Origin of the sequence: Methylocella sp. (assembly GCF_041905455.1) — a bacterium.
Classification (GTDB): domain Bacteria; phylum Pseudomonadota; class Alphaproteobacteria; order Rhizobiales; family Beijerinckiaceae; genus Methylocapsa.
This window is the reverse complement of record NZ_JAYRLA010000002.1, coordinates 1-110,308: the sequence shown is the minus strand read 5'-3', so window position 1 is coordinate 110,308 and position 110,308 is coordinate 1. Positions and strand designations below refer to the sequence as shown.

General features: G+C 69.9%; 101 protein-coding genes, 1 tRNA gene and 1 riboswitch (1 of these 103 cut by a window edge). Of the genes, 39 read left to right on the top strand and 63 right to left on the bottom strand.

The window, feature by feature from the left end:
• A protein-coding gene (locus tag ACE3OG_RS02690) for a helicase-related protein (protein WP_374305875.1) crosses the window boundary here: on the top strand, nt 1-2,847 show its 3' portion. The gene continues 513 nt to the left of window position 1, outside the view; only the last 2,847 of its 3,360 coding nucleotides appear in the window; its start codon lies beyond the left edge, outside the window; it ends in the stop codon at nt 2,845-2,847.
• Between the two features lie 44 nt (nt 2,848-2,891).
• Nucleotides 2,892-3,449, top strand: coding sequence for a hypothetical protein (locus tag ACE3OG_RS02685; RefSeq protein WP_374305873.1), 558 nt, complete (start codon nt 2,892-2,894; stop codon nt 3,447-3,449).
• A gap of 54 nt (nt 3,450-3,503) precedes the next feature.
• On the opposite strand, the gene ACE3OG_RS02680 is transcribed toward ACE3OG_RS02685, so the two are convergent.
• Complete coding sequence (locus ACE3OG_RS02680) at nt 3,504-6,152, bottom strand: MMPL family transporter (protein WP_374305871.1); 2,649 nt, start codon at nt 6,150-6,152, stop codon at nt 3,504-3,506.
• Between the two features lie 336 nt (nt 6,153-6,488).
• Here ACE3OG_RS02680 and hpnH point away from each other — a divergent pair, with 336 nt between their 5' ends.
• Nucleotides 6,489-7,631, top strand: a complete 1,143-nt coding sequence (hpnH, locus tag ACE3OG_RS02675) for an adenosyl-hopene transferase HpnH (RefSeq protein WP_374305868.1) — start codon at nt 6,489-6,491, stop codon at nt 7,629-7,631.
• Here hpnH and ACE3OG_RS02670 read toward each other — a convergent pair.
• Genes ACE3OG_RS02670 through hpnA form a run of 6 tightly spaced genes read right to left on the bottom strand, consistent with a single transcriptional unit; the run spans nt 7,527 to nt 14,268 of the window.
• Nucleotides 7,527-8,246 (bottom strand): phosphorylase, encoded by a 720-nt coding sequence (locus tag ACE3OG_RS02670; RefSeq protein WP_374305866.1) that lies wholly within the window; start codon nt 8,244-8,246, stop codon nt 7,527-7,529. The two genes, hpnH and ACE3OG_RS02670, sit on opposite strands and share 105 nt — an antisense overlap.
• A 3-nt stretch (nt 8,247-8,249) precedes the next feature.
• Nucleotides 8,250-10,241 carry a squalene--hopene cyclase gene (shc, locus tag ACE3OG_RS02665; protein WP_374305864.1) on the bottom strand — a complete coding sequence of 664 codons (1,992 nt, stop codon included), beginning with the start codon at nt 10,239-10,241 and terminating at the stop codon, nt 8,250-8,252.
• A 23-nt stretch (nt 10,242-10,264) separates the two neighbouring features.
• Nucleotides 10,265-11,533 carry a hydroxysqualene dehydroxylase HpnE gene (gene hpnE, locus ACE3OG_RS02660; protein ID WP_374305862.1) on the bottom strand — a complete coding sequence of 423 codons (1,269 nt, stop codon included), beginning with the start codon at nt 11,531-11,533 and terminating at the stop codon, nt 10,265-10,267.
• A 16-nt stretch (nt 11,534-11,549) separates the two neighbouring features.
• Complete coding sequence (gene hpnD / locus ACE3OG_RS02655; RefSeq protein ID WP_374306072.1) at nt 11,550-12,392, bottom strand: presqualene diphosphate synthase HpnD; 843 nt, start codon at nt 12,390-12,392, stop codon at nt 11,550-11,552.
• An 11-nt stretch (nt 12,393-12,403) separates the two neighbouring features.
• Nucleotides 12,404-13,276, bottom strand: coding sequence for a squalene synthase HpnC (hpnC, locus tag ACE3OG_RS02650; RefSeq protein ID WP_374305860.1), 873 nt, complete (start codon nt 13,274-13,276; stop codon nt 12,404-12,406).
• Complete coding sequence (hpnA, locus tag ACE3OG_RS02645; protein ID WP_374305858.1) at nt 13,273-14,268, bottom strand: hopanoid-associated sugar epimerase; 996 nt, start codon at nt 14,266-14,268, stop codon at nt 13,273-13,275. Before hpnA ends, hpnC begins: the two co-directional genes overlap by 4 nt.
• Nucleotides 14,269-14,438: 170 nt before the next feature.
• Between hpnA and ACE3OG_RS02640 the strand changes: the two genes are divergently transcribed.
• Together ACE3OG_RS02640 and ACE3OG_RS02635 are read left to right on the top strand one after the other, a co-directional pair.
• Entirely contained in the window at nt 14,439-15,734 is a 1,296-nt protein-coding gene (locus tag ACE3OG_RS02640) for an aminotransferase class I/II-fold pyridoxal phosphate-dependent enzyme (protein WP_374305856.1), read from the top strand.
• An 88-nt stretch (nt 15,735-15,822) separates the two neighbouring features.
• Entirely contained in the window at nt 15,823-17,661 is a 1,839-nt protein-coding gene (locus ACE3OG_RS02635; RefSeq protein WP_374305853.1) for an ABC transporter transmembrane domain-containing protein, read from the top strand.
• Nucleotides 17,662-17,736: 75 nt separating this feature from the next.
• Here the strand turns inward: ACE3OG_RS02635 and ACE3OG_RS02630 are convergent, their stop codons facing one another.
• Nucleotides 17,737-18,042, bottom strand: coding sequence for a hypothetical protein (locus ACE3OG_RS02630; protein WP_374305850.1), 306 nt, complete (start codon nt 18,040-18,042; stop codon nt 17,737-17,739).
• 264 nt (nt 18,043-18,306) lie between these two features.
• Nucleotides 18,307-18,765: a GNAT family N-acetyltransferase gene (locus ACE3OG_RS02625; protein ID WP_374305848.1), complete on the bottom strand. Its 459-nt coding sequence runs from the start codon at nt 18,763-18,765 to the stop codon at nt 18,307-18,309.
• A 69-nt stretch (nt 18,766-18,834) separates the two neighbouring features.
• Between ACE3OG_RS02625 and recF the strand changes: the two genes are divergently transcribed.
• Complete coding sequence (gene recF / locus ACE3OG_RS02620; RefSeq protein ID WP_374305846.1) at nt 18,835-20,040, top strand: DNA replication/repair protein RecF; 1,206 nt, start codon at nt 18,835-18,837, stop codon at nt 20,038-20,040.
• Between the two features lie 33 nt (nt 20,041-20,073).
• Nucleotides 20,074-21,237 (top strand): signal recognition particle-docking protein FtsY, encoded by a 1,164-nt coding sequence (gene ftsY, locus ACE3OG_RS02615; RefSeq protein ID WP_374305844.1) that lies wholly within the window; start codon nt 20,074-20,076, stop codon nt 21,235-21,237.
• A 15-nt stretch (nt 21,238-21,252) separates the two neighbouring features.
• Here ftsY and ACE3OG_RS02610 read toward each other — a convergent pair whose 3' ends face one another.
• The 3 genes from ACE3OG_RS02610 to ispH all read right to left on the bottom strand — a co-directional run bounded on the left by ACE3OG_RS02610 (nt 21,253) and on the right by ispH (nt 23,812).
• Nucleotides 21,253-21,771, bottom strand: coding sequence for a hypothetical protein (locus ACE3OG_RS02610; RefSeq protein ID WP_374305842.1), 519 nt, complete (start codon nt 21,769-21,771; stop codon nt 21,253-21,255).
• Nucleotides 21,772-21,887: 116 nt separating this feature from the next.
• Nucleotides 21,888-22,799, bottom strand: coding sequence for a tRNA (adenosine(37)-N6)-dimethylallyltransferase MiaA (gene miaA, locus ACE3OG_RS02605; RefSeq protein ID WP_374305840.1), 912 nt, complete (start codon nt 22,797-22,799; stop codon nt 21,888-21,890).
• Nucleotides 22,800-22,810: 11 nt separating this feature from the next.
• Entirely contained in the window at nt 22,811-23,812 is a 1,002-nt protein-coding gene (ispH, locus tag ACE3OG_RS02600) for a 4-hydroxy-3-methylbut-2-enyl diphosphate reductase (RefSeq protein WP_374305838.1), read from the bottom strand.
• Between the two features lie 161 nt (nt 23,813-23,973).
• Here ispH and ACE3OG_RS02595 point away from each other — a divergent pair, with 161 nt between their 5' ends.
• Entirely contained in the window at nt 23,974-24,876 is a 903-nt protein-coding gene (locus tag ACE3OG_RS02595) for an alpha/beta fold hydrolase (protein ID WP_374305836.1), read from the top strand.
• Nucleotides 24,877-25,058: 182 nt separating this feature from the next.
• Here ACE3OG_RS02595 and ACE3OG_RS02590 read toward each other — a convergent pair whose 3' ends face one another.
• Entirely contained in the window at nt 25,059-25,499 is a 441-nt protein-coding gene (locus ACE3OG_RS02590; protein WP_374305834.1) for a nucleoside deaminase, read from the bottom strand.
• Nucleotides 25,500-25,567: 68 nt separating this feature from the next.
• On the opposite strand from ACE3OG_RS02590, the gene cobF reads away from it, so the two are divergent.
• The 3 genes from cobF (at nt 25,568) to ACE3OG_RS02575 (ending at nt 28,571) form a co-directional block, all read left to right on the top strand.
• Nucleotides 25,568-26,332 carry a precorrin-6A synthase (deacetylating) gene (cobF, locus tag ACE3OG_RS02585; RefSeq protein ID WP_374305832.1) on the top strand — a complete coding sequence of 255 codons (765 nt, stop codon included), beginning with the start codon at nt 25,568-25,570 and terminating at the stop codon, nt 26,330-26,332.
• Between the two features lie 104 nt (nt 26,333-26,436).
• A complete protein-coding gene (ilvD, locus tag ACE3OG_RS02580; protein ID WP_374305830.1) occupies nt 26,437-28,287 on the top strand; it encodes a dihydroxy-acid dehydratase in 1,851 nt (616 codons plus the stop codon).
• 2 nt (nt 28,288-28,289) lie between these two features.
• Nucleotides 28,290-28,571, top strand: coding sequence for a DUF427 domain-containing protein (locus ACE3OG_RS02575; protein ID WP_374305829.1), 282 nt, complete (start codon nt 28,290-28,292; stop codon nt 28,569-28,571).
• Nucleotides 28,572-28,575: 4 nt separating this feature from the next.
• On the opposite strand, the gene ACE3OG_RS02570 is transcribed toward ACE3OG_RS02575, so the two are convergent.
• The 6 genes from ACE3OG_RS02570 to ACE3OG_RS02545 form a co-directional block, all read right to left on the bottom strand.
• Complete coding sequence (locus ACE3OG_RS02570; RefSeq protein WP_374305827.1) at nt 28,576-28,965, bottom strand: thioredoxin family protein; 390 nt, start codon at nt 28,963-28,965, stop codon at nt 28,576-28,578.
• Nucleotides 28,962-29,561, bottom strand: a complete 600-nt coding sequence (locus tag ACE3OG_RS02565) for a rhodanese-like domain-containing protein (protein ID WP_374305825.1) — start codon at nt 29,559-29,561, stop codon at nt 28,962-28,964. The genes ACE3OG_RS02570 and ACE3OG_RS02565 overlap by 4 nt, the downstream gene beginning before the upstream one ends.
• 4 nt (nt 29,562-29,565) lie before the next feature.
• Nucleotides 29,566-30,402, bottom strand: coding sequence for a quinoprotein dehydrogenase-associated SoxYZ-like carrier (locus ACE3OG_RS02560; RefSeq protein WP_374305823.1), 837 nt, complete (start codon nt 30,400-30,402; stop codon nt 29,566-29,568).
• 109 nt (nt 30,403-30,511) lie between these two features.
• Nucleotides 30,512-30,934: an OsmC family protein gene (locus tag ACE3OG_RS02555; protein ID WP_374305820.1), complete on the bottom strand. Its 423-nt coding sequence runs from the start codon at nt 30,932-30,934 to the stop codon at nt 30,512-30,514.
• 72 nt (nt 30,935-31,006) lie between these two features.
• Entirely contained in the window at nt 31,007-31,816 is an 810-nt protein-coding gene (locus ACE3OG_RS02550) for a class III extradiol ring-cleavage dioxygenase (RefSeq protein ID WP_374305818.1), read from the bottom strand.
• Between the two features lie 34 nt (nt 31,817-31,850).
• Nucleotides 31,851-32,492: a YceI family protein gene (locus ACE3OG_RS02545; RefSeq protein ID WP_374305816.1), complete on the bottom strand. Its 642-nt coding sequence runs from the start codon at nt 32,490-32,492 to the stop codon at nt 31,851-31,853.
• Between the two features lie 109 nt (nt 32,493-32,601).
• Between ACE3OG_RS02545 and ACE3OG_RS02540 the strand changes: the two genes are divergently transcribed.
• The gene (locus ACE3OG_RS02540) at nt 32,602-33,513 is read left to right on the top strand and encodes a LysR family transcriptional regulator (protein WP_374305814.1); all 912 of its coding nucleotides are present in this window, start codon (nt 32,602-32,604) and stop codon (nt 33,511-33,513) included.
• Here ACE3OG_RS02540 and ACE3OG_RS02535 read toward each other — a convergent pair.
• Nucleotides 33,510-34,220: a cytochrome c biogenesis protein CcdA gene (locus ACE3OG_RS02535; RefSeq protein WP_374305813.1), complete on the bottom strand. Its 711-nt coding sequence runs from the start codon at nt 34,218-34,220 to the stop codon at nt 33,510-33,512. The two genes, ACE3OG_RS02540 and ACE3OG_RS02535, sit on opposite strands and share 4 nt — an antisense overlap.
• A 105-nt stretch (nt 34,221-34,325) precedes the next feature.
• Nucleotides 34,326-35,540: a nitrate/nitrite transporter gene (locus tag ACE3OG_RS02530; RefSeq protein ID WP_374305811.1), complete on the bottom strand. Its 1,215-nt coding sequence runs from the start codon at nt 35,538-35,540 to the stop codon at nt 34,326-34,328.
• Nucleotides 35,541-35,595: 55 nt separating this feature from the next.
• Between ACE3OG_RS02530 and ACE3OG_RS02525 the strand changes: the two genes are divergently transcribed.
• The gene (locus ACE3OG_RS02525) at nt 35,596-37,314 is read left to right on the top strand and encodes a bifunctional protein-serine/threonine kinase/phosphatase (RefSeq protein WP_374305808.1); all 1,719 of its coding nucleotides are present in this window, start codon (nt 35,596-35,598) and stop codon (nt 37,312-37,314) included.
• Nucleotides 37,315-37,329: 15 nt separating this feature from the next.
• Here ACE3OG_RS02525 and ACE3OG_RS02520 read toward each other — a convergent pair whose 3' ends face one another.
• Complete coding sequence (locus tag ACE3OG_RS02520) at nt 37,330-37,767, bottom strand: universal stress protein (protein WP_374305806.1); 438 nt, start codon at nt 37,765-37,767, stop codon at nt 37,330-37,332.
• Between the two features lie 312 nt (nt 37,768-38,079).
• On the opposite strand from ACE3OG_RS02520, the gene ACE3OG_RS02515 reads away from it, so the two are divergent.
• Nucleotides 38,080-38,715, top strand: a complete 636-nt coding sequence (locus ACE3OG_RS02515) for an HdeD family acid-resistance protein (RefSeq protein WP_374305805.1) — start codon at nt 38,080-38,082, stop codon at nt 38,713-38,715.
• A gap of 4 nt (nt 38,716-38,719) precedes the next feature.
• Here the strand turns inward: ACE3OG_RS02515 and ACE3OG_RS02510 are convergent, their stop codons facing one another.
• From ACE3OG_RS02510 to ACE3OG_RS02485, 6 genes are all read right to left on the bottom strand, one after another.
• Entirely contained in the window at nt 38,720-40,582 is a 1,863-nt protein-coding gene (locus ACE3OG_RS02510; protein WP_374305803.1) for a CHASE3 domain-containing protein, read from the bottom strand.
• 103 nt (nt 40,583-40,685) lie between these two features.
• On the bottom strand, nt 40,686-41,147 hold the full coding sequence (locus tag ACE3OG_RS02505; RefSeq protein WP_374305801.1) for a MaoC family dehydratase: 462 nt from the start codon (nt 41,145-41,147) through the stop codon (nt 40,686-40,688).
• A gap of 16 nt (nt 41,148-41,163) precedes the next feature.
• Nucleotides 41,164-41,544 (bottom strand): tautomerase family protein, encoded by a 381-nt coding sequence (locus tag ACE3OG_RS02500; protein WP_374305799.1) that lies wholly within the window; start codon nt 41,542-41,544, stop codon nt 41,164-41,166.
• Between the two features lie 69 nt (nt 41,545-41,613).
• Nucleotides 41,614-42,048 carry a hypothetical protein gene (locus ACE3OG_RS02495; RefSeq protein ID WP_374305797.1) on the bottom strand — a complete coding sequence of 145 codons (435 nt, stop codon included), beginning with the start codon at nt 42,046-42,048 and terminating at the stop codon, nt 41,614-41,616.
• Between the two features lie 11 nt (nt 42,049-42,059).
• Entirely contained in the window at nt 42,060-42,536 is a 477-nt protein-coding gene (locus ACE3OG_RS02490) for a hypothetical protein (protein WP_374305795.1), read from the bottom strand.
• A 71-nt stretch (nt 42,537-42,607) separates the two neighbouring features.
• Entirely contained in the window at nt 42,608-43,507 is a 900-nt protein-coding gene (locus ACE3OG_RS02485) for a LysR family transcriptional regulator (RefSeq protein WP_374305792.1), read from the bottom strand.
• Between the two features lie 188 nt (nt 43,508-43,695).
• Between ACE3OG_RS02485 and ACE3OG_RS02480 the strand changes: the two genes are divergently transcribed.
• From ACE3OG_RS02480 to ACE3OG_RS02470, 3 genes are all read left to right on the top strand, one after another.
• On the top strand, nt 43,696-44,397 hold the full coding sequence (locus ACE3OG_RS02480; protein WP_374305789.1) for a pirin family protein: 702 nt from the start codon (nt 43,696-43,698) through the stop codon (nt 44,395-44,397).
• Between the two features lie 62 nt (nt 44,398-44,459).
• Nucleotides 44,460-45,059 (top strand): NAD(P)H:quinone oxidoreductase, encoded by a 600-nt coding sequence (gene wrbA / locus ACE3OG_RS02475; protein WP_374305786.1) that lies wholly within the window; start codon nt 44,460-44,462, stop codon nt 45,057-45,059.
• A gap of 139 nt (nt 45,060-45,198) precedes the next feature.
• Nucleotides 45,199-45,513: a DUF2853 family protein gene (locus ACE3OG_RS02470; protein WP_374305784.1), complete on the top strand. Its 315-nt coding sequence runs from the start codon at nt 45,199-45,201 to the stop codon at nt 45,511-45,513.
• Nucleotides 45,514-45,574: 61 nt separating this feature from the next.
• On the opposite strand, the gene ACE3OG_RS02465 is transcribed toward ACE3OG_RS02470, so the two are convergent.
• Together ACE3OG_RS02465 and ACE3OG_RS02460 are read right to left on the bottom strand one after the other, a co-directional pair.
• Nucleotides 45,575-46,723 (bottom strand): serine protease, encoded by a 1,149-nt coding sequence (locus ACE3OG_RS02465; RefSeq protein ID WP_374305781.1) that lies wholly within the window; start codon nt 46,721-46,723, stop codon nt 45,575-45,577.
• Nucleotides 46,724-46,997: 274 nt separating this feature from the next.
• Nucleotides 46,998-47,954, bottom strand: a complete 957-nt coding sequence (locus tag ACE3OG_RS02460) for a hypothetical protein (protein ID WP_374305779.1) — start codon at nt 47,952-47,954, stop codon at nt 46,998-47,000.
• A gap of 201 nt (nt 47,955-48,155) precedes the next feature.
• Between ACE3OG_RS02460 and ACE3OG_RS02455 the strand changes: the two genes are divergently transcribed.
• The gene (locus ACE3OG_RS02455; RefSeq protein ID WP_374305777.1) at nt 48,156-48,935 is read left to right on the top strand and encodes a CDP-diacylglycerol diphosphatase; all 780 of its coding nucleotides are present in this window, start codon (nt 48,156-48,158) and stop codon (nt 48,933-48,935) included.
• On the opposite strand, the gene ACE3OG_RS02450 is transcribed toward ACE3OG_RS02455, so the two are convergent.
• Nucleotides 48,910-50,697: a di-heme-cytochrome C peroxidase gene (locus ACE3OG_RS02450; RefSeq protein ID WP_374305775.1), complete on the bottom strand. Its 1,788-nt coding sequence runs from the start codon at nt 50,695-50,697 to the stop codon at nt 48,910-48,912. The genes ACE3OG_RS02455 and ACE3OG_RS02450 overlap by 26 nt on opposite strands.
• Nucleotides 50,698-50,866: 169 nt before the next feature.
• On the opposite strand from ACE3OG_RS02450, the gene ACE3OG_RS02445 reads away from it, so the two are divergent.
• Complete coding sequence (locus tag ACE3OG_RS02445; protein ID WP_374305773.1) at nt 50,867-51,943, top strand: catalase family protein; 1,077 nt, start codon at nt 50,867-50,869, stop codon at nt 51,941-51,943.
• Here the strand turns inward: ACE3OG_RS02445 and ACE3OG_RS02440 are convergent.
• Entirely contained in the window at nt 51,915-55,043 is a 3,129-nt protein-coding gene (locus ACE3OG_RS02440) for an AAA family ATPase (protein ID WP_374305770.1), read from the bottom strand. The two genes, ACE3OG_RS02445 and ACE3OG_RS02440, sit on opposite strands and share 29 nt — an antisense overlap.
• A 375-nt stretch (nt 55,044-55,418) precedes the next feature.
• Here ACE3OG_RS02440 and ACE3OG_RS02435 point away from each other — a divergent pair, with 375 nt between their 5' ends.
• Both ACE3OG_RS02435 and ACE3OG_RS02430 read left to right on the top strand, forming a co-directional pair.
• A complete protein-coding gene (locus ACE3OG_RS02435) occupies nt 55,419-55,640 on the top strand; it encodes a hypothetical protein (RefSeq protein ID WP_374305768.1) in 222 nt (73 codons plus the stop codon).
• A complete protein-coding gene (locus tag ACE3OG_RS02430; protein ID WP_374305765.1) occupies nt 55,637-55,882 on the top strand; it encodes a hypothetical protein in 246 nt (81 codons plus the stop codon). The genes ACE3OG_RS02435 and ACE3OG_RS02430 overlap by 4 nt, the downstream gene beginning before the upstream one ends.
• Here the strand turns inward: ACE3OG_RS02430 and ACE3OG_RS02425 are convergent.
• The 3 genes from ACE3OG_RS02425 to ACE3OG_RS02415 form a co-directional block, all read right to left on the bottom strand.
• Entirely contained in the window at nt 55,863-57,302 is a 1,440-nt protein-coding gene (locus ACE3OG_RS02425) for an undecaprenyl-phosphate glucose phosphotransferase (protein WP_374305763.1), read from the bottom strand. The two genes, ACE3OG_RS02430 and ACE3OG_RS02425, sit on opposite strands and share 20 nt — an antisense overlap.
• Nucleotides 57,303-57,351: 49 nt before the next feature.
• Nucleotides 57,352-58,161, bottom strand: a complete 810-nt coding sequence (locus tag ACE3OG_RS02420) for a hypothetical protein (protein ID WP_374305761.1) — start codon at nt 58,159-58,161, stop codon at nt 57,352-57,354.
• Between the two features lie 139 nt (nt 58,162-58,300).
• Entirely contained in the window at nt 58,301-59,638 is a 1,338-nt protein-coding gene (locus tag ACE3OG_RS02415) for a hypothetical protein (protein WP_374305758.1), read from the bottom strand.
• 179 nt (nt 59,639-59,817) lie between these two features.
• Here ACE3OG_RS02415 and ACE3OG_RS02410 point away from each other — a divergent pair, with 179 nt between their 5' ends.
• The 3 genes from ACE3OG_RS02410 (at nt 59,818) to ACE3OG_RS02400 (ending at nt 63,839) form a co-directional block, all read left to right on the top strand.
• Nucleotides 59,818-60,219 (top strand): Hsp20/alpha crystallin family protein, encoded by a 402-nt coding sequence (locus tag ACE3OG_RS02410; protein ID WP_374305756.1) that lies wholly within the window; start codon nt 59,818-59,820, stop codon nt 60,217-60,219.
• Between the two features lie 17 nt (nt 60,220-60,236).
• Nucleotides 60,237-62,654: an endopeptidase La gene (gene lon, locus ACE3OG_RS02405; protein ID WP_374305754.1), complete on the top strand. Its 2,418-nt coding sequence runs from the start codon at nt 60,237-60,239 to the stop codon at nt 62,652-62,654.
• A gap of 93 nt (nt 62,655-62,747) precedes the next feature.
• Nucleotides 62,748-63,839 carry a linear amide C-N hydrolase gene (locus ACE3OG_RS02400; RefSeq protein ID WP_374305752.1) on the top strand — a complete coding sequence of 364 codons (1,092 nt, stop codon included), beginning with the start codon at nt 62,748-62,750 and terminating at the stop codon, nt 63,837-63,839.
• 83 nt (nt 63,840-63,922) lie between these two features.
• Here ACE3OG_RS02400 and ACE3OG_RS02395 read toward each other — a convergent pair whose 3' ends face one another.
• On the bottom strand, nt 63,923-64,798 hold the full coding sequence (locus tag ACE3OG_RS02395) for a hypothetical protein (RefSeq protein WP_374305749.1): 876 nt from the start codon (nt 64,796-64,798) through the stop codon (nt 63,923-63,925).
• 58 nt (nt 64,799-64,856) lie between these two features.
• Nucleotides 64,857-66,224, bottom strand: coding sequence for a phospholipase D-like domain-containing protein (locus ACE3OG_RS02390; RefSeq protein ID WP_374305747.1), 1,368 nt, complete (start codon nt 66,222-66,224; stop codon nt 64,857-64,859).
• 202 nt (nt 66,225-66,426) lie between these two features.
• Here ACE3OG_RS02390 and ACE3OG_RS02385 point away from each other — a divergent pair, with 202 nt between their 5' ends.
• The gene (locus tag ACE3OG_RS02385; RefSeq protein WP_374305744.1) at nt 66,427-67,647 is read left to right on the top strand and encodes a L,D-transpeptidase family protein; all 1,221 of its coding nucleotides are present in this window, start codon (nt 66,427-66,429) and stop codon (nt 67,645-67,647) included.
• A gap of 75 nt (nt 67,648-67,722) precedes the next feature.
• Nucleotides 67,723-67,820, top strand: a riboswitch (TPP riboswitch).
• 63 nt (nt 67,821-67,883) lie between these two features.
• The gene (thiC, locus tag ACE3OG_RS02380; RefSeq protein WP_374305742.1) at nt 67,884-69,713 is read left to right on the top strand and encodes a phosphomethylpyrimidine synthase ThiC; all 1,830 of its coding nucleotides are present in this window, start codon (nt 67,884-67,886) and stop codon (nt 69,711-69,713) included.
• A 57-nt stretch (nt 69,714-69,770) separates the two neighbouring features.
• Here the strand turns inward: thiC and ACE3OG_RS02375 are convergent, their stop codons facing one another.
• Together ACE3OG_RS02375 and ACE3OG_RS02370 are read right to left on the bottom strand one after the other, a co-directional pair.
• Nucleotides 69,771-70,496: a beta-ketoacyl-ACP reductase gene (locus tag ACE3OG_RS02375; RefSeq protein WP_374305739.1), complete on the bottom strand. Its 726-nt coding sequence runs from the start codon at nt 70,494-70,496 to the stop codon at nt 69,771-69,773.
• A gap of 102 nt (nt 70,497-70,598) precedes the next feature.
• Nucleotides 70,599-71,771, bottom strand: coding sequence for an acetyl-CoA C-acetyltransferase (locus ACE3OG_RS02370; protein WP_374305737.1), 1,173 nt, complete (start codon nt 71,769-71,771; stop codon nt 70,599-70,601).
• Nucleotides 71,772-72,134: 363 nt separating this feature from the next.
• Between ACE3OG_RS02370 and phaR the strand changes: the two genes are divergently transcribed.
• Complete coding sequence (phaR, locus tag ACE3OG_RS02365) at nt 72,135-72,713, top strand: polyhydroxyalkanoate synthesis repressor PhaR (protein WP_374305735.1); 579 nt, start codon at nt 72,135-72,137, stop codon at nt 72,711-72,713.
• 282 nt (nt 72,714-72,995) lie between these two features.
• On the opposite strand, the gene gloB is transcribed toward phaR, so the two are convergent.
• Complete coding sequence (gene gloB / locus ACE3OG_RS02360; protein ID WP_374305733.1) at nt 72,996-73,766, bottom strand: hydroxyacylglutathione hydrolase; 771 nt, start codon at nt 73,764-73,766, stop codon at nt 72,996-72,998.
• Between the two features lie 149 nt (nt 73,767-73,915).
• Here gloB and ACE3OG_RS02355 point away from each other — a divergent pair, with 149 nt between their 5' ends.
• Nucleotides 73,916-74,734 (top strand): class I SAM-dependent methyltransferase, encoded by an 819-nt coding sequence (locus tag ACE3OG_RS02355; RefSeq protein WP_374305731.1) that lies wholly within the window; start codon nt 73,916-73,918, stop codon nt 74,732-74,734.
• On the opposite strand, the gene ACE3OG_RS02350 is transcribed toward ACE3OG_RS02355, so the two are convergent.
• Complete coding sequence (locus ACE3OG_RS02350; RefSeq protein WP_374305729.1) at nt 74,700-75,392, bottom strand: alpha/beta hydrolase; 693 nt, start codon at nt 75,390-75,392, stop codon at nt 74,700-74,702. The genes ACE3OG_RS02355 and ACE3OG_RS02350 overlap by 35 nt on opposite strands.
• 158 nt (nt 75,393-75,550) lie before the next feature.
• Between ACE3OG_RS02350 and ACE3OG_RS02345 the strand changes: the two genes are divergently transcribed.
• Nucleotides 75,551-75,766, top strand: a complete 216-nt coding sequence (locus ACE3OG_RS02345; RefSeq protein ID WP_374305727.1) for a hypothetical protein — start codon at nt 75,551-75,553, stop codon at nt 75,764-75,766.
• An 11-nt stretch (nt 75,767-75,777) separates the two neighbouring features.
• On the opposite strand, the gene msrB is transcribed toward ACE3OG_RS02345, so the two are convergent.
• The 7 genes from msrB to htpG all read right to left on the bottom strand — a co-directional run bounded on the left by msrB (nt 75,778) and on the right by htpG (nt 86,582).
• On the bottom strand, nt 75,778-76,182 hold the full coding sequence (gene msrB, locus ACE3OG_RS02340) for a peptide-methionine (R)-S-oxide reductase MsrB (RefSeq protein WP_374305724.1): 405 nt from the start codon (nt 76,180-76,182) through the stop codon (nt 75,778-75,780).
• 65 nt (nt 76,183-76,247) lie between these two features.
• Nucleotides 76,248-78,725 carry a DNA topoisomerase (ATP-hydrolyzing) subunit B gene (gyrB, locus tag ACE3OG_RS02335; RefSeq protein ID WP_374305721.1) on the bottom strand — a complete coding sequence of 826 codons (2,478 nt, stop codon included), beginning with the start codon at nt 78,723-78,725 and terminating at the stop codon, nt 76,248-76,250.
• A gap of 366 nt (nt 78,726-79,091) precedes the next feature.
• Entirely contained in the window at nt 79,092-81,686 is a 2,595-nt protein-coding gene (gene clpB, locus ACE3OG_RS02330) for an ATP-dependent chaperone ClpB (protein WP_374305719.1), read from the bottom strand.
• Nucleotides 81,687-81,878: 192 nt separating this feature from the next.
• Entirely contained in the window at nt 81,879-82,118 is a 240-nt protein-coding gene (locus ACE3OG_RS02325; RefSeq protein ID WP_374305716.1) for a GCG_CRPN prefix-to-repeats domain-containing protein, read from the bottom strand.
• Between the two features lie 133 nt (nt 82,119-82,251).
• Complete coding sequence (locus ACE3OG_RS02320; protein WP_374305713.1) at nt 82,252-83,244, bottom strand: DUF4167 domain-containing protein; 993 nt, start codon at nt 83,242-83,244, stop codon at nt 82,252-82,254.
• A 498-nt stretch (nt 83,245-83,742) separates the two neighbouring features.
• Entirely contained in the window at nt 83,743-84,621 is an 879-nt protein-coding gene (gene prmC, locus ACE3OG_RS02315) for a peptide chain release factor N(5)-glutamine methyltransferase (RefSeq protein WP_374305711.1), read from the bottom strand.
• An 8-nt stretch (nt 84,622-84,629) separates the two neighbouring features.
• The gene (htpG, locus tag ACE3OG_RS02310) at nt 84,630-86,582 is read right to left on the bottom strand and encodes a molecular chaperone HtpG (RefSeq protein ID WP_374305709.1); all 1,953 of its coding nucleotides are present in this window, start codon (nt 86,580-86,582) and stop codon (nt 84,630-84,632) included.
• A 215-nt stretch (nt 86,583-86,797) separates the two neighbouring features.
• Here htpG and ACE3OG_RS02305 point away from each other — a divergent pair, with 215 nt between their 5' ends.
• Nucleotides 86,798-87,169 (top strand): DUF2794 domain-containing protein, encoded by a 372-nt coding sequence (locus ACE3OG_RS02305; protein ID WP_374305707.1) that lies wholly within the window; start codon nt 86,798-86,800, stop codon nt 87,167-87,169.
• Between the two features lie 61 nt (nt 87,170-87,230).
• Here the strand turns inward: ACE3OG_RS02305 and ACE3OG_RS02300 are convergent, their stop codons facing one another.
• The 6 genes from ACE3OG_RS02300 to ACE3OG_RS02275 form a co-directional block, all read right to left on the bottom strand.
• On the bottom strand, nt 87,231-88,016 hold the full coding sequence (locus tag ACE3OG_RS02300; protein WP_374305705.1) for a Bax inhibitor-1/YccA family protein: 786 nt from the start codon (nt 88,014-88,016) through the stop codon (nt 87,231-87,233).
• 157 nt (nt 88,017-88,173) lie between these two features.
• Nucleotides 88,174-90,750, bottom strand: a complete 2,577-nt coding sequence (locus tag ACE3OG_RS02295) for an ABC transporter permease (RefSeq protein WP_374305703.1) — start codon at nt 90,748-90,750, stop codon at nt 88,174-88,176.
• Entirely contained in the window at nt 90,747-91,079 is a 333-nt protein-coding gene (locus ACE3OG_RS02290; RefSeq protein ID WP_374305700.1) for a cupin domain-containing protein, read from the bottom strand. The genes ACE3OG_RS02295 and ACE3OG_RS02290 overlap by 4 nt, the downstream gene beginning before the upstream one ends.
• 1 nt (nt 91,080) lies before the next feature.
• On the bottom strand, nt 91,081-91,551 hold the full coding sequence (locus tag ACE3OG_RS02285) for a DUF6691 family protein (protein ID WP_374305697.1): 471 nt from the start codon (nt 91,549-91,551) through the stop codon (nt 91,081-91,083).
• Nucleotides 91,548-91,970 (bottom strand): YeeE/YedE family protein, encoded by a 423-nt coding sequence (locus ACE3OG_RS02280; RefSeq protein ID WP_374305695.1) that lies wholly within the window; start codon nt 91,968-91,970, stop codon nt 91,548-91,550. Before ACE3OG_RS02280 ends, ACE3OG_RS02285 begins: the two co-directional genes overlap by 4 nt.
• 45 nt (nt 91,971-92,015) lie before the next feature.
• Nucleotides 92,016-92,708 (bottom strand): ABC transporter ATP-binding protein, encoded by a 693-nt coding sequence (locus tag ACE3OG_RS02275; RefSeq protein WP_374305693.1) that lies wholly within the window; start codon nt 92,706-92,708, stop codon nt 92,016-92,018.
• Here ACE3OG_RS02275 and ACE3OG_RS02270 point away from each other — a divergent pair.
• Both ACE3OG_RS02270 and thpR read left to right on the top strand, forming a co-directional pair.
• Nucleotides 92,708-93,445: an arylesterase gene (locus tag ACE3OG_RS02270; protein WP_374305691.1), complete on the top strand. Its 738-nt coding sequence runs from the start codon at nt 92,708-92,710 to the stop codon at nt 93,443-93,445. The genes ACE3OG_RS02275 and ACE3OG_RS02270 overlap by 1 nt on opposite strands.
• 136 nt (nt 93,446-93,581) lie before the next feature.
• Nucleotides 93,582-94,160 (top strand): RNA 2',3'-cyclic phosphodiesterase, encoded by a 579-nt coding sequence (gene thpR / locus ACE3OG_RS02265; RefSeq protein WP_374305689.1) that lies wholly within the window; start codon nt 93,582-93,584, stop codon nt 94,158-94,160.
• A gap of 13 nt (nt 94,161-94,173) precedes the next feature.
• On the opposite strand, the gene ACE3OG_RS02260 is transcribed toward thpR, so the two are convergent.
• Nucleotides 94,174-95,565 carry a cytochrome P450 gene (locus tag ACE3OG_RS02260; RefSeq protein ID WP_374305687.1) on the bottom strand — a complete coding sequence of 464 codons (1,392 nt, stop codon included), beginning with the start codon at nt 95,563-95,565 and terminating at the stop codon, nt 94,174-94,176.
• 177 nt (nt 95,566-95,742) lie between these two features.
• On the opposite strand from ACE3OG_RS02260, the gene ACE3OG_RS02255 reads away from it, so the two are divergent.
• The 3 genes from ACE3OG_RS02255 (at nt 95,743) to ACE3OG_RS02245 (ending at nt 101,107) form a co-directional block, all read left to right on the top strand.
• Entirely contained in the window at nt 95,743-96,510 is a 768-nt protein-coding gene (locus ACE3OG_RS02255; protein ID WP_374305685.1) for a phasin family protein, read from the top strand.
• A gap of 260 nt (nt 96,511-96,770) precedes the next feature.
• Nucleotides 96,771-98,366, top strand: coding sequence for a B12-binding domain-containing radical SAM protein (locus ACE3OG_RS02250; protein WP_374305682.1), 1,596 nt, complete (start codon nt 96,771-96,773; stop codon nt 98,364-98,366).
• 218 nt (nt 98,367-98,584) lie between these two features.
• The gene (locus ACE3OG_RS02245) at nt 98,585-101,107 is read left to right on the top strand and encodes an autotransporter domain-containing protein (protein ID WP_374305679.1); all 2,523 of its coding nucleotides are present in this window, start codon (nt 98,585-98,587) and stop codon (nt 101,105-101,107) included.
• A gap of 13 nt (nt 101,108-101,120) precedes the next feature.
• Here ACE3OG_RS02245 and ACE3OG_RS02240 read toward each other — a convergent pair whose 3' ends face one another.
• Nucleotides 101,121-102,431: a replication-associated recombination protein A gene (locus ACE3OG_RS02240; protein ID WP_374306070.1), complete on the bottom strand. Its 1,311-nt coding sequence runs from the start codon at nt 102,429-102,431 to the stop codon at nt 101,121-101,123.
• Nucleotides 102,432-102,484: 53 nt separating this feature from the next.
• On the opposite strand from ACE3OG_RS02240, the gene ACE3OG_RS02235 reads away from it, so the two are divergent.
• Nucleotides 102,485-103,183, top strand: coding sequence for a hypothetical protein (locus tag ACE3OG_RS02235; protein ID WP_374305677.1), 699 nt, complete (start codon nt 102,485-102,487; stop codon nt 103,181-103,183).
• Here the strand turns inward: ACE3OG_RS02235 and ACE3OG_RS02230 are convergent.
• The 5 genes from ACE3OG_RS02230 to rpsM form a co-directional block, all read right to left on the bottom strand.
• The gene (locus ACE3OG_RS02230) at nt 103,180-104,610 is read right to left on the bottom strand and encodes a Do family serine endopeptidase (RefSeq protein ID WP_374305674.1); all 1,431 of its coding nucleotides are present in this window, start codon (nt 104,608-104,610) and stop codon (nt 103,180-103,182) included. The two genes, ACE3OG_RS02235 and ACE3OG_RS02230, sit on opposite strands and share 4 nt — an antisense overlap.
• Nucleotides 104,611-104,685: 75 nt before the next feature.
• Nucleotides 104,686-105,105, bottom strand: coding sequence for a 50S ribosomal protein L17 (gene rplQ, locus ACE3OG_RS02225; protein ID WP_374305672.1), 420 nt, complete (start codon nt 105,103-105,105; stop codon nt 104,686-104,688).
• 118 nt (nt 105,106-105,223) lie between these two features.
• Entirely contained in the window at nt 105,224-106,240 is a 1,017-nt protein-coding gene (locus tag ACE3OG_RS02220) for a DNA-directed RNA polymerase subunit alpha (RefSeq protein WP_374305669.1), read from the bottom strand.
• A gap of 220 nt (nt 106,241-106,460) precedes the next feature.
• On the bottom strand, nt 106,461-106,850 hold the full coding sequence (rpsK, locus tag ACE3OG_RS02215; RefSeq protein WP_374305666.1) for a 30S ribosomal protein S11: 390 nt from the start codon (nt 106,848-106,850) through the stop codon (nt 106,461-106,463).
• A gap of 78 nt (nt 106,851-106,928) precedes the next feature.
• On the bottom strand, nt 106,929-107,297 hold the full coding sequence (gene rpsM / locus ACE3OG_RS02210; RefSeq protein WP_374305664.1) for a 30S ribosomal protein S13: 369 nt from the start codon (nt 107,295-107,297) through the stop codon (nt 106,929-106,931).
• A gap of 326 nt (nt 107,298-107,623) precedes the next feature.
• Between rpsM and ACE3OG_RS02205 the strand changes: the two genes are divergently transcribed.
• Nucleotides 107,624-107,698, top strand: a tRNA-Gly gene (locus tag ACE3OG_RS02205).
• Between the two features lie 105 nt (nt 107,699-107,803).
• On the opposite strand, the gene ACE3OG_RS02200 is transcribed toward ACE3OG_RS02205, so the two are convergent.
• A complete protein-coding gene (locus ACE3OG_RS02200) occupies nt 107,804-108,235 on the bottom strand; it encodes a DUF2442 domain-containing protein (RefSeq protein ID WP_374305662.1) in 432 nt (143 codons plus the stop codon).
• Nucleotides 108,236-108,365: 130 nt separating this feature from the next.
• Here ACE3OG_RS02200 and ACE3OG_RS02195 point away from each other — a divergent pair, with 130 nt between their 5' ends.
• Nucleotides 108,366-108,824, top strand: coding sequence for a helix-turn-helix domain-containing protein (locus ACE3OG_RS02195; RefSeq protein WP_374305660.1), 459 nt, complete (start codon nt 108,366-108,368; stop codon nt 108,822-108,824).
• 3 nt (nt 108,825-108,827) lie between these two features.
• Nucleotides 108,828-109,418 (top strand): PIN domain-containing protein, encoded by a 591-nt coding sequence (locus ACE3OG_RS02190; protein WP_374305658.1) that lies wholly within the window; start codon nt 108,828-108,830, stop codon nt 109,416-109,418.
• Nucleotides 109,419-109,532: 114 nt separating this feature from the next.
• On the opposite strand, the gene ACE3OG_RS02185 is transcribed toward ACE3OG_RS02190, so the two are convergent.
• Nucleotides 109,533-109,805 (bottom strand): hypothetical protein, encoded by a 273-nt coding sequence (locus ACE3OG_RS02185; RefSeq protein ID WP_374305656.1) that lies wholly within the window; start codon nt 109,803-109,805, stop codon nt 109,533-109,535.
• Nucleotides 109,806-110,308 lie beyond the last annotated feature (503 nt).

Genomic DNA, 110,308 nt, shown 5'->3' with positions numbered 1-110,308 from the left:
TCGCGCCTGCCGCGTCGCAGCGCGATCGTCGCGTTCTCCGCCGAGGACGTCTACGCCGTCGCCGAATGGATGCGCCGCCAGCGCGGCGGCGCGGCGGTCGTCCTCGGCGCGCTCTCGCCGCGCACCCGCAACGCCCAGGTCGAGCTGTTCCAGTCCGGCGAGGTCGACTACATCGTCGCGACCGACGCCATCGGCATGGGGCTCAACCTCGACGTCGAGCATGTCGCCTTCGCCGCCGACCGCAAGTTCGACGGCTGGCAGCGCCGCCGCCTGACGCCGGCCGAATTCGGCCAGATCGCCGGACGCGCCGGCCGGCATGCGCGCGACGGAACCTTCGGCACGACCGGACGCTGCCCGCCCTTCGAGGAGGAGCTCGTCGAGGCGCTCGAGGCGCACGCCTTCGACCAGGTCGGCATGCTGCAATGGCGCAATTCGAGCCTCGATTTCTCCTCGATCGAAGCGCTCGCCCGCTCGCTCGACGCCCTGCCCGCCGAGCCGGGCCTGACGCGCGCGCCGGTCGCCGAGGACCAGACCGCGCTCGAGGCGGCCGCGCGCGACGAGACCGCGCGGCGCATCTCGGCGACGCCGGCCGACGTCGCGCGGCTGTGGGACTGCTGCCAGATTCCCGACTACCACAAGCTGTCTCCGGCCGCGCACGCCGAGCTCGTGCTGCAGGTGTTCGGCTTCGTGGTGCGCGCGGGGCGCATCCCGCAGGACTGGTTCGCGCGCCGCCTCGCCGCGCTCGACCGCGTCGACGGCGACCTCGACGCGCTGTCGGCGCGCGTCGCGCAGACCCGCACCTGGTCTTTTATCGCCAACAGATCGGACTGGCTCGTCGATCCCGGCCATTGGCAGGGGATCGCGCGTCAGGTAGAGGACAGACTGTCCGACGCCCTGCACGCGCGTCTGGCGCAGCGCTTCGTCGATCGCCGGACGAGCGTGCTGATGCGGCGTCTGAGAGAGAAGGCCATGCTGGAAGCCGAAGTCACATCGAGCGGCGACGTGATCGTCGAAGGGCAGCATGTCGGCCAGCTGAACGGCTTCTGCTTCTCCGCCGACCCGCTGGCGAACGGCGAGGCCGCGCGCGCGCTGAACGCCGCCGCGCAGCAGGCGCTCGCCGGCGAGATCGAAGGCCGCGCCGCGCGCGTGCGCGAGGCCGTCGACGAGGCGTTCGTGCTCGCCAACGACGGGCTGATCCGCTGGCTCGGCGAGCCGGTCGGCCGCATCGCCGCCGGCGCCCATACGCTCGAGCCGCAGATCCGCGTCATCGCCGACGACGGCCTCGCCGGGTCCGCCCGCGAGGACGTCGAGCGGCGCCTCTCGCTCTGGCTCGCCCAGCATGTGAAGAAGCTGCTCGGCCCGCTCGCCGAGCTCGAGAAGGGCGAAGGCCTCGAAGGCGTCGCGCGCGGCCTCGCCTTCCAGATCGGCGAGGCGCTCGGCGTGCTCGACCGCGCCAAGGTCGCCGACGAGGTCAAGAACCTGCCGCAGGAGGCGCGGGCCGCGCTGCGCAAGCTCGGCGTGCGCTTCGGCGCCTATCATCTCTATCTCCCGGCGCTGGTGAAGCCGGCGCCGCGCGCGCTCGCCGCGCAGCTCTGGGCGCTGAAGAACGGCGGCGCCCTGGACATGAAGAGCCTCGACGAGGTGCCTCATCTCGCCGCCTCGGGCCGCACCTCCTTCGCCGCCGACAAGGACGCGCCGAAGGGCTTCTACCGCGCCGCCGGCTTCCGCGTCTGCGGCGAGCGCGCCGTGCGCGTCGACATCCTCGAGCGGCTCGCCGACCTGATCCGGCCGGCGATCGCCTATCGCCCCGGCGTCACGGCGGGCGATCCGCCGCCCGGCGCGGCCGACGGCGACGGCTTCGTCGTGAGCGTCGGCATGACCTCCCTCGCCGGCTGCTCCGGCGAAAGCTTCGCCTCGATCCTGCGCTCGCTCGGCTATGTCGCCGACCGCCGCAAGGGCCCGGCGATCACCGTTCCCCTGCTCCCGAAAGCTTCGACCGAGCCGCTCGCGCCGAAAGCCGCCGAGGCCGGGGCGATCGAGGCGGAAACGACGGAGGACGCGGCTGCGCCGGTGACGCCCGCGGACGACGGCTCGCCGGAGGCTTCGCCCGTGGAAGGCGCCGGGCGCGACGAGGCGCCGCAGGACGCCGCGCCCGTCGAGGCGGAAGCAGGGCCGATGAACGCGGAGCCTGTCGAGGCGAGCTCCGAACAGGACGACGCCGCGTCCGCCGAGCTGGACGCGGGGCCGCCCGCCGAGGTCGAAGGCGAGCCGCCGCGCGCGCAGACGCTCGAGAACGCCGAGCCTCTCGGCTCCTCGCCGCTGGCCGAAGCGGCGCAGGACGAAGGCGTTCCGCGCGTCGAGGGCGAATCGGCCGTCGCCGCGGCGTCCGCCGCGCCGGAGGCTGGCGAAGCGGCCGAGCCGGCCGCCCCCGAGGAGCCGGCGCTGATCGAGGTCTGGCGGCCGCACCGCCATCATTTCCACGCCCGCCGACCTGAAGGGCGTCCCGAGGGACGATCCGACCGCCGGCCCGAGCGGCGCGCCCCGGCGGCGGCGCAAGCCGGCGAGCCGGCGCGCCAGCGCGACCAGGGCGCGCGCGAGCGCTTCGGCGGCGGCCCGCGCCCCGGCAAGGCGGAATTCAACAGAGGGCCGCGCCAGGACGGGCGCGAGGGCGCCGAGCGGGGCCGGCGCAGCGAGGCTCAGGGGCAGGACGAGCGCCGCGCGCGCAGCGGCGCCTACGCCACAGGACCGAGAAAACCGCCCGAACGCGCCCCCGATCCGAACTCGCCCTTCGCCAAGCTGCTTGCCCTGAAAGCCAGCCTGGAGGAAAAAAACAAGCCGGGAAGCTGACGCGCCTCCGCGTCCGCGCCGCGGCCCATAGCTCGAGGCGCCCGATGACCCGCAAAGCCGGCTCCCTGCTTCTTCTCGCCGCCCTCGCGCTCGCGCCGGGCGTCGCCGGCGCGCAGCAGGCTGGCGTCATCACCCGCGGCGGCGGCATCGCCGGCACGGCGTTCGGCGGCGCCGGACTTGGCGCCGGTTCGACGTCGAGCAGCGCGACCGTGTCTTCCGCGACGCCCATAAATCCGGCGCGCTCGGCCGCCATGGTTTCCGGCACGGCGCATATCGGCGCGGGAACGGGCGGCCTGGGGCGCGGCATGGGCAACGCCGTCGGCGGACTCTCCGACACCGCCCTGGGCGCCGGCGCCGGCGGCCTCAAGGACCTCACGACCCGCGGCGGCGTGACCGGCGGCATCGAAGGCTCCGGCCTGGCGCTCAACGCCCAGACCGGCGGCGTCAAGGATGGCTATGGTCAGGGCATCCTGACCGGCGGCGTCCAGGGCGTCGCCATCGGCGCCGGCAGCGGCGGGCTCAAGGATCAGAACAGCCTCGGCGCCCAGACCGGGGGCGCGAGCGAAGGCGACAACGCGCCTCGCTATCGCGTCGTGCAGTAAGCGCGCCCAGCCGCCCCGCCCGCGCCAGACGGCTCGAAGGAGCGGAGCGGCGCGTCAGGCGTCCTCGCCGGTCTTCTCCACCTTGCGCGGCGGCCCCATCAGCGCCGGCTGGAACAGGATCGCCGCGGCGAGCGTGCATGCCAACGACAGGGCGAGCAGCTTGCCCATGCTCGAGGTGCCCGGATGCTTCGACAGCCACAGGCTGCCGAAGGCGGTCGCCGTGGTCATCGCCGAGAAGAACACCGCCCGCGTCAGGCTCGACTGCAGCAGCTTGGTCGTGCCCGCCCGCCAGGCCATGACGAAATAGATCTTGAAGGCGACGCCGAGGCCGAGCAGCAGCGGCAGGGCGATGATGTTGGCGAAGTTGAGCGGCAGGCCGACCAGCACGGTGATCTCGAGCGTCACGACGCCGGCGAGCAGCAGCGGCACGAGCGTCAGCAGCACGTCGGAGAAGCGGCGCAGCACGATCCACAACAGGATGCTGATCGAGATCAGCGCCCAGGCGCCCGCCTCGACGAACGCGCGCACGACCGTGGCGCCGGACTCCTGAATGGCGATCGGCTCGCCGGTGGCGTGCGGGTCGATCGCGCGCACGGCGTCGGCGAAGCGTCGCAGCGTGGCGTTGTCGTTGGCGTCGCCCTTGGGCGAGACGGCGATGCGGGCGCGCCCGTCCGCCGCCACCCAGTCGGCCTTGAGGTCGGGCGGGATGGAGTCGAGCGTCGTCTTCTGCGCCGACAGCGAGTCGCGCAGAAGGTCGAGCATGACGGAAAGGCCCGGCAACAGCGCCTTGCGCGCGGCCTCGCGCTTTTGCGGCTGCGCTTCGGCGAGGCGGCGCATCAGGTCGGCGAGGCGGCGCGCGTCGTCGGCGCCCTTTCCCTGGGTCTCGCCGGCGGTCGCCTCAAAGGCGTCGGCGGCCTTGAGCAGCGCGGCGACGTCCTCCTCGTCGGTCGGGGGCGTACGCGCCCGCGTCGGATCGAGCACCGGCGCGAAGGCGGCGGCCGCCTTCTCGATGATCGGCAGCTTCTGGTCCTGGTCCTGCGGCACGAAGCTCTCGATCGAGATCACCTGCGCGACCTCAGGCAGCGCCGAAAGCCGGTCGGCGAGGGCGCGCGAGGCCTCGATCGAGGGCGCGAGGACGTCGATCGTGTTGGTGTCGGTGACCGGGTCCTGCATCAGGTCGAGCAGGGTCGAAACGGATTCGACCTTCGGGCTGCGCAGGTTGATCGGGTTGAAGTCGAAATGGAGCTTCGTCAGCAGCGGCAGGCCGAGGATCGCGACGCCGAGCGTGCAGATCACCACCGCGTGGCGATGGCGCTCGAGAAAATCGTCCACGGGCGCGAGGAAGGCGTAGCCGACGGGCTCCTCCTCGGCCGGCGGCCGGAAGATCGCCAGCAGCGCCGGCAGCACGGTGATCGAGGCGAAGAAGGCGATGAACATGCCCGTGCCGGCGATCAGGCCAAGCTCCGACACGCCGCGATAGTCGGTCGGCAGGAAGGCGTAGAAGCCCGCCGCCGTCGCCGCCGCGGCGAGCGCCAGCGGGCGGCCGATCTTGGCCGCGGCGCCGGTGAGGGCGGAGGCGAACTCGCCGGTCTTGTGGCGCTCGTCGCGGTAGCGCACCGAATACTGGATGCCGAAGTCGACGCCGATGCCGACGAACAGCACGGCGAAGGCGACCGAGATGAGGTTCAGCGCGCCGACCATCATCAGGCCGACGGCGGCGGTGACGAAGAGGCCGACGACGACCGTATAGGCGACCGCCAGCACGATGCTCGGCGCCTTCAGCGCGCGCCAGATGATGAACAGCACGATGAGCGCGGTGAGGAGGCCGTTGAGCGCCGCGCCGTCCTCGACGGTGGCGAACTCCTCGTCGGCGAGCGGCACGAGGCCGGTGAGCCGCAGCCGCGCCCCGGTCTCCGGCGAATAGCCCATGTCGGCGAAGGTCTTGCGGATGAAGGCGCTCGCCGCCTCCCCCGGCTGCAGCGCCGAATAGTCGAGCCGTGGCTTCACCTGGATGAAGCGGCGCAGCTCGCGCGGGTCGGGCGGCGCGCCGGTGAGCAGGCCGCGCCAGGAGAAGAACGTCGGCTGGCCGGCGAGCGCCGAGTCGAGCGCGCCGGCGAGGGCGACGAGCGGGCGGTCGAAATCGTCATAGGTGCCGGCGCCCGAACGCACGCCGCGGTTGATGAAGGAGAAGGCGTCGGAGACGCCGCGCAGGCTCTGGTCCGAGGCGAGCACCGAGAGGAAAGGCTGCGCCTTGAACAGGCCGTCGACGGTGTTCCTCACCTCCTCGACCGGCAGGTAGAGAAGGCCGTTGCGGTTGAAGAAGGGGCCGCCGTCGGGCCGCAGCACGTAGGGGAAGAGGTCGGGCTTCGCGCGCAGCGCGTCGGCGAGGCGCTGCGTCGCGGCCTCGGCGATCTCCGGCGTCTTGCCGTCGATCACGACGACGATCTGGTCGTCGCGCTGCGGGAAGGCCTTGTTCATGGCGATGAGGTCCTGCCGCCACGGCAGGCTCGCCGAGATGAATTCGTTGGTGTTGGTGTTGATGTCGAAATGGTTCGCGGCGTACCAGCCGCTGAGGGCGGTCAGGGCCGTGGCGAGGGCGACGACCGCGAAGCGGCGGCGGCGGCAGAAATCGACGATCGCCACGACGGCGCGCGCGATGAGCGGCTCGTTCGCCGTGGCCTCGCTCTCGGGAGAAGTGATCATGCGTCGCCAATCGGATCGGGTGGGCGCGGCGCGCCGGAAAGCGCGGAAAGCGGGGTCCGCGGCTCGGCGGCCGGAAGGCGCCTGCGCCGCGCATTGTCGCAGCTTGGCCGCGAAAAGGAAATTGTCGTCGGGCGACCTTCCTGCGCGCAAGCGGCCGAAACAAGGCGGAGCGCCGATCGACCGATCGGCCACAGGCTTCGCTAATTCGCAGGCGCGAGACGGGCGAGGTTGAATTACGCGCGCGATTGGGCTGTTATCGTCGACGACTTTCGATCTGCGCCCGGCGCAGCGACCCGCGCGCCGAAATTTTCGCCGCCGCCTCTTTTGGAGCCCGCTTTGGGAATTTCCCTGTTTCAGATGGCCAAGATCGGCGGCTACGTGGTCCGCCAGCGCCTTTCCGGCCGCAAGCGCTTTCCGCTCGTCCTGATGCTCGAGCCGCTGTTCCGCTGCAACCTCGCCTGCGCCGGCTGCGGCAAGATCGACTATCCCGACCCGATCCTCAACCAGCGCCTGCCGCTTGAGGATTGCCTCGGCGCGATCGACGAATGCGGCGCGCCGGTCGTCGTCATCGCCGGCGGCGAGCCGCTGCTGCACAAGGAGCTGCCGCAGATCGTCGAGGGCGCCGTCGCGCGCGGCAAGTTCGTGACCGTGTGCACCAACGCCCTGCTGCTCGAGAAGAACCTCGGCAAGTACAAGCCGAGCCGCTACTTCAACTGGTCGATCCATCTCGACGGCGACCGCGAGATGCACGACGCCTCGGTCTGCCAGGCGGGCGTCTACGACCGCGCGATGAAGGCGCTGACGGCGGCGAAGGAGAAGGGTTTTCGCGTCACCATCAACTGCACTCTGTTCAACTCCGCCGAGCCGGCGCGCGTCGCCGCCTTCTTCGACGAGGTCTCGAAGCTCGGCATCGAAGGGATCACCGTCTCCCCCGGCTACGCCTACGAGCGCGCCCCCGACCAGCAGCACTTCCTCAACCGCGAGAAGACGAAAACCCTGTTCCGCGACATCTTTTCCCGCGGCAAGGGCGGCAAGGCGTGGCCGTTCTTCCAGTCGACGCTGTTCCTCGACTTCCTCGCCGGCAACCGCAGCTACCATTGCACGCCCTGGGGCAATCCGGCGCGCACCGTGTTCGGCTGGCAGCGGCCCTGCTACCTGCTCGGCGAAGGCTACGCCAAGACCTTCAAGGAGCTGATGGAGGAGACCGACTGGGACCGCTACGGCGTCGGCAACTACGAGAAATGCGCCGACTGCATGGTCCATTGCGGCTTCGAGCCGAGCGCCGTCGAGGAAGCCTTCGCCAGGCCGCTCGAAATGCTGAAGGTGTCGCTGTTCGGCGTGCGCTCGAGCGGCCCGATGGCGCCCGACATCCCGCTAGACGGGCAGCGGCCGGCCGAATTCGTCTTCAGCCGGCATGTCGAGCACAAGCTCGCCGAAATCCGGCAGGCCGAGGGCGAGCGCCTGCCCGCCGCGGAATAGGCTTTTGAAGGCCGCGCGCGCGGCGAAGGCGGCGCGCGTCAGCCCGACGATCTGGCGCGGGTCGCGGGCGAGCGAGCGCAACAGCGGGGAAAGCGCGATCCCGCCGTCCGGCCGCATGGCGACGAGGGCGGCGTGCGGCAGCTCGGCGCCGGCCGGGTCGGCGACGACGCGCAGCGCGGCGAAGGGCAGGCCGAAGCGCGCGGCCGTCCGCGCCGCGACATGCGACTCCATGTCGACAAGCGAGGCGCCGGTCGCAAGGCGCAGCGTCCGCTTCTCGTCCGCCGAGCCGACCGCCGCGTCGACGCCGGCGAACACGGCGTCAGGCAGCCCGAGCGCCCGGACAAGGCGCGCGTCGGCGGGAAAGCGCGTTCCGTCCGGCGCGACGACCTCGCGCGCGAGGAACGACGTCCCCGGCGCCAGCGCCGGATCGAGGCCGCCGGCGATCCCGAAGCTCAGCACGCCGCAGGCTCCGGCGCAGGCGCTCTCCAGCGCGACGGCGAGGCGGCGCGAATCGCCGCCGCCGGCGACGACGCGCGCGCCGGCGATCCGCGCCGCGACGCGCGCCTCGGCCTTGAGGCCGACGGCGACGACGAGGGGGCGGCGCGCCTCGCTCAACCGCTACATCCCGAACGGCGTGCGCGCGGCGTTGCCGCTCTTGAGGTTGCGGTAGCGCGACAGCGCCCAGAGCGGGAAGAATTTCGGATAGCCGTGGTAGCGCAGGTAGAACACGCGCGGGAAGCCGGTCGCCGTGTAGCGGCGCTCCTCCCAGAAGCCGTCCTCCCCTTGCGTGCGGGCAAGAAAGGCGACGCCGGCCGCGACCTCGGGCGAATCGACCTCGCCGGCGGCCATCAGCGCGAGCAGCGCCCAGGCCGTCTGCGACGCCGTGCTCGGCGCGGGCTGGAAGCCCGCATAGTCGAGCTTGTAGCTCGCCCCGTCCTCGCCCCAGCCGCCGTCGAGGTTCTGGACGCGCTTCAGCCAGTCGGCCGCCTTGCGCGTCGGCGCATGGTCCTTCGGCAGTCCGAGCGCGTTGAAGGCGCACAGCACGGACCAGGTGCCGTAGATGTAGTTCATGCCCCAGCGGCCGAACCAGCTCCCTTCCGCCTCCTGCTCGCGCTCAAGATAGCGGAGCGCCTTCTCCAGCGCCGGGCTCGTCTGCGGCCGCTCGCCCATCTGCGCGAGCAGTGAGACGCAGCGCGCGGCGACGTCCGCCGTCGGCGGGTCGAGCAGCGCGCCATGGTCGGCGAAGGGGATGTAATTGAGATAGTCCCTGTCGTTGTTCGCGTCGAAGGCGGCGAAGCCGCCGTTGCGGCTCTGCAGCCCGAGGATCCATTCGCGCGCGCGGGAGATCGGCGCGCCGAACGCGTCGCCGTCGGCGCGGTCCATGGCCATGGCGACCACGGCCGTGTCGTCGAGGTCGGGATAATGGGGGTTGGCGTACTGGAAGGGCCAGCCGCCCGGACGCAGCTCAGGGGCCTGCGCCGCCCAGTCGCCCTTGACGTCGAGCACCTGCAGCGGCTTCAGCCAGTCGAGCGCGCGGCGCGCCGGCGCGCTCCGCTTGCCCTCGACGCCATGTCCCTCGGCCTCCATCAGCGCATGGGCGGCGAGCGCCGTGTCCCACACGGGCGAGACGCAGGGCTGGCAATAGGCTTCCTCGTCCTTGACGACGAGCAGCCTGTCGATTCCTCGCCGGATCATGGACAGTCGCGGATCGTCCGGCTTCGCGCCCATGGCGTGCAGCATCAGCGCCGAATAGGCCATCGCCGGATAGATCGCGCCAAGCCCGTCCTCGCCGTTGAGGCGCTCGATCACAAAGGCCTCGGCGCGGGCGATCGCCTTGTGGCGCAGGCCCTTCGGCATATGCGGCTCGGCGGCGCGCAGCCCACGGTCGATGAGGTCGAACAGCGTCGTGAAGGGAAAGCGCTGCTGAGGAGCGGACGGCCAGCGCTTCACTTCCTCGGGCGGAACGACGAACAGCTCGGCGATCCCGACGCCGCGCGGATTGGCGGCGGGCGGCTTCAACGCGTTGACGACGGCGAGCGGCGCGATCACCGTGCGCGCCCAGTAGGACACCTTGGTGAGATGGAAGGGAAACCAGCGCGGCAGCAGCATGATCTCGACCGGCATGACCGGCACGGCGCGCCACGGGACCTCGCCGAACAGCGCCAGCAGCGCGCGCGTGAAGACATTGCTCTGCGCCGCCCCGCCATGGGCGAGGATCGCGTCGCGCGCCCGCTTCATGTGCGGCGCGTCGGGCTCGTCGCCGATCATCTTCAGGGCGAAATAGGCCTTCACCGAGGCCGAAACATTGAAGTCGCCTTCCGCGAACAACGGCCAGCCGCCGGCCGCCGACTGACGCCGGCGCAGGTAGACGGCGATCTTGCGCTCGAGCTCGGGCTCGGCCGGATCGCCGAGGAAATGCCGGAACAGCACATATTCGGCGGGGATGGTCGCGTCGGCCTCGAGCTCGAAGACGAAATGCCCGTCGTCCTGCTGGCGCGCCAGCAGGGCCTCGCGGGCGCGCGAGATCGAGCTTTCGATCTCCGCGGGGCGGGCCGCGGCGCTCCCGGGCGCCTGCGCCCCGAACGAAAAAACCCCGGTCCGATCGTCCAACGCCCGTCCTTTCCTGTCTCGCCTCAAGCCTGTTTCGCCGCGGCGGCGCAATTTTCCGCCGCGATCAAGGCCGCGCCATAGCCGGAGCGCACGGCGCCTTCGATCGTCGCCGGCAGGCCTGTCTGCGTCCAGTCGCCGGCGAGCGTCACATTGGCGAAGCGCGTGCGCGGCCCCGGCCGCAGCGCGTTCTGCGCGGGCGAGGCCGCGAAGGTCGCCCGCTTCTCCTTGATGATTTGCCATGGCGGCAAAGGTTGAGCAAGTTTGTACGCTTTCGCGACGTCGGCGAAGATCAGCTCGGCGAGCTCTTCGCGGCTTTTGTCGATCAGCCGGTCGGCGGCGCTGATCGTCACCGAGACGCGGTCCTTGAACGCGAAGATCCATTCCGCCGTCGCGTTGACGAGGCCGAGCAGCGGCGGCGCGCCCGGCGGCGGCGCCATTTTGAAATGGGCGTTGACGATGGCGCGGTGCTCGGTCGGCGCGACGAGGCCCGGCACGAGGTCCAGCGCGACCGGCGCCGGGAGCGCGAGGATCAGCTCGTCGCCCGGGCCGAGCGTCTCGAGCGCGTCGCCGAAGTCGAGCGCCGCCGCGCGCTCGCCCTCGAACCTTATCGCGCGCAGCCGGTGGTCGAGGCGCACGAAGGCGCCGCGCGCGGCGAGCGTTTCGATCGCCGGCTCGACGAGGGCGGCGGAAAGGCCCTCGGCGACCACCGGGCGGCACGCGCTCCCGCCCCGCGCGAGGCTCTCGCGCAGCAGCCGGCCTGCGAGCCGCGCCGAGCCCTCCGCCGGCTCGATGTTGAGCGCGGCGAGGAGGAAAGGCCGCCACAGCCGCTCGTAGAGCGGGCCGGCGCATTCAAGGCTCTCGTCGACGCGCCCCTCGCGCCGCCGGAGCGTCAGCGGCAGGAGGCCGAGATAGTCGCGCCAGCCCGTTCCGGGAACGCGCGCGCTCCTGTCGAACAGCCACAGCGGCAGCGGCCCCATGCTCGGGCGCAGCGTCCAGCGTTCGCCGGCGGCGAGGTCGGCGAAGGGAAACTCCGCGCGCGGGGCGATCCTGACGGCGCGAAGGCCGCCGGTGCGGCGCAGATAGTCGAGCGCCGCGCCATTGCCCGACAGCATCAGATGGTTGCCGTTGTCGATCACCATCTGCAGCGCGGAATCATAATAGGAGCGGCAGCGCCCGCCCGCCTGCCGCGCCGCCTCATAGAGGACGACCCCCCTGCCCTTTTCAGCGAGGCGGACGGCGGCGGAAAGGCCGGCGAGGCCGGCGCCGACGATATGGACGACGGACTTCGCCATTTACGGACCGACCATTTCAGAAGCTGCGGATCAGGATCGACAGCAGCGCCCGCCGCTTCGAGCTTGCGACCCGCGCCCGCGGCGGTGCGAAGCCGCGCCGCTCCATCTGCGCCAGCATCGGCGCGTAGACGTCGGCCATGATGCGCGCCGGCCGCACCGTGGCGCGCGGGCAGCGCTTCATGACCAGCCGCGATTCGGCGAAATGGACGCGCGCCCTGCCCAGCACGGCGAGGCAGGCGCCGGCGGCGGCGGGATGGTCGAGCGCGGCCTGCGGCGGCCCGTCGAGCAGCCCGGCCGGGACGCCGGCGGCGAGCAGCGCCTCGCGCGGCAGATAGAGGCGCCCGATCGCGGCGTCCTCGTCGAGGTCGCGCAGGATGTTGGTGAGCTGCAGGGCGCGGCCGAGATGGTAGGCGAGCAGGCGCCCCTCGCCGCGCGGCGTGCCGAACACCTTCACGCTGAGCCGGCCGACGGCGCTCGCCACGCGGTCGCAGTAGAGGTCGAGCGTCGCCTCGTCCGGGGCGCGGATCGGCCCTTGGAGGTCCATCGCCATGCCGTCGATCACGGCGAGGAAATCGTCGCGCTCGAGGCCGAACCCTTTCGCTGCGGCGACGAGGCCGGCCGGCATGATCTTCGCCGGCGCGCCGTCGTAAAATCCCTCGACGTCGGCCCGCCAGGCCCGCAGCGCCGCCTCGCGCGCCGGCTTCGGCCCCTCCTCGTCGGCGATGTCGTCGACGGCGCGGCAGAAGGCGTAGATCTCGTACATCGCCTCGCGCTGCGCCTTCGGCAGGATGCGCATCGCCGCGTAGAACGAGCTTTTCCGCGAGGCGGAGACGGCCGGGGCCGGCGCGTCCGCGCTCATCTGCGCGGCGCTCACGCCGGCGCCCCTGCGCGCGTCGCGCCCTGACGCGGCCGCCGCGTCAGCGCGCCGAGCGCCCCGCGCGCGGCGACGGCGAGCGCCTGCGGCTTCGACAGATGCGTCTCCTGCGACAGAGGATCGCGGCGCTTGAGGATGACGTTGAGTTTTTGGGCGAGCGCGGCGATGGCGCCGATCTCGGCGCGCAGCCGCCAGTCGCGCAGGGTCGGCGCGAGCGTCTCGCCCTGCGCGATCAGGGCGTCGGTCTTCCCGGCGAGGCGCGTCAGCGCGGCGCGCAGCGCCGGCGAGGCGAAGGGGGCGGAAAGGTCCTCGACGCCGGCGCCTTCGCGCTCCAGCATGTCGAGCGGCAGATAGACCCGGTCGAGGCGGCGGAAATCGAGCGCGCAGTCCTGCATGTGGTTGATGATCTGCAGCGCCGAGCAGAGCGCGTCGGAGGCGGGATGCGTCGCCTCGTCCTCGCCGTGGACGTTGAGCACGAAGCGCCCGACCGGCGCGGCCGACAGCGCGCAATAGGCCATGAGCTCGTCGAAGCTGGCGTAGCGTCTTTTCGTCGCGTCGAGGCGGAAGGCGCGCAGGAGGTCGAGGGCGTGGCGGGCCTGAAGCCGCGCGTCGGCGGCGAGCGCGGCGCGCAGGGGCTTGGCCGCCTCGACGCCGTCCTCGCGGCCGAGCAGCGTCGCCTCGAAGGCGTCGAGGCGCGCGATCTTCTCCTGCGGCGAGAGCTCGGGATGGTCGGCGACGTCGTCGGCGGCGCGGGCGAAGCGGTAATAGGCGAGGATCGGCGCGCGCCGCTCGGGGGCGAGCAGCAGCGAGGCGACGGGGAAGTTCTCGGTGGAGCTCGTCCGCGTGGCGTCTGTCTCGGGCGCGCTCATTTCAGTCGTCCGTTCTGCTTGAACCAGGCGAGCGCGTCGACGAGCGCCTCATGGTAGGGGCGCGCGGCGTAGCCGAGCTCGCGTTCGGCCTTCGCCGACGAGAAGAACATCCTATGGCGCGACATGCGCAGTCCGTCGAGGGTCACGAAAGGCTCCCTGCGGGTGAAGCGGGCGGCGGCCTCGGCGGCGAAGGCGACCGGATAGAGGAGGCCGCGCGGCAGGCGCAGGCGCGGCGGGGCGCGGCCCTGAAGCCGCGCGATGTCCTTCAGCATGCAGGCGAGCGACACGTCCTGGCCGCCGAGAATGTAGCTTTCGCCGACGGCGCCGCGGCGCAGGGCGACGACATGGCCGGCGGCGACGTCGTCGACATGCACGAGATTGAGGCCGGTGTCGACATAGGCCGGCATGCGGCCGCGCGCCGCCTCGACGATGATCCGGCCCGTCGGCGTCGGCTTGACGTCGCGGGGGCCGATCGGCGTCGAGGGGTGGACGATCACCGCCGGCAGCTTCCGGCGCGCGACCATGTCGCGCACCAGGCATTCGGCGACGACCTTGCTGCGCTTGTACGCGCCGACCGCCTGCCCCGCGGCGAGGCTCGCGCGCTCGTCGCCCGGCGCGACGCCGCCGCAGGCGATGGTGGCGACCGAGCTCGTATAGACCACGCGCTCGACGCCTTCGCGCAGCGCCGCCTCCATCGCCACCCGCGCGCCCTCGAGATTGGCCGCAAGGATTTCGCCGGGATCGCGCGCCCAGAGGCGGTAGTCGGCGGCGACATGAAAGAAATGGCGCGCGCCCTTCATCGCCCGCGCCATCGCGTCGGGGTCGCGCATGTCGCCCTGGGCGATCTCGACGTCGAGCCCCGCGACGTTCTCGCGGCTCGCCGTCTCGCGCAGGAGCGCGCGCACCGCGAAGCCGTCGCAGAGCAGCGCGCGCGCCACGGCCGAGCCGACGAACCCGGACGCGCCTGTGACGAGAACCCTGTCCGCGCCCACGCCGTCGTCCCCCTGCCGCGCTGCGCAAATATCATCCCCGCGCGAGCTTCCGCAACAGCTCCCTGCGGCGACGTCACGCGCGGCCTCGCGCGCCGCCTCGCTTGGCGTCGGCGCGCGCGAGGCGTATGTACGCGCCAATCCCGAGCCTCTAATCTTCAAGGACAGGACGCATGAGCCTGATCGACGACCTTTCCGCTCCCGAGCTCGCCGCGCTGCGCCAGCGGGTCGAGGCTGACTACGCCGCCTTCCGCGCCAAGGGGCTGAAGCTCGACATGACGCGCGGCAAGCCGGCGCCCGATCAGCTCGACCTCTCGAACGCGCTGCTCGCCCTGCCCGGCGAGGCGGACTACACGGCGGCGTCCGGCGCGGACGTGCGCAACTACGGCGGCCTGCAGGGCCTGCCGGAGGCGCGCGCGCTGTTTTCGCAAATCCTCGGCGCGACGGCCGAAAACATCGTCGTCGGCGGCAACTCCAGCCTCACGCTGATGCACGACTGCCTCCTCGACGCGCTGGTCAAGGGCGTCCCCGGCTCGCCCGCGCCCTGGTCGAAGGGGTCGGAGACCGTCTTCCTCGCGCCTTCGCCCGGCTACGACCGCCATTTCGCGATCTGCGAGGAATATGGCGTGCGCATGATCCCCGTGCGCCTCACCGGCTGCGGCCCCGACATGAACGAGGTCGAGCGGCTCGTCGCCGACCCGGCGGTCAAGGGCATGTGGTGCGTGCCCAAATATTCGAATCCGACCGGCGAGATCTATTCCGACGAGACGGTCGCCCGGCTCGCGCGCATGAAGACGGGCGCGCCCGACTTCCGCCTGTTCTGGGACAACGCCTATTGCGTCCACCATCTGACGCCGGCGCGCCACGGGCTCGCCGACGTGCTGGCGCTCTGCGCGGCGGCCGGAAACCCCGACCGCGCCTTCGTCTTCGCCTCGACCTCGAAGATCACCTTCGCCGGCGCCGGCCTCGCGGTCTTCGCCTCCTCGCCCGCGAACGTGAAATGGCTGCTCGCCGGCATGGGCAAGCGCACCATCGGCGCGGACAAGGTGAACCAGCTGCGCCATGTCCGCTTCCTGCGCGACATGGCGGGGATCGAGGCGCTGATGGACCGCCACCGCGCGCTGATCGCGCCGAAGTTCGAGGCGGTCGCGCAGGCGTTCGAGGCGCGGCTCGGCGGAACGGGCGCCGCGCGCTGGAGCGCGCCGCAGGGCGGCTATTTCCTCTCGGTCGACGCCGCGCCCGGCACGGCGCGCCGCGTCGTCGAGCTCGCCAGGGACGCGGGCGTCGCGCTGACGCCGGCGGGGGCGACCTATCCGCTCGGGATCGATCCGCAGGACGCCAACCTCCGCATCGCCCCGACGGTGCCCTCGCTATCCGACGTGCGCGCCGCCAGCGAGGGAATCGCCATCTGCATCCTCTATGCGGCGCTCGAGGCGCGGGCGCGGCTCCTGAACGAGAAGGCCGCCTGAGGCGTCGCCATCTCTTCGCCTCATTTGGAACCGCACAAAACAGCGCGTCGGACGCCCGGTCCTGCGCCGGCAAACCAAGAGCAAGAACATGACCGACGCGCCAGAGCCCGCCGCGCGCAAGCGCCGCTCCCGCCGCTCCGCCGACGCGGCGGGCGGCTCGCCGCGGGCGCTGCTCGCCGTGCTGCCCTACGCGCTGCGCTACAGGGGACGCATCGCCGGCGTCGCCGTCGCGCTGACCGCGGCGGCGGCGGCGACCCTCGCCGTGCCGATGGCGCTGCGCCGGGTCGTCGACTTCGGCTTCACGCCGGAGGCGGCCGGACTCATCAACCAGTATTTCGTGGCGCTCGTCGGCGTCGCCGCGGTGCTCGCGCTCGCCTCGGGCGCCCGCTACTATTTCGTCACGACGCTCGGCGAGCGGGTCGTCGCCGACCTTCGCGAAAAAGTGTTCGCGCATCTGACGCGGCTCGACGCGTCCTTCTTCGACAAGGCGCGCGTCGGCGAGCTGATGTCGCGCCTGACCGCCGACCTCACCCAGATGCGCGCGGGCTTCGCCACCACGGCGGCGGGCGCGGCGCGCAACTTCCTGATCTTCCTCGGCGCCGTCGGGCTGATGATCTTCACGAGCCCGAAGCTGTCCGCCTTCGTGCTCATCGCCATTCCGGTCATCGTGCTGCCGCTCGTCGCCTCGGGGCGGATGGTGCGCAAGCGCTCGCGCGCGGCGCAGGACACGCTCGCCGAGGCGACCGCCTACGCCAGCGAGAACCTCTCCGCGGTGCGCGTGATGCAGGCGTATAACGCCGAGACGGCGACCGCGGAGCGCTACGCCGCCGCCGCCGAGGAGGCCTATGAGGCCGCCTGCAAGGCCGCCGCCGCCCGCTCGCGGCTCACGACGATCGTCATCTTCCTCGTCTTCCTGAGCGTCGTCGCGATCCTGTGGTTCGGCGCGAACGACGTGATCGCCGGGCGCATGACGAGCGGCTTCCTGTCGCAGTTCCTGCTCTACGCGCTGCTCGCCGCGAGCGCGCTCAGCGAGCTGTCGCAGGTGTGGGGCGAGATCGCCGCCGCCGGCGGCGCCGCCGAACGGGTGACCGAAATCCTCGCCGTCGAGCCGCAGATCGCGGCGCCGCCCGTCCCCGCCGCGCTGCCCAGCCCGACGCGCGGCGAGATCCGCTTCGAGAACGTCTCCTTCGCCTATCCGGGGCGGCCGGACGATCCCGCGCTCGCCGCCATCGACGTCTCCATCGCGCCGGGCCAGACGACGGCGATCGTCGGCCCGTCGGGCGCGGGCAAGACCACGCTCCTGCAGCTGCTGCAGCGCTTCTATGATCCGAGCGCAGGACGCATCCTGCTCGACGGCGTCGACGTCAGGACGGTCGCGCCGGCGGATCTGCGCGCGCGCATCCGCAACGTGCCTCAGGACGCGGCGATCTTCGCCATTTCGATCGCCGACAACATCCGCTACGGACGCCCCGAGGCGAGCCTCGAGGAGGTGCGCGACGCGGCCTGCAAGGCGGCCGCCGACGAGTTCATCCGCGCCCTGCCGGAGGGCTACGACACGAAGCCCGGCGAGCGCGGCGTCACCCTGTCCGGCGGCCAGCGCCAGCGCATCGCCATCGCGCGGGCCATCCTCTCGAACGCTCCCGTGCTGCTGCTCGACGAGGCGACCTCGGCGCTCGACGCCGAGAATGAGGCGCAGGTGCAGTCCGCGCTCGACACGGCGATGAAGGGGCGCACGACGGTCGTCATCGCCCACCGCCTCGCCACCGTGCTGAAGGCCGACCGCATCCTCGTGCTCGACGGCGGACGGATCGTCGAGGAGGGCGACCACGCGAGCCTCGTCGCGCGCTCGGGGCTCTACGCGCGCCTGGCGCGGCTTCAGTTCGGCGCGGCGCCCGAGGCGGCGGCGAGCCGGGACGCGGCCGAATAGAGCGAGGCGCAAAAAAGCCCTTCGCAGATGCGAAGGGCGCTCAATCGAAGCCTTGGCTTGCGTGTTGCCCTGCGGCTAGTAGTCGCAGCCGAAATCGTCGTCTTCGTCTTCATCCATGGGCTGGAACTGCCCCAGCTTCGCCCAGGTGGTCGCGCAGGTCTGCTTTTCAGCTCGCCACTGCGCCATGAGAGCATCGAAGATCGGCGGATCGAAATTGAACACCTGCTCGGGGCTCACCGTGATCGGAGCCGCGACGCCGAAGCGGATGGCGTAGAGCATGCCCGGATCGGCGACGCATACGCCGTCCTCGGACGTCGTCATCAGAACGCGCTTGAGCGGCTTGCCGCCGGAATCCTGCACCGTTACGAATTGCTGGAGCATCGAACAACCTCATGCCGGAGCACGGCGCCGAAAGCTGTCGCTTCGGGCGGCCCTGCGTCGCGCCAAATTCCTGTTGCGTCAATTTCAAAGGCAGGATGCGGCGGACGCACTCTGCGTTAATAGCGCCGCCGTCTCCCGACGGCCGCGTCTTCGCGCGGATACATGCAGCGGACGTCGGAGATTCTCAAGCCCCTTTAGAAAATATTTTTGCGACGTTCGCGCTTGCGGGACATCTCGCACCCGCAAAAAAAGCCCGCGACGCGATCATTTTTCCCGCATGCGCAGCGTCTTGAGGCCGGACGCCGGATTGACGCCCTCGCCGACGACGACGAATCCTTCGCGCTCGTAGAATCGGCGCGCCCGCGCGTTGTCGCGATTGACCTCGAGCGCGAGCTTGCGCCCCGCCAGCGCGCGGGCGCCGTCGAGAAGCGCCTGCGCCGCGCCGCTCCCCTTGGCGCGCGGCGCGACGGCGACCTGATCGAGATAGCCGCTCGCCGGATCGACCGTTACGAACCCTGCGATCGCGCCCTGCGCGTCGCAGGCGCACAGCGTCGTCGCCCCGGCTTCCTCCAGCTCGACGATGCGCGTCCTCAGCCAGCCGCGCCGCGCCGAAAAATCGACGTCGGGCATCGCCTGCGCCCAGCTCGCCGCCCACAGCTCGACCAGCGCCTCCATCTGCGCGCCGCGCGGGCGCAGGGAGAATGCGGCTTTTTCCCCGCTCACCGCACGTCCCTCGCGCGAAAAATTTCCTGTACAAGCGGGACGGGCCGCGCCGGCCGCCATGGACTTTGCATGCCGCACGCCCTTCCCGTTGAAGACGCAAGATCGCCAGGGCGTCCGAACTCCTACGGCGCGCGGCGCCTCACCCTATCGGATTTCCGCTCCTACGCCTCCCTGGATCTCGACGATCTCGGCGACATGATCGCGCTCGTCGGCGACAACGGCGCCGGCAAGACCAATGTGCTCGAGGCGCTCTCCCTGCTTTCGCCGGGGCGCGGGCTGCGGCGCGCGGAATTGTCGGAGTTCGCCCACGCGAACGGCTCCGGCGGCTTCGCCGTCTCGGTCGAGATGGGAGAGGCGGGCGGGCGCGTCCAGCTCGGCGCCGGCGTCGAGCCGGGCGGCCCGCTCGCGCGAAAATTCCGCATCGCGCGCGAGGCGGCGCCCTCGGCGCGCGCCTTCGGCGAACATGTGCGCGTCGTTTGGCTGACGCCGGCGCAGGACGGGCTGTTCGCCGGGCCGCCCGCCGAGCGGCGGCGCTTCCTCGACCGCCTGACCCTCTCGCTCGACGCCGACCATGGCGTGCGCGTCAACGCGCTGGAGCGGGCGCTGCGCGGGCGCAACCGCCTGCTCGAGGAGCGGGGCGAAGCCGCCTGGCTCGACGCGCTGGAGCGCGAGGCGGCCGAGCTCGCGGTCGCCGTGGCCGCGGCGCGCGGCGAGACCGTGCGGCTGCTCTCGGGCTACGTCGGCGACGGCGAGCTGGCGGGCGGCGAATCGGAGGACGGCTTCCCGCGCGCCCTGCTCTCGATAGAAGGCGAGATCGACCGCCTCGTCGCCGACCGGCCGGCTCTGGAGGCCGAGGACCGGTATCGCTTCATGTTGCGTGAGAACCGCGCCCGCGACGCGGCGGCCGGACGCGCCCTGATCGGGCCGCAGTCGAGCGACCTCTTCGTGCGCCTCGCGCGCACCGGCGCGCCCGCGGCGCAAGGCTCGACCGGCGAGCAGAAGGCGCTGCTCGTCGGCCTCATCCTCGCGCAGGCGCGGCTCGTGCGCGCGGCGAGCGGGCTCGCCCCGCTGGTGCTTCTCGACGAGATCGCCGCCCATTTCGATCCGCGCCGGCGCGCCGCCCTCTACGAGCGGCTCGCCCGCCTCGACGCGCAGGTGTGGATGAGCGGCGCGGACGAGGCGGCGTTCTCGAGCCTGCCAGGGACGGCGCAGCGGCTCAGGGTGACTCCGGGACGGATCGAGCCGCTCGCCTCGCGGTCGCGCGGACCTATATAGAGGGGCGGCGCGGGCTGCTTTCAGGACGAATCCATGGACGATCACGACGAGCGCGAAGGCGCCAAGAAGCCAGGCTTCCTCGGCCGCGTCTTCGGCCGCCGCGAGGCGGCCCGGACGGACGCTCTCCCGCCGGCCGCCGCCCCGGAATTTCCCGCGGCCCGTGAATCCGCGCCTCCTGAGCCCGAACGTCCCGCGTCCGCCGAACCGCCGCTTTCCGCGTCGCAAACTGTCGCGTCCGCGGCGGAGTCCGCGCCCGGCCCCTCCCTGCTCGCCGGGGCGAAAGGCTGGTGGTCGCGGCTGCGGCAGGGCCTCGCGCGCTCGTCGGACCAGATCGGCGAAGGGCTGAAATCGATCTTCGTCAAGCGCCGCCTCGACGCCGCCATGCTCGAGGAGCTCGAGGACGTGCTGATCCGCGCCGACCTCGGCGTCTCCGTCTCGAGCCGCATCGCCGCCGAGGTGGGGCGCGGCCGCTACGACAAGTCGATCGAGGTCGATGAGGTCAAGGCGATCCTCGCCGGCGAGGTCGAGCGCGCGCTCGAGCCCTACGCTCTGCCGCTCGAAATCGACGGCGCGAAAAAGCCCTTCGTCATCCTCGTCGTCGGCGTCAACGGCTCGGGCAAGACGACGACCATCGGCAAGCTCGCCGCGCGCCTCTGCGCCGAGGGCAAGAAGGTCACGCTCGCCGCCGGCGACACGTTCCGCGCGGCGGCGATCGAGCAGCTGAAGATCTGGGGCGAGCGGCTCGGCTGCGAGGTGGTGGCGCGCGCACAAGGGTCCGACGCCGCCGGTCTCGCCTTCGACGCCGTCGGCGCCGCGCGCGCCAACGGCTCGGACGTGCTGCTGATGGACACCGCCGGACGGCTGCAGAACCGCGCCGAGCTGATGGCCGAGCTCGAGAAGATCGTGCGGGTGATGAAGAAGCTCGACGCCGACGCGCCGCACGCCGTGCTGCTGGTGCTCGACGCCACAGTCGGCCAGAACGCCATGAGCCAGGCGGAGATTTTCGGCAGGGTCGCCGGCGTCACCGGCCTCGTGATGACCAAGCTCGACGGCACGGCGCGCGGCGGCATCCTCGTCGCGCTCGTCGAGAAATACCGGCTCCCGGTGCATTTCATCGGCGTCGGCGAGGGCGCGGCCGATCTCGCGCCCTTCGCGGCGAAGGACTTCGCGAGGGCGATCGCCGGGCTCGAGCCGTGAACCCGATGGATCCGCCTAAATGACCGGGCCGGTGATCTTGATCAGCGACGCCTTGTCCTGTGGGCCGACGGCGAAATTCTTTTCCGAGAAGACGCCCTTTTCGAGCAGCTCGACGACGCCCTTGATCTGCTTGACCGCGCCCGGCTCGTAATCCTTCAGCATCGTCGCGCCGAAGCTGACGACGTCCTTTCCGCTGGTCTTCAGGCCGCTGACGTCGCAATTGATGTGGCGCTTCTCGACCTCGATGTCGAGCACGGCCGGCGTGCCCTTCGGATCGGCGAGCAGCTTTTCCGGCGCGACCTGATGGTCGGAGTCGAGCGGATTATGGGCGGCGAATTCGTAGAGATGGCCGAACTGCTTGTCCGTCGGCGAAGCGCCCTTCGCGCAATTCGTCGGAGACGACGCGAAGAGATACCAGGCGAGCCTGGTCTTGTCCTCGTCGAACACGGCGAACACGACGCGCGTCTTGACGTCGCCGCCGCACGAAACTTCAAATCCCCTCCATCCCGCGACCCTCAATCTGAACTTCGCCATGACGTTTCTCCTGCACGCGTCACGCCGGGCCCGGTTCAGCCGCGCGACCTCGCAGGGAGCATCCGACGTTTTTCCGCCCGGCGCTGTTGCGCAGGTAACGCAATGGCGAAGACGCCTCAGGGCGCGCGCAACAGATCGAAAGCCGCGTCGGGCGCCGCCCGGACGAAATCCGTGAGCTGATGCCGCGCGAAGGTGCGCTGGCGGCGGGCGTAGGCGCGCGTGTCGCGCTGTCCGAGCGCGATCGCCTCTTCGAGCCCGATCTCGCCGCGCAAATGCGCAAGCAGATGCGGGACGCCATGGGCGCGCATCGCCGGCAGCGCAGGGTCGAGGCCGCGCGCGCCGAGCCGTCTCGCCTCCTCCAGCGCTCCGGCGGCGATCATGTCCTGAAAACGAGAGTCGATGCGCGCCTTCAGCGCCGCGCTCTCGACGTCGAGGAAGACGGCGCGGGCGTTTCCCGGACCGACGAGCGGCGGCTCGCGCGCGCCCTGGAATTCGGACAGGCTGCGTCCGGTTCCCTCGAGCACCTCGAGCGCGCGCAACAGGCGCTGCGGATCGGACGGCCGCAGCCGGGCCGCCATGACCGGATCGCGGCGCTCCAGCTCCTCGTGCAGCGCCTGCGGCGGCAGGCCGGCGGCGCGCGCGCGCAAGCGCTCGCGCACATCCTCAGGAATAGCCGGGATCGCCGACAGCCCCTGCGTCAGCGCCTTGAAGTAAAGACCCGTGCCGCCGACGAAGATCGGCGTCGCGCCGCGCGCGCGCGCCTCGGCGAGCGCCGCCTTCGCCGCGTCGAGCCAGCGGGCGACCGAAAAATTTTCCGCGGCGTCAACGAGGCCGAAGAGAAGATGCGGCGCGGCGCGCGCGTCCGCCTCGCTCGGGCGCGCGGTGAGGATGCGCAGATCGGCGTAGACCTGCATCGAATCGGCGTTGACGACGATCCCGCCGATCGCCTGGGCGAGCCTTACGGCGAGCGCCGACTTGCCGCTCGCGGTGGGGCCGGCGAGCAGCAGCGCCTGCGGCCCGGACGCCATGGCCTGCGGCGTCAGACCGTCTCGCGGCGCAGTTCGCGCGGCAGCGGGAAGAACACGCCCTCGTTCGCCGTCGAGACCTCCTGGACGCTGAGGTCGAAGCGCGCGGCGAAGGCGTCGAGAATCTCCTCGACGAGCACCTCGGGCGCCGACGCGCCGGCGGTGACGGCGAGCGTCGAGATCTTCGAGAACAGGTCCCACTCGACGTCTTCGGCGCGCAGCACGAGGCGGGCGAGGCGGCAGCCCGAGCGCTCGGCGACCTCCTTGAGGCGCTGCGAGTTCGAGGAGTTCGAAGAGCCGACGACGAGCAGCGCGTCGACGTTCTGCGCGACCTGCTTGACCGCCTCCTGCCGGTTGGTGGTGGCGTAGCAGATGTCCTGCTTGTGCGGTCCGACGATCTCGGGAAAGCGCGTGGTCAGCGCGTCGACCATCTCGCGCGTGTCGTCGACCGAAAGCGTCGTCTGCGTCACATAGGCGAGATTGCGCTCGTCCTCAACCTCGAGCGCGGCGATGTCGGCGACGGTCTGGACGAGGATGATCGACCCCGGCGGCAGCTGGCCGATGGTGCCGACCACCTCGGGGTGGCCGGCGTGGCCGACGAGCAGCACGAGGCGGCCGCGCTTGTGGTGCAGCTCGGCCTCGCGGTGCACCTTGGTGACCAGCGGGCAGGTCGCGTCGATGGCGAAGATGTTGCGCGTCTCGGCCTCGACGGGAATGGATTTCGGCACGCCGTGCGCCGAGAAGATAACCGGCTGCCTGGTGTCGGGCACCTCGTCGAGCTCCTCGACGAAGACGGCGCCCTTGGCCTTGAGCGTCTCGACGACATATTTATTGTGCACAATCTCATGGCGCACGTAGACGGGCGCGCCGTAGATGCGCAGCGCCTCCTCGACGGCGTCGATCGCCCGCACCACGCCGGCGCAGAAGCCGCGCGGCGCGAGAAGGACGACGTTCAGCTTCGGCTTGCCTGAGTTCGGCGCCTCAATCGCGCGCGCCTCGGTCGAGATGTCGCTCATGCGTCTCCTTCAGCTCGGGCGGCGGCGCCGCGGGCCTTCAGGTTTTGGCGGCGGGGCGAATGTCTGTCAAGCGACGAAGACTTTGCGGGACGTCCGCGCGCCATGCGCGCGTTTGCGCTATGACTTTTCGGCCCCGCGCGGCGCGCCAAGGAGTCTCAGGCATGAGCGACCTCGCCGATCTCTTCCCCGGCTTCGAGACCCACTGGGTCGACACCGACGAAGGCCGCTTCTTCGTGCGCGCGAAGGGGGACGGGCCGCCGCTCCTGCTGCTGCACGGCTATCCGCAGACCCATGTCGAGTGGCACAAGATCGCGCCGGCGCTGTCCGAGCGCTTTCGCGTCTTCGTCATGGATCTGCGCGGCTACGGCTGGTCGAGCGCGCCGCCGAGCGCGAAGGGCGAGGAGTACGCCAAGCGCAAGATGGCGCGCGACGCCGTCGCGGTGATGGGCAAGCTCGGCGCGATCCGCTTCAACCTCGCCGGGCACGACCGCGGCGCCCGCGTCGCCTACCGCCTCGCGCTCGACGCGCCGGAGCGCCTTCTCAAGGTCGCCGCGCTCGATATCGTCCCGACCGCCGCGCGCTGGGCGGCGATGGACGCGAAGGAGGCGATCGGCGCCTATCACTGGACCTTCCTCGCCCAGCCCGAGCCGCTGCCCGAAACGCTGATCGGCTCGAACGCGGTCTTCTACCTCGACCATACGCTGGCGAGTTGGACGGCCGACAAGAGCCTGAAAGCCTTCGATCCGTGCGCGCTCGCCCATTATCGCGCGGCCTTCAACGAGCCGACGCGCATCCACGCCGCCTGCGAGGACTACCGCGCCGGCGCGAGCCTCGACCGCGCCGACGACGAGGCCGACCGCGCCGCCGGCCGCCGCATCACCGCGCCGCTGCTCGTTTTGTGGGGAGGGCGCGGGCTCGGCGGCGGCGCGGCCTCGACGCTCGACATCTGGCGTCAATGGGCGACCGACGTCGAGGGCGGCGAGCTCAAGGGCGGGCATTTCCTGCCCGAAGAGGCGCCGCAGGAGACGCTGGCGGCGCTGGCGGATTTCTTCAGCGAGCGCTGAAACGGCGCCGGCGTCGCGTCGCGAGCGACATGAATGGACGAAACAGACTTTCGCGAATCCTTGCGCGACGAGGCCGGGGACGTCCTGGCGCAGGTCGCCGACGCCGTCGCGCGCTGGCGAGCCGCTTGCGCGGCGGGCGACTGCGACGCGCTCGTCCGGTGTTACGCGCCGCCCGCGCGGCCTCAGCGCCGCGCCTGAAAGAAGCGGCGCAGCAGCGCCGCCGCCTCGCCCGCCCGCAGGCCGTCGTAGACTTCGGGCGCATGGTGGCAGGTGGGCTGGAAGAAGAAGCGCGGCCCATGCTCGACCGCCCCGCCCTTCGGATCGGACGCGGCGTAATAGAGCCGCCGCAGCCGCGCGAAGGAGATCGCGCCCGCGCACATGGCGCAGGGCTCGAGCGTCACGTAAAGGTCGCAGCCCGAAAGCCGCTGCGAGCCGAGCGCCTTCGCCGCGGCGCGGATGGCGAGAATTTCGGCGTGCGCGGTCGGGTCGGCGTCCTCGAACGTGCGGTTGCCGGCGCTCGCGACGACGACGCCGTTCCTCGCCACCGCCGCGCCGACCGGAACCTCGCCGCGCGCGAAGGCGGCCTCGGCCTCGGCGAAGGCCGCGGCGAAAGGATCGCTCACGCTTCCGCCTCTCTTTTCCAGCGACGGCGCGCGGCGTATCGAGGACGCGTCGAAGCGGGAGAAATCATGTGCGCAAAATCCTCCTCATCGGCGTCGGCGCCGGCGACGTCAGACATGTGACTTTTCAGGCCGCCGAGGCGATCTGCGCCGCCGACGTCGTGTTCCTGCCTGACAAGGGCGTCGAAAAAGCCGGCCTGCGCGAACATCGTCTCGCTGTTCTGGCGGCCTGCCGCAAGGGGAAGCCTGCGCGGCTCGTCACATTCGCCGCCCGCGGCAGGGCGAAGGCGTTCTCCGATTATCGCGCCAACGTCGAGGACTGGCACGCGGCGATCGCGCGCGACTATGAGGAGATGTTCGCGCGCGAGCTTGGCGAGGGCGAGGCGGGCGCCTTCCTCATCTGGGGCGATCCGACGCTCTATGACGCCACCCTGCGCATCCTCGACAGCATTTGCGCGCGAAAGGCCCTCGCCCTCGACTACGAAGTCATCCCCGGGATCAGCAGCGCGCAGGCGCTGTGCGCGCGCCACAAGATCGCGCTCAATGAAATCGGCGAGCCAGCGCTGATCACCACCGGACGGCGCCTGCGCGAAGGCGGCTTTCCCGCCTGCGCCGACAGCGTCGTGGTGATGCTCGACGGCGAGGCGTCCTTCGACGCGCTCGCCGACGACGGCTTCGACATTTACTGGAGCGCCAATCTCGGCCGGCCGGAGGAAGCCTCGCTCAAGGGTCCGCTCGGCGCGGTCGGGGACGCGATCAAGGCCGCGCGCGCCGTCGCGCGGGAAAAAGCCGGCTTCGTCATGGACGTCTATCTCCTGCGCCGCCGCAAGGACTGAACAGGAGAACGCCGCCGCTCAGCTTGAAAAAGGTGACGCGGACGCGCCAAATCTCTATAGACGCCCTTCAGGCCGCAAACTTTAGCCCAACCTGGATAAGCCCGATGCCCGCCTATCGCTCCCGCACGACCACCCATGGACGCAACATGGCCGGCGCGCGCGGCCTGTGGCGCGCCACCGGCATGAAGGACGGCGACTTCGGCAAGCCGATCATCGCCGTCGCCAACTCCTTCACGCAATTCGTGCCGGGCCACGTGCATCTGAAAGATCTCGGCCAGCTCGTCGCGCGCGAGATCGAGGCGGCGGGCGGCGTCGCCAAGGAGTTCAACACCATCGCGGTCGACGACGGCATCGCGATGGGGCATGACGGCATGCTCTACTCCCTGCCCTCGCGCGAGGTCATCGCCGACAGCGTCGAATATATGGCCAACGCCCATTGCGCCGACGCGCTGGTGTGCATCTCCAATTGCGACAAGATCACCCCCGGCATGCTGATGGCGGCGCTGCGCCTCAACATTCCGGCCGTGTTCGTCTCGGGCGGTCCGATGGAGGCCGGCAAGGTCGTCCTCGCCGGCAAGACCAAGGCGCTCGACCTCGTCGACGCCATGGTGGCGGCCGCCGACGACCATGTCTCCGACGCCGACGTCAAGGCCATCGAGCGTTCGGCCTGCCCGACCTGCGGCTCGTGCTCCGGCATGTTCACGGCGAACTCGATGAACTGCCTCACCGAGGCGCTCGGCCTCTCGCTGCCGGGCAACGGCACGACGCTCGCGACCCATTCCGACCGCCGCCGCCTCTTCGTCGAGGCGGGCCACCTCGTCGTCGACCTCGCGCGCCGCTATTACGAGCAGGACGACGAGAGCGTCCTGCCGCGCTCGGTCGCGAGCTTCGAAGCCTTCGAGAACGCGATGACGCTCGACATCGCCATGGGCGGCTCGACCAACACGGTGCTGCATCTGCTCGCCGCGGCGCATGAGGGCGGCGTCGACTTCACCATGGCCGACATCGACCGCCTGTCGCGCCGCGTGCCGGTCCTGTGCAAGGTCGCCCCCGCCGTCGCCGACGTGCATGTCGAGGACGTGCATCGCGCCGGCGGCGTCATGGCGATCCTCGGCGAGCTCGAGCGCGCCGGCCTCGTCCACGGCGCGGCGAAGACGGTCCATGCGACGACGATGAGGGACGCGCTCGACCGCTGGGACATGCGCCGCTCGAACAGCGAATCCGTGGCCGAATTTTTCCGCGCGGCGCCCGGAGGGGTGCCGACGCAGGTCGCCTTCAGCCAGTCGGCGCGCTGGGAGCAGGCCGATCTCGACCGCGAGAAGGGCGTCATCCGCGACGTCGGCCACGCCTTCTCGAAGGACGGCGGCCTCGCCGTGCTCTACGGCAACCTCGCCGAGGACGGCGCCATCGTGAAGACGGCGGGCGTCGACGCCTTGAACCTCGTCTTTTCCGGCCCCGCCCGCGTGTTCGAGAGCCAGGACGCGGCGGTCGAGGCGATCCTGAAGGACCAGATCAGGGCGGGCGACGTGGTGGTCATCCGCTACGAGGGCCCGCGCGGCGGCCCGGGGATGCAGGAGATGCTGTACCCCACGAGCTATCTGAAGTCGAAAGGGCTTGGCAAGGCCTGCGCGCTCGTCACCGACGGACGTTTCTCGGGCGGCACGTCGGGGCTCTCAATCGGCCACGCCTCGCCGGAGGCGGCCGAAGGCGGAGCGATCGGCCTCGTTCAGGAGGGCGATCCGATCGAGATCGACATCCCGGCTCGCAAGCTGCGTCTCGCGGTCGACGACGCCGAGCTCGCCCGCCGGCGCGCGGCGATGGAGGAGAAAGGCAAGGGCGCGTGGAAGCCCGCCGCCCGCACGCGCGTCGTCTCGCAGGCTCTGCGCGCCTACGCCGCGATGACGACGAGCGCGGCCCGCGGCGCCGTGCGCGACGTCGACCAGCTCTCGCGCTGAGCATGGTGGAGGCGCGCTGGAACGGCGCGACGATCGCGCGCTCGGACAGGACGGTCGTCGTCGAGGGCAATCACTATTTCCCGCGCGAGGACGTCGACATGAGCCGTCTCGAGCCGAGCGCGACGACGAGCGTCTGCCCCTGGAAGGGCGTCGCGCGCTACTTCACGTTGCGGGTCGGCGAGGCCCGCAACCCCGACGCCGTCTGGTTCTATCCCGACCCGAAGCCCGCGGCCGAAGAAATCCGGGACCGTCTCGCCTTCTGGAAGGGCGTCGAGGTTAATTGACCGTCTAGAGTCCTTTTTCGAGCAGCGCCTCGATCCATTCGGGCTGCGTCTCCCCGGTCGAGCGTCCGACCTCTTTCTCGCCCCTGAACATGACGAGCGTGCTCTGCAGGCTCACGCCGAAGCGCGCCATGAGGTCCTTCTGGCTGTCGAAGTCGATGGCGAAGACCGCCATGTCGGAAAAGCGCGGCTCGCTCGCGAGCTTTTCGAGGATCGGCTTCTGCACGCGGCAGATCGGGCACCAGGGCGCCGTGATCTCGACGAGGATGGGCCTTCCCGCCGCCTGCGCCGCCGCGAAGGCCGAGGCGTCGAAGGGCTGCGGCGAGCCGGCGAAGGCGGAGGGCGCGAACGCCGCGGCGAGCGCGAGGGCGAGAACGAGGCGCCGGCTCGCGTTCATTGCGGCTGGTCGGCGGGCGCGGCGAGCGCCCAGACGGGATCGGCCTTGACGGTCGCGACGTCGCGCTCGGCCTGCCAGCCTTCGACCCCTTCCGGGAACCAGTAGACGCGGCGGTAGCCGAGGGCCACGAGCCGCTTGCCGGCGTTCCAGCTGCCCCAGCATTCAGGGTGGCAGAAGGTGACGACGGGGCGGGAAAGATCGCCGCCCGCCAGCGCCGCGACGCGCTCGGCGAAGGCGCGCGCGAAGGCGGGATCGGCGGAGCCGAGCCCCGCCCCCGGCATCCATATGGCGCCGGGAATCGAGCGATGCGCCGGCATCCATGGCGCGTCAGGCGCCATCGACGGCGGCTTGCGGTCGGCCGGGCCGAAGTCGAGGAGCAGCGGATTTTCGGAGGCGGCCAGCTTCGCCAGTTCGCCCGCGTCGATCACCTTCGCGCCGGCGAGCGTCGTCGGCGTATAGCCGCGCATCGGCCCCGTCCACAGCCCTGTCGGCTCGGCGACGTTCCGCGGCGAATCGGCCGGCGCCTGCGCGAGAGCAGGACCGCCGGCGAGCGCGAGCGTGAGGACGAGCGCCGACGCAAGGCGAGGGATCGGCATGGCCTCAGTCGCCGAGATGGGCCGTCGGCGCCGGAAAACTCTTGTCCCAGCGCGCGTCGGCGCTGTCGAGGACGGAGACCTTCACTTCGCCCTGCGGCCTATAGGAGAAGCCGATCACCGGATTGCTGGCGAGCGAAATGTCGGTCGAGAGGTCGAACACCTTCGCGTCTCCCGAGGAGACGCTGATGGTGCGGATGTAGCGCGCCGGCGTGTAGTCGCGCGTCACCTGGTTCATCTGCATGCCGTTGAAATTGGGATGGCGGATCATCAGCGTCGCGCGCTGCGGCTCGCCGGGCTCGCCCTGCGCGAGCTTCAGGCGCATTTCGCCGATCCCCTTCATCGCTTCTTCGTCCGACATGCCCATCGGCGCGGAGCAGCCGCCGGACGCCTTCACGAACTTGACCGTCTCGTAGAGCGTCCCGTCGGCGCCCTCCGCGACGGCGTGGACGTTGGTGTAGACGTTCACGCGAACCCGAAGGTCGATCCGGCTCGGATCGGCGGCGGGGCCGAACTCGAAATGGGCGGCGAGCGGCGCCGGATTGTCGTCGATGACGAGATAGACGGCCTTGATCGGCGTCTTGTCGGAAAGCGTCAGGGTCATCGGCACGAGCGCGGCGTCGAGCGCGCGCTGCGGCGCCTCGAGGCCGACGACGCCTTCGCCGTCGACGCGCTTGCGGTCCTTGAAGATCGCCTCGGCGATCGCGCCCCAGCGCGCCTCGCGCTCGGCCGGATCGTCGAAGGCGCCCGCCGCGGCCGGGCGCGGCGCGACGGCGAAGCCGCCGACGAGGGCGATGGAGAGAGAAAGAGCGGCCGCCCGAAATGCGTTGGCTGACGCGGACATTTGCGTTCCCTCAACTCCCGGGCGCAAGGCGCGCCCGGCGCGGCCTCGTTCGGCCGCCGTCCCGAAGAGATGGGCGAAGAGGCGCGCGAAGGCAAGCCGCGTCGCGCGCTCAGGCGAGCGTCGCGTCGAGCGTCACCTCGGCGTTGAGGACCTTCGAGACCGGGCAATTCTTCTTCGCCTTGTCGGCGAGCTCGGCGAACTGCTCCCGGCTCGCGCCGGGGATTTTCGCGCGCAAGGTGAGATGGGACGAGGTGATGGCGAAGCCGGCGCCCTGCTTCTCCAGCGTGACCTCGGCCTTCGCGTCGAGCTCGTCCGGCGTCAGGCCGGCCTCGCCGAGGATCAGCGAGAGCGCCATGGCGAAGCAGCTCGCGTGAGCCGCGCCGATCAGCTCCTCCGGGTTGGAGCCGGTCTTGTCCTCAAAGCGGCTGTCGACGGCGTAGGGGTAGGAGGCGAGCGCGCCGCTCTGCGTCGAGATTTCGCCCCTGCCGTCCTTGAACGAACCGCGCCAGACGGCCGCGCCAGTCCTTTTCATCGCCTTCCCTTTCGTAATCGCGACGCGCTTTCGCGCCTGCGCACAACGCGCGAGCGGGCGCGAAGCTCCCGCTCAGCCGAAGCGGAAACCTGAGATCGGCGCGCCGAACACATGATCGTGAAAGTCGCGCGCGCCCGCGTCGGACCCCGCCGCGCCCGCCGCGACCATCAGCGGCAGGAGGTGGTCCTCATGCGGCTGGCTGACCCGCGCGCCGGGCGCCTCCTCCCACTTCGTCAGCGCCCGCGCCCGCGCCTCCTCATCCTGCGCCACGGCGTCGGTCAGGAAGGCGTCGAACTTCTCGGCAAGCTGCAGCACGCGCGGATCGGCGCGATAGAAATTCTGCAGATTATGGAAGCTCATGCCGCTGCCGACGATCAGCACGCCCTCCTCGCGCAGCGGCTCCAGCGCCCGGCCGATGGCGAGATGGCGGGCGGGATCGAGCGAATTCTCGAGCGAGAGCTGAATGACCGGAATGTCGGCGTGCGGCTCGACGAGCAGCAGCGGGATGAAGACGCCGTGATCGTAGCCGCGCTCCGCGTCTTCGCCCGCGGAAATCCCGGCCTTCTCCAGAAGCTCCCGCCCGCGGCGCGCCAGAGCAGGGTCGCCGGGCGCCGGAAACTTCAGCTCATAGGTGTGCCTGGGGAAGCCTTGATAGTCGTAGATCAGCGGCGGCGCCTTCGAGGCGCCGAACGTCGCGCGCGGCTCGAGCCAGTGGCCCGAGACGATCAGGATCGCGCGCGGGCGCTCCTTGAGCCCCTTGAGGAGGCCGCGCAGATAGGCCTCCATCTTCGTCCAGGCGTTCGGCGCGCCGACCGGCGGGTCCATGAAGAAGCAGGGTCCCCCGCCATGCGGGATGAACCAGACGGGAAGACGTTCGCTCATGCCGGAATCCTCCTTGGCGCCTCCGCCGCGCGGCTCAGCCCTTCTTCTCGAAGGCCGCGGTGATGACGATCGAGACCTCGTCGCTGACCAGCGGCACGAATTTATCGACTCCGAACTCGCTGCGCTTGAGCGTTCCGGTCGCCTCGAAGCCGACGTTGACCTTCTTCGTCATCGGATTGACCGCCGCGCCGGTGAATTTCACCTTGAGCGTGACAGGACGCGTCACGCCGCGCAGGGTGAACTCGCCGTCCATCGCGCCGGTCCCCTCCCCTGTCGGGATCAGCTTCGTCGAGCGGAAGGTCATTTCGGGATATTTCCCGGCGTCGAGCCATTCGGCGCTCGTCAGCTCGCCGGTGAGCTTCTCGCTCGTCGTCGCCACGCTCTTGACCGGGATCGAGACCGAGACCGCGCTCTTCTCCGGCGCCTTGGGATCAAGGTCGAGCGTCCCCGAGACGCCGCTGAAGACGCCCCAATAATTGCTGACCCCGAAATGCGAGACATTGAACAGCGCCTGCGTGTGGTTCGGATCGACCGCATAGGCGGCGGCCTCCGGGGCCACTTGCGGCGGCGCAGCCATCGGCGCCTGCGCGAAAGCTGGCGCGGCCGCCGGCCCGGCGAGGAGAACGGGAACGGCCAGCGCGGCGGCGAGCAGCAGGTTGGAAAGCTTGTCGGACATCATCGGCCTCGGTTCGGGAAAAGCTTCCGCTTAGATAAGGCAAGCTCTTTCAGCGAAAAAGAGATAAAGTTTATGGAAAGACCATCAGTTTTTTAGATAGAGTCGCCGCATGGCCGCTCCGCCGCCGAATTTCGACCAGCTCGAGGCGATGCTCGCCGTCGTCGACGCGGGCGGCTTCTCCGCCGCCGCGCGAAAACTCGGCCGCGCGCAATCGGCGGTGACCTACGCCGTGCGTTCGCTCGAGGAGCGGCTCGGCGTCGCGCTGTTCGACCGCTCCTCCTACCGCCCGCGGCTTACCACGGAGGGCCGCGCGCTCCTGCCCCGCGCGAGAATCATTTGCGAGGAGACGCAGGCGCTGCGCCGGCAGGCCGAGGCGATCGTCGCCGGAGCCGAGCCGGAGCTGACGCTGGTCGTCGACGCCATGTTCCCGATGGATCTGCTCGTCGAGGCGCTGCGCCTCGCCAGCGCGCGCTTTCCCGCGTCGGCGCCGCGCGTCTTCGTCGAGACCATGGACGCGGCGCTCGCCCTCGTCCTCGACGGAACCTGCGCCATCGGCCTCATCCTCGACGCCATGGGCGCGGCCGAGCCGATCGAGCGCCAGCGGCTGATCGACATCGAGATCGTGCCGGTCGCCGCGCCCTCGCATCCGCTGGGGCGGATCGCGGGGCCCGTTCGCCCGGAAGACCTGCGCCGCCACGCCCAGCTCGTGCTTTCGGAGGGCGCGGGCGCCGGCGACGACGACCACGGAGTCCTTTCGGCGCAGACCTGGCGCATCGCCGACCTCGGCGCCAAGCGGGCGATGCTGGAGGCCGGGCTCGGCTGGGGCGGGCTGCCGCGCCACCTGATCGCGCAGGATCTTTCGAGCGGACGGCTGCGCCGCGTCGAGATCGTCGACGAGGCTGGGCCGCGCCCCGACGCGCGCCTGCCGATGTGCTCCGCCTGGCGTCGCGACCTGCCGCCGGGGCCCGCCGGGCGCGAGTTTCTGGCGCGGCTTCTCGAGCTCGCCGCCGCGCAGGTCTAGAACTTCGTCGAAAGGTCGACGAGCCACGCCGGCGACGCGTCGAGCGCGGCGGCTTCGAAGACGCGGTCGAAGCCGGTCAGGATGGCGGCGCCGACGACGACGAGCACGACGCCCAGCGCCGTCCGTCCCGCCTCCGCGACCCATAACGCCCCGCTCCTGCGGCGCGCGAAAAACCGGCGCAGGACGAAGCCGGAAAGGACCAGCGCGAGCCCCGTTCCGAGCGCGAAGGCGAACATGGTCGCCGCGGCGGCGGGGATCGACTCGCGCGAGGCGGCGAGCGCGAAGGCGGCGCCGAGCAGCGGGCCGACGCAGGGCGCCCAGGCGAAGGCGAGCGCGACGCCGGCGAAGAAGCATCCCCAGAGGCCGGCGGCGGGCAGGCGGCCGGAAAGGGAGTCTCCGCCGCGCGTGAAAGCGGACAGCGCGGCCTCGGCGCGCCGGCGCAGCGGCGGCAGGAGAAGCACGAGCCCCGCCGCGACGAGCAGGACGGCGGACGCCTTGCGCGCGGCGGCGCCGGCGACGAGCAGCAGGCCGGAGGCGGCGAGCAGGCTCCCGCCGAGCGCGAAGGCCAGCGCGAGGCCGAGCGCCAGCGCGAGCGGCCCGCGCGGGTCGCGCGCCTGCGCGCTCGCCATGACGACGGGCGCGAGCGGCAGCACGCAGGGGCTGAGCACGCTCAAGAGTCCCGCGCAGAAGGCGAGCAGCAAGGTCATGGCGCGGGCAGCGTCGGCCCGGAGCGCCGGGAAAGTCAAACGAAAAGGGCGACGCGCTGCGACAGCCAATCGGGACGGGCGGCGCGGCGCGCCGCCCGCGCGGCGTCAGATCCTGGCGCCGGCCACGTCGCGCGCGCCCCAGGTGGTCCGCCACCTGCGCTTGACCGCGGTGAGCCCGACGAGGGCGATCAGCGCGAGGCCGGCGAAGATGAGCAGGCCGAGCTGATAGGAGCCGGTGTTCTGCTTGGAGACGCCGAGCGAGGACGCGAGGAAGAAGCCGCCGACGCCGCCGGTCATGCCGACGAGCCCGGTCATCACCCCCATCTCGGCGCGGAAGCGCTGCGGCACGAGCTGGAACACCGCGCCGTTGCCCATGCCGAGCGACAGCATGCCGACGATGAATGCGGCGAGCGCCATGCCCGCCTGCGGCAGGTGGAAGGAGACGAGCGTCAGCATGGCGGCGGCGACCGAATACATGACGGTGAGGGTGCGCACGCCGCCGATGCGGTCGGCCAGCGCGCCGCCGACCGGGCGCACCATCGAGCCGGCGAACACCGCCGCCGCCGTGAAATAGCCCGCCGTCACGGCGCTGAGCCCGTAGTCGGTGTTGAAATAGATGGTCAGTGAGGAGGCGAGGCCGGAGAAGCCGCCGAATGTGACGGCGTAGAAGAACATGAACCACCATGCGTCGGGCATTTTCAGCACGGCCGCGTATTCGGCGAGCGTCTTCGGCGGCGGCGTCGTCGGGCTGTCCCTGGCGAGCAGGACATAGACGAGCAGCGCGACGCCGAGCGGAATGGCGGTGAGGCCGATCACGTTCTGCCAGCCGTAGGCGGCGGCGAGGCTCGGCGCGAACAGCGCGGCGAGCACCGTGCCGGAGTTGCCGGCGCCGGCGACGCCCAGCGCGATCCCCTGATAGTGCGGCGGATACCAGCGCGAGGCGAGCGGCAGGGCGACGGCGAAGGAGGCTCCGGCGAGGCCGAGCACGACGCCGAGCGCCAGCACCGCGGCGAAGCTCCTGATCCCGAAGAACCACGCCGCGAGCACGCCGGCGATGACGATCGCCTGGCCGATGAGGCCGGCCTTCTTCGGCTTCAGCCGGTCGACCAGCACCCCCATGACGACGCGCAGCAGCGCGCCGGCGAGGATCGGCAGGGCGACCATAAGCCCCTTCTGCGCCGCGTCGAGGCCGAGGGACTGCGCGATCTGGACGCCCAGCGGGCCCAGAATGACCCAGACCATGAACGACATGTCGAAGTAGAAGAAGGCCGCGAACAAGGTGGGCGCATGGCCGGCCTTGAAAAACTCCCGCTTGATCATCAAAGCTCCCGGATTATCAATCGCCGCCGTTCACCCTCAAAGGCAAGCAAGCCGCATGCCGCCGAACCCCGTCGCGACGAGGACTCTGGAGGTCGAAACCGGGCTGCGGAGCGAGGTCGGCCGGCGGGAGCGCAACGAGGATTACGCCGGCGTCTGGCTCGGAGATCCGGGCGAGCGCCCGCTCCTCGGCGTCGTCGCGGCGCTCGCCGACGGCATGGGCGGAGAGAAGGGCGGGCGCGTCGCGGCCGAGCTCACCGTGCGCGCCTTCATCGAAGGCTACGTCGGCGCTCGGCCGGAGCTTGGCGTGCGCCGCGCCGCGGCGCGCAGCCTCGAGGCGGCCAACCGCTGGGTCAACGCCATCGGCCGCGCCGATCCCGAGCTCAAGGACATGGGCTCGACCTTCACCGCGCTGATCCTGCGCGGGCGCGAGGCGCATGCGCTGCATGTCGGCGATTCGCGCCTCTACCGCCTGCGCGAAGGCCGGCTCGCGATGCTCACCCTCGACCACACGCTGCGCGGCGCCGGGCGCGACCACGTCCTCACCCGCGCGGTCGGCCCCGCCGCGACGCTGCGGATCGACTACCTCAGGGAGGAGGCGCGCCCGCACGACCGCTATCTCCTGTGCAGCGACGGCGTGCACGGCGTCCTGTCCGAGCGCGCCCTGCGCGATGCGCTGGCGCAGGGCTCCTCGCCGCAGGAGACGGCGGCGCGGATCGTCGAGGCGGCGGCGGAGGCGCGCAGCGCCGACAACATGACCGCCCTCGTCGTCGACGTGCTCGACACGCCGCTGGCGACGCTCGCCGACCTCGAGCAGGAGGCCGCGAAGCTGCCGATCCTGCCCGCGCCGCGGACCGGCGAGCAGATCGACGGCTTCAGCCTCGAAGCGGTCCTGGGCGACGGCCCCTACGCCCGCGTGTTCCGCGCGCGCGACATCGCGAGCGGCGAGGCGGTCGTGCTCAAGACGCCGAAGCCTTCGGTCGCCGCCGACGCGGCGCTGCGCGGCGCCTTCCTGCGCGAGAGCTGGATCGGACGGCGGCTGCGCAGCCCGTATGTCGGCGCGAGCCTCGACGTGCCGGCTTCGCGACGCTCCTGCCTTTACGCGGCGATGCCCTACTATGAGGGCGAGACGCTGGAGCGCAGGCTCGCAAGAGCCCCGGCCGTCGGCCTCGCGTCGGGACTGCAGATCGCCGTCAAGCTCGCGCGCGGGCTCGCCGCGCTGCATCGCGCCGGGATCATCCACCGCGACGTCAAGCCCGAGAACGTGATCCTGCAGCCGGACGGGGGGCTGAAGCTCGTCGACCTCGGCGTCGCGCGCCTGCCCAATCTCGAGGACGCCGCGCCGCCGGTCGCGCCCGGAACGCCGAGCTACATGGCGCCCGAACTCTTTTCAGGCGCGCCCGGCGACGAGCTTTCCGACCAGTTCGCGCTGGGCGCGACGCTGTTCCGCATGTTCGCCGGGACCTGGCCCTACGGCGAGATCGAGCCTTTCAGCCGTCCGCGCTTCGGCCGGCCGGCCTCGCTCCTGAAGCTGCGCCCGGACCTTCCCGCCTGGCTGGAGCGCACGCTGGCGCGCGCGCTCTCGATTCGGCGGGAGGACCGCTTCGCCGACATGTTCGAGCTGATCTTCGAGCTCGACCACGGCGCCGACCGCGCCGCCGTCGCTCCGCAGGCGCGCGTTCCGCTCTACGAGCGCAATCCGCTCGCCTTCTGGAAGGCGCTGTGCGCGCTGCTGGCGGCGGCGCTCGTCGCGGCGCTCGCCGCCCTCGCGCGCTGAGGCGCCGCGCGCCTCTCAGCGGTGCACGAGCACCGGGATCGCGCAGTGCGTCAGCACCTTCGAGGTTTCGCTGCCGAGCAGCAGCGCCGAGATGCCCCTGCGTCCGTGCGAGGACATGATGATGAGGTCGCAGCCCTTCTGCGAGGCCGTCTCGATGATCGCCTCATAGGGACGGTCGTTCTCGACCTGAATCGTCTCGTAGGCGACGCCCGCCGCCTTGGCCAGCGCCGCCGCCGCGTCGAGCACCTTCTCGGCCAGCTCGGAGGCGCGAGCCGCATAGTCGCTGGGCGTGTCCTCGATCATCGCGGCCTCCGCCGAAAAGATCTGGAACGGCAGGGTGACGTTGAGCAGAACGACCCGCGCGCCGATCTTCTGGGCGAGCTCGACGCCATGGGCGACGGCCTTGCCGGAAAGCTCGGAGCCGTCGGTTGGGATGAGGATGACGCTGTACACGGGATTTCCTCCACAGTGGTCCCGGCCGCCGGAACGCGCGAACCCTTGGCGCGGCCGGACGCCTTCGCGCGATTCGGGCCGCCGCACGATAGCGCGCCAGCATTGGCGCAGACGATGCGCTCGATCAAGAGAGCGCCCCGCCCGCGGAGCCCGCGCGTTCGCCCGGCCGGCGGCGGGACGCTCCACCTGTTCCAGAAAATCCGCAAACTTTTTTGGCGGGCGTTCTTCGCCCTTGTCGGGCGCGCCGCGCAGGCTGATGCTGACGCTCCGCGAGGGCCGGAAACGCCCGCGCGCAGACCAAGGGAGCCCCTCATGACTAACCCGCCCAGCGCCTCTACGCCTTCCGGCCTGCCGGATCCGGCCGTTCTTCCGACCTCGCTCGCCCGCGCCATGGGCGGGCACTGGAAATGGATTCTCGCCGAAGGCGTGCTGCTGCTCGTGCTCGGCGTGCTCGCCGTGCTGACCCCGTTCGTCGCCGGCGTCGCGACGGCGCTGTTCGTCGGCTGGCTGTTCCTGTTCTCAGGCGTCGTCGGCCTCGTCGTGTCGTTCCAGTCGCGCGGCGACCCGGGCTTCTGGTGGGGCGTGTTCTCCTCGGCGATCGCGCTGCTCGCCGGCCTCGCCCTGCTGTTCAATCCGATCGGCGGCCTGTTCACCCTGACCTTCGTGCTGATCGCCTACTTCCTGATCGACGGCGTGCTCACCATCCTGCTCGGCCTCGAGCAGAAGAAGGCCCTCGCGACCGGCTGGGGATGGGTCGTGGCGAGCGGCGTCGTCGACCTCGTGCTCGCGGTTCTGGTGATTCTCGGCCTGCCCGGCTCGTTCCTGTGGGCGGTCGGCCTCATCGTCGGAATCGACCTCGCCTTCGGCGGCGCCTCGATCATCGGGATCGCGCTCGCCGCGCGCAGGGCGTTCGAGGAGCCCCACGCGGGCGCCGCACGGCCGGCCTGAGCGCTCAGACCTTTCGCGAAAGCGCCGCCCGCGCCTTGCGGGCGAGCTGCTCCAGCGTGAAGGGCTTCGGCAGAAAATCGACGTCGTGGTCGAGCACGCCGTTGTGCACCACCGCGTTGCGGCTGAAGCCCGTGGTGTAGATCACCCTGAGCCCCGGCCGTCTGGCGATTGCCGCCTCGGCCAGCTTGCGTCCGTTCATCTCGGGCATCACAACGTCGGTGAACATCAGCGCGACGTCGTCGCGCTCGTCGAGGATGCGCAGCGCGCTCAAAGGGTCGCCGGCCTCGACCGCCGTATAGCCGAGGTCGCGGAATGCCTCCGCCGACATGCGCAGCAGCCGCTCCTCGTCCTCGACGACGAGGACGACGATCTCCGGCGCGCCGAGCGGAAGCGCCGCGTCGTCGCTCGGCGCCGGCGCCGGCGCGATGGCCTCGCCGAAATAGCGCGGCAGATAGATCTTCATCGAGGTGCCCTCGCCGTCCTCGGTGTAGATCTTGATATGGCCGTCCGACTGCTTGACGAAGCCGAACACCTGGCTGAGGCCGAGCCCCGTGCCCTTGCCCGCCGATTTCGTCGTGAAGAACGGGTCGAAGGCGCGCGCCACGACTTCCGGCGTCATGCCCGAGCCAGTGTCGGTGACGCTGACGAGCACATATTGGCCCGCCCGCACGCCGATGTGGCGCGCGGCGTAGGGGTCGTCGAGGAAGGCGTTGGCGGTCTCGATCGTCAGCCGTCCGCCGCCCGGCATGGCGTCGCGGGCGTTCACCGCGAGGTTGAGCAGCGCGCTCTCGAGCTCGCTCGGATCGACGCGGGCGCGCCACAGGCCGCCCGAGAGCACGGTCTCGACCCTGACGGCGTCGCCCAGCGTGCGGCGCAGGAGGTCCGACATGCCGGCGATGAAGGCGTTGCAGTCGACCGGCTGCGGCGCGAGCGGCTGCTGGCGCGCGAAGGCGAGCAGGCGATGGGTGAGCGCCGCGCCGCGCTGCGCGCCGTCGAGCGCGGCGTCGACGAATTTCATGACGTTGGCCTCGCCGCGCTCGAGCCGGCGCTTCATCAGGTTGAGGGCGCCGATCACCACCGCCAGCATGTTGTTGAAGTCATGCGCCACGCCGCCGGTGAGCTGGCCGATCGCCTCGAGCTTCTGCGACTGCCGCAATTGCGCCTCGAGCGCCTCCTTCTGGCGCATCTCCTCGCGGATGCGGACGTTGGCCGCCGCGGTCTGCGCCTCGGCCAGCGCGGTCGCGGTCACGAGCCGCCAGCCGTCGCGCAGGATGCGCGCGCCGAGCGCCAAGGTGAGAAGGAGGGCGCAGACGACGCCCCAACGGGCGAGATTGGCGGTGCGCAGCGTGTTGGCGAGGCGCTCGTCGAGCAGCGCCTGCTGACGCGACTTGATCCGCTCGATCAGCTCGCGCGCGCGGTCCATCAGCCGCTTGCCTTCGTCGGTCTCGACGATGAGGCGCGCGCCGTTCCTGTCGCCGTTCGCGGTAAGGTCTATGATGCGCTTGAGCTCGGCGAACTTGAGGCCGACGACGGTCTCGAGCTCCTGGATGTCCCGCGCCATGGCCGGATCGCCGGTTGGCCGGCGCAGCGGCTCGCTCAGCGCCGCGAAGTTTCGCGTCGCCGCCTCGTAGGGCTCGAGATAGCTCGTCCTGCCCGTCAGCAGATAGCCGCGCTGCCCGGTCTCGGCGTCGCGCAGCAGCGCGCCGAGCTCCGCCGTCTTGACCTCGAGTTCGAGCGAGGCGCGCACCTTCGCCTGATCCGATTCGAGCAGGGACACGAGCGCGATCGCCGCGACGATGACGCCGAGCAGGAGGAGCAGCACGATGAGGATCGGAGCGACCGAGCGCTTGCGCAGGGACATCGGCATGGCGCGGCCTGGATGCGCGGGGATGGCCGGAGCCCGCCGGTCCGGGCGGGCGCGGGAAGGAAAGACTACGCCGCGCGCGGGCGTTCCGACAAGCGGTCCCGCCTCAGCCCGCCGGCCGGCGCGGCGCGACGACTTTCATCGTCATCTCCTGCACCAGCTCGCCATTTTGGTTGTAGGTGCGGCTCACCAGCGTCGCGAGGCCGCGCTCCGGCCTCGAGCGCGACGGCGCGACCTCAACCACTTCGCTCTCGACGCGCAGCACGTCGCCCGGACGCACCGGGCGTGGCCACCTGATCTCGCCGCCGGCGCCGATGATCCCGCCGGCGATCGGCGCCCCGCCCTGCGACAAGAGCTTCATGGTGATCGCCGCCGTATGCCAGCCGCTGGCGGCGAGGCCGCCGAACAGCGAGGCTTTCGCCGCCTCCTCGTCGAGGTGGAAAGGCTGCGGATCGTAGAGCTTCGCGAAGGCCTTGATCTCGTCCGCGTCGACGCTCCGCTCGACGCTTGAAAAGGTCATTCCCGGGCGCAGGTCTTCAAGATAATGAAGCTTCCCCGGCTCGCTCATGCGCCGTCTCCGCGCCTCAGGCGTATTGCGCCTCGCCGTCGCCGAAGGACCAGTTCTCCTTGGCCGTCTCGACGAGGCCTATGAAGACGTCCTGGCGCCGCAGGCCGAGCCGCTCGTGAAGCCCGTCGGCGACCGCCTTGTAGAAGGCCTTCTTCATCTCGACGCTGCGTCCGGCGTTGAGCGTCGCCTGGATGACGACGCAGTCCTGCGTGCGCTCGACGCCGAGATAGGTCCGGTCGACGATGAAATCGTTCGGCCTATGCTCGGAGACGATCTGGAAGCGGTCGTTCTCCGGCACGTTCAGCGTCGCGCGCATCGCCTCGTAGACGACCTCGCCGATGGTTCGACGATAAGCTTCCGTCTTGCCGACGACGAGATCGATGCGGACGAACGGCATGGGCGCGGACCTCCTGTGAGCCGCCCTCGGCTTAAGCCGTCGCCGCGCCGATGTCGAGAGAGGCGCAGCTCACGCGTCAAGCTCGATCGCGGCGATCAACAGCTCATGCGCCCGGACCGCCGCGCGCAAGGCGCGCGCGAGGCGGCGCTCGTCGTCGCTCCGCTCCGGCATGCGCGCGGCGAGCGGGCGCAGCCTCGCCGCCGAGCGGCGCGCCTCGAAGGCGAGCGCCGCCGCGCCGACGCCCTCGCGCGCGCCGGCTGCGCTCTCCGGCGGTCCCGACTCGGACCCGGCGGCCGCTCGGGCGAGCCGCGCCGCCCGCGCCGCAAGCCCCGCGGGCGCGGCCCCCTGCTCCCGCGCCGCGCGCGCGAGCCGGACGCAGGCCGCGGCGCAGGCGGAAAGTTCGGCGCGCGCGCCGGGCAGATCGCCCGCGCCGAGCAGGCCCATGTAGAGCGCGTCCGCCTCATGCGCGAGGCAGGCGGGGGACGAGAACGCGTCTTCGCCCATGGCGCGCCTCCCTAGAACGGGCTCCAGCCCTGGCTTCCGGCGACGGCGCCGAAGATCACGACGAAAGAGAGCGTGAGCAGGACGCGGTGGACGCGGATGAGCGCGCGCAGTGCGCCCTGCGGGTCGCGCCGGCCCCAGTCGGCGAAGACGCGATGGAAAAACAGCGGCTCGCCGACGAACAGCAGGAACGCGAAGATCAGCCAGACGAAGACCATGGCGTGCATCCACCAGAACTCGGCGTGCGAGAAACGCGCGAAGGCGTCGAGGCGCGCCGTCATGTAGAGGCCGCTCGCGCCTGCGCCGAGCACGGCGAGCCTCGCCACGGCCGAGAAGCGGCGCTCGACCGCCTCGAAGCCCTTGAAGGCGTCGGCGCCGAGCTCCCCGCGCCGCGCCGCCGGCAGCACCTGCAGCGTGATCATCGAGACGCCGCCGATCCACACGACGATCGATAGCACATGGATCGCGCGGGCGAGGGCTAGGTCGAACATTTTTGCTCCTGCGGTCGGCCGGGATTTAAGCGAAGCCGCCGCGCCCGTCGTTGCGCGGCGGCAAGCGTCCCTCAACGCCGAGCGAGGCGCCGGCTGAGAAAATCGGCCAGAAGCTCGATGCGCGCCGGACGCGGACCGCCGGGCGGCGTGACGAGGAATAATGAGCCCTGCGGCGTCGTCCAGTCGGAAAGGATGCGCTCGAGCCGTCCTGCGGCGATCTCGTCCTCGACGATGAAGGCGGGCAGGACGCCGACGCCGAGCCCGGCGACGAGGGCGGGAACGAGCGCGTCGCCGTTGTTGGCGCGCAGCCTCCCCTTGGGGCGCACCAGCGCCTCCTCGCCGGCCTTGTTCGTGAAGCGCCACAGGTCCGGCGTCGCGAGATAGGCGTAGCCGAGGCAGGCATGGTCGGCGAGATGGCCGGGATGGGTCGGCCGGCCGGCCCGCTCCAGATAGGCGGGAGCGGCGACGATCCGCACGGGGACGGCGCACAGCCTTTTGGCGACCAGCGCGGAATCGGGCAGCGTGCCGATGCGCAGCGCCGCGTCGAAGCCCTCCCCGATGAGGTCGACGCGCGCGTCGGAGAGATGCAGGTCGACGGCGACCTGTGGATGGAGGGCGAGGAATTCCGGCAGGATCGGCGCAACCTCGCGCAGGCCGAAGGACATGGGCGCGGCGAGGCGGACGAGGCCCCGCGGCGCCGCCGAGCGTAGCGCGCATTCGGCCTCCGCCGCCTCGGCCTCCTCGAGCACCCGCCGCGCGCGTTCGGCGAGCTGACGGCCCGAATCGGTCAGGGCGAGGCGGCGCGAGCTGCGCGTCAGGAGCTGCGCGCCGACGCGGGCCTCGAGCCGCGCCAGCGCCTTGGAGACGGTCGGCGCCGAGAGGCCGAGCTCGGCCGCCGCCTGCGCGAGCGAGCGCGTTTCGGCGATTTTCGCGAAGATCGCGAGGCCTTCGAGGTCGGGCAGCTTGGACATCGGCGTCCTGAACGCAATTTTTGGAAAGAATGACTTTCAAAGCTTTCTATTTTTTATTCCTGCGCGATCGCTAGATTTCCATCGACACGAGCGGCGCGAATGGCTCGAGCCGAAGCGCCGCGGCGGAGGCGGCTCCTCCGCCATCCTTGAGCACCGGGCGGTCCAACCCCGCCCAAAGGAGAGCGAACATGATCGAACGCAGACCTTTCGAGGCGCTCGGCGGCGCCGACCATGGCTGGCTGAAGGCGAAGCATCATTTCTCCTTCGCAAGCTATCATGATCCGAAGCGCATGGGCGTCGGCGCCCTGCGCGTGTGGAACGACGACGAGATCGCCCCCAACACGGGCTTCCCGCCGCATCCGCACAGGGACATGGAGATCATCACCTATGTCCGCGAGGGCGCGATCACCCATCAGGACAGCCTCGGCAACGCCGGCCGCACCAACGCCGGCGACGTGCAGGTGATGAGCGCGGGATCGGGCATCCGCCACGCCGAATATAATCTCGAGCCGCAGGCGACGCGCCTGTTCCAGATCTGGATCGAGCCGACCCGCTCCGGCGGCCAGCCGACCTGGGGCGCAAAGCCTTTCCCGCGCGGCGAACGCGCCGGCAAGCTCGCGACGCTGGCGAGCGGCTTTCCCGAGGACGAAGGCGCCCTGCCGATCCGCGCCGAGGCGCGGGTGCTCGGCGCGACCCTGAAGAAGGGCGAGAGCGTCGATTACGAGATCGGCGCGGCGCGAAAAGGCTATCTCGTGCCGGCCGCCGGCGCGGTCGAGGTCAACGGGGTGCGGCTCGAGGCCCGCGACGGCGGCGCGATCGAGAACGAGGAGAAAGTGACCATCACCGCGCTCGAGGACGCCGAGATCGTGCTGGTCGACGCTGCGGCGTAACGCGAAGGGCGCCCGCCCGCGGGCGGGCGCCTCCCAGATGGATGGCGTCGAGGAGGAGTGAAATGGCGAAGGTTCTGGTTCTTTATTATTCGGCTTATGGACATATCGAGGCGATGGCCGAGGCCGTCGCGGAAGGCGCGCGCGCGGCGGGCGCGCAGGTCGACGTCAAGCGCGCGCCCGAGCTCGTTCCGCGCGAGATCGCGGAAAAATCGCATTTCAAGCTCGATCAGAAGGCGCCGGTCGCCACGGTCGCCGAACTCGCCGACTATGACGCCATCGTCGTCGGCACGGGCACGCGCTTCGGGCGCATGAGCTCGCAGATGGCCAATTTCCTCGACCAGGCCGGCGGATTGTGGGCGCGCGGCGCCCTCAACGGCAAGGTCGGCGCCGCCTTCGCCTCCACGGCGACGCAGCACGGCGGGCAGGAGACGACGCTGTTCTCGATCATCACCAACCTTCTGCACTTCGGCATGGTGATCGTCGGCCTCGACTACGGCTATGGCGCGCAGATGACGCTGGACGAGATCACCGGCGGCGCGCCCTATGGCGCGACCACGATCGCCGGCGGAGACGGCTCGCGCCAGCCGAGCGCGATCGAGCTCGACGGCGCGCGCTACCAGGGCCGCAAGGTCGCGCAGACGGCGATCAAGCTGTTCGGCTGACGCCGGCGCCGCCGCCGAGCCGCGGACGTTCCCGCCCGCGGCTCGGCGGCGCGCCTGCTTGACGCCCGGAGCGAATCATGAGGAGCTTCGCTCGGCGAAGCTCGCGCCGCACGGCGCGCCGGGCCGCAGGGAGGTCGAGATGAGCGATTATCGCGCGGACGTCGAGAAATACGCCAAAAAGCCGATCAACGAGAAGGCGCTCGCCGCGCTCGAGCACACCTACAGGCTGGTCCTGAGCAAGGCCGACTCGCGTTACGTCGCCTGCTCGGACCCTGAAGAGCTCGCGCGGGTGAAGGAGAATTTCCTGAAGAAGAAACTCGGCCTCGCCGAGGGAGATCTCGACGGGGCGCTGAAAGGCGTCTGCGAGGCGATGAAGGCCGACCGCACCAAGTCGCGGCTGACGTTCTACTACCTGCTCGCCGAGCATTTCGACAAGCTCGACGCGCTCGCCTGAGGCGCGCCTCGCCGGCCGGAGGGCTCCCCGGCCGGCGCGCGTCGTCTTACTGCTTGCTCGTCTAGCACACCTGCGGCGTCGCCGCGCACTGCGCGTTGACGAGCGCGACGATGTTGGTCGTGGTGTAGGCAGACGCGCCCTGCTCCTTCGGCAGGGTCGAGGTATAGCCCCAGCTCGTCGATCCGACGATGACGTTGTTGTTGCCTTCCGAGCCGAACGACGTGCCGTTGAGCACCGGCGCGACGCCGAGGTTGACGACCCACGGGCCGCCGCTCGAGCCGCCCGTCTGCAGCGAGCCGATGACCGTGTTGTTCGACGCGCTGGAGGTCGTGACGCCTTGCGAGTCGGTGCGCTCCATCAGCGCGCCGCTGTCAAGCGCCACCGGATAGCCGAGCTGCGTGATCAGCGCGATGCCGCTGTTGGTGAAGCCGTAGCCGTTCCATCCGTAGCCGAACCAGCCGGTGCGCGTTCCGGGATAGACGTTGCTCGTCGGGTTGAGGGCGATGACGGCGACGTCGTTCTGACAGACGACGCCCTTCGTCGCGCAGGAGTCGGTGCCTTTGAAATAGCTCGTCAGCACGCGCGCCTGGCGGCCGGTGTAGCTGCCGTAGGGCGCCGCTCCGTTGCTGTAGGCCGGCACATAGGTGAAGCCTGTGTAGAACTGGCTCTTGCCGAAGTTGGACACGCAATGGGCGGCGGTCGCGAGGAGACCGGGCTTGATCAGCGCCGCCGAGCATACATAGGAGCTCGTGCCGATCTTGAAGAACAGCTTGCCGGCCGCGCGGAACGGATAATAATTCGCGGTGACGTTGCCGACCGCGTTCACCCGCGCCGTCGTGTAGGGATGGTTGTTGGTGCCGAACTCCTGCGGCGAGACGCCGGCGTTCGCGGCGGCTTTCGACGTAAGGTTGAGCGCCGGGGCGAGGCGCACGGGGGCGAGGGCGCCATTGCCGCCGCCGCCGCGCTCGAAGCCCGGCGCGCCGACGGCCGCGGCGGCCGCAAAGCCCGCAGCGGAGGCGGCGAACTCCTTGGAGACGGTCGGCATCGGCATCGGTTTGGCGTTGGCGAAATCAATGCCTCCCGAGGAGGCCACCGCCGCCGCGACGACGTCGGGCGTCGCGACCGTTTGCGCCTGCGCGGCGCCCGCAAGGGCGGACGCGGCGACTACGGCCGCGGCGCCGGTTCGCAAATGAGCAAAAAAAACTGACATCTATCCCTCCAAATTATTGTGGTTGTCGCCGTATCCCGGCGGCGTTCCGAACGCCCGGCGCCCGTGTAAGGCGCGGTCCGCGCGTTTCAGTGAGTTATAGCGCGTTTCGAAGCCGCGCCTTTTGAAGTTTTGCTTATGAAGCTGTTATCTCAGCCGTCCGGCCGCTCGACTGTGCGCGCACGCACGCGGACGCCGGACATGCGCCGTCGGAGCGGCGCATCGAGCCTCGCGCAGGCGCGGTAAAAAGCCGTTTCGCGGATGAAGAGGATTTGGTCTAAGCCCGCAGAAAGCCGTCGCGGCTGCGCGAGCCCGCGGCCGACGACCGTATCTGGCGGACGGTGTCTTCGGCCGCCGAAAGGGCGAAGACGGGGACGTCCAATTCGCGCTCGACCGCGAGGGTGGCGTTCGCTTGCGCGTCGGCGAGGTCGAACAGCCGGCGGCGGACGAGGCCGTCGCCGAATTCGAGGTCGATGAGCACCTCTCCCCGGCTCACCACGACCCCGTCCGCATGCGAGAGATCCAGCGCGAAGGGATCGTAGACATAGATCGCATGCAGATCGTTCTCCGCCGCAATCTCCCGCAGGAGCCTGCGCGTCGTTTCGCCATGACCGGAAAAATCGCTGACGACGACGACCCTCGCCCCGCGGACGAGCGAGGCGCGGCGCAGCGCGGCCTCGAGCTGCTGCGGCGAACGCGGCGCGGACGGCAGGGCCCGGAGCTCGGCGTTCTGCGCGGCGAGCGCCTTGACGACCTGCATCGCCGCGCCGCCGCCGCGACGCGGTTCGATCGCCTCGATCGTGGAATCGTTGAAGACGACGCCGCCGACCGCCGCTCCGCCCTCAAGACCCCGCCAGAGACAGAAGGCGGCGGCTTCGGCGGCCGCGACCGATTTCAGCGACCTGCTGCGCGCGCCCTGGAACATGGACAGGCGCTGGTCGACGACGATGAGGAGCGGCGGCTCGGGCGCCTCGCCGGCGACGCGCGCCGTCTCCGCAGGCGGCGCTTCGCCCATGAGGCCGAATTCGTAGAACCCGCTGGCCGCCAGGTCGTCGTTCGAGGGCCTGTCCCCCCTTGCGGGAAACAGCCGCTGCGTGCGGCCCCGGCTCGAGATCGCCGCGTCGCGCGCGGCGCCGCGCAGCGCCACCAGATCGGAAACGGAGGCGTAGAGCCCATATCCGGAGGATGAAGAGGCCTCCCGCGTGCGACGCGGCCCATAGGACCTGCTGACCACTGCGCAAGACGCTCTCATTGTGTCCCCTTGTTGGACGACCTCGCAAGCGCGGCGCTCGGGCTGGGCGCAAACGCTTTTCGCATTGCAGCGCAACTTTAAGCGGCGCCTTAAATTGACGCAAGAGCGGCGATCGCCGAAACCTGCGTTTCGGCGCCGCGTCCCATGGTCGCGCCGTTCCGATCTCGCGACCAGAGGTGAAATATGCCTGGATTGTCACGGCTCCGCTGCGCCGCCATCCTTCTCGCCGCGCTCTGCGTCGGCGCGAACGCGCCGGAGGAGAGCCCCGACGCGCTGTGGATGATCGTCGACCGGCTGTGCGCGCCGGCCGAGCGGCTTCTCGGCAGCCCCGCTCCCTGCGCGAAAGTCGATCTTTCGGGCGGCTCCGCGAAGGGATGGGCGGTGCTGAAGGATCTCGTCGGAAAGACGCAGTTCCTGCTCATCCCCACGCGGCGCATGTCCGGCGTCGAGGACCCGCGGCTCGTCGAGGCCGGCGCGCCGAACTACTGGGCCCCCGCCTGGAGCGCGCGCGTCTTCATGGAGAAGGCCGCGGGCCGGCCGCTCGCGCGCGGCGACGTCTCGCTGGCGATCAACGGCGCCGGCGCGCGCACGCAGGATCAGCTGCACATCCATATCGACTGCCCCCGCGCCGACGTCGCGCGCGAGCTGGCGGCGCGCCTCGGCGAGATCGGCGACGCGTTCGGCGACTTCTCCCTGCGCGGCGAGACCTATCGCGCCCGCTTCGTCGAGGGGGAGGAGCTGCGCCTCGATCCGTTCCACCTCGTCGCGGCGGACGGCCCCTCGGCGCCGCTGAAGGACAATTCGCTGGCGCTGTTCGGCGTCGAGCGGCCGGACAGCGCGCCGGGATTCGTGCTGCTCGCGCGCAAGGCGCCGGGCGGGGCCGCCCATCTTGAGGACCTGCAGGACCATCGCTGCGCGATCCTCGGCGCGACGCCGCCTAAAGCTGCTTCAGATATTCGATGAGCGCGCGGCGGTCGGCGTCGTCGAGGTCCGTTCCATACTCATGGCCGCAGCGGCTGTCGCCCGAAAGGACGTCCTCGCAGCCCGTCGTCGTCAGCGTCGTCGCCCCGTCCGGCTGGGTCTCGGCGAGGCCGACCTTCTCGACGTCGTAGGCCGGGCCGACGCTGAAGCTCGCCCGCCTTTGCGCAGCGGGCTTCAGCAGATCGTCGAGGCTCGCGACCGAGCCGTTGTGCAGGTAGGGCGCGGCCGCCCAGATTCCATAAAGCACGCGCGCCTCATAGGGGAATTTCGTCGCCGGCTGGTCGAAGCCCTTGCTTAGCTCCTTGATGTGCTGGATCGACCTGAAGGCGCCCTGCAGTCCGTCGAGGCTTGGCGGCAGGTTGCCGCTGCGAAGGCGCGGCAGCAGCGCCAGCGGATTTTGCAGCGTCTCGCGCAGATGGTTCTGCAGGATCGAGCCGAGCGTCGCGACGGCGAGCACGTCGACGGCGAAGGCGTCGGGCGCGAGCGGCTGGACGAGGCCGGGGATCTGCGCGCCCTCCAGCGCGCCGGGGTTCGCCCGGCGCGTCAGGACGAGATATTCGGCCCGGTCCGTGCCGACGTCGGCGAGGCAGGTGCGCCAGGTCTTCACGTTGGGAAACTGCGTCTGCCCCGGCGCCTCGCCATGGCACTGCGCGCAGCGGCTTTCAAACAGGCCGGCGCCCTTTTCGACCAGCGCGGCGTCAAGCGGGCCGAACGGCCATTTCGGCGGGTCGATCAGCCGCATCCAGCGCTCGAGCTTGGCGAGCCCGTCGAAATTAGCCGAGTTCTTCGACAGATAGTCATATTGGAGAAGGGGATGCAGCGCCGGCGACTTCGCCGGCTCGAACGCGGCGAAGACGCCGAGCACCTCGCCAAGATTGCGCGGCAGGGCGAGAATGTCGCTGCCGTTGTCGGCGAAGCCCGGCCATTGCGTCTTGTCCTGGCGCGCCGCGTTCCACAGGAAGGGATAGCGCGTCGGCGCGCCGGCGCGATGGATGTTGTCGGCGATGAGGCGGGTCGGGTCCTCGCCGAGGTCGAGCCCGGTCAACCGGTTGAAGATCATCGACACGGCGTCGAGGCGCCCCCGCCCCCACGTGACGCCGTCGAGCGCGCGCGAGATCAGCGCGTGATAACGCCCGCTCCACGCGGCGAGGTCGAGGCGCAGCGTCTCGACGTCGATGGCGTCGGGATCCGGCACGCCGAGCGCCTCCGGCGCGAAGACGGCGAAGGCCGCCGGGTCGCGCAGAACCCTCAGCGCGGCCTCGTCGAGATCGACGAGGAAGCGCTGGAAATCGGCGAGCGCCGGGCCGCCGTCGATGCGGCGGGTTTCGCCCCCGACCGAAATCTCGCGCGTGTGGCAGGCGGCGCAGGTGACGCCGACGAACCTCGCGCCGCTCGTGCCCGAAACGTGGAAGCCGACCGGCAGCCCCTCCGGGTTGGCCGGACTGACCGGGTTGGGCAGGTAGAAATAGCGGGCGAGGCCGTCCTCGAGGAAGGGGCGCCCGTCCGTCGTTTTCAGCGCCCGCATCCAGGCGAGCGGCATGATGCGCGAGCCCTGGTCCTGGCTGTAGAATTCGTCGCGCACGATGGCCCATTGCGCGCTGTGATCCTCGCGGGCCGCGGCCTGCGTCTGCGGCCGCGCGCAGGCGGCGGGCGCCGCGTCGTCGGCCGCCCTCGCCTCATGGAGCGCGCAGGACGAGGCGAGCGCGGCGGCGAGGAATGCGGCGCGCGGACGAAATCTTCTCATGACGAACGTCCTGAAAAACGTGGGGCGCGCCAGGGGTCGACGCCGGAACAAAGGGCTTGCCAAGTCAATCAAAGCCGCTCAACCTGAAGTCGGCTGCGGCGCGCCGGGTCGTGGCCTGATGATTTTCAGACCGATTCGATTGTTTGGCAAGAGCCGACCGCCACCAGTCATGACTTATGTCATCTACGACGACGCCGTCGAAGCGCGCCCATCGAACGAGGAGGCGGTGATCGCGCGCGCGCTCGCCGCGACGGCGCGGATCGACCGGGAGACGTATGAGGCCGCCCGTCACGGGCTGCGCCAGGCGCACGCCAAGAATCAGGGCGTGCTGAAGGGCGAGCTCGTCGTCTACGACAATCCGCCGCCCTTCGCGCAGGGGTTGTTCGCCGCAGCGAAGACCTATCCGCTGTTGCTGCGTTTTTCGACGGCGCCCGGCCGCATCCATTCCGACCGGGCGCCGAGCAACGTCGGCATGGCGCTGAAAATCCTCGGCGTCGAAGGCGAGAAGGCCGACCCGCGCGACCAGAGCGCCAACCATGACCTCCTGCTCGTCAACAGTCCCGTCTATCTCGGCACGGCGAAGAAATATCTCGACGCGCTGCCGGTCATCGAAGGCGCGAACAAGGCGCCGGACTGGCTGCTGCGTTCGATCAACGCCGGCGCCCGTCTCGCGCGCGCCGGACTCGAGGCGTTCGGCGCCGAGCCGCCGATCATGCTGCGCGCCGCCTCGGCCCCGCCGAACCACATTCTCGGCGAGACCTTCCACTCGATGGCGGCGCTGCGCTACGGCGGCCATATCGCCAAGTTCCGCGCCCGCCCGCTTTCGCCCGAAGTCCGGGAGCTGACCGGCGTGCAGGCGGATTCGTCCGACACGATCCAGCGCGACCTCGTCGCGAGGTTCTTCGCCGCGCAGGGCGCCGAGTACGAGCTCTGCGCGCAGCTCTGCGTCGACCTGAAGCGCATGCCGGTCGAGGACGCCTCGACGCTCTGGCCGGACGAATTGTCGCCGCCGCGGCCGATCGCCAGGATCGTCCTGCCGGCGCAGGACGCGGCGAGCGCGGCGCGGCTTCCCTTCGCCGACGACCGGCTGTCGTTCAATCCGTGGCGCTGCCTCGCCGCGCACCGTCCGCTCGGCTCGGTCATGCGGCTGCGCCAAAAGGTCTATGCGCAGTCGAGCGGCGACCGCTTCACGCTCAACGGCGCGGAGCCGGTCGAGCCTACCCTTCTCGCGCAGATTCCCGATTGAGCCGGCCGCCGGCGCGGGCCTCGCGCTCGCACGCCTCGAGGAAGGCCGCGCGCGACGGATCGCCCTCGTTGAGGCCGGCGGCGAGAGCCTCGACGAGGGCCCGCCCTTTCGCCCGCAAATCCCCGGCGCGCGAAAGCTCGCCACGGCCGGCGAAGAATTCGGCCGCCGAGAAATAGAGCCGCCAGGCGGCGAGCGGCAGCTCGGCCGCCTCGACGAGCGCGAGCCCTGCGTCGAACTCGCGCGCCGCCGCCTCGCCGTCGCCTTCGAGCGCTTCGACCTCGCCGAGCGCGCGATGGGCGAGCGCGAGATAGGTGCGCTCGCCCTGCAGCGCGGCGAAGTCGCGCTGGCGCGAGGCGGCGCGCCGCGCGCCGGAAAGGTCGCCGCTTTCGAGCGCGAGCCGCGTCAGGCAGTCGAGGTGCTGGGGAAAGAAGGAGGTGTCCATCGGCGCTCCGCCGACGATCTTGACCTCGATCGCGGCGAGTTGCCGGCGCGCCTCCTCGTAGTCGCCGAGCCCGACGGCGGCGCGCATCAGGAGGTTGCGGATCAGGAAGAAGTTGAACGGATTCTTCTCGATCTCGGGATCGACGCAGGCGAGCGCCCCCGCCCGCGCGCCGGCGTAATCGAGCGCCTCGGCGCGCAGCCAGGCGATCGACAATTCGCTCAGCGCCGCCGCCTGCCGGTTGGCGTTGCGGCGGCTCATGGCGAGCGCGGCCGAAGCACCGTCGTTGAGCCGGCTCCACTCGCCGAGATAGAGCAGCGCGAAGGATTCCAGCATGTTGTAGATGGCGAACAGATAGACGTCGCCGATCGCCTGCGCCATGCCCTGCGCCGCCTGCGCGCACTCGGCGCAGGCGCGATACTCCGACGTCAGAAACTGCAGCACCATGTCGATCGAGCGACGCCGCAGCACGACGTGCGGATCCTTCGAATCGGCGCAGGCGCGCATCGCCTCGTGGCAGATCTGCGCCTGCTCGCGGCTCCAGCCCTCGAGCAGCAGGCTCAGATTGGCGCAATTGCCGCGCACCACCGCGCGCATCGCCGGGTCGTCGAGCGTCTGCGCCTTGCGCGCCGCCTCGCGCGCGAGCTCCAGGCAGCGGCTGCGGTCGACGTAGAGGCTGAACCGGGAAAGGTCCATGAGGCCGGCGACCTCGGCGGCCGTCTGTCCCGCCTCGGCGGCGCAGGCGTTCATCACCGAGAGGTCGACGAGCGAGCCGGCGAGGTCGCCGGCCGAGCGGCGCGCCCAGCCGCGCTTGTTGAGCAAAAGCAGCCGTGCGGCGAGCCGGTCCTCGTCGGGCGGCAGACGCTCGACGAGCCCGAGGGCACGGGTGAGATAGGCGCCGGCCTCCTGGTTCGAGAAGCGCTTGGTCGAGGCGTCGGCGGCGTCGGCGAGATAGCGCACGGCGCGGGCGTAGTCGCGCCCCTCCTCGAAATGGAGGGCGAGGACGGCGGCGATCTCGGCGCTGCGCGCGCCGAAGCCGCGCTCGAGGGTCAGCCCGAGCTGGCGGTGCAGCAGGACGCGGCGGCCGGGCGAGAGCCGCTGATGGATCGCCTCCTGATAAAGGGCGTGGCGGAAGGCGTATCGGCCGGAGACGGTGCCGTCCGGCCATTCGGCGACGCCGTCGGCGGCGACGATCTGCGCCTTGCGCGCCAGCTCCTCGAAGATCAGCTCGGTCTCGCCGCCGTCCTTCGCGAGCGCGCCGGCGACGGCCGCCGCGGCGAATTCGGCGCCGACCGCGCTCGCCGCCTCGAGCGCGCGCTGGTCCTCGACCGAAAGCGCGTCGATCTGCCGCTCGATCATCTCGCTGAGGTCGCGCGGCATTCCCCTCTGCGAGACGCTCTTGCCCGGCGCGAGGCGAAAGCCGCCCTCGACGCGCACGATCTCGCCGCGGTCGAGGAAATAGTCGACGAGGGAGACGACGAACAGCGGATGGCCGCCGGTGCGCCGGCGCAGCGTCGGCGCGAGCGCGTGGGCGAGCTCGGCGGAGCCGAGGCGCAGCGTCAGGTGGCGCTCGATTTCGGCGAGCGACAGCGCGCTCAGGGCGATTTCGGCGCAGCGGCCATGGATCTGCAGCTCCTGGTGCAGGGCGCGCGTCGGATGGCCGCCGACGACGACGTCGACGGGCCGATAGGTCGCGACCACCATCGCCGCCGCCCGCTGGCTGCGCTGCGCGAAGCGCGACAGCACGTCGAGCGTCGCGTAGTCGCTCCAGTGCAGGTCCTCGACGACGAGCAGGAAGGGGCGCGTCTGGCCGAGCGCCTCGACGAGCTCGCAGAATTCGCGGATCATGCGCTCGCGCGAGGCGCCGAACGTCTCGCTCTTCAGCGCCGACGCGTCGCGGCCGGGAATCTGGCCCGGCAGCTGGGCGAGCCAGGTCGGCGCGCGCTCGCGCAGGACGGAGAGGACGAGCGCGCCGTCCTGCCCGGCGCAGGCGTCGGCGAGGGCCTCGTTCAGGGGCAGGAACGCCTCGTCCGTGCCGAAATGCTCGATGCAGCGGCCGACCAGCACGCCGACGTCGCGGCCGGCGAGGCGGCGCGCCAGCATCTCGACGAAAGTGGTCTTGCCGAGCCCGCCCTCGCCGGTGACGAACAGGATCTGGCGGCGTCCCCATTCGGCCTGCTCGAAGCGGCGTTCGGCCTCGGCGAGCGCGTCCTCGCGGCCGACCCACCATTGCGCCCGCGCGGCGGCGCGCGGCGTCTGCTGGACCAGCGGCTCGGCGCGCCGCATCTGCGGCTCGGGCGTGGCGACCGGCTCGGCGAGGACGGCGACCGGCGCGATGAAGCGGTAGCCGCGGCGCGGCGCGGTCTCGACGAAGCGCGGCGACTTGCTGTCGTCGCCGAGCGCGAGGCGCAGCGCGTTGATCGAGACGGAGAGGCTCGATTCGGTGACGTGGAGGTTGGACCAGACGGCGTCGAGAAGCTCGTCCTTGGTGACGAGCGCGCCGGCGCGCTCCACGAGATGGCAGAGCACCGCGAAAGGCTTGGGCGGCAGGTTGACGCGCTCCTGGCCGCGCCAGAGCAGCGCGTTGGCGCGGTCCAGCACGAATTCGCCGAACGACAGACTCTCCAGCTTCCCCCCCGTTCGCCGCCGTTCGATCTGCACCTTGGCCCCATCCGTCCAAACTTAAGAATAACCTAACGTCGCCTTAAGGACGAGCCGGGCCCCGCAGCCTATCACAGGTAGCAGATTTCAGGGTCGTCGGGGCAAGGGCTGAAGCCGAGCCAGCCTTGGACGGCTGGAGATCCGGCGCAAGGCGCCTGAGAGGATTGTCGCCAAGGCATTGATGCGAGCGCTGGAGACGAGAAGCTCGTAAATTCCTTTAAGCACGTTCTCATACTTCCGCTCCTGCGCGTTCGCCAGCGGACGCGCAGGAGCCTTCGCCTCGGAGCGCGCCGCAGCGGCGCTTGTCTCACGGCGAGAAGCGGGAACGCCGGCGCGACGCGTCGTCCCGCTTCCAACTTCGAAGAGGAGGACGTAATGATCGACGAAGCGACTCTTTCCGTTACGACCTTCGCGAGCCTGCGCCAGTGGCGCGAGGCGGCGTTCTGGGCGGCCGCCTTCATCGGCGCCGCCGCGCTGATGAGCGCGCTCGTCTGGGCGCAGGGGGATTTCCAGCGTTTCCGGATCGAGACGGCGATCGCCAAGATGTTCGCCGACGCGCAGGACGCCCCGGCCGCGCCGGACGCCGGCGGGCGATGAAGGCGGCGATTCGATTCGAGCGTCAGGCCGCCGCCGCCCGGCCGCTCCCCTCCTCGCGCCTGCGCGCCGCGGAGGCGCTCTGCGCGCGGCGGGCGCCTTCGACGGAAGGCGTCGCGGCGGCGCAGACGGCGGCGGCGCAGCTCGGGCGGCTCGCCGAGGCGTCGATCTCCGCCGGTGCGCTTCTCGCGAGGCTCTCGGCCGGCTGCGCCTCGACGAATGGGCCTAATAGGCGCGGGAGCTGAAGATTTCGCGCGCCATCGTCAGCAGCATGATCTTGAGGTCGAAGGCCGCCGACCAGTTGTCGATGTAATAGAGATCGCAGCGCACCCGATTCTCGATCGCCTCGATCGTCGCCGTCTCGCCGCGCCAGCCGTTGACCTGCGCCCAGCCCGTGACGCCGGGCTTCACCTTGTGGCGCACGGCGTATTGCTTGACGACGTCGGCGAACAGGCGGTCGGCCGCCTTTGTGTTCGGCGCGTGCGGCCGCGGGCCGACCAGCGACATGCTTCCGTCGAGGACGTTGAACAGCTGCGGCAGCTCGTCGAGGCTGAGCCGGCGCATCCATTTGCCGACGCGCGTGACGCGCGGATCGTCGCGTCCGGTCTGGCGGTCGGCCAGAAGGTCCGTCATGTCGACGCGCATGGTGCGGAACTTGTAGCAAGTGAACAGCCGGTTGTTGAAGCCGAGGCGCGGCTGGCGGAACAGGACCGGCCCGGGGCTGTCGAGCTTCACGGCGAGCGCGAGGACGGCCATCAGCGGCGAGAGCAGGACGAGGGCCAGCGCGCCGAGTCCGTAGTCGAGGCAGGCCTTCTTGACGGCGCGCCAGTCCTTCATCGGGTTTTCGCCGACGGAGATCACCGGATTGGCCCCGACCGCGGCGAACTGGCGTCCCTGATAGGCGAGTCCGGCGAGGTCGGTCGTCAGGCACACGTCGGCCACCGCGCTCGAGAGCTGGCCGAGAATGTGCGCGATGCGTTCGACCGCGCCGAGCGGCAGGGCGACGGCGATCACGTCGACGCGCCGCTCGCGGCTGTCGCGCAGGAGGTCGGCGACGGAGCCGAGCACCGGGACGCCGGCGTGGACGCGCGGCGCCCGCCCGGAGGCGAGGCGGTCGTCGTAGACGCCGACGACCTCGAAGGCGTCGGGCTCCGCCTGCAGGCGGCGGATGAACTCGCGGCTGAAGTCGCTCACCGCGACGACCGCCACGCGGCGGCGGAAGACCCCGCTGCGCGTCCAGCGCCGCGTCAGCGTGGCGAGGCCGGCGCGCGAGACGGCGAGCAGACCGGCCGAGGCGAAGGTGAGGGCGAAGGGAAAGAGCCGCTGCGCCGCGCCGGCCGTCCCGGCGAGAAAAAGGCAGAGCGCCGACGCCGCGCCGGCGAGCGCGCAGGCCTTGAGAATGGCGCCCGCCTGCGCACGCAGGCGGCGCAGCCGGTCGAGCGCGTAGGCGTCCTCGGCCGACAGGAGCGCCGCGCCCGCCGCCGCGCCGGCGAGCCCGGCGAGGCTCGTCGACCCCTCGAAAGACGCGCCGGCGAGCGCGGCGGCGAGCGGCGCCGCGCACAACAGCGTCGCGACGTCGAGGGCCTGCGCCAGGCCGCGAAGGACAGGCGCCGAAAGCGCGCTGAGGCGCGCGCCTTCGACGCGCGGTTCGACAAGGCTCGCCATGATCGTTCAGAAGCTCCGGTGCGTTGCTTGAAATCCGTGCGGCCCGCGCTCAGAGGCCGCCGGCCCGGAACCCGGCCGCGGCGTCCCAGCCTCGCGCCGGCGGGAAAGGCGCCGCGTCGCTCTCCTGCTCCTCGGCGTCGAGCGCCTCGTGGCGGGAGAGGTCGATCAGGAAGGGCCGGCCGCGCCGCGCGTGAAGCTCGTCGAGCGGCGCGGCGAAGCGCCGCGTCGGCCCGCGGCGCAGGCCGAGCGAGGCGCCGTAGGGCGGATCGCCGCCGGGCCTGGCGGCGAGCGCGGCCCGGCCCCGCGCGTCGACGCAAAGCGCGCCGAGCGGAGGATCGCAGGCGATCCAGTCGTCCCGGTGCTCGCGGTGGAAACGCATCAGCGCGCAGCTCCAGATCTCGTCCATGTCGAGCGAGGTCTGGAACCACGCCTCATAGGCCTCGGGGCGCCAGTCGCGCAGCGTGTCGCAGGCGAGGTCGTAGAGCGAGCGCGCGCCGTCGCCTGCGGGCAGCGGGTCGAATATGCGCGGAAAGACGACGGCGACGCCCGCCCATTCCACCGCGTCGCCATACCAGCCGTCATGGCTGCGCAGGTAATGCGGCAGCGCCCTCTGGCGGGCGGCCGAGAGGCGGTAGCCAGCGCGGCGGCCTGCGCGAAACCACAGGAGGCCCGGCGCGAGGAGAGCGGCCTCCGCGACCTCGCCCCAGGGCGAGCGCGCCGGCGCAGGCTCGGCCCGACGCAGGAGCGGCGAGAGCCTGCGCCGGAGTCCGTCCCAGGGCCGGCGCGAAGCCGCGGCGCCCGAGGAGCCGAAGAGCGCCGGCGCGCGAAGGTTTTCGGCGTCGAGCGTGATGTCCGTCATCGCCTGCTCCCATAGCCCGTCGCCCGGGCGCCGCCGCGGCGGCCGCCCCGCGCGAGTTCGTCGAAGATGGACGAACTTTAGAGGCTGGGCTGTGAGCGCCGGCTTTCGCGCTTCGCTCGACTTTGAAGCTTCGACGGATTCACTGGCAGGCGCCCGAGAGGTCGAAATCGGCCGGCTCGCCGCCGCCTTCCGGCGTCACCTTGCGCAGCGAAAAGCGCGTCGGCCCGCGCCGCGCGCCGGCCTCGAGCTCGACGATCATCACGTTCTTCCAGATCTTCGGCGCGCCGCGCGCCGAGAAGCCGCCCTCGACGGCCGCCTCTCCCGCCGTGATCGGCCGGTCGAACAGCACGAACAGCGCGCCCTCGCCGCAGGGCGGGCGTCCCGGCTCGCTCAGCCTGAGGTCGGACTGGCCTTTCTTGAGGTCGCCCCCCGGCCGCACAAAGGCGTCGAGCACGGCGAGCGGGGCGCCGGGCGCGGGCGGCATGACGGCGTTCTCGACATAGTAGCGCCAGGCGCGCGCCGCGCGCTCGCCCGGCAGCCAGACGAAATCGCGCGGATCGGCGAATTTTTCGCGCGGGGCGGCGACGATGGCGGCCATGCGCTCGTCGTCGCCGCCGAGCGGCGCGCGCGGCGCCTGCGGCCCCTCGACGTCATAGGCGGCGAGCCAGCCGGCGTGATTGCGCCAGCTCGGCAGGAGCGCCGGCCCGTCCTTCGGCGGCGCGCCCGGCAGGCGCGCGGCGAGCGTTTCGTCGAGCCAGAGCGCCATGAAGGAATAATCGACCCTGTTGCGGTAGGCGTAATGCGCCCCGCCGTGCCAGTGGCCGAGCTGGGCGGCGACGGTGATCGGCGCGCCGTCCCGCGCCCGCGCCTTCGCATAGGCGTCATGGGAGATCGCCGGCGACAGGTCCTGCACGTTCGTTTTCAGGCCGCCATAGAAATCGCCGGGGTCGGACAAGAAGAGATGCGGCGTCCACAACGGCGGCGTGAAGGGCGGCCGGTCGATCTCGTCGAGGCCGACGACGGCCAGCACGCGCTGCGGCGCCCTGGACTCGTCGGGATTGGAGAGGAGCGGGCTCGAGGCGGTCCGCGCCGCGGCGGCGGCGGAAGCCGAGAAGCCGAACAGCACGACGGGAAGATGCGCGAACTCCGGCCGCTCGGGAAAGCGGCGGGCGCCGGCGGCGAGCGCGTCGAGAATCTTTTGCGCGCTCTTGTCCTGGACGTTCCAGTCGAGCGGCAGGTTCAGGATGACCGCGTCGTATTTTTCCGCGAGCGCGCGCCAGGACGGATCGTCGTCGCGCAGGACGTTCGCGCTGGCGTTGACGAAGGCGGCGCGCAGAGGCCGGTCGAAATTTACGATCAGCGCCTGCGCTTCGCCAAGTCGTCCGCGCCAGATTCGCTCCGCCTGCGCCGCCGCCGGCTGGGCCGCGGCCAGCAAGGCGAGGAGCAGCGCGCGCAGTTTCGACGTCCATGTCCTCATGCGGCGTCCTCCGTGAGATGGGATCGGCGCCGCGACCTTAAGGGAGGCGCGCCGACGCCTCCAGAGGCGTTCCGCGTTTGCGCCGGCCCGGGCGGCGTCGTAAAATTGCGCGTCGCGGCGCGCCGCGACGCAGGCGAGCCTCGGTCCAGCCCAAGACTGGACCGGACGGAGGATCAGGCATGAAGAACGATGAGGCGCGAGCTTGGATGCTGTCCGACGCCGTCGACGCGCTGAGCCGCGCCGACCGGCTGCATCGGCAGCTGTTCCGCCTCGCGCCCAGCCGCCGCGGGCCGAGCTGGGAGCCGCCCGTGGACCTCTATGAGACCGACCACGAGGTGCTGGCGCTCGCCGCCCTGCCCGGCGTCGATCCGGCCGACATCGTCGCGCGCATCGAGAACGGCGTGCTCACCATCGCCGGCGAGCGCCAGCTGCCGCCGCAGGTCAGGGCCGCGGCGATCCACCGCCTGGAGCTTCCTCAAGGGCGCTTCGAGCGCGCCGTGCCGCTGCCGCCCGGCCGCTACGAGGTGGCGCCGCCGTCGATGCTGAACGGCTGCCTCGTCGTCAGCCTGCGCAAGATCTGAACCCTTAAGGATCGCCAATGCATAGATTCGACGGGGCGCGCCTGGCGCGCGCGGTTTTCGCCGATGATTCGGCGCTGGCGCAGGTCCCCGCCGGCGCGTCCGCCCCCGCCGCCGATGAGCCGCTGATCGTCGTGCCCGTGCGCCGCTTCGTGATGTTCCCGGGCGTCGTGCTGCCGATCACAGTGCAGCGGCCGGCCTCGATCGCCGCGGCGCAGGAGGCTGTGCGCGCGCAAAAGCCGATCGGCGTGCTGATGCAGCGCGACTCCGGGAAGGAGGAGGTCGACCCGCTCAACATGCACCGCTTCGGCGTCGTCGCCAACATCGTGCGCTACGTCACGACGCCCGACGGCGGCCACCATCTCATCTGCCAGGGCGAGCAGCGCTTCTTCGTCGAGGAGTTCACGCGCGCCGAGCCCTATCTCGCCGCCCGGGTGCGGCTCATCGAGGAGCTCGACGAGCGCACGCCGGACATCGAGGCGCGTTTCGACCATCTCAAGGCGCAGGCGACCGAGGCGCTGCAGCTCACCCCGCAGACGCCGCCGGAGCTCCTCGCCGCCGTCGCCGGCGCGCCGAACCCCGGCGCGCTCGCCGACCTCGTCGGCGCCTACATCGAGGCGAGCCCCGAGCAGAAGCAGGACATTCTGGAGACAGTCGACGTCAAGGCGCGCATGGAGCTCGTCTCGGCGATCCTCGCCCAGCGGCTCGAGGTGCTGCGCCTGCGCGAGGAGATCAGCCGCCAGACCAGGGCCTCGCTCGACGAGCGCCAGCGCGAGATGCTGCTGCGCGAGCAGATGGCCTCGATCCAGCGCCAGCTCGGCGAGGGCGACGGCAAGGCGCAGGAGATCGCCGAGCTGTCGGAGCAGATCGAAAAGGCGCAGATGCCCAGGGAGGTCGAGGAGGCGGCGCGCAAGGAGCTGAAGCGGCTCGAGCGCATGCCCGACGCCTCGGCCGAATACGGCATGATCCGCACCTATGTCGACTGGCTGATCGAGCTGCCCTGGGCGCTGCCGCAGGAGCGCGAGATCGACATCGCCGAGGCCCGCCGCATCCTCGACGACGATCATTTCGGCCTCGAGAAGATCAAGCGCCGCATCATCGAGTATCTCGCCGTGCGAAAACTCGCGCCGCAGGGCAAGGCGCCGATTCTGTGCTTCCTCGGGCCGCCCGGCGTCGGCAAGACTTCGCTCGGCCAGTCGATCGCCAAGGCCATGGGGCGCAAGTTCGTGCGCGTGAGCCTGGGGGGCGTGCACGACGAAGCCGAGATCCGCGGCCACCGGCGCACCTATGTCGGGGCGCTGCCCGGCGACATCATCCAGGCGATCCGCAAGGCCGGCGCGCGCGACTGCGTGATGATGCTCGACGAGATCGACAAGATAGGCGCCGGCGCGCATGGCGATCCCTTCTCGGCGATGCTCGAGGTGCTCGACCCCGAGCAGAACTCGACCTTCCGCGACAATTACCTCGCCCTGCCCTTCGACCTGTCGCGCATCGTGTTCATCGCCACGGCGAACCAGATCGAGACCATTCCGGGGCCGCTGCGCGACCGCATGGAGATCATTTCGCTCGCCGGCTACACCGACGAGGAGAAGCTCGAAATCGCCAGGCGCTACCTGCTGCGCCGCCAGCTCGAGGCGAATGGGCTCAGCCCGGAGCAGACGCAGATCGACGACGACGCGCTGAACGAGATCATCCGCGGCTACACGCGCGAGGCGGGCGTGCGCAACCTCGAGCGCGAGATCGGCCGCGTCCTGCGCCATGTCGCGGTGCGCGTCGCCGATGGCTCGGCCAGGGACGTCCGCGTGACGCGCGCGGACCTTCCAGAAATTCTCGGCGCGCCGCGCTTCGAGGATGAGGTCGCGATGCGCGTCTCGACGCCGGGCGTCGCCACCGGCCTCGCCTGGACGCCGGTCGGCGGCGACATATTGTTCATCGAGGCGACAAAGACGCCCGGCCACGGCAAGCTGATCCTGACCGGCCAGCTCGGCGAGGTGATGCGCGAAAGCGTGCAGGCGGCGCTGAGCCTCCTGAAAAGCCGCGCCGAATCGCTCGGGATCGAGCAGGCCGCCTTCGACAAGAGCGACATCCACGTCCACGTGCCGGCCGGCGCGACGCCCAAGGACGGCCCCTCGGCCGGCGTCGCCATGTTCGTGGCGCTGACGTCGATCCTGACGGCCAGGACCGTGCGCAACGACACGGCGATGACCGGCGAGATCAGCCTGCGCGGCCTCGTGCTGCCGGTCGGCGGGATCAAGGAGAAGGTCGTCGCCGCCGCGCGCGCCGGCATCAAAAGGGTGCTGTTGCCGGCGCGCAACCGCCGCGACTACGACGACATTCCGGAGCAGGCGCGCGAAAAGCTCGAGTTCTTCTGGCTGGAGACGGTCGACGACGCGCTCCGGCTCGCCTTCGAGCTGGCCCCGTCCGCCGAGACGGTCTGACGATCCGACCGCGAGGGAGAAGAAATTGCGCCGGCGCAAGGCCGGCGCAAGAGAGGCATGGCGGAATGCCGCGGTCAAGGACGAGAGGGGACGATGAGGAGCAGGTCCAGGATTTCCAGAACGATCGCGGCCGTCATGCTGGCGAGCGTCTCGGCGGCGCCCTCGCAGGCCTGCACCAGCTTCCTCTTGAAAGCGCGCGACGGCGCGCCCGTCTATGGGCGCACCATGGAGTATGGGCTCGACCTCGAATCGGCTGTCCTCGTCGCCCCGCGCGGCTACGAATATGTCGCCGTGCGGCCGAACGGCGGCCCAGGCCCGAAATGGCGCGTGCGCAACGCCTATGTCGGCGTCATGAGCCTCGGCATGCCCTATGTCTCGGACGGGCTGAACGAGAAGGGCCTCGCGGTCGGATCGCTCTATCTGCCGGGCTTCGCCGGCTACGCCGCGGCGACGCCGCAAAACGCCGCGAGCGCGCTCGCCCCCTGGGAGGTCGCGAGCTGGCTCCTGTCGAATTTCTCGACGGTCGCCGAGGTCAAGGAGGCGCTCAAGACCGTCGAGATCGCCGGCCTGTCGACGCCGGGGCTGAACTTCGTCCTGCCGCTGCATTTCACCATTCACGATGCGAGCGGCGCCTCGCTCGTCGTCGAGCCGGTCGACGGAACGCTGAAGCTGCACGACAATCCGCTCGGCGTCCTCACCAATTCGCCGACCTTCGACTGGCATCTCACCAATCTGCGCAATTATCTGAAGCTTTCGCCGGTCGCGGCGCCGCCGCTCGTGATCAACGGCGAGACCTTCGCGCCGATCGGCGAAGGCTCGGGCCTGCTCGGCGTTCCAGGCGACGTGACGCCGCCCTCGCGCTTCATTCGCGTCCTCGGCTTCGCCATGTCGGCCGAGCCCGGCGCGGACGGACCGGCGACGGTGCTCGTCGCCGAGCATGTCGCGAATAATTTCGACATTCCGGACGGCTTCGTCCGCGACCGGGCGAAGGGCTCGCCGCGCGAGACGACGCAATGGACGGCGATCGCCGATCTCAGGGCGCGCAAATATTACGTCAAGACCTACTTCGACCAGACGCTGCGCCAGATCGACCTGATGAGCTTCGACCTCGACGCCAAGGCTCTGCGCATCGCGCCGCTGAAGCCGCTCGCTGCCCCTCCCGCCCTCGCCTTCCCCGCGCCCTGACGACGCGGAGGTTTCAAAGCAGCGGGTCGAGCAGGCGCCACCTCGGCGAGCGCCTTCGCGATCCGGAAAACATTGAACGTGTTCTAAAGCTGAGAGCGTCGCTCATACGCCAACCGCATAAGTTCGCTCAGAACATCCTTTTTACTTTTGACATCGACCAACGTGAGCCGAAGCTGATACAACCCCCATTGCGCATTATATACTAGTTGAACAAGACCAGCCTGCTCGATATTTTCATCTATATCGTCGGATTGAGGTAATTTAATCTCGAGAGTTATTGAAGATTTTTTTGGGCGAAACGAAACAAAATTGAATGGAGAGCCGTCTTTTCCTATACCTATATAATATTTATTATATTTTGGTTCGAGATTTTCGTTAAATGATTTTACAATTTTCATCAAGTCGTCCACACCAGTCAAGGTGCTCTTAGACGCCTTGGTCTCCCAGTACGCTCGATCAGCTGGAGACGCTTCAGCTTCTTCATCTTCATCGACAAGCCCGCGGGTCAATTCGTCAAACACCTTTGTGAAGACTAACGTGAGTTTTCCAGCTACCCTCAAAGCTCGAAGTTGGATCGCAACTAACGGTATCGACCCATTAAACAAAGAAATTACACTGAGAAATCGGCTTGTGATATCTTCCGCGATGAGAACAGCACAATGATCATATTGCGGATATCGTTTACGCTCGATATCCCAGTATTCGATTGTCCTTATGATGTGCGTTTCATCCGTCGCCCCCAATTGCAACTCTACCTCATAGCGTCTTTTTGTAACAGGATCTTGGAGTAGCAAATCTAGTCGTCCCGCCCTTGGCTGAATCCGCTCTTTTTGACGCAACTCAAGATCTCCGAGGCCGAGTATAGATGGGTCATCTGCGATAAGATCTTGCACCCATTTCTCGATGATTTCAGGATGAGACTTCAATGAAAGCGTTTCAGCACGTTCAAATTCAATCACTGCAAACTCTCCTTCGGAATGAAATTCCCCCGTTTCTCGTATAAGACTGCAAGCTATGTTACAATAATGGGTCGAGCAGGCGCGCCGCGCCCTCGACCGCGTCGCGCAGGTTGGAGACGGGAGGAACCCCTTTCTCCGTGCGGTCCTTCAGCGTCTCGATCCAGTTGACGACGGCGGCGATCTCCGGCGCGCCGTAGAATACGGCGTTGACCTCGAAATTGAGGAACAGGCTGCGCGGATCGAGGTTGACCGAGCCGACCATGGCGAGGCCGTCGTCGGCGATGAAGATCTTCGCGTGCACCATGCCGCCGACGAAGCGGATCACATGAACGCCCGCCGCCGCCGCATCGCGCAGCGCCTGCCCGCGGGCGAGGTCGGCGATCGGATGGTTCGAAGGGTCGGGCACATAGACGCGCACGTCGACGCCGCGATGGGCGGCGAGCGCCAGCGCCTCCGCCAGCGGATCGGGCGGGATGAAATAGGGCGTGACGACCCACAGCCTCCGACGCGCGGCGTAGGAGGCCGAAACGATCGCGGCGTACACCGGATCGCCCGGCACGTCCGGCCCGGAGGCGGCGATCTGCGCGACCGCCTCGCCGACCGGCTGCGCAGGCGCGGCGCGCGAGACTTCGCGTCCGGTCGCGAAGCGCCAGTCGGCGGCGAAGACGTCGGCGTAGTCGGCGACCGCCGGCCCCTCGATCAGGAAGGAGAGGTCGCGCCAGCGCGCCGGGGCCGAAGGGGGCCCCATGTAGTCGCAGGCGACGTTCGCGCCGCCGGCCACCGCGCGAAGGTCGTCGGCGATGAGCATCTTGCGGTGGTTGCGCAGATTGGTCCGCGTCACCGTCCGCAGACGCACCGGCAGGAAGAAGGCCGTCTCTCCGCCGGCGCGCTGGAGCGGGTCGAGGTCGCGCTTCGAGATCCCGAACGAGCCGAATCCGTCGAGCAGCAGGCGCACCTCGACGCCGCAGCGCGCGCGCTGGGCGAGCGCCTCGATGATTCGCCTGCCGACCGCGTCGGGATGCAGGATGAAGCTCGCCATATGGATGCGTCGCTCGGCGCCCTCGATCGTCTCCAGGAAGCGGCGGTAGATGTCCTCCCCGTCGGCGCAAAGCGCGACGCGGTTGCCGGGACGCGCCGGAGGCAGGCCGTAGCTTTGCAGCAGTAAATCGGCGCCCTGCTGCGCGGGGCGCAGTTCCGGCTTCGGTCCCGTCGCCAGCGACGGCTTCTCAAGCGGGTCGCCCTTGATCTTGCGTCCGCCGAACAGGAGATAGGCGGGCAGCCCAACCCAGGGGACCAGCAGGATGGCGAGCAGCCAGGCGGTCGTGCTCGTAGCCGAGCGGCGCTGGCGCAGGAGCTTCGGCGTGATGACCACGGTCAACGCGACGCCTGCGATCATCGCCAGATGCGACGCAAGTGCTGACAGCAATTCCTGAACCCGCCTGCGAGAAAGAAAGAGATCTTTTGAGCACGCTGGCTCGGACTTAAGCAAGGACGGCGCGCGCCCGATCTTAACAAAAACGCAAGCCTGGACGCGCAAAGCTCGCCGCGCCTCCGCAATGCCGCCGCAAATCTGGTCGAGCTTCAGTCGTCGCGCGGGGGCGCTGGGCCGCAGGCGACCGGGGGAATGCATGCGCAAGAAGACGCGCGGGCTCAGCGCCTGCGGGCGCGCCGCGGCGCTCGCCGCCTTGGTTACGGCCGCATGTCTTGCGCCGGCGCGCGCCGCGCCGAGGTCGGAGGCGCCCGTCTCCGCCGGCGTTCTCGCCCTGATGAAGGCGCGCGGCATGTCGCCGTCCGCCCCGATCCTGATGCGCGCCTACAAGAAGGAATCGGAGATCGAGGTCTGGAAGCGCGGCGCCGACGGACGCTACGCGCTGCTCAAGACCTTCCCGATCTGCCGCTGGTCCGGCGCGCTCGGCCCCAAGCGGCGCGAGGGCGACCGGCAGGCGGTGGAGGGCTTCTATACGGTCTCCGCCCGGCAGCTGAACCCCAACTCCTCCTATTATCTCTCCTTCGACGTCGGCTATCCCAACGCCTACGACCGCGCCCATGGCGGCGGCGGCTCGGCGGTGATGGTGCACGGCACATGCTCGTCGGCCGGCTGCTTCGCCATGACCGACCGCGGCGTCGCCGATATCTACGCGCTCGCCCGCGACGCGCTGCGCGGCGGCCAGGCGGCGTTCCAGTTCCAGGCTTTTCCCTTCCGCATGAGCGCCTGGAACATGGCGCGCTACCGGTCCGACCCGAACATCGCCTTCTGGCGGCAGTTGAAGGAAGGCTCCGACCGGTTCGAGGCGACCGGAGAGGAGCCGTCCGTCGAGGCGGCCGGCGGACGCTACGCCTTCAGCCCCTACGCCGACCCCCAGCTCGAGGCGCTGGCGCAGGCGCGTCGCGTCCGGGAGGACGCCCGCGCCGCGCGCCTCGTGGCGCTCGGCATTTCCGCCGTGCGCACCAACTACGCCGACGGCGGCCAGAACCCGAGCTTCGCCGCGCAGATGAAGCTCGGCGCTGATCTTGGCGTCGTCAGCCGGCCGGAAGCGCTCGCCTACGCCGGGCTCGACGAGGTCCTGACGCCCGCGCGCGGCGTCTGCGCGCGCAAGGGAGGCTGCCCGGATATTTTCCTCGCAGGCCCGGCGCCCGCGCGGATCGCGCCCGCGCCCGCCGCCGCTGCGTCCGCGCCGTCGTCCGCGCAGGGCCGAATCATCCTCGCCGCGGCGCGGCCGGTCCCGCTCGGGACGCCTGAGCCGGCGGCGACGCTGCCGGCGCTTCTCTCCTATGACCTTCAGCTGAAGGCGCCGCCGCAAACGCTGATCGCCGGCGCCATGCCGATCCTGCCCGACGCCTGGTTCTAGCCGCCTCGCAGCGCGGAACGGTTCCGCGTGGCGTCAAACGCCGCTTGCGCCGGCCCTGACCGCACGCTAGGTTTCACAATCGCCATGGGGTGCCGCGGACAGGCGGCTGAGATCATACCCATCGAACCTGAATCTGGATAATGCCAGCGCAGGGACCGGCTTTTCGCGCGAGCGCGCCTCTTGGCGCCGCGCGACGTCCTCCGCGCATACGGCGTCGACCATGCGGAGGAACGCAGATGAACATCCATGACAAAAGCCAGGGGCTTCGGCCAGAGAGCGTGACCTGCGGGCCGCTTTCCGGCTCGCGCAAGATTCATGCTCCGGCGCCCGGCCGCGCCGACATTCGCGTGCCCTTCCGCGAGATCGCGCTCGATCCTTCGGCGGCCGAGCCGCCCGTGCGCGTGTATGACGCCTCCGGCCCCTATACGCAGGAGGGAGTCGAGATCGACCTCTCGGCCGGCCTGCCGCGCCTGCGCGAATCCTGGCTCGCCGCCCGCGAGGGGCTCGCATTCTACGCCGGACGCGCGGTGAAGCCCGAAGACAACGGCTCGGTCTCGCCCGACCGGCTCGCCCCGCCCTGCCCCGCCGTCGCCTCGCCGCGACGCGGCCGCGACGGCGCGATGGTCACGCAATATGAGTTCGCCCGCGCCGGGATCGTCACCGAAGAGATGATCTTCGTCGCCGCGCGCGAGAATCTCGCCCGCGAGAAGATGCTGGAGGGGGCGCAGGCGGCGCTCGCCGACGGCGAAAGCTTCGGCGCCGAGATCCCGCCCTTCGTCACGCCGGAGTTCGTGCGCGAGGAGATCGCCCGCGGGCGCGCGATCATCCCCGCGAACGTCAACCATCCCGAGCTCGAGCCGATGATCATCGGCCGCAACTTCCTCGTGAAGGTCAACGCCAACATCGGCAATTCGGCGGTCACCTCCTCGGTGGCCGAGGAGGTCGAGAAGATGGTGTGGGCGATCCGCTGGGGCGCCGACACGGTGATGGACCTGTCGACGGGGCGCAACATCCACAACATCCGCGACTGGATCGTCCGCAACTCGCCCGTGCCGATCGGCACGGTGCCGATCTACCAGGCGCTGGAGAAGGTCGACGGCGACCCGACGAAGCTCACCTTCGAGATCTTCCGCGACACGCTGATCGAGCAGGCCGAGCAGGGCGTCGACTATTTCACCATCCACGCGGGCGTGCGCCTCGCGCATATCCCGCTGACGGCGAAGCGCACGACGGGCATCGTCTCGCGCGGCGGTTCGATCATGGCGCACTGGTGTCTCGCCCACCACAAGGAGAGCTTCCTCTACGAGCGCTTCGACGAGATCTGCGACGTCATGCGCGCCTACGACGTCTCCTTCTCGCTCGGCGACGGGCTGCGTCCGGGCTCGATCGCCGACGCCAACGACCGCGCGCAGTTCGCCGAACTCGAGACGCTCGGCGAACTGACCAAGATCGCCTGGGCCAAGGGCTGCCAGGTGATGATCGAGGGCCCCGGCCATGTGCCGATGCACAAGATCAAGGTCAACATGGAGAAGCAGCTCAAGGAGTGCGACGAGGCGCCCTTCTACACGCTGGGCCCGCTGACGACCGACATAGCGCCGGGCTACGACCACATCACGTCGGGCATAGGCGCGGCGATGATCGGTTGGTTCGGCTGCGCCATGCTCTGCTATGTGACGCCGAAGGAGCATCTCGGGCTGCCCGACCGCGACGACGTCAAAACCGGCGTGATCACCTACAGGATCGCGGCGCACGCCGCCGACCTCGCCAAGGGCCATCCCGCCGCGAAGCTGCGCGACGACGCGCTCTCCCGGGCGCGCTTCGACTTCCGCTGGAACGACCAGTTCAACCTCGGGCTCGATCCCGACACGGCGCGGCAGTTCCACGATGAGACGCTGCCCAAGGACGCGCACAAGAGCGCGCATTTCTGCTCGATGTGCGGACCGCAGTTCTGCTCGATGAAGATCACGCAGGACCTGCGCGACGAGGTCGCGGCGATGGAGCGCGAGAAGGGCATGGCGGAAAAGAGCGCCGAATTCATCGAGAGCGGCGCGAAGCTCTACCTTTAAGCGAAAAGGCCGGACGCTCGCGCGTCCGGCCTTTCGATCGAGACGTTTCGCGGCCGGTCAGGCGAGGTACTGGCCGCCGTTGGCGCTGAGCGTCGAGCCGGTGATGAAGCCCGCGTCGTCGCTCGCGAGGAACACCACGCAGCGGGCGATCTCCTCGGGCTCGCCGAGCCGGCCGACCGGGATGTGCGGCAGGATCGACTTCTTCAGCACTTCCTCGGGGACCGCCTTGACCATCTCGGTGGCGATATAGCCGGGGCAGATGACGTTGACGGTGATTCCCTTGGCCGCGTTCTCCTGCGCGAGCGCCTTGGTGAAGCCGATGTCGCCGGCCTTGGAAGCGGAGTAGTTCGTCTGCCCGAACTGTCCCTTCTGGCCGTTGATCGAGGAGATGTTGATCACGCGTCCGAAGCCGCGCGCGCGCATGCCGTCGATCACCGGGCGGGTCATGTTGAACAGCGAGTTGAGGTTGGTGTTGATCACCTCGTACCACTGCTCGGGCGTCATCTTGTGGAACGCCGTGTCGCGCGTGATGCCGGCGTTGTTGACGAGCACCTCGACGGGGCCGACCTCGCTCTCGACCTGCTTCAGGCCTTCCGCGCACTGCTTGTAGTTGGAGACGTCCCATTTGTAGACGGGAATTCCGGTCTCCTGCTTGAACGCGGCGGCGACGGCGTCATTGCCCGCGTAATTCGCCGCGACCGAATAGCCCGCCGCCTTCAACGCCTTGCTGATCGCAGCGCCGATGCCCCGCGTTCCGCCGCTGACCACTGCCACTCGCGCCATTTTTCACCTCCCCTGAACCCGGCATTCGGCCGTTGTTGTCGCGTAATATTCCTGGAAACGCCGGGCGGCGGCGCCCTCGCGCCGCCGCCGGACGCGCGTCTTTTAGCGCTCGACGGTCAGCGCGATGCCCATGCCGCCGCCGATGCACAGCGTGGCGAGGCCCTTCTTGGCGTCGCGGCGCTTCAGCTCATAGAGCAGCGTCACCAGCACGCGGGCGCCGGAGGCGCCGATCGGATGGCCGATGGCGATGGCGCCGCCGTTGACGTTGACCTTCGCGGGGTCGAGCGCGAGATCCTTGCAGACGGCGAGCGACTGGGCGGCGAAGGCCTCGTTGGCCTCGATGAGGTCGAGGTCCGAAACTTTCCAGCCGGCCTTCTCAAGCGCCCTGCGCGACGCGGGAATGGGTCCCGTGCCCATGATCGCCGGATCGACGCCCGCCGTCGCCCACGAGACGACGCGCGCGAGCGGCTCGAGGCCGCGCTTCTTCGCCTCGTCCGCGCTCATCAGCACCACGGCCGCGGCGCCGTCGTTGATGCCGGAGGCGTTGCCCGCGGTGACGGAGCCTTCCTTGGAGAAAGCGGGCTTCAGCTTGGCCAGCGCCTCGAGCGTCGCGCCATGACGGATGAACTCGTCCTTGTCGACGACGACGTCGCCCTTCCTCGACGAGATGGTGTAGGGAATGATCTCGTCGTCGAAGCGACCGGATTTCTGCGCGGCCTCGGCGCGATTCTGCGAGCCGACGGCGAAGCGGTCCTGCTCGTCGCGGCTGAGCTGCCATTTGGCGGCGATGTTCTCCGCCGTCTGTCCCATGTGGTAGCGGGCGAAGGCGTCGGTCAGGCCGTCGGTCAGCATCGTGTCGCCGAGCTTGAGCTCGCCCATCTTCACGCCGGAGCGCAGATAGGCGGAATGCTGCGCCTGCGACATGCTTTCCTGGCCGCCGGCGACGACGATGGCGGCGTCGCCGTTCCTGATCTGCTGCAGGCCGAGAGCCACGGCGCGCAGGCCGGAGCCGCACAGCTGGTTGACGCCGAAAGCGGTGCGCTCCTGCGGCACGCCCGCCTTCATGGCCGCCTGGCGAGCCGGATTCTGGCCCTGGCCGGCGGTCAGCACCTGGCCGAGAATCACTTCGTCGACGTCGCCGGCGTCGACCTTGGCGCGGCCGAGCGCCCCCTTGATGACGGCGGCGCCGAGATCATGGGCCGGAACGGACGCGAAGGCGCCGTTGAACGAGCCCACGGCGGTGCGCGCCGCGCTCACAATGACGATGTCGGTCATAGATGCTTTCCTCCTTGGCTGCGGCCAGCGCCGGGCGTCGGCTCTTGTCGGCCCGTGCCGCGTCGCTGCAGCGTCCGCCGATGTTTATCGCGGAGGCTGCGGCGAAGGGAAGAAAATTCGAGCGAGAAAATGATTCTTTTGCTCTGCCAAAAGTCATATTGTGCAAGAGCGTGGCTTTCCCTGCGCGTCGCGGGACGGGGCCGACGCGAGGCTTGACCGACGGTCGCTGTTGCATGCACGCTCTTGGTCGAATCATGCGCGAGATGAAATCGCGGGTCGAAAACTCCCGCGCTGCGGGACGATGGGAGGAAGCAGATGGCGCACATCGCTAATTTGGCGACCTCCGCAGACGGGCGATCGACCATGGCCAGCCAGAATCAACCAATCACCATCAAGAAATACGCCAACAGGCGGCTCTATAACACCGGCACCAGCGCCTATGTGACGCTTGAGGACCTCGCCTGCATGGTCAAGAAGGGCGAGGATTTCGTGGTGTTCGACGCCAAGAGCGGCGAGGACATCACCCGCTCGGTGCTGACGCAGATCATCTTCGAGCAGGAGGGCAAGGGCGGCCAGAGCCTCCTGCCGATCGCCTTCCTGCGGCAGCTCATCCGTTTCTACGGCGACAGCATGCAGATGCTGGTGCCGAGCTACCTTGAGTTCTCCATCGACAAGCTGACGAGCGAGCAGGGCAAGTTCCGCGACAAGATGGCGAGCGGCATGGCCGGGCCGGGCTTCGCCTCCCTTGAGGAGCAGGCGCGCAAGAACATGGCCCTGTTCAATCAGGCGCTCAGCATGTTCAGCCCGTTCGGGACGCCGCTCGCGCCGCAGCCGCAGGAGGAGCCGCCCGCCCCCGCCCCGGCGCGCAACGACCTCGAGGACATGAAACGGCAGATCGAGGAGATGCAGAAGAAGATCGAGGGCCTCGCCTCGAAGGGGTGAGGCGCGACTCGCGCCAAGGCGACGGCGATTCTCGCGCGTTTCTCCAGCGACGGCGCGAGCTTCTGCGGCGCGCCGGCGTAGAAGCGTCGGACCTGCGCCGCGTCGATCTTGCGCCAGCGCGGGCGCTCGTCCGCGCGCGGCGGGAATGGATGTGGCTCGACGCCGCACGCCTCGCGACGTCGAGGGCCGGATCCTAGAACCTCTCGCGGCGCCAGGCCCGTTCGGGACGCGGCGGCGCGATCGCGTCCTCGGCTTTCTTGACGCTTTTTGCGCTCTTGGCGCTCACGACCGGTTCTTGCGCTCGCGCAGCGCGGCGAAGACGTCCGCCGGGTCGGCGCCGACCATGCCGAGCGCGGCCTGAATCTCCGGCTCCTCGACGCGCAGGAACGGATTGGTCGCAAGCTCGATGGCGATCGTCGTCGGCAGGGTGAACTCGCCCTTTTCGCGCCGCGCGGCGACCTCGGCTGCGCGCTCCTTGAGCAATTCGTTGCCGGGATCGACGGCGAGGGCGAACCTGGCGTTGGCCAGCGTGTATTCGTGGCCGCAATAGACCTGCGTCTCGTCCGGCAGCGCGGCGAGCCTCTTCAGCGAGTGGTGCAGCGTCTGCGGCGGCTCCTCGAAGGCGCGCCCGCAGCCGAGCGCGAAAAGCGTGTCGCCGGCGAAGGCGACGTCCTCCGCCTCGAACCAGTAGGCGACATGGCCGCTGGTGTGGCCGGGAACCTCCATGACCACCGCCTCCAGCGCCCCGACCCGCGCGACGTCGCCCTCGGACACGAGCGTTTCAAGGCCCGCGATCCTGTCGGCCTCCTTGCGTGGGCCGACGACCCGCGCGCGCGGGAAGGCGGCCTTGAGGCCCGGCGCGCCCTGCACGTGGTCGGCGTGATGATGGGTGAGGAGGATCTCCGTCAGGATCCAGTCCCGCGCCTTGAGCGCGGCGAGGATCGGCGCGGCGTCGGGCGCGTCGATCGCCGCCGTCGAGCGTGTTTCGGGATCGTGGACGAGCACGCCGAAATTGTCTTTGAGGCAGAGGAACTGGTGGATATGCACGGCCATGGCGCGCCTCCCTTGCGCGCGGCGATCTTGGCACGGCGGGCGGCTCGAACTCCAGCCCCCGCGGGCCTGCGTTCCAGCGACCGGCTCTGGCCTATTCGTCCGGGCTGCGATATGCGCTTGCTTCAGCCTCGTGAAAGCCGTCCGCGCCGATGCTCGACGTCACTGACCTGCGCCGTTTCTACTCCTCCCCTCAGGGCGAGCTGGCGCGTCGCCTGATCGCGCGGATCGCGCGGCGGCGCTTCTCCAACTGCGTCGGCTATTCGGTGCTCGGGGTCGGCTTCGCGACGCCCTATCTCGACGTCTTCCGCGAGGAGGCGGTGCGCGTCCTCTCCTTCATGCCGGCGCGCCAGGGCGTCGTGCGCTGGCCGGTCGAGGGCCTCTGCGCCTGCGCCCTCGTCGAGCCGACCCGCACGCCCCTGCCCGACTCCTCGATCGACCGGGCGATCGTCGTCCACGGCCTCGAGACCGACGCGCGCCAGCGCGAGCTGCTCGCCGAGATCTGGCGCGTGCTGGCGCCCAACGGCCGGGTGCTGATCGTCGCGCCGAGCCGCTCCGGCCTCTGGGCGCGGCTCGAGAGCACGCCGTTCGGCCATGGCCAGCCCTTTTCGCGCGCGCAACTGCGCGAGTTGATGCGCGACACGCTGTTCGAGCCGACCTCATGGGACGAGGCGCTCTACGCGCCCCCGTTCCGCAGCCGCGCGCTGCTGCGGCTCGGCGCGAGCTTCGAGAAAATCGCCGCTTTCTTCAGCCTGCCGGGCGCCGGCGTGCTGATCGTCGAGGCGACGAAGCAGCTCTACCGGCCGGTGGCGTCGGTCGAGCGCGCGCAGGACGCGCTCGGGCAGTTCGCCCCGGCGGCCGAGCCCGTCGGCGTCGCTCCGGCCGCGCGCCTGCGCGCCAGCCGGCGTGACGCAAGTCCGGCGCGTCCGCGCGCGTTCACATCTTCGCGCGCAGCGCCGGGTCGATCCTGATCCTCATGGCGCCCGCGAGGAAGAGGCCGCCGTGGCGCAGGCCGGAGGCGTCGATGCCGTGGCCGAGCGCCGGCGAGAAATGCCATTGGCATGGCATGTTCGCGCCGGCCAGCGCCTCGGCCGACATGAACAGCGCTTCGGGCGGGATCACCTCGTCCTCGCCGCCATGGACGAGCAGGATCGGCGGCGTCTTTCCGGTCTTCCGCGCTGCGAGCTCCTCAAGATGCTCCGGCCCGACGAGCTCGCCGGAATAGCCGAGCAGCGCCGCCGGCGCCCGGGCGCGGCGCAGTCCGACATGCAGCGCCATCATCGTTCCCTGGCTGAAGCCGACGAGGGCGAGCTTCGAATCGTCGAGCCCATGCCGCTCGAGTTCGGCGTCGAGGAAGGCGTCGAGCGCCGGCGCCGCCTTGTTGACGCCGGCCCAGCGCTCGTTCGGGTCGCGCATGGTGAGGCCGAACCATTGCCGTCCGCCCGGCGCCTGCACGCAGGCCTCCGGCGCGTTCGGCGAGACGAAGGCCGCGTCCGGCATGAAGGGCTGCCATTGCCGGCCGAGCGCGATGAGGTCGTCGCCGTTCGCCCCAAAGCCGTGCAGGAAGACGATGAGCTGCTTCGTCTTCCGGGATCTGGCCGCAAGGCGCGGGCCGTCGATCTGCGCCATTTCGCTCTCCGCAACAAACTTCAGCCTCGCCCAATAGAGGATTTTCGGCGTCGGCGGAACCGCCGCGCGCGCTCATCCAAGGTTGTCGCGCGGGAACTTTGGATTTACCTTCGGAGACGGCGCGCCGAGGCGCGCGGAAGGGGCGAGGACGACCGCCCATGTACATCATCGCGCGCAACATCACCGGTCCGCGCCTGCGCTGCGAGGCGCTGATGGTCGACAAGAAGACCTTCACGCCATGGCCGCCGACGAGCGAGGACGGCTGGCGGCGCGCCTACAAGTTCCGCGACCGGCTGATGGCCGAGGTTGTGCGGCTGGAGGCCGACCCGATGGGCGACCAGCTCAAGGTGATCGACGCGGTGTATATTCCTTAGGGTTCAACGCGTTAAGGTTCGGGCTCGAAATCCATCGCGACGCCGTTGATGCAGTAGCGCAGGCCCGTCGGCGGCGGCCCGTCCGGGAAGACATGGCCGAGATGGCTGCCGCAGCGGCTGCAATGGACCTCGGTGCGGCGCATCCCGTAGCTTGCGTCCTCGCTCGTTTCGAGCGCGCCGGGGAGCGGGTCGTTGAAGCTCGGCCAGCCGGTGCCGCTCTCGAATTTTCGGCCCGAGGCGAACAGCTTCTGGCCGCAGCCGGCGCAGGAGAACACGCCGGCGCGTTTTTCATGGTTGAGCGCGCAGCTTCCCGGCGCCTCTGTGCCGTGGCGGCGCATGACCTGAAATTGCTCTGGCGTCAGGATTTTCCGCCATTCCGCGTCGCTGTGGGTTACAGGCCAGGTTTTCGCGTCCATGGGCGTCTCTCCGAAAACTCCGTCGGCCGGATATGGGCGCCTGCGTCCTGTCCGTCGAGGGGCCTTCACACGTCGAGGTTCGACACGCTGAGCGCGTTCTCCTGGATGAACTCGCGTCGCGGCTCGACGACGTCGCCCATCAGCTTGACGAACAGGTCGTCGGCGTCGTCGCCCTCCCTGATCCTGACCTGCAGCAGCGAGCGCGCCTCGCGGTCGAGCGTCGTCTCCCACAGCTGGTCGGGGTTCATCTCGCCAAGGCCTTTGTAGCGCTGGAACTGGGTGACGCCCTTGAGACCGGCCGCCATCGCCGCCTCGAGCAGGGCGAGCGGGCCCGCAACCAGCGTCTCGTCCGAGCGGCGCAGGAATTTCGCCGGACCGGCGAAGATCTCGCGCAGATGGGCGGCGCGCTCGTCGAGGCGGCGCGCCTCGCTCGAGGCGATGAGCCCGGCGTCAAGCGTCGCCACCTGCCGCACGCCGCGCAGCACGCGGGAGAAGCGATAGCCGCCGGAATGGACCTCGCCAGTCCAGCCGCGCTCCATGTCGTCGGCGAGCGCGTCGAGGCGGCGGGCGACGTCGGCGGCGATTCGCTGAGCCTCCCCGTCCCCAGCCTCGGCCGCGCGCAACGCCCCGGCGATCGCCGCCTGCTCGACGACGGTCCGGTCGTAGCGCGAATGCAGCGAGGAGATGAGCTGGCGCATGACCCGCGCCTCCTCGACGAGCGCGCGCAGATCGGCGCCGGAGCGCTCCTCGCCGCCGGCGAGGCGCAGCGTCGCGCCCTCGAGCCCCGCGCCGATGAGATAGTCCTCCCGCGCGCGCTCGTCCTTCAGATATTGCTCGGAGCCGCCGCGCTTGACCTTGTACAGCGGCGGCTGGGCGATGAAGAGGTGCCCGCGCTCGATGAGCTCGCGCATCTGCCGGAAGAAGAAGGTGAGCAGCAGCGTGCGGATATGCGAGCCGTCGACGTCGGCGTCGGTCATGATGATGATCTTGTGGTAGCGCAGCTTGTCCGGGTTGAAGCGGTCGGGCGAGTTCTCGTCGCGGCCGACGCCGGCCCCGAGCGCCGTGATCAGCGTGCCGATCTCCTGGCTGGACAGCATCTTGTCGAAGCGGGCGCGCTCGACGTTGAGGATTTTTCCGCGCAAGGGAAGAACGGCCTGATATTCGCGGTTGCGGCCTTGCTTGGCCGAGCCGCCGGCCGAATCGCCCTCGACGATGAACAGCTCGGACTTGGCCGGATCGCGCTCCTGGCAGTCGGCGAGCTTGCCGGGCAGGCTCGCGATGTCGAGCGGCCCCTTGCGACGGGTGAGGTCGCGCGCCTTGCGCGCCGCCTCGCGCGCCTGCGCCGCCTCGACCACCTTGCCGACGATCGACTTCGCCTCCTGCGGATGCTCCTCGAACCAGATTGCGAGCGCTTCGTTGACGACGCCCTCGACCGCCGGACGCACTTCGGAGGAGACCAGCTTCTCCTTCGTCTGCGAGGAGAACTTCGGGTCCGGCGCCTTGACCGAGAGGACGCAGGTCAGCCCCTCGCGGCAGTCGTCGCCGGATAGGTCGACCTTCTCGCGCTTGAGCAAGCCCGAGCGCTCGGCGTAGCTCGTGACCTGGCGGGTCAGCGCGGCGCGGAAGCCGGCGAGATGCGTGCCGCCGTCGCGCTGCGGGATGTTGTTGGTGAAGGCCAGCACGTTCTCGTGGTAGGAGTCGTTCCACCACAGCGCGACCTCGACGGCGACGGCCTCGCGCTCGCCCCGCGCCACCAGCGGCTTGCCGATGAGCGGCGTCTTGGCGCGGTCGAGGTAGCGCACGAAGGCTTCGAGGCCGCCGTCGTAATGCAGCACCTCGGATTTCGGCTCGGGCCCGCGCGCGTCGGTCAGCTCGACGCGCACGCCGGAATTGAGGAAGGCGAGCTCGCGCAGGCGCCGCTCGATGATCGCGAATTCATATTCGGTCCTGGAGAAGGTCTGCGGCGAGGCGAGGAAGGTGACTTCCGTGCCGCGCTTCGGCTTGCCGTCCTCGACCGGCGCGGGGCCGACGATGGCGAGGCGGTCGACGGCGTCGCCATTGGCGAATTCGATGGAATGCTCGCGGCCGTCGCGCCAGATGCGCATCCTGAGCCAGCTCGAGAGCGCGTTGACGACGGAGACGCCGACGCCGTGCAGGCCGCCCGAGACCTTGTAGGAGTTCTGGTCGAATTTTCCGCCGGCGTGCAGCTGGGTCATGATGACCTCGGCCGCCGACACGCCCTCCTCGGGGTGGATGTCGGTCGGCACGCCGCGCCCGTCGTCGGTCACGGTCACGGAGCCGTCGGCGTTGAGCGTCACCGCGACCTTCGTGGCGTGGCCGGCGAGCGCCTCGTCGATGGCGTTGTCGACGACCTCATAGACCATGTGATGGAGGCCGGAGCCGTCGTCGGTGTCGCCGATGTACATGCCCGGGCGCTTGCGCACGGCGTCGAGGCCGCGCAGCACCTTGATGGATTCGGCGCCATAGGCGGAGGCGGCCTCGGCGGGATCGAAGGCGGGCGAGGCGGCTGCGGGTTCGGCCATGAAGCTTTCGGACTTTCCAGAGCGACGCCGCGCGGCCGGCGGAGGGAAGGAAGGCGCCTTCGAACCGGAAAGGGCGTCGTAAACAGAGGGTTAGAGGGCTGCGCCCGGCGCCCGGAGACGCCGCGACGAAGGGCGGCGCGGCGTGCGGAGGCCGGAGGGCGCAAAGCCCGTCCGCACTATAGCCGAAATGGCCATGAAGGCCATGTTTTATTTGTCTTTTCGTCGATTTCGAGCCCCCGGCCGCAACCTGTGGAAAGCTTCGTCCGACGGCTCGAAAAAGCCGCGGGGCGGACGCTTTCGAAGCGCCCGCCCCGCGAGAATGGTCTCAGCTTTTCACGCGGCCCGCGGAGCTGACGCGGGCGGCTCTCAAGCCGCAGCTTTCGCGCCCGCCCCGCCGATCGTCAGCCCCTTGTCGTCGACGCCGATGCGCACATGCTCGCCGTCGCGGATCTTGCCCGACAGGATCGCCTCGGCGAGCGGGTCCTGAAGATTCTTCTGGATCACCCGCTTCAGCGGCCGCGCGCCATAGGCTGGATCGTAGCCCTTCTCGGCGAGCCAGTCGCGCGCCTGCGGGCTGAGCTCCAGCGTGATCTTGCGGTCCTCGAGCAGCCGGTCGATGCGCTTCAGCTGGATGTCGACGATCGCGCCCATGTCCTGTCGGCGCAGCCGGTGGAACAGGATGATCTCGTCGATGCGGTTCAGGAACTCGGGGCGGAAATGCGCCCTGACCACCTGCATCACCTCCGACTGCACGGCGCTCGAATCCTCGCCCTCCTTCTGCAGCACCAGATATTCGGCGCCGAGGTTCGAGGTCATGATGATCAGCACGTTGCGGAAATCGACCGTGCGCCCCTGCCCGTCGGTCAGCCGTCCGTCGTCGAGCACCTGCAGCAGGATGTTGAAGACGTCAGGGTGCGCCTTCTCGATCTCGTCGAACAGCACGACCTGATAGGGCCGCCGGCGCACGGCCTCGGTCAGCGCCCCGCCCTCGTCATAGCCGACATAGCCGGGCGGCGCGCCGATCAGCCGGGCGACCGAGTGCTTCTCCATGTATTCCGACATGTCGATGCGCAGCAGCGCGTTCTCGTCGTCGAACAGGAAGGCGGCGAGCGCCTTCGTCAGCTCCGTCTTGCCGACGCCGGTCGGCCCGAGGAACATGAACGAGCCGATCGGCCGGTTCGGGTCCTGCAGGCCGGCGCGCGCGCGGCGCACCGCCGTCGAGACGGCGGCGACCGCCTCCTTCTGGCCGACGACGCGGCGGATCAGCTCCTCCTCCATCTGGAGAAGCTTCTCGCGCTCGCCCTCGAGCATCTTGTCGACCGGGATGCCGGTCCAGCGCGAGACGACCTGGGCGATGTCCTCCGGCGTCACGGCCTCGTCGACAAGGACGCCGGCGCGCTTCGATTCGATCTCGGCGAGCTGCTTCTCGAGGCCCGGGATGACGCCATAAGCGAGCTCCCCGGCGCGCTGATATTCGCCCTTGCGCTGGGCCTGCGCCAACTCGGTGCGCGCGGCCTCGAGCTGCTCCTTGAACTTCTGCTCAGAGCCGAGCTTGTCCTTCTCGGCGCGCCAGCGCGCGGTGAGCGCGGCGGATTTCTCTTCAAGATCGGCGAGCTCGGCCTCGAGCTTGGCGAGCCGATCCTTCGAAGCCGAATCCGACTCCTTCTTCAGCGCCTCCTGCTCGATCTTGAGCTGGACGATGCGGCGGTCGAGCTCGTCGAGCTCCTCGGGCTTCGAATCGATCGCCATGCGCAGGCGCGCGCTCGCCTCGTCGATGAGGTCGATCGCCTTGTCGGGCAGGAAACGGTCGGCGATGTAGCGGTTCGACAGCGTCGCCGCCGCGACGATCGCGGCGTCGGTGATGCGCACGCCGTGGTGCAGCTCGTATTTCTCCTTGAGGCCGCGCAGGATCGAGATGGCGTCGGCCACCGTCGGCTCGGAGACGAACACCGGCTGGAAGCGGCGGGCGAGCGCGGCGTCCTTCTCGACGTGCTTGCGGTATTCGTCGAGCGTGGTCGCGCCGACGCAATGCAGCTCGCCGCGGGCGAGCGCGGGCTTCAGAAGATTCGAGGCGTCCATCGCGCCGTCGGCCTTGCCGGCGCCGACGAGGGTGTGCATCTCGTCGATGAACAGGATGATCCCGCCCTCCGCCGAAGAGACTTCGGTCAGGATGGCCTTGAGGCGCTCCTCGAACTCGCCGCGATATTTCGCGCCGGCGATGAGGGCGCCCATGTCGAGGGCGAGCAGCTTCTTGTCGCGCAGGCTTTCGGGCACGTCGCCGTTGACGATGCGCAGCGCAAGGCCCTCGACGATCGCCGTCTTGCCGACGCCCGGCTCGCCGATCAGCACCGGATTGTTCTTGGTGCGGCGCGACAGCACCTGGATGGTGCGGCGGATCTCCTCGTCGCGGCCGATCACGGGATCGAGCTTGCCGGCGCGCGCCGCCTCGGTGAGGTCGCGCGTATACTTCTTCAGCGCGTCATAGGCGTTCTCGGCGGTCGGGTTGTCGGCGGTGCGCCCCTTGCGCAGCTCCTCGATCGCCTTGTTGAGGCCCTGCGGCGTGGCGCCGGCGCGCTCGAGAATCTTCGCCGCCTCGGAGTTCTTCTCCATGGCGAGGGCGAGCAGCAGCCGCTCCACGGTGACGTAGGAGTCGCCCGCCTTCTCGGCGATCTTCTCGGCGTTGTCGAACAGGCGCGCCAGTGTCGGCGTGACATAGACCTGGCCCGCGCCCGCGCCCTCGACCTTCGGCAGCTTGGAGAGCGCGAGCTCGGTCGCGGTCAGCGCGTCGCGCGAGCGTCCGCCGGCGCGGTCGATGAGGCCGGCGGCGAGGCCCTGATCGTCGTCGAGCAGGACTTTAAGAAGATGCTCGGGCGTGAACTGCTGGTTGCCCTCGCGCATGGCGAGCGACTGGGCGCTCTGGACGAAGCCGCGCGCGCGTTCGGTGTATTTCTCGAAATTCATCTATCGGTCTCCCCCGCCGGCGAAGCCCTGCGAGCCAATGCGGCGCGGACCTCGCGGCCATCTGGCCTGGCGGCCTTGGCCGCAGCGAATGGACCTTATGTAGGCGCGTCCCGGCTCCGCCGAAAGATCGGCCGCCTAAAAATTAGGCATCTTTTTGGGCGGCGGGACCGAAGCCCCGCCGTCAGGCGCGCCTCACCAGCGGCAGACGCGCCGGCGGCCCCAGGGGGTCCATTCCCACCAGCAGCGCGGCGGCGGCGCGGCGCGGCGGATCGGCACGCAACGGCCCCAGGGGTCGCGCGTCCAGCCCGGCCCGCAACCTGCGCGGACGAACTCCAGCCCGGGATCGGAGGACGGCGCAGGCGCGAGCGGCATGGCGCTCGCCCCGACGGAGCCGAGACAAAGCGCGAAGGCGCCGGCGGCGAAAAGCGTCATTGTTTTCATGATTCGACCGATCTTGCGTTCCGCATGACGCCGGCAGGGAACGACAGCGCGCGTCGCGGCGCAAGAGGCTTGGCTTCACAAAGAGGAGGCGGAGCGCCTCGCCCCGCCAGCCCCGGCCCGCGGTTCAGTCGCCGACGGGATCGCGCTCGCCGCCGCGCGCCTCGACGCCCTCGCTCGCCTCGCCTGCGCCCATCTCGGCCTTGGTGCGGCGCCGCCGGCGCGGGCGCAGATGGAAGCCGGCCGGCTCGCGGTCCGCCTCGGCCCGCTCCTCGGACTGCGGCGCGAAGGCGTCGAGCGTCGCGCCGGAGGGTTCGAAGCTCTCGGCCGGCGCCTCGGACGGACGCGGCGCCGGAGCGGTGATGAAGGCCGGCAGGCCGGGCGCCGCCCCGGCGTCGTCGCGCGGCAGGTCGGAGCGAAAGTCGCGGCTGCGGCTCTGCCGCCGCGCGTCGGCCTCGCGCGGACCGCGGTCGGCGCGCGGCTCGAGCTGGCGCGCGGGCTCGGAGCGGCCCTCCTGGCCGAAACGCTCCTGCGCGCGCTCCTGCGTCCGGTCCTGGCCGTTGGCGCGGTCGGGGTAGCCGCGCTGCTCGCCGGAACGATCCTGCCGATCCTGTCCCTGCGGACGATCCTGACCCTGCCGATCCTGATAGGAACGCTGGCCCTGCTGCTGCCGATCCTGCTGGCCGGGGAAATAGGCCCGCTCCGTCGAGGGCTGCGGCCCCGCGCCGGGCGGCGCGAAATTCGGCTGGGCGGCCTGGACGCGCTCCAGCGGCGAGGCGAAACGGTCGGGAATGGCGGCGAAGTCGTCGTCGGCGTCGTACTCTTCGACCGCCGGCTCGCCGCTCTGGCGGGAGAAGCCGCCCTGCATCTGCGCCTGCGCCTGCGCGATGATGCGGAAATAATGCTCGGCGTGCTGAAGATAGCTTTCGGCCGTGACCGGGTCACCGGACGACTGGGCGTCGCGCGCGAGCTGCAGGTATTTCTCGCCGATATGATGCGCCGTGCCGCGAATCTTCACGTCCGGGCCGTTCGATTCATAGGAGCGCGTCAGAGGATTGGGGCCCTTGCGATTGTTGTTCGGCCGGCCGCGCATGCGTTTGTTGTTCTGTCCAGGTCTCATCGATATTCCTTAGCAGGCGCCGGCGCGGCGCCCCCGGCCTCGAATCCGGCCATATGGGAGCAGATCGCTGCGGCCCAGTCGAATAAGCCAAAGAGCGGTGGCGCTACGCTGTCTTGCAGGCTCTCCAGCCGGTGAGGACGGGCGCGGACGCGCACGCGCCGTCCATCCATGATCCCAAAGCTGCAGGATCAGGAGTTCAGGAAAAGTCGCCAGAACTTCGCCTTGCGCCCCGGCGCCGCCGACATGGGCGAGCGCCGGGCCTGCGCGCCGCGCGTCAGCGAAGGCCTTTCGTCTTAAACGACCGGCGCCGCCTCAAGGGGAACGACGCAAGGTTGACGATGAGCCTCGACGCGAACCGCGGCCTGCGAAAGCGAACAGGCAGTCCTCGTAGGCGGAAATTATCCGCTTTCGTCAGGAACGCCAAGCGCTTTTCCTCGGCTTGCGTCGTTTTAAGGCGACCTCGTCCCAAGGCCCCCGCCGCGGCGCCGAAGGCCCTGCTCAAGCCGGGCGACGGGCGCTGACGACGCGATCCACCCCGTTGAGGTCGCGGCGCGAGTCGAAATCCCCGAAGCCGGCCTCGCGCAGCAGCGCGCCGACCGCCTCCGCCTGCCCCGCGCCGACCTCGAACGCGAGCAGCCCGCCCGGCGCAAGCAGGCGCAGCGCCCCCGGCGCGATCGCCCGGTAGGCGTCGAGCCCGTCCGCGCCGCCGTCGAGCGCGAGGAGCGGATCGTGCAGCCGCACTTCAGGCTCCAGCCGCGCGATGTCGCCATGCGCGACATAGGGCGGATTGGAGACGATGAGGTCGAAGCGGCCGCACAACGGCGCCGTCCAGTCGGCGCAGACGAACGCGGCCCGCGTCCCGAGCCCGAGCGCGGCGAGATTGGCCCTCGCCTGCGCGCAGGCCTGCGCCGCGCGGTCGACGCCGACGCCGAAGGCGAGCGGCAGCTCGAGGAGCAGCGCGCCGAGGATCGCCCCCGAGCCGACGCCGAGGTCGAGGATGTTCAGCGTCCGTCCGCGCGGCGCGCCGTCCAGCGCCGCCTCGACCAGCGTCTCGGTGTCGGGACGCGGGTCGAGCGTTTCAGCGCCGAGCGAAAAACGCGCGCCCCAGAATTCGCGCGCGCCGAGGATGCGCGCCACCGGCTCGCGCGCGAGCCGCCGCCGCGCGAAGCCTGCGAGCCTGCGCGCGCCCGCCTCGCCGAGCGGCGCGTCCGGCGCGCGCAGCAGGGCGGCGTGGTCGAGGCCGAGCGCGGCGCAGACGAGCAGCCGCGCGTCGAGGTCGGGCGAGGCGAGGCCGGCCTCGCGCAACGCGCGCGAGAGCGCGCGCCGCGCCGCCTCGAGCGTCCGCTCCGGCCCGAAGGCCTCCTCCCCTGCGTCCACGCGTCCTCTCAGGCGCCGGTCCGCACGGCGTCGATCAGCACCCGCGTCAGGCGGCTCGCGAAATCCGGCGCGCTCTGCGGCTTCTCGCCCTCCATCAGCCGCGCCTCGTCATAGAGGAGCCATACGACGTCCTCGAGCCGCGTCTTGTCGGGCTGCGCGACGAGCTTCGCCAGCGCCTCGATCAGCGGATGCTTCGGATTGACCTCGAGGATCGGCTTGCCCGCCGCGCCGAGCTGGCCGTGCTCGGCGAGCAGACGCTCGAGGCGCCGGTCGAGGCCCGACTCCGGGGCGATCAGGCAGACGGGGCTCTGCGCGAGCCGGTCGGAGGCGCGCACGTCCTCGACCGCGTCTTCGAGCGTCTGCTTCATCAGCGCGAACAGGACGGCGAGGTCGGCCGGGCGCGCCGCCTCTTCCGTCTCCTCCTTCGGCTCGAGGAGCGGGATCGCGGCGATGTCCGCCGCGCCCTGGCTCACGGACTTGAACGGCTTGCCCTCGAAGCCCGCCGCCGTCTGCACCCAGAAGGCGTCGACGGGGTCCGGCAGCAGCAGGACCTCGACGCCGCGCGCGGAGAAGCCTTCGATCTGTGGGCTGGCGGCGAGGCGCTTCACGTCGTCGCCGAGCAGGTAATAGATCGCCGTCTGGTTCTCGCGCAGGCCGGCGACGTAGTCCTTCAGCGTGCGCCCGCCGTCCTGATGCGTCGAAGTGGCGAAGCGCGCGATCGCGAACAGGGCGTCACGCTTCTCGGGCGCCTCGTAGAGGCCCTCCTTAAGCACGGCGCCGAAGTTCTTCCAGACCTCGGCGAATTTTTCGGGCTCGTGCTCGGCGAACTTGCCCAGCTCCTGCAGGATGCGCCCGGCGACCGCCTTCCTGATCGCCGCGAAGACGGGGCTCTCCTGGATCATCTCGCGCGAGACGTTGAGCGGGATGTCGGCCGAATCGACGACGATCTTCACGAAGCGCAGCCAGCGCGGCAGAATCTCCGCGTCGTCGGTGATGAGCACATGGCGCACGTAGAGCTTGCCGCGTCCGGTCGGCTCGCCGCTGAACAGGTCGAACGGGCGCGAGGACGGCACGAAGGCGAGCACGGTGTACTCGTGGCGGCCCTCCGCCCGCCAGTGGATGGTCAGCGCCGGCTCGTCGAAGCGGCCCGAAAGGGTGCGGTAGAAATCGGCGTATTCCTCGGGCGTGATGGCGCTTTTGGGCCGCGTCCACAGCGCCTGTCCGTCGCTCAGCCGGCGCGGCTCGCCGCCCTTCTGCGCGATTATCTCGACGGGCGCAGCCAGCGCGCTCGAATGTTCGCGGACGATGCGCTCGACGCGGGCCTCGTCGAGATCGGCCTTCGCCGCCTCGGTGAGATGCAAAACGACGCGCGTTCCGTGCTCGGGCGCCTCCTCGAGCGGGACGGGCGAGACGGTGAACTCGCCCTTGCCGTCCGAGCTCCACAGATTGGCCTCCTCGCTCCCGGCGCGGCGCGAATAGACGTCGACGCGGTTCGCGACCATGAAGGCCGAGTAGAAGCCGATGCCGAACTGGCCGATGAGGTCGGCCTGCGGGCTCTTGCGGCCGAAGCTGTCGTCGGGCGCGTCGGGTTGCGCCTCCGCGTCCTCGCCGTCCTGCGCCTCGCGCTCCGCCGCGCCGAGCTTGTCGAGAAAGGCCCTGGTGCCCGAGCGGGCGATGGTGCCGAGCGACTCGGCGAGCTCCTGCGCGCTCATGCCGACGCCGTTGTCCTCGACGCTGAGCGTTCCGGCGTCGCGGTCGAGCGCGATGACGATCTTCGGCGGCGCGGCGAGGCCTGGATCGGAAAGCGCCTCATAGCGCAGCTTCTCGCAGGCGTCGGCCGCGTTCGAGAGCAATTCGCGCAGGAAAATGTCCTTGTCGGAATAAATGGAGTGCACCATGAGGTGCAGGAGCCGTGCGACATCCGCCTGAAAGGCCTGAGTGCGTCCCGCAGCTTCGCTCATGTGAAAATCCGCTCCTGAATTCGTTTGCGGCCATGCGCCGCGATTTCGCCGCCTTGGCGGCGCGGTCCCGTTCGGGCGCAGATATCGGGCCTCGCCCCTTTGCGCGCAAGGGCCGCGCTTGCGCCGCCGCCGCGTCGTGAGAAGGTCATAAAGCGCTTGCTGAAGCCCGGGGGTCGGGCGATGATGAGGCGGTTCTGCGACAGCGGCGAGCGACCATGAAAGATCTGGAGGGCGCCGAGGATATTTCGGGCGCGGCGCGGCCCGCCGAGGCGGGCCAGCGCCTTGCGGACGTCGTCTCCTTCGACCGCTTCGAGCTGCGGGAAATCCTGAACCTCTACGGCCGCAAGGTGGCCGAGGGCGAATGGCGCGACTATGCGCTCGACTTTCTGCGCGACCGGGCGGTGTTCTCGGTCTATCGCCGCGCTTGCGAATGCGCGCTCTATCGCATCGAGAAGACGCCGCGGCTGGCGCGCCGCCAGGGCGTCTATTGCGTCGTCGCCTCCGGCGGGCTGATCCTCAAGCGCGGCCATGAGCTGGCGCGGGTGCTTTCGGTGCTCGACCGGCGCCTCAAGCTGGTCTCGGGATGAGAAGTCCCATAAATGAGAAAAGCCCCGCCGGAGCGGGGCTTTCCTTGATTGCAGGAGCAGCTTAGTTGTTGCGGTCGCCGCTGAGGAAGAGCAGCGACTGGAAGATGTTGATGAAGTCGAGATAGAGCATCAGCGCGCCGTTGATCGACTTCTTGGCCGCGACCTCGTAGCCGTCGTTCTCGTAGTACATCTCCTTGATCGCCTGCGTGTCCCAGGCGGTCAGCCCCGAGAAGATCAGCACGGAGAGGATCGAGAGGCCGAACTGGAACGCCGTGCTCTGCACGAACAGGTTCACGAGGCTTGCGATCACGAGGCCGATCAGGCCCATCACCAGGAACGAGCCCATCGCCGACAGGTCGCGCTTGGTCGTGTAGCCATAGAGGCTGAGGCCGCCGAAGGCCGCCGCAGTAATGAAGAAGGCGCGAGCCACCGAGGCGCCGGTGTAGACCAGCAGGATCGAGGACAGCGACAGGCCCATGGTCGCCGCGAAGGCGAGGAACATGGCGCGCGCCGAAGACGCCGACATCGAGTTGATGCGGAACGAGAAAAAGAACACGAAGGCGAGCGGCGCCAGCATGACGACGTAGCGCAGCGGGCTGCCGTAGAGCGCGGCGCCGAGCGCGGTGAGCGGGATCGAGCCCATCTTGGCGACGGCCTGCGCCGGGTCGCCGGCGACGGCGAGCATGTTCACGCCGAGCGCGACGAGGCCGGTGATGGCGAGGCCGAGCACCATGTTGTTGTACACGCCGAGCATGTACGTGCGCAGGCCCTGGTCGATCTCGAGTCGGCCAGCCCGCGTGACGCCCTGACCCCAGCGGGCGGTTGCGTTGCGGTCGAAGTCGGACATGAAATTCCTCTGAGAAGTTCGAAGGCGGCCTTCGCCTCCCTCTCCGCCGCCGGGGCGGCCCCATTGCAATATGGCCGAGCGGCCAGACCGGCACAAGGCCAGCCAGCATGAACATTCCTTAAGGTTTCCGCGCCTTTAGGGTGGAGGACGGCCCTGTTCAGAGCTCGCGCAGGAGAGGCGCGGGCTTGCGCGACAGCGCCCGGGCCGCGCCGAGAAGCCCCACGAGCGCGGCGAGCGCGAGCGCGCCGAAGGCGGCGGCGAGGGTGAGCCCGAGCGAAAAGGCGAAGCCGACGTCCATCGCGAGGCGCGTCGCCGCGAAGGCGATGAGCGTTCCGCACAGCGCGCCGGCGAGCGCGGCCGCAGTCCCGGTCAGCGCGTGCTCGACGAGCGCCGCGGCGAGGAGCCTCGCGCGCGTCGCCCCGAGCGTCTTGAGGATCGCTCCTTCCCGCACGCGCGCGCTCTGCTGCGCGAGGACCGCGCCGGCGAGCACCAGGATCGCCGCGGCGATGGCGACGCTCGAGGCTCCGCGCACCGCGGCCGAGAGCTTGCCGGCGAGCGTCGCCGCCGTCTCCAGCGCCTCCCTGACCCTGACGCTCGCGACGGAAGGCCAGCCGGCGGCGAGGGCGCGCAGCAGCGCCGTCTCCTCGGCGGCCTCGCGCGCGGGCGATTCGCCGCGCGGCAGGGTCAGGGTCGCCAGCATGTTGTAGGGCGCGCCGGCGACGGCGTTCGGCGAGAACACGAGCACGAAGTTGATGCCCATGCCGCGCCAGTCCACCTTGCGCAGGTTGGCGATCCTCGCGCTCACCGTCCGGCCGAGGACGTTGACCGAGATCTCGTCGCCGACGGCAAGGCGCAGACCGCGCGCGACGCGCTCCTCCATGGAGACGAGCGGCGGCCCGGCGTAGTCCTGCGGCCACCATTGTCCGGAAACCAGCGTCGAGCCGGGCGGGATTTCCTGCGCGAAAGTGAGGCCGCGGTCGCCCTGCAGCGCCCAGGCGGCGTCCTCGCCGGGCTTGACCGCCTCGGCCGGCTCGCCCTTGAGGCGGACGATGCGCCCGCGCAGCATCGGCGCGAGCTCGACCGAAGCGCCCGGGGCGCGCGCGCGAAGCTCGTCGGCGAATTCCTGTCCCCGCGCGTCCGGCACGTCGAGGAAGAAGAAGCTCGGCGCCTCCTGCGCCCGCCTTTCTCCAAGGTCCGCCCTGATCGAGGCGTCGACGAGGGCGAGCGCGACGGCGAGGCTGAGGCCGAGGCCGAGCGAGAGCACGATCGAGCCGGTGAGCGCGCCGGGACGACGGACGCCGGCGAGCGCCAGGCGCAGCGTCAGCGGCGCGCGGGCCGCCGGCGCATGGCGCGCGGCCAGAGTCAGCGCGAAGGCGACGAGCCGCATCAACGCGAAGACGGCGAGCGTCGCGGCGAGGTAGATCAGCGTGATCCGGCGGTCGGCCGAGAGCGCCAGCGCCGCGCCGACGAGCAGCGCGCCGGCGCCGAGCGTCAACAGGAGATATTTTAAGTGCAGGCGCGCGCGCGCCGGCTCGACGTCGTCGCGAAAAATCGCCTGCGCCGGCGTGTCATGGGCGCGCCCGAGCGGCGCGATCGAGAAGGCGAGCGCCGTGAGGAGGCCGTAGAGAATCCCCTCCCCGATCGCCGCCGGGTGAAGCGCCGGGGCGAGCGGAAAGGGAAGCAGGCCGCCGAACAGCGCGAGCGCGAGGGCCGGCAGGACCGCTCCGAGCATGGCGCCGGCGACGACGCCGATCAGCGCGACGAGCATGACCTCGGCGAGCGTCGCGGCGAACACGAAGCCGCCCGAGGCGCCGAGCGTCTTGAGGGTCGCGAGCGTCGGGCGCCGCTTCAGCGCATGGGCGCGCACCGCGTTGGCGACGCCGACGCCGCCGATGATCAGCGAGGAGAGGCCGATCAGCGTCAGGAACTGCGTGAAGCGGTCGAGATTGCGCTCGAACTGCGGGGAAACGTTCCTGCGGGTGCGAATCTCCCAGCCGGCGTCGGGCGCTTTTTCGCGCAACTGGGCGGCGAGGGCGTCGAGATCGGCGTCGGACGCGCCCGGGGCGAGCTTCACGCGCGTCAGGAAGCGCGCGAGCGCGCCGGGACGCAGGAGGCCGGAGGCTTCGAGCGCCGCCCGGCTCATCAGGACGCGGGGGCCGAGGCCGAAGCCGGAGGCGAGCTGGTCGGGCTCGCGCGAAAGCGCGGCGGCGATCTTGTAGCGCCCCTCGCCGATGGCGAAACTCTCGCCCGGCTTCAGCCCGAGCCTGACCGGCAGAGCCGGATCGGCCACGACGGCGAACGCGTCGCCCTCGCGCGCGAGCGCAGAGGGGAGCTCGCCCGGCGGCTCGAGCTCGGCCTCGCCGGCGAGCGGCCAGGCGGCGTCGACCGCCTTGATCTCGACCATCGCCGCCTCGCCCGAGGCCGCGCGCGCCATCGCCCGCATCTGGACGATCCGCGAGATTTTCGCGCCGGGGCCGGCGGCCGCCGCGACCAGCGCCTCCTCGGCGGCGTTGGGCGCGCGCTGGGCGAGTTCGAGCGAGAGGTCGCCGCCGAGGATCGCGGCCCCCTCCCGCGCGAGCGCGTCCTTGAGCGAGGCGGACAGCGAATTGACGGCGACGATGGCGCCGACGCCGAGCGCGAGGCAGCCGAGGAAGACGCCGAAGCCGGAAAGGCCGCCGCGCAGGCTGCGCAGGGCGAAGCGCAGGGCGAGCGGGAGGCGGAGCGCGGGGCTCATGGCGCGCTCGCTCCGAAATGGACCGCGAGCCAGACGGTCGGCGCCGCCGTCCATTCGACGCGGTGGCGCCGGCCGGGCGCGATCAGCACGTGGTCGCCGGCCTCCATGCGGCGCGGCGCCTCCTCGCCGGCGAAACGCAGCAGCGCCGCGCCCTGAAGGACCGCGACCCACTCGGGGCGCGCCTGCTCCAGCCATTCGCCTTCGGGCGTCGCCTGACCGAACGAGACGATGCGCTCGACGCGCAGGCCCTGCGCCGCGACGAGGGCGTCGAACGTCTCGGCCTCCCGGTCGAGGCCCTGAAGGTCGAACAGGTTGCCCAGCGCCTCCACTTCAGCCGCGCCGCGCGAAAAAACGGTCGTGGGCCAGCACGCCGCAGACCATGGCGACGAAGAAGACGAAGATCTTCGGCAGGCCGAGGACGAGGCCGGCGATCGCCGGGCCAGGGCACAGGCCGCCCATGCCCCAGCCGACGCCGAACAGCGCGGCGCCGGCGATCAGCCGCGCGTCGATTTTTCCGCGCGACGGCAGGTGGAACGTCTCGTCGAGGAGCGGCCGCGCGCGGCGTTGCGCGAGGCGCACGCCGGCGAAGGAGACGACGACGGCGCCGGCGAGCACGAAGGCGAGGCTCGGATCGAACCGGCCGAACACGTCGAGGAAGCCGCGCACCCGCGCGGGGTCCATCATGCCGGAGAGGGCGAGGCCGAAGCCGAACAGCGCGCCGCAGGCGAGCGCGGCGAGCGCGCGCGCGGCGTCGCCCGCGGGAGTGCGGGGAGCGGCGAGGGAGGACGGCGCGACGGTCATTTGATCCCCGCGAGATTCATAAGCGCGACGGTCGCGATCGCGCTCGCCATGAAGGCGCCGACGGCGGCCAAGGAGCGCGGCGACAGGCGGGCGAGGCCGCATACGCCGTGGCCGCTGGTGCAGCCCGCGCCGAGCCGCGCGCCGAAGCCGACGAGAACGCCGGCGAGCGCGAGGAGCGGCGTCGACCCCTCGATCAGCACGCGCGGAAATCCGCCGAAGGCGAGAAGATAAAGGAGCGGGCCGCAAAGGAGGCCGGCGAGGAAGGCGAAGTTGCGCGTTCGGTCGGCCCGCGCGCCGGCGAGCGCTCCCGAAAGCGCCCCGCTGACGCCGGCGATCCGCCCGTCGAGCAGCAGATAGGCGCCGGCGGAAAGGCCGATCAGCGCGCCGCCGATCAGCGACTGTAGATAGTGCGGCTCCAAATTGCCCCTCCCGCGGACGTTAAAGACAATGAAGACGGCCGCGCCTCAGGCCGGCGCGGCGACGCGCTCCTCGACGACGCGGCCCGAATCGAAGCGGATGATCCGCCCGCAGCGCGCCGCAAGGTCAAGGTCGTGGGTGACGAGGACGAGCGTCGTCCCCCGCTCGCGCCCGAGCGCGAAGATGAGCTCGATCGCCGCCGCGCCCGTCTTTCCGTCGAGGTTTCCGGTCGGCTCGTCGGCGAGCAGCAGTTTTGGACGCGGCGCCAGCGCCCTCGCCAGGGCGACGCGCTGCTGCTCGCCGCCCGACAATTGCGCCGGATAATGCGCGCTCCTATGTTGAAGCCCGACGGCTTCGAGCTCGCGCGCCGCCCGCTCGAAGGCGTCGCGGCGCCCGGCGAGCTCGAGCGGCGCGGCGACGTTCTCGAGCGCGGTCATCGTCGGGATCAGATGGAAAGCCTGGAAAACGACGCCGACATGCGCCCCGCGGAAACGCGCCAGCGCGTCCTCGCCGAGCCGGTCGATCCGGCGTCCGGCGACGTGAATCTCCCCCGAATCGATGCGCTCGAGGCCGGCCAGCGCCATCAGGAAGGTCGATTTGCCCGAGCCGGACGGGCCGACGAGGCCGACGCTCTCGCCCTGCGCGATCTCGAGCGACACGCCGTTCAGCACATGCGCGCGCGCCGCGCCGCGGCCAAGGCTCAGACGAACGTCCGCGAAACGAACCGCAGGATCAGCCATTGAAAATTCCCGTGACGCGCGAAGCCGCGCGAAAGCCCGCCGCGGCGGCGCGGCGGGCTGACGAAGCCGTATATGGCGGGCGCAGGCGCTTTCTCCAAATTTCGGGCGCGGCCGCGCTCGCTTCGGCCCTCGGCGCGCAGGCGCAGGAGGCGCCGCGCGCTGGCGAGATCCGCCTGCTCGCGCTCGGCGACAGCCTGACGGCGGGCTACATGCTGCCCGAGGCGCAGGCCTTTCCGGCCGCGCTGGAGGCGGCGCTGCGCCGCGAGGGCTTTAACGTACGGGTCGTCAACGCCGGCGTCTCGGGCGACACCGCCTCGGGCGGGCTCGCCCGGCTCGACTGGACGCTCGGCGAGCCGTTCGAGGGCGCGATCGTCGAGCTCGGCGCGAACGACATGCTGCGCGGGATCGATCCGGCGACGACGCGCGCCGCGCTCGCGCAGATCCTCGACAGGCTGCACGCGAAAAACATCAAGGTCCTGCTCGCGGGGATGCTGGCGAGCGGCAATCTCGACGACGCCTATCGCGCGCGCTTTAACGCCATCTATCCCGAGCTCGCCGCGCAATATGGCGCGCTGCTCTACCCTTTCTTCCTCGAAGGCGTCTCGGGCCGTCCGGCGCTGACGCTCGCCGACGGGCTGCATCCGAACGCCGCCGGGGTCGAGACGATCGTGCGCGGCCTGCTGCCGCAGGCGAGCGCCCTGATGCGCGAGATCGGCGCGCCGGCCGCGCCGGGCTGAGGCGTCCTTGATTCCGGAAAGGCCCCGCCGCGGGCGGGCGGCGCCGGGGCGCGTTCCCGCGTCGGGCGAATTCTGGTAGACTTTCCCTCAGCCGGCGGTCGCGATTCGGCGCATCTCAAGCCTTACGGGGGGACCCATGCCTCGCCTGTTCACCGGCCTCGAGATCCCCGCGGACGTCGCCCGCGAACTCGCCATGATGCGCGGCGGCGTCCATGGCGCGCGCTGGATCGACGTCGAGAACTACCATCTCACCCTGCGCTTCATCGGCGACATAGACGTCGCCGCCGCCCATGACGTCGACGCGGCGCTGCGGTCGATCCGCCGCCGTCCCTTCGAGGTGACGCTCGAATCGCTCGGCTCCTTCGGCGGCGCGAAGCCGCGCGCCATCGTCGCCCGGGCCAAGCCGACGGCGCCGCTTATCGAGCTTCAGGCGCAGCAGGAGCGGCTGCTGCGGCGCGTCGGCATCGCGCCCGAAGCGCGCAAGTTCACGCCGCATGTGACGCTGGCGCGGCTGCGGCAGGCGTCCAACATGGCGGTCGCCGACTATCTCGCCTCACGCGCCTTCATCTTCTCGAAGCATTTCACGGCGAGCCGCTTCGTGCTGTTCTCCTCGCGCGATTCGGTCGGCGGCGGCCCCTATGTCGTCGAGGCGGCCTATCCTCTCGCGGCCGAGCCGGACGAGGCGCCGCGATGGGCCGCCGCGCGGCGCGCCTGAGCGCGGGCCGGAGCTACTCGCCCCGCCGGCGCCGGCGCAGGATCATCGGCAGGCCGCCCTCGGGGCGCAGCGTCACGCGCTGCACCGGCCTGACGTCGCGGCCCGGGGCGGGGGCCAGCGTGAAGTCGCGCAGGACGTGCGCGAGGATGAGCGCGGCTTCCTGCATCGCGAAGCCGCCGCCGATGCACACCCGCGGCCCGGCGCCGAGCGGCAGATAGGCGAAACGGTCGATCTTCTCGCGCGCGCCCGGCAGGAAGCGGCGCGGATCGAACGCGTCGGGCTCCTCCCAGAGGAGCTTGTGGCGGTGCAGCACCCATTGCGAGATGATGATCAGCGTTCCCTTGCGCACGCGCTGTCCGGCCAGCACGTCGAAATCGACCGCCGTGCGGCTGATGCTGGCGACCGGCGGATAAAGCCGCATCGCCTCCTCGATCACCGCGCGGGTTTCGACGAGCCGGCCGACGGCGTTCTCCGCGGCGCCGCTCAGCGCCTCGTCCGCCTCGTCGGCGAGCCGCCTGCGCCAGCCGGGCGACATGGAGAGCAGGAACAGCGACCAGATGACCGCGTCCGCCGTCGTCTCGTGGCCGGCGCCGATGAAGGTCACGACATTGGACCTGACCTCCGCGTCGGTGAGCCCCGCCCCGGTCTGCGGGTCGCGCGCCTCGAGCAGCAGGCCGAGGATGTCGCGCGGGGCCGCGCCTTCGGCGATCAGCCGGCGGCGACGCGCGATGAGCCCGTCGACCGCCGCGTCGAAGAAGGCGAGCGCCTTCGCGCCCGCGCCCCTGCCGAAACGCGGCGCCCAGTCGGGCAGGCCGAGGAGGTCGAAAGGATGAAACGTGCCGATGGTGCGGAAATAGTCGGTGAGCGGCTTCGTGAAGGCGCCGGGGTCCTGGCCGAGGCCGTCGCTGAACAGCGTGCGGCCGAGCACGTCGAGCGTCGCGCGGGCGATCTCCGGCTGGACGTCGAAGGTCGCTCCCTCCTGAAAGCCGTCCCAGCGCGAAACGAGCGCCTCGGCGGCCTCGACCATGGTCGGCGCGAAAGAGGCGATCATCTTCGGGGTGAAGAGCGGGGCGAGCGCGCGGCGCTGCGCGCGCCAGGCCTCGCCCTCGACGACGAGCAGGCCATTGCGCAGCGCCTCGCCGAGGATGCGCTTCTGCAGGTCGTCCTTGCGGTAGGCGCCGGCGTTGTCGACGAGCACGCGGCGGATCGCGCCGGGGTCGCTGACCACCGCGAGATTGCCGAGCACCGTCGGCCCGATCACGATCGGCAGCTCGAAATGAGCCCGCGTCCAGGTCTCGATCGGATTCTTGCGCAACAGCCACAGCGTGGCGAGGGCGCCCAGCGGCGCCTCGCGCGGACGGGGCGCCGGCGGACGCGGCCTCATGACGCTGGCGGTCGTCGACATGGCGGCAGTCTAAGCCCGCCCGGGCTCGGCGCAAAGCCGGACGCCCGGCCGCTTGCTTTTATATTGCGGCGCAGCATACACTGCGCCGCAGCGCGCCGCGCCGTTTGAGGCTCTGTCAAGCCAGGCTTGACGCAATTCGTTTGGAGGATCGGCGCAATTTCGATCGGAGACAGGATCATGACTGCGACCAGAAGAGGCGCTCCGGGCAAGCCGCGGCGCGAGCGCGCGCCGTCGGACGAAGAAATCAGCTGGGAGATGGTCAGGGCCGAGGCCGCGCGCGCGAGCCAGCCGCCGCGGGGCAAGGCGAAGCCCGCGCAGGCCGCAAGCGCGCCGAAGGCGCAGGCCGTGAAAGAGCAGGCGCCGGCCGCGTCCGCCCCTGCGGCGAAGGCGCCGCGCGCGAAGTCGCGGCGCGCCGCCGCAACGCCGGCGCCAGTCGCCGATCCGCCGCTCCCGACCGCGCCCAAACGTCCCGTGCGGGCGAAGGCGAAGCGCGCGGCGCAGGCGGCGCCCGGGGAAGGCGCGCCGACGCGCACGCAGGAGCTCGCGCCCACGGCCGCTCCCGGGACTTCGTCCGTCGAGCGCGATCAGCGGCGTGAAAGCCTCGCTCCGCAGAGCGCGCAAGAGGCGCCCCGCGCGGCGCGCCCGTCGGCGCCCGCGCCCGCGTCGTCCGCATTCTGGAGCCTGCGGCCTGCGGCGCCCGGCGCGCGCGGTCCGGGCGACGCGCTGCTCGTCTTCGAGCGCATCGCCGCGGAGACCGCCGAGTATTCGCGGCGTTCGGTCGAGACCGGCTCGGCGTTCCTCTCCCAGCTCATGAGCGCGCCCTCGCTGGAGAACGCAAGCCGCCTACCCTATGATTACGCGCGCAGGTCCTGCGTCGACTTCTTCGACTATCTCTCGAAGGTCGGCGCGCAGTCGCTGCGCGCCTTCGGCCTCGCTCCAGCCTAGCTCGCGGCCGCAAGGGGAACGCGCACGCGCGCCCCTCGCCTCGCCGCCCGCGAACGGGCGCCGGCGCGCCCGAAGTTGATCGCGTCCTCGCGAACGCGCTCATATCTTCGCCGTTATTGGGTCTGCTCCTGAGCCAAGTCCGTCTCAGCGACGCAACCGCAACCGGCGAGAAGCCCTTGACCCGCAGCGAGCCCCCGCCCCCCGCCGCAGCTCCCGCACGAGACGATTTTCCTCACGCGCCGGCGCGCCGGATCCTGTGCGTGTTCCCGCGCTACGCGCCCTCCTTCGGAACGTTCGAATACGCTCACCCGCTGACGCCGGGCGTCAGGGCCTTCATGCCGCCGCAGGGTCTGCTGCTGATCGCCGCCGCGCTGCCGGCGGGCTGGGAGGCCCGCTTCGTCGACGAGAACATCCGCGCGGCGGACGCGCAGGATTTCGCCTGGGCCGACGCGGTGTTCGTCAGCGGCATGCATATCCAGCGCGCGCGCATCAACGACATCTGCGCGCGCGCCCACGCGGCCGGCAAGGCGGCGGCGCTCGGCGGCCCCTCCGTCTCCTCCTCGCCCGAGTTCTACCCCCACTTCGACTATCTCCACATGGGCGAACTCGGCGACGCGACCGACGCCCTGTTCGCGTTGATCGGCGAGAATCCAGCGCGCCCGAAGGCGCAGGTGGTCCTTCAGACGAAGATCCGCCGGCCGATGGCGGAGTTCCCGATTCCCGCCTATGAGCTCGCCGAAATCCCGCGCTATTTCCTCGGCAGCGTGCAGTTCTCGAGCGGCTGCCCCTACACCTGCGACTTCTGCGACATTCCGGGCCTCTACGGCCGGGTGCCGCGGCTCAAGACGCCGGCGCAGGTGGTCGCCGAGCTCGACAAGCTCATCGCCTGCGGCGTCAACGGCTCGGTCTATTTCGTCGACGACAATCTCGTCGGCAACCGCAAGGCGCTGCTCGAGCTGCTGCCGCATCTCGTCGCCTGGCAGAAGCGCAACGGCTTCGCCGCCAGCCTTTCCTGCGAGGCGACGCTCAACATCGCCCGCTCGCCGGAAATCCTGAAGCTGATGCGCGAGGCGGCCTTCGACACGATCTTCTGCGGCGTCGAGACGCCCGAGCCCGAAGCGCTGAAGGCAATCCACAAGAGCCACAATATGATGGTGCCGATCCTTGAGGCGGTGCGCGCCATCAACGACCACGGCATGGAGGTCGTCGCCGGAATCATCCTTGGGCTCGACACCGACTCGCCCGACACGGGCGAGCGCATCCTCGCCTTTCTCGACGCGGCCAAGATCCCGTTCGCCACCGTCAACCTGCTGCAGGCGCTGCCGCGCACGCCGCTGTGGGACAGGCTGACGCGCGAAGGCCGCCTCATCGACGATCCCGAGCGCGAATCCAACGTCGACTTCAAGCTGCCGTACGAACAGACTCTGGCGATGTGGCGCATGTGCATGGAGCGCGCCTACGCGCCCGCCGCGCTCTATTCCCGCTACGAGCACCAGATGGGCGCGACGCGGGCGAACCGCCTGCCGCGGCCGTGGAGCCGGCAGCGCCTGTCGCCGCGCAACATCGGGCTCGGACTCTCGATCCTCGCCCGGCTCGTCTGGCGCGTCGGCGTCAGGGGCGACTACCGCCGCACGTTCTGGCGCTTCGCCCTGCGCCGCCTCGCGCAGCGGAAGATCGAGCCGATCATCAGCGTCGGCCTCGTCGCCCATCACCTCATCTCCTTCGCCCGCGACGCAGCGAGCGGACGCGGCAACGCCTCGCATTATTCGGCGATCGACCGCCGTCCCGACGAGCGCCCGCGTCTCGCCCGCGAGGCCGACGCGGCGGCGCGCGCGCGGGCCGATCAGGCGGCCTGAGCCCGCCGCGCCCATGTGGCGCAAGAGCCACAAGAGCGCGAATTCGGGCGTCCGTCCGGCTTTCCGCGACGCCGGACGCGCGGCGTCAATTCCTTGCAAACCAACTCTCTACGCGGCGCCCGAGGCCGCCGCGCCGGACGCAAACGGACTTGAGAGCGCGTTGCCTTCACGTCGGCGTGTGCGATAAAAATGCCGCGTTTGAGCGCGGAGCAATTTCGATGGGTCGTTCACGTTTTGATGCGCGAAGCTTCGTCTCGGCGCTTCTGGGCGCCAGCGCCCTCACCGCGCTGCAGCCCACCGCCGACGCGCTCGCGGTCTGCGCCCCGAGCTCGCAGACGCCGACGCTCATCACCATCGGCTGCACCGGCGACACGTCCATCGCGACGCTTCCCGTGCCCGCCGTGCCGATCAGCGCGCAGATCTTTCTCGGCGCCGACGGCTCCCGCGCCAACGTCAATCTGACGCAGGACCTGACGATCAACCTGACCGGCGGCGCCGGAACCTATTTCGGCCTCGACACGCTCAACGCCGGCGCGCCGAGCTCGATCACCGGCGTCGGAAACGGCCTCAACATCCTGTCGTCCAACGGCGCCGACATTCTGATCGGCCAGAACTCGCTCGGCGGCGTCGGGATCAACGCCGACATCACCGGCCTCAACGGCGCCGGCATACGCGCCGACGCGCTCGGCGCGGGCTCGATCGCCATCACCACCGCGCCGGGCGCGACGGTCACCGGCACCAACGCGCAGGCGATCTTCGCGACTTCGGTCAACGGAAACATCACGATCAACGTCAACGGCTACGCCCGCGTCCTGCCGAGCTTCGCCAACCAGTATTCGGTGCAGGCGGTCTCGACCGGGGCCGGCAATATCTTCCTCGGCGGCTCCGGCGTGTTCATGGGCGGCGTCGCGGCTGAATCCTCCGGCACGGGCTCGATCGTCATCGGCGGCTCGGGGACGACCACCTTCGAGGAAGGCGGCGTCGTCACCAACGGCGTCATTCGCGCCGTCATCAGCAACGCGGCGAGCGACGGCTCGATCACCATCAACCGCAGCGGCGCGTTGATCGGCGGCGACAACCAGAACGGCATTTACGCCCAGAACCTCGGCGCGGGCTCGATCTCCATCGCCGGAATCGGCGACGTGATCGCCGGCACGACGGCGATCGAGGCCGACGCGCGGGGCGGAAACGTCACCATCACTCCGGCCGGCTTCGTGCGCGGCGGCGAGGGCATCAGGGCGAGCGCGACGGGCGCCGGCGACATCGACATCACCACCGTCGGCGACGTGACCGGGACAAACGGCTTCGGCATCATCTCCTCCGTCGTCAACGGAACGGCGACGATCAACGTCGGCGCGCTCAGCACCATCTCCGGCGCTTCAGGGCCGCTCAGCCTGACCGGCGCCACGGTCGTCAATAACGCGGGGACGCTGAGCTTCGTCGACGGCGCGACGGGCCTCACCACCTGGAGCGGGGCGACGCTCAACGGCCAGGGCGGCGCGCTCGCAATCGACCTCAACGCCGGCGCCGGCGTCGCCGACCGCCTCGCCGTCTCGCGGCTTTCGGGGACGACCTCGATCCGCGTCACGAACGTCGGATCGGGCGGCCTGCTCTCCTCGCCCGTGCCGATCCTGACCGCGACGACCGTCGATCCGGGAGCGAGCGTGACCGCCGCGCACATTCCCGGCATCATCGACTACGAGGTGAGCCAGGCGGGCAACGTGTTCAGCCTCTCCTCGTCGATCAACACCAGCGTCGCCTCGGCGACGCCAACCGGCATCGACGCCGTGCTGACGGCGCTGAACACCGGCTTCTTCCAGAACGCCAGCGCCTTCGTCTCGGAGCCGACGAACCCGGAGCGCAACCAGTGGAACGGCGGCCCGTGGATCCGCATCGCCAACGGCCGCAACGACGTCTCGGCGACGACCACCGCGTACAACGCCACCGGCGCCGACTCGGCCCCCTCCAAGGTGCGCGCCGATTTCGACGGCTTCCAGACCGGCCTCGACCTCGGCCTCGCCAATATCGAAGGCTCGGGCTGGAACACCCATCTCGGCGTCACCGCGGGCATGGTCAACCTGCGCACCAACAATCTGCTCGCCTCCAACATCTCGAGCGCCGTGCAGGTGCCTTTCATGGGGCTTTACGCCGCCGTGACGGGGCATAATTTCTTCGCCGACGTGCAGATCCGCGAGGATTTCTTCAACCTCAGCCTCAACAACACGGCGGCCAACCTCTACGGCGCCGGCCTCAACGGCACGGCCTTCGCGTTCAACGCCTCCGCCGGCTACCGCTTCGACCTGCCGTCCGCCTGGTTCGTCGAGCCTTCGCTCGCGTTCATGTATTCGCGGCTCAGCATGCACGACCTGCTGATCCCGCTCGAATCGGGCGGCGGCTCGCTCGGAACGCTCGACTTCAACCCCTTCGTGAGCGAGCTCGGACGCGCCGGCGTGCGCGTCGGGACGACGCAGGTGCTCGAGCAATATCAGCTCGCCCTGCAGCCCTTCGCGACCGGCAGCGTCTGGCGCGAGTTCGCGGGCGCGACGCACACCGATTTCCGCACCGGCGATTCGGTCGTGCCGCTCAGCGTCACCCGCATCGGCACCTTCGGGCAGGTCGGCCTCGGCGTGTCGGGACAGGTGCTGAAGACCGGGTTCCTCGGCTTCCTGCGCGGCGACTATCGCTTCGGCGACAACATCCAGGGCTACGCGGTCGTCGCCGGCATGCGCTACCAGTTCTGAGCTCGGCTTCGCGTCAACCCTCGCCGCGCTCGCGGCGCAGCCGCTCCCACCAGGCGAGCCGCTCTGAAAGGTCGCGCTCGAAGCCGCGCCGCGTCGGCGAATAAAGCTTCTGGCGTCCCAGCGCCTCGGGCCAGTAGTTCTGGCCGGAGAAGGCGTCGGGCGCGTCATGGTCGTACATGTAGCCGGCGCCGTAGCCTTCGCCCTTCATCAGCTTGGTCGGCGCATTGAGGATGATCTTCGGCGGCATGAGCGAGCCGTGCTCCTTGGCGAGGCGGCGCGCCGCGCCATAGGCGCGATAGGCCGCGTTCGACTTCGGCGCCGTCGCGACGTAGACGACCGCCTGCGCGATCGCCAGCTCCCCCTCGGGCGAGCCTAAAAAATCATAGGCGTCCTTCGCGGCGTTGGCGACGACGAGCGCCTGCGGATCGGCGAGGCCGATGTCCTCGACCGCCATCCGCACCACCCGCCGCGCCAGGAACAGCGGGTCTTCGCCGGCGTCGAACATGCGCGCGAGGTAATAGAGCGCGGCGTCGGGATCGGAGCCGCGCACCGCCTTGTGCAGCGCGCTGATAAGATTGTAATGCCCTTCCTGCGCCTTGTCGTAGATCGGCGCGCGGCGCTGCACGATCTCGCCGAGCTTTTCGGCGTCGAAGGTTTCTCCAGGCGCCGCCGCGCGCCAGACTTCTTCGGCGAGCGTCAGCGCGGCGCGCCCGTCGCCGTCGGCCATGCGCAGCAGCGCGGCGCGGGCGGAGGCGTCGAGCGGCAGCTTGCGGCCCTCGGCCGCCTCCGCCCGCTCGAGCATCTTCTCGATCGCCGCCTCGTCCAGCGCGCGGAAGATCAGCACGCTGGCGCGCGACAGAAGCGCGGCGTTGAGCTCGAAGCTCGGGTTTTCGGTGGTCGCGCCGATGAGCGTGATGGAGCCGTCCTCCATCAGCGGCAGGAAGCTGTCCTGCTGGGCGCGGTTGAAGCGGTGGATCTCGTCGACGAAGAGCAGCGTCCCCTGCCCGATCCTGCGCCGCGCGCGCGCCTCCTCGAACAGCTTCTTCAGCTCGGCGACGCCGGAGAAGATCGCCGAGACCTGCACGAAGGCGAAGCTCGTCTCATGCGCGAGCAGGCGTGCGACGGTGGTCTTGCCGGTGCCGGGCGGACCCCAGAAGACCAGGCTGCCGAGCGAGCCCGAGGCGATGCGCCGGGTGAGCGCGCCGTCCGGCCCGACGAGATGGTCCTGCCCCACGACGTCGGAAAGCCGCGTCGGGCGCAGCCGGTCGGCGAGCGGCTGGGGCGCGGATTTTTCGAGGCCCGCAGCGGCGAAGAGATCGGTCATATCGCCCTTGGTGTAAAACTCCAGCCCATTATAGTAAGGAAGATGCACGCGCCATGTCCAAACCCAACGAATTTTACATTGGGGTCATCGAACTTTTTGCAGTCCTTGTCCCCGGTTCGATCGCGGTTGCGATTCTCGCGCCGCTTCTTGCAGAGCTGAGCCTTCCATCGGCGGTCGAATATCCGCGAAACGACTTCGCGCAGTGGGCCGCCTTCGTGATCGGCGCTTACGCCGCGGGCCATATCGTATTCTTCTTTGCTTCGTTCATGGACGACTTCGCCGACGCGCTGCGAGATCGGATTCAGCGTAGCGTCACGGCCGACGAAGCCCGGGAACGGCAGCTAACGGCCCTGAAGCGCCTCATCGTCGATCGACACGTCGGCAATTGGCGAGCCCATGACTGCGCTTCACAAATTTGCAGCTCTTTTCTTCGGGACGCTCGGGCAAACGGCGTCAAATTATATCAATGGGCGCGCGCCACGCTCATGCTCAAGCTTCCTGCAGCCGCCGACGATGTTCAGCGTATCGAAGCCGACGCTAAGCTATTTAGAAGCCTCGTCGTCGTCTTCCTGCTGGCAAGCATCGTCTTTTGCAAGGAACACCGTCTTGCGGCGGCTCTCGGCGCCTTCATCCTCGTAGTGCCTTGCGCATTTCGCTATTACGAACGTCGCATGAAAGGCGCGACGCAAGCCTTCATCTACATTATCACGCTAGACAGTCTCGGCGAGCTCAAGGCGAAAGAGAACGATTAGCCCCCGAGCACCGTCGTCATCACCTCGCCGCCGCGGCCGATCTCGAGCTTCCAATAGCCGCGTCGCCCGACGGCGATCCGCTCGAGGTCGCGCGTCGAGCGCACTTTGACGTCGTTGACGGAGAGCACCACGTCGCCCTTCTGGAAATTGACCGCCGCCGCCGCCGAGCCCTCCTCGACTTCGGTGATGACGACGCCCTCGCTCACGCCCTGGATCGACATGTCCTCGATGACGGCCGGCGACAGATTGACGACGGTCGCTCCGGCGAAGGGCGAGGCGCCGCGCAGCTTGACCGGATCGCGGGCCGGAATCTCCGCCGCCGGCTGAAGGGGAAGCTTCAAGGTCAAGGGCTTGCCGGCGCGGCTCACCGTGAGCGAGGCGAGCCCGCCGATCGGCTTGGTCGAAAGTCGGTAGCCGACCGATTCGGGCGTGTCGACCGCCTGCTCGTCGACGGAGAGGATGAGGTCGCCGCCCTTCAGCCCCGCCTTGTCCGCCGGGCCGTCCTTCACCACTTCGGTGACCAGCGCTCCGGAGGCGCGGTCGACCCCGAGCGATTCGGCGATCTCGCGCGTCACCGCCTGCAGGCTTGCGCCGAGCCAGGGGCGGCGCAGCTTCTGCCCGTTCTTGGCCGCGGCGACGACGACCCGCACGATGTTGACGGGGATCGCGAAGCCGATGCCGACCGAGCTGCCGGTCTGCGAATAGATCGCCGAATTGACGCCGATCAGCCGACCCTTGATGTCGACGAGGGCGCCGCCGGAATTGCCGGGGTTGATCGCCGCGTCGGTCTGGATGAAGAAGCCCGATTCCGAGATGCCGCCCTGGGTGCGGGCGAGCGCCGAGACGATGCCCTGCGTCACGGTCTGGCCCACGCCGAACGGATCGCCGATGGCGAGCGCGATGTCGCCCACCTCGATCGCGTCGGAATCGCCGAGTTCGATGACCGGGAACTCGCCGCCGCCCTTGAGGCGCAGCACGGCGATGTCGGTGCGCTGGTCGCGCAGCACGATGTCGGCGTCGAACTCGCGCTTGTCGGCGAGCGCGACCTTGACGTCCGTCATGTTCTCGATGACGTGGAAATTGGTGACGACGAGGCCGGAGGCGTCGACCAGGACGCCGGAGCCGAGCGAGCGCGCCGACTGGCCGCCGGGCGCCGCGCCGAAGAACTGGTCGAGGAAGGGATCCTGGAAGCGGCTCCCGCGCGGCCGCTTCTCGACGCGCGAGGCGTAGACGTTGACGACCGCCGGCTGCGCTTTCTTGACCACCGGCGCGAAGGACAGCACGACCTCGGACGCCGCTTGCGGCGCCTGACGCATCTCCTGCCGGCGCGGCGCCTGAGCCGCCGCGCCCAACGTCATGGCGACGAGCGCGAGCGCGAGCGCCGCGCGACGAAGGAAGTTCGGCTGTTTTCCGGCTGCGGCGGTCATGACGGCGTTACGCCCCTTGCGTCGATGCGCGGGCGCGGCGGTCCTGCGCGAGCCGCGCCCGCGAAAGCTGGAACTTCAGGCGGCGGACTCTTCGTCCTCGACGAGGACGGGTCCGGAATCCTTGCCCTTGGCCTCGACGTCGCGGTCGACGAATTCGATGACCGCCATCGCCGCGTTGTCGCCGTAGCGGAAGCCGGCCTTGAGCACGCGGGTGTAGCCGCCATGCCGGTCCTTGTAGCGCGGGCCGAGCACCGAGAACAGCTTGCCGACGATGGCGACGTCCTTGATCTGGGCGATGGCCTGGCGGCGCGCGTGCAGGTCGCCGCGCTTGCCGAGCGTGACGAGCTTCTCGACGACCGGACGCAGGTCCTTCGCCTTGGGCAGGGTGGTGACGATCTGCTCGTGCTTGATGAGCGCCTGCGCCATGTTGGCGAACATCGCCTTGCGATGCTCATGGGTGCGCCCGAAGCGGCGATGAGCCTTGCCGTGATACATTCTGGCTGTCTCCGTCGATTATGACGGCCGCCGCGCCACGGTACGGCCGTCCTTTATGAGCCCGCGATTTTGAGCCTCGCCGGGCGAAGGAAGGGCCGCGCGGGCGCGGCCCGAACTCTTAGTAGTGCTCCTCGAAGCGCTTGGCGAGGTCGTCGATGTTGTCCGGCGGCCAGCCGTTGACCTCCATGCCCAGATGAAGCCCCATCTGCGCGAGGACCTCCTTGATCTCGTTGAGCGACTTGCGGCCGAAGTTCGGCGTGCGCAGCATCTCGCCTTCGCTCTTCTGAATGAGGTCGCCGATGTAGACGATGTTGTCGTTCTTGAGGCAGTTGGCCGAACGCACCGAGAGCTCGAGCTCGTCGACCTTCTTGAGCAGCGCCGGATTGAAGGCGAGCTCGGGGATCGAAGGCGTCGACTCGACGCGGCGGGGCTCCTCGAAATTGACGAAGACGTTGAGCTGGTCCTGCAGGATGCGCGCGGCGAAGGCGACGGCGTCCTCGGGCGTCAGCGCGCCGTTGGTCTCGACCTGCAGGGTGAGCTTGTCGAGGTCGAGGTTCTGCCCCTCGCGGGTGTTCTCGACGCGGTAGCTCACCTTCTTGACCGGCGAATAGAGGCTGTCGATCGGGATGAGGCCGATCGGCGCGTCCTCGGCGCGGTTGCGCTCGGCGGCGACGTAGCCCTTGCCGGTGTTGACGGTGAACTCGATGCGGATCTCCGCGCCCTCGTCGAGGGTGCAGATGACGAGGCTCGGATTGAGGATCGAGATGTCGCCGGTCGTCTGGATGTCGCCGGCGGTGACCTTGCCCGGCCCCTGCCGCTTGAGCACGAGGCGCTTCGGCCCGTCTCCCTGCATCCTGACGGCGATGTCCTTGATGTTGAGGACGATGTCGGTCACGTCCTCGCGCACGCCGGGGATCGAGGAGAACTCGTGCAGCACGCCGTCGATGTGGATCGAGGTGATCGCCGCGCCCTGCAGCGAAGACAGAAGGATGCGGCGAAGCGCGTTGCCGAGGGTGAGTCCGAAGCCGAGCTCGAGCGGACCGGCGACGACGGTCGCGACGCGCTTGGGGTCGTCGCCCGGGATCACCTCGAGCTTGTTGGGTTTGGTGAGCTCCTGCCAGTTCTTCTGAATCACGAACAGAGCCTTTCTGACGGTGCGGCGCCCGGATTGGCGCCAGAGTCTTTCAGCCGCGCGTCAAGGTCGCGGGAGCGGCGGCTTCGCCCGTCGGCGCCGCACGGCGCGCGCCCTTGCGAGGAGGACGCGAAACGCGCCGCGCGGCGGACGGTCGGCGGCGCCCAGATCGAAAGCCGGCGGCCTGGTCCGACGGCCGGCGTCGCCTTGACGCCCGTCGCGCTCAGACGCGGCGGCGCTTGCGCGGACGGCAGCCGTTATGCGGGATCGGCGTCACGTCGCGGATGGAGGTGACGGTGAATCCCGCCGCCTGTAGCGCGCGCAGGGCGGATTCGCGGCCGGAGCCCGGCCCCGAGACCTCGACCTCGAGCGTGCGCATGCCGTGCTCGGCGGCCTTGCGGGCGCAGTCCTCGGCGGCCATCTGGGCCGCGTAGGGCGTCGACTTGCGCGAGCCCTTGAATCCCATGGTTCCCGCCGACGACCAGGAGATGGTGTTCCCCTGCGCGTCGGTGATAGTGATCATGGTGTTGTTGAACGTCGAGTTCACATGCGCGACGCCCGAAGCGATATTCTTGCGCTCGCGGCGGCGGACGCGGGTGGTTTCCTTGGCCATGTCTTCAGTTCGTTCCTTCAGGCGCGCCCGTGACGCCAGGCGCTAAGGAGTTTTCCGAACGCGGTTCGGGACGAAAGCTTACTTCTTCTTGCCGGCGATCGGCTTCGCCTTGCCCTTGCGGGTGCGGGCGTTGGTGTGGGTGCGCTGGCCGCGGACGGGCAGCTTGCGGCGATGGCGCAGGCCGCGATAGCAGCCGAGGTCCATCAGGCGCTTGATGTTGACCGCCACCTCGCGGCGCAGGTCGCCTTCGACGAGATAGTCGCGGTCGATGGTCTCGCGGATCTGCAGCACTTCGGCGTCGGTCAGATCGGAGACGCGGCGCTCGGCCGGAATGTGGATCTTGGCGCAGATCTCTTCGGCCTTTTTCGGGCCGATGCCGTGGATATACTGCAGCGCGATGACGACGCGCTTGTTGGTCGGTATGTTGACGCCGGCGATGCGTGCCATGAACCATCTCCATTTGGGCCTTGGGCGACGCGGCCCAAGGCGTGATGACTCCGCGTCCGGTGGAGGCCGGCCCCTGCGGAGCGCCCAGAATGCTCGAAGGCGCAAAAAACGCCTCCGGAAACTCGCGTTTCAGGCTGAAGCGGCGGCTATAGCGAATTCAGTTCGCGACGTCAAGCGGACGGAAGAAATGACGTCCGCAGCCATGTCGGGGCGCGCGCCTTGCGGGCACATGGCGAGGGGACGAATTTGACGGGAAAGGACAGTTGCAATCACGGATCGTTTGCGCCATATACCGCGGGCCGACGACTTGCCCCGTCGGCATGGACGCGGGTGTAGCTCAGGGGTAGAGCACAACCTTGCCAAGGTTGGGGTCGAGGGTTCGAATCCCTTCGCCCGCTCCAAAAATGGCCAAAAAATTCAGTAAGTTATAAAGAAGCCGCCTCCGGGCGGCTTTCTTGTTTTTGGCTCGTTTACTCGCCATTTACTCACGCGGAAGAATTTCGCGCTCAAGCCGCGCGCGCCTGCGCGTCGAAGCCGACGCAGGCGAGCCGCACCGTCTTCGGCAGAAGATGCTCGCCCGCTTCGTAATAGCGCCACATGCGCGGGCTGACGCCGAGCGCCGAGGCCGCCTCGGCCTGCGTCATCCGATGCGCCTCGCGCCATGACCGGAGCCAGGCGCCGCCCTGCGCGAGCGCCAACCGCCAGAGCGCATCGGACGAAATCTCCATGTCGTCGGTCCAGTGGGCGCACCAACCCCATTCGCCGACCGTCACGTCGCGGAAAGCCGCGTCGTCGGCCCGCAGCGGCGCGAACACCGCGTAGCGCGCAAGGTGCTCGCCAAGGTCGACCGGGCTTTCGGCGCCGCCCTTCCACGTCACGAACAGCGTGCGGCCTTCGCCAGCGCGCACGGCGCGGATGTTCGGAGCTTCGTCGCCCACGATTTTTCCTTTCGACCGCGCTTCGGTCATTCCCAACCCAGTTTCATTGGAACCCATGTGTGTTTCGCTCATTGCGCTTGTTGCGTTTATTGCGAATATCGGATACCTATTGGCTGATCGGAGAACCACAATGACCATGCCAGCTTGCGCCCAAGAGCTTGGCGGCCGACTGCCTTCTCCAAGCGATAAGGCTGCCGCCAATCACCTTCGTAAAATACTCGCTGCGCAAGCCGCTGGCGACGCGAAGCTGCGCGTGGTGGATGAAGAAACCAAAGCCCCCCTTGAGGTTACGCTTACGCCGGCGCTGGCCAGTTTGCTGATGGAACTGCTCCGACATGTCGGCAGCGGCGACGCTGTGACGCTCGTTCCTGTCAGTCAAATGCTTACGACCCAGCAGGCGGCGGATATTCTGAACGTCTCCCGGCCTTTTCTTATATCTCTCCTCGACAAAGGCGAGATTGAGCACACGAAGGTTGGCCGCCATCGGAGAATTAAAGCAGAAAATCTGTTTGCTTATAAGCGCGATCGAGACGCAAAGCGGAGCGATGCGCTTTCTGATCTTGCCGAGTTGGACGCGGAGTATTTCTAAGCTTTGTTCGCCAATCGCTTTACCGCGTTTGTAGATGCTTGCGTTCTCGCATCTCCGCTAAAACGGAACCTCCTGCTGACGCTTGCGGAGGCGGAGTTCTTCCGCGTCCGCTGGTCTGCGCAGGTGCTGACCGAAACTCAGCGGGCGATCGAGAAAATGTTGGTCGAAAAGGGCGCAACGGATGCAACTCAAAGCGCAGAGCGCGCTCGGAAGAATATGGAAGACGCGTTCGAAGAGGCGATGGTAAGTGACTTTGACAAATTCATGTGCATCGGCGACGGATTTCCCGATCCTGGCGACGCTCACGTCATCGCAGCTGCGCTGAAGACGCAAGCTGCGATGATCGTGACGGAAAATTTGAAGGATTTCCCTTGCGATTTGTTGGCGCCCTTGAATATCGAGGCGCGCTCGTCCGACGCCTTCATCGCCGATACAATCGCGCTCGACAATGGCCGCGCAGTAGCGGCGATCCGAAGAATGCGGGAACGCTTCAAGAAGCCTGAAATGACGGCCAGTCGGCTGTTGCTGGACATGGAAGCGAAGGGATTGCTGGCGACTGCCGACGTTTTGAGCTCTCACGTCCAATCGCTTTAGGCTGTCACGTCGACGCAGCGCATTTTGCCGTCAGCGTGCCCGCCGATCCTGTCGTCAACGACGCTTGGCGCCAGATCGTCGGCGTCAAGCCCCTACGAAGACGCTGGCGGGCTGTCAGCCGCCGAACTGTGCGACCAGCGCGTCGCGCTCGAAGTAGAAGCTCGGCTTCTCGCTTCCACGGAACGGCGACCCATGGATTTGGGAGATTAGCCGCATCTCGAGAAGCTCTCTGCAAGCTCGCTCGGCGTCGTCGCCGTCGAGAAGATGCGCGCGCTCGGGTGAGTCACAGGCGGCGCGCCGCACGTCGATGGCGGTGAAGCCCCTCGCGGCCAGATCGGGCGAGCGGATGAGAAGGTGCGCCAGCGCCACGGCTCGCGGACTGAACATCTCGATCGCTTCCATCTCAATCCCCCAAAGAAGGCCGCTGACTGGCTTTAACGCCTGAGCGCTATCTTCGCCATCATATCACGGAATGCCCGCCAGCGCCCCGTTTTTGGCGGTTAACAGCCATTGATGCGTCCCACGGGGGCGCAGAGGGGAACACACGCTTCAGCGGCGAGACGGGCGTCTATTTCCAGCCCGATCCGCCTCGACGGGCGCGACATGCGCTTCTGGGCATAAATCGAGCCTTCCGAGAGCGGAAAACGGACGATCACCCCTTCGTCATTTGCGCCGCCGTGATTGGGCGAGCCGCATCGTTCGTTATTACGAACGATATGTTCTTTTGGACAAACGTCTCATGCGAGTTGGGCGTTCGACCGTGGGCTTAGAGCGCCTAACAAAACCGTCTCAAGGCCCTGAAGCAAATGATAGCGGCGGCGAGGACGATAAAGGCGCGGTAGAGGTCGGCGTGTCGCTCATAGCGGACGACGAGGCGACGGAACTGATTG

What these genes read in the sequence shown, in the direction of transcription:
- ACE3OG_RS02685 (WP_374305873.1), top strand. Translation starts at nt 2,892, where the DNA reads ATGACCCGCAAAGCCGGCTCCCTGCTTCTTCTCGCCGCCCTCGCGCTC.
- ACE3OG_RS02680 (WP_374305871.1), bottom strand. Translation starts at nt 6,152, where the DNA reads ATGATCACTTCTCCCGAGAGCGAGGCCACGGCGAACGAGCCGCTCATC.
- hpnE (WP_374305862.1), bottom strand. Translation starts at nt 11,533, where the DNA reads ATGGCGAAGTCCGTCGTCCATATCGTCGGCGCCGGCCTCGCCGGCCTT.
- hpnD (WP_374306072.1), bottom strand. Translation starts at nt 12,392, where the DNA reads ATGAGCGCGGACGCGCCGGCCCCGGCCGTCTCCGCCTCGCGGAAAAGC.
- hpnC (WP_374305860.1), bottom strand. Translation starts at nt 13,276, where the DNA reads ATGAGCGCGCCCGAGACAGACGCCACGCGGACGAGCTCCACCGAGAAC.
- ACE3OG_RS02640 (WP_374305856.1), top strand. Translation starts at nt 14,439, where the DNA reads ATGAGCCTGATCGACGACCTTTCCGCTCCCGAGCTCGCCGCGCTGCGC.
- ACE3OG_RS02635 (WP_374305853.1), top strand. Translation starts at nt 15,823, where the DNA reads ATGACCGACGCGCCAGAGCCCGCCGCGCGCAAGCGCCGCTCCCGCCGC.
- ACE3OG_RS02630 (WP_374305850.1), bottom strand. Translation starts at nt 18,042, where the DNA reads ATGCTCCAGCAATTCGTAACGGTGCAGGATTCCGGCGGCAAGCCGCTC.
- recF (WP_374305846.1), top strand. Translation starts at nt 18,835, where the DNA reads ATGCCGCACGCCCTTCCCGTTGAAGACGCAAGATCGCCAGGGCGTCCG.
- ftsY (WP_374305844.1), top strand. Translation starts at nt 20,074, where the DNA reads ATGGACGATCACGACGAGCGCGAAGGCGCCAAGAAGCCAGGCTTCCTC.
- ACE3OG_RS02610 (WP_374305842.1), bottom strand. Translation starts at nt 21,771, where the DNA reads ATGGCGAAGTTCAGATTGAGGGTCGCGGGATGGAGGGGATTTGAAGTT.
- miaA (WP_374305840.1), bottom strand. Translation starts at nt 22,799, where the DNA reads ATGGCGTCCGGGCCGCAGGCGCTGCTGCTCGCCGGCCCCACCGCGAGC.
- ispH (WP_374305838.1), bottom strand. Translation starts at nt 23,812, where the DNA reads ATGAGCGACATCTCGACCGAGGCGCGCGCGATTGAGGCGCCGAACTCA.
- ACE3OG_RS02595 (WP_374305836.1), top strand. Translation starts at nt 23,974, where the DNA reads ATGAGCGACCTCGCCGATCTCTTCCCCGGCTTCGAGACCCACTGGGTC.
- ilvD (WP_374305830.1), top strand. Translation starts at nt 26,437, where the DNA reads ATGCCCGCCTATCGCTCCCGCACGACCACCCATGGACGCAACATGGCC.
- ACE3OG_RS02575 (WP_374305829.1), top strand. Translation starts at nt 28,290, where the DNA reads ATGGTGGAGGCGCGCTGGAACGGCGCGACGATCGCGCGCTCGGACAGG.
- ACE3OG_RS02570 (WP_374305827.1), bottom strand. Translation starts at nt 28,965, where the DNA reads ATGAACGCGAGCCGGCGCCTCGTTCTCGCCCTCGCGCTCGCCGCGGCG.
- ACE3OG_RS02565 (WP_374305825.1), bottom strand. Translation starts at nt 29,561, where the DNA reads ATGCCGATCCCTCGCCTTGCGTCGGCGCTCGTCCTCACGCTCGCGCTC.
- ACE3OG_RS02560 (WP_374305823.1), bottom strand. Translation starts at nt 30,402, where the DNA reads ATGTCCGCGTCAGCCAACGCATTTCGGGCGGCCGCTCTTTCTCTCTCC.
- ACE3OG_RS02555 (WP_374305820.1), bottom strand. Translation starts at nt 30,934, where the DNA reads ATGAAAAGGACTGGCGCGGCCGTCTGGCGCGGTTCGTTCAAGGACGGC.
- ACE3OG_RS02550 (WP_374305818.1), bottom strand. Translation starts at nt 31,816, where the DNA reads ATGAGCGAACGTCTTCCCGTCTGGTTCATCCCGCATGGCGGGGGACCC.
- ACE3OG_RS02545 (WP_374305816.1), bottom strand. Translation starts at nt 32,492, where the DNA reads ATGTCCGACAAGCTTTCCAACCTGCTGCTCGCCGCCGCGCTGGCCGTT.
- ACE3OG_RS02540 (WP_374305814.1), top strand. Translation starts at nt 32,602, where the DNA reads ATGGCCGCTCCGCCGCCGAATTTCGACCAGCTCGAGGCGATGCTCGCC.
- ACE3OG_RS02535 (WP_374305813.1), bottom strand. Translation starts at nt 34,220, where the DNA reads ATGACCTTGCTGCTCGCCTTCTGCGCGGGACTCTTGAGCGTGCTCAGC.
- ACE3OG_RS02530 (WP_374305811.1), bottom strand. Translation starts at nt 35,540, where the DNA reads ATGATCAAGCGGGAGTTTTTCAAGGCCGGCCATGCGCCCACCTTGTTC.
- ACE3OG_RS02525 (WP_374305808.1), top strand. Translation starts at nt 35,596, where the DNA reads ATGCCGCCGAACCCCGTCGCGACGAGGACTCTGGAGGTCGAAACCGGG.
- ACE3OG_RS02515 (WP_374305805.1), top strand. Translation starts at nt 38,080, where the DNA reads ATGACTAACCCGCCCAGCGCCTCTACGCCTTCCGGCCTGCCGGATCCG.
- ACE3OG_RS02510 (WP_374305803.1), bottom strand. Translation starts at nt 40,582, where the DNA reads ATGCCGATGTCCCTGCGCAAGCGCTCGGTCGCTCCGATCCTCATCGTG.
- ACE3OG_RS02505 (WP_374305801.1), bottom strand. Translation starts at nt 41,147, where the DNA reads ATGAGCGAGCCGGGGAAGCTTCATTATCTTGAAGACCTGCGCCCGGGA.
- ACE3OG_RS02500 (WP_374305799.1), bottom strand. Translation starts at nt 41,544, where the DNA reads ATGCCGTTCGTCCGCATCGATCTCGTCGTCGGCAAGACGGAAGCTTAT.
- ACE3OG_RS02495 (WP_374305797.1), bottom strand. Translation starts at nt 42,048, where the DNA reads ATGGGCGAAGACGCGTTCTCGTCCCCCGCCTGCCTCGCGCATGAGGCG.
- ACE3OG_RS02490 (WP_374305795.1), bottom strand. Translation starts at nt 42,536, where the DNA reads ATGTTCGACCTAGCCCTCGCCCGCGCGATCCATGTGCTATCGATCGTC.
- ACE3OG_RS02485 (WP_374305792.1), bottom strand. Translation starts at nt 43,507, where the DNA reads ATGTCCAAGCTGCCCGACCTCGAAGGCCTCGCGATCTTCGCGAAAATC.
- ACE3OG_RS02480 (WP_374305789.1), top strand. Translation starts at nt 43,696, where the DNA reads ATGATCGAACGCAGACCTTTCGAGGCGCTCGGCGGCGCCGACCATGGC.
- wrbA (WP_374305786.1), top strand. Translation starts at nt 44,460, where the DNA reads ATGGCGAAGGTTCTGGTTCTTTATTATTCGGCTTATGGACATATCGAG.
- ACE3OG_RS02470 (WP_374305784.1), top strand. Translation starts at nt 45,199, where the DNA reads ATGAGCGATTATCGCGCGGACGTCGAGAAATACGCCAAAAAGCCGATC.
- ACE3OG_RS02465 (WP_374305781.1), bottom strand. Translation starts at nt 46,723, where the DNA reads ATGTCAGTTTTTTTTGCTCATTTGCGAACCGGCGCCGCGGCCGTAGTC.
- ACE3OG_RS02455 (WP_374305777.1), top strand. Translation starts at nt 48,156, where the DNA reads ATGCCTGGATTGTCACGGCTCCGCTGCGCCGCCATCCTTCTCGCCGCG.
- ACE3OG_RS02450 (WP_374305775.1), bottom strand. Translation starts at nt 50,697, where the DNA reads ATGAGAAGATTTCGTCCGCGCGCCGCATTCCTCGCCGCCGCGCTCGCC.
- ACE3OG_RS02445 (WP_374305773.1), top strand. Translation starts at nt 50,867, where the DNA reads ATGACTTATGTCATCTACGACGACGCCGTCGAAGCGCGCCCATCGAAC.
- ACE3OG_RS02435 (WP_374305768.1), top strand. Translation starts at nt 55,419, where the DNA reads ATGATCGACGAAGCGACTCTTTCCGTTACGACCTTCGCGAGCCTGCGC.
- ACE3OG_RS02430 (WP_374305765.1), top strand. Translation starts at nt 55,637, where the DNA reads ATGAAGGCGGCGATTCGATTCGAGCGTCAGGCCGCCGCCGCCCGGCCG.
- ACE3OG_RS02425 (WP_374305763.1), bottom strand. Translation starts at nt 57,302, where the DNA reads ATGGCGAGCCTTGTCGAACCGCGCGTCGAAGGCGCGCGCCTCAGCGCG.
- ACE3OG_RS02420 (WP_374305761.1), bottom strand. Translation starts at nt 58,161, where the DNA reads ATGACGGACATCACGCTCGACGCCGAAAACCTTCGCGCGCCGGCGCTC.
- ACE3OG_RS02415 (WP_374305758.1), bottom strand. Translation starts at nt 59,638, where the DNA reads ATGAGGACATGGACGTCGAAACTGCGCGCGCTGCTCCTCGCCTTGCTG.
- ACE3OG_RS02410 (WP_374305756.1), top strand. Translation starts at nt 59,818, where the DNA reads ATGAAGAACGATGAGGCGCGAGCTTGGATGCTGTCCGACGCCGTCGAC.
- lon (WP_374305754.1), top strand. Translation starts at nt 60,237, where the DNA reads ATGCATAGATTCGACGGGGCGCGCCTGGCGCGCGCGGTTTTCGCCGAT.
- ACE3OG_RS02400 (WP_374305752.1), top strand. Translation starts at nt 62,748, where the DNA reads ATGAGGAGCAGGTCCAGGATTTCCAGAACGATCGCGGCCGTCATGCTG.
- ACE3OG_RS02385 (WP_374305744.1), top strand. Translation starts at nt 66,427, where the DNA reads ATGCGCAAGAAGACGCGCGGGCTCAGCGCCTGCGGGCGCGCCGCGGCG.
- thiC (WP_374305742.1), top strand. Translation starts at nt 67,884, where the DNA reads ATGAACATCCATGACAAAAGCCAGGGGCTTCGGCCAGAGAGCGTGACC.
- ACE3OG_RS02375 (WP_374305739.1), bottom strand. Translation starts at nt 70,496, where the DNA reads ATGGCGCGAGTGGCAGTGGTCAGCGGCGGAACGCGGGGCATCGGCGCT.
- ACE3OG_RS02370 (WP_374305737.1), bottom strand. Translation starts at nt 71,771, where the DNA reads ATGACCGACATCGTCATTGTGAGCGCGGCGCGCACCGCCGTGGGCTCG.
- phaR (WP_374305735.1), top strand. Translation starts at nt 72,135, where the DNA reads ATGGCCAGCCAGAATCAACCAATCACCATCAAGAAATACGCCAACAGG.
- gloB (WP_374305733.1), bottom strand. Translation starts at nt 73,766, where the DNA reads ATGGCCGTGCATATCCACCAGTTCCTCTGCCTCAAAGACAATTTCGGC.
- ACE3OG_RS02355 (WP_374305731.1), top strand. Translation starts at nt 73,916, where the DNA reads ATGCTCGACGTCACTGACCTGCGCCGTTTCTACTCCTCCCCTCAGGGC.
- ACE3OG_RS02350 (WP_374305729.1), bottom strand. Translation starts at nt 75,392, where the DNA reads ATGGCGCAGATCGACGGCCCGCGCCTTGCGGCCAGATCCCGGAAGACG.
- ACE3OG_RS02345 (WP_374305727.1), top strand. Translation starts at nt 75,551, where the DNA reads ATGTACATCATCGCGCGCAACATCACCGGTCCGCGCCTGCGCTGCGAG.
- msrB (WP_374305724.1), bottom strand. Translation starts at nt 76,182, where the DNA reads ATGGACGCGAAAACCTGGCCTGTAACCCACAGCGACGCGGAATGGCGG.
- gyrB (WP_374305721.1), bottom strand. Translation starts at nt 78,725, where the DNA reads ATGGCCGAACCCGCAGCCGCCTCGCCCGCCTTCGATCCCGCCGAGGCC.
- clpB (WP_374305719.1), bottom strand. Translation starts at nt 81,686, where the DNA reads ATGAATTTCGAGAAATACACCGAACGCGCGCGCGGCTTCGTCCAGAGC.
- ACE3OG_RS02325 (WP_374305716.1), bottom strand. Translation starts at nt 82,118, where the DNA reads ATGACGCTTTTCGCCGCCGGCGCCTTCGCGCTTTGTCTCGGCTCCGTC.
- ACE3OG_RS02320 (WP_374305713.1), bottom strand. Translation starts at nt 83,244, where the DNA reads ATGAGACCTGGACAGAACAACAAACGCATGCGCGGCCGGCCGAACAAC.
- htpG (WP_374305709.1), bottom strand. Translation starts at nt 86,582, where the DNA reads ATGAGCGAAGCTGCGGGACGCACTCAGGCCTTTCAGGCGGATGTCGCA.
- ACE3OG_RS02305 (WP_374305707.1), top strand. Translation starts at nt 86,798, where the DNA reads ATGAAAGATCTGGAGGGCGCCGAGGATATTTCGGGCGCGGCGCGGCCC.
- ACE3OG_RS02300 (WP_374305705.1), bottom strand. Translation starts at nt 88,016, where the DNA reads ATGTCCGACTTCGACCGCAACGCAACCGCCCGCTGGGGTCAGGGCGTC.
- ACE3OG_RS02295 (WP_374305703.1), bottom strand. Translation starts at nt 90,750, where the DNA reads ATGAGCCCCGCGCTCCGCCTCCCGCTCGCCCTGCGCTTCGCCCTGCGC.
- ACE3OG_RS02285 (WP_374305697.1), bottom strand. Translation starts at nt 91,551, where the DNA reads ATGACCGTCGCGCCGTCCTCCCTCGCCGCTCCCCGCACTCCCGCGGGC.
- ACE3OG_RS02275 (WP_374305693.1), bottom strand. Translation starts at nt 92,708, where the DNA reads ATGGCTGATCCTGCGGTTCGTTTCGCGGACGTTCGTCTGAGCCTTGGC.
- thpR (WP_374305689.1), top strand. Translation starts at nt 93,582, where the DNA reads ATGCCTCGCCTGTTCACCGGCCTCGAGATCCCCGCGGACGTCGCCCGC.
- ACE3OG_RS02260 (WP_374305687.1), bottom strand. Translation starts at nt 95,565, where the DNA reads ATGTCGACGACCGCCAGCGTCATGAGGCCGCGTCCGCCGGCGCCCCGT.
- ACE3OG_RS02255 (WP_374305685.1), top strand. Translation starts at nt 95,743, where the DNA reads ATGACTGCGACCAGAAGAGGCGCTCCGGGCAAGCCGCGGCGCGAGCGC.
- ACE3OG_RS02245 (WP_374305679.1), top strand. Translation starts at nt 98,585, where the DNA reads ATGGGTCGTTCACGTTTTGATGCGCGAAGCTTCGTCTCGGCGCTTCTG.
- ACE3OG_RS02240 (WP_374306070.1), bottom strand. Translation starts at nt 102,431, where the DNA reads ATGACCGATCTCTTCGCCGCTGCGGGCCTCGAAAAATCCGCGCCCCAG.
- ACE3OG_RS02235 (WP_374305677.1), top strand. Translation starts at nt 102,485, where the DNA reads ATGTCCAAACCCAACGAATTTTACATTGGGGTCATCGAACTTTTTGCA.
- ACE3OG_RS02230 (WP_374305674.1), bottom strand. Translation starts at nt 104,610, where the DNA reads ATGACCGCCGCAGCCGGAAAACAGCCGAACTTCCTTCGTCGCGCGGCG.
- rplQ (WP_374305672.1), bottom strand. Translation starts at nt 105,105, where the DNA reads ATGTATCACGGCAAGGCTCATCGCCGCTTCGGGCGCACCCATGAGCAT.
- rpsK (WP_374305666.1), bottom strand. Translation starts at nt 106,850, where the DNA reads ATGGCCAAGGAAACCACCCGCGTCCGCCGCCGCGAGCGCAAGAATATC.
- rpsM (WP_374305664.1), bottom strand. Translation starts at nt 107,297, where the DNA reads ATGGCACGCATCGCCGGCGTCAACATACCGACCAACAAGCGCGTCGTC.
- ACE3OG_RS02195 (WP_374305660.1), top strand. Translation starts at nt 108,366, where the DNA reads ATGACCATGCCAGCTTGCGCCCAAGAGCTTGGCGGCCGACTGCCTTCT.
- ACE3OG_RS02185 (WP_374305656.1), bottom strand. Translation starts at nt 109,805, where the DNA reads ATGTTCAGTCCGCGAGCCGTGGCGCTGGCGCACCTTCTCATCCGCTCG.